The sequence below is a fragment of the Cognatundibacterium squillarum genome (genome assembly GCF_014652435.1).
Taxonomy (GTDB): Bacteria; Pseudomonadota; Gammaproteobacteria; order Burkholderiales; family Burkholderiaceae_D; genus Undibacterium; species Undibacterium squillarum.
This window is the reverse complement of the sequence record NZ_BMYU01000009.1, coordinates 57,067-156,138: the sequence shown is the minus strand read 5'-3', so window position 1 is coordinate 156,138 and position 99,072 is coordinate 57,067. Positions and strand designations below refer to the sequence as shown.

Below are 99,072 nucleotides of genomic sequence, written 5' to 3'. Positions count from 1 at the left end.
AATGCGGTCGTGGAGTACAAATCGGTGGCGGCGGTGATGGCCTCGGCACAGCGTCTGGGTGTAACCAAGATCGGTATGGTGGGGAACGAGCAGTTCCTGAAATAAGATTCAGAGAAACTGTGAATTTACTGCAAGCTCAGAACAGACTTGTTGTATGATTAGGAAGTGGCAGGTATCTACCTGCCATTTTCATATTGAAGGGCAGGTAAATTGCGATCTGCCCGGCGTTTATTCAATTCATTGATGGTGAGATAACTTATGATGCAATTTCGCTTTTCTCGTATTGCTGTGCTGGTAGCAGCTATCGGCTTTGCCGCCGCGCCTGAACTGACAAATATTGCCGCAAATACTGCATTTGCTCAGGAAGCGATGCGCCCTGAAGTCGGCCGTATTGTGCAGGCTGCCGGTGATCTTTACAAAGCGAAAAAATATAAAGAAGCACTGGCGAAAATCCACGAAGCTGATGGCATCAGCGGTAAATCCGTCAACGAAAGTTTCACTATTGAGCGTATGCGTTTGTCGATTGCATCTGCTGCAGGTGATAACGACGCAACGATCCGTGCTGCTGAAGCAATCATTGCTGCAAACAAGCTGCCTTCTAAAGATCAGCTGCAAATGATTCAGGTGCTGGCAAATGCCTACTACAAAGCCGGTAATTATTCCAAGGCCGTAACCTGGTACAACCGTTACTACTCTGACGGTGGTACAGATCAGTCTATGCGTCCTTACCTGATTCAGGCAATGAATCAGAGTGGCGACAGCTCCAAAGCAGCAAAAGCAGTGGAAGCTGAAATTGCAGCGGACGAGAAAGCCGGTCGTACACCAAGCTTGTCGAATCTGGAATTCTATGCGAACGCTTTATCTAAACAAAAAGATACGACTGCATACGCTGGCGCGCTGGAAAAACTGGTGATGTACCACGGCAAAAAAGAATACTGGGTGAATCTGCTGAATATTCTGGAACGTAAGCCTGGTTATTCTGAACGCCTGAAACTGGACCTGCTGCGTTTGAAACTGGCGCTGGGTCAGGTAACAAAAGGCAACGACTACATGGAAGCTTCCCTGATGTCGATTAAAGCCGGTTATCCTGCAGAAGCCAGCAAAATTATTGATGCAGGCTACAAAGCAGGTGCACTGGGCACTGGTAATGATGTTGACCGTCACAAGCGTTTGCGCGATATGGCAACCAAAGCCAATGATGAAGCGAATGCAGGTTTTGCAGCTGCTGAAGCGAATGCGAAAGCAGCAAAAGACGGCAATGGTCTGGTGACACTGGGCTTTGCACTGGCTGCTGCAGGTAAAGCAGATCAGGGTATTGCGCTGATGGAGGAGGGCATCAAAAAAGGTGGCCTGACACAAGCAGAAGATGCCAAACTGCATCTGGGTATTGCACAGCTGCAAAGCGGTAAAAAGCCAGCTGCGATCAAAACACTGAAATCTGTTGGTGGTAAAGACGGTACAGCAGAACTGGCTCGTTACTGGGTGATTTTCGCAAATCAGAAGTAATCAGTCGTTCAGATTCTGATGTGAAAAAGCGCTGCAATTGCAGCGCTTTTTTTATTCCGAACCGGATTCAAAATAGTTTGTGAATTGATTGCTTCATGAATTTCCCGGTGATGAATTGACTTATTTTGCCAAATGAGCGTCGCATAAAAAGAAAAGCCGCTGCGTTGATGGCAGCGGCTTTTCTATTTTAAAGGAATCTATCTCAGCACGCGCATTGCTTAACTGCGACGGTGACCGTGATGGCTGGCCAGTTTTTGTTTGCCGTTATCTCGACTGCGCGCTGTCACAGGAACTTCCAGTTTCAGAGTCTGGCCGTAACTGATTTGTTCTGTCTTCAGTTTATTCCAGGATTTGATGTCGGCTACGCTGACATGGTAACGGTTAGCGATCGCATTTAAATTATCGCGCTTGCCGACTTTTAAACTGATCTGGCGTGTGGCAATGGCTTTTTCGACGATCAGCTTTGCGTTAGCGGCGATTTCAGGTGCGATATCCTGGTCCGCATGTTTTTCTGATTTTGGTACCAGCAGTGTGGAGCCTGCTTTGACCAGCATCTTGGCCGGAATCAGATTGACGTTTCTTAAGAAATCCGCGCTGTGCCCGAGTTTTGCAGCCAGTGCTTCGATTTTTTCTGTTTTCTGAACAATATAAGTTGCCCAGGTGGACAGCGGACCTTGCCACTTTGTCAGATTCTCTTTGAATTTTTCTGCGTTTTCTGTCGGCAACAGAATTTTAGTGGTTGTGCCTGTGATGACAGGTTTATTGAATTGCGGATTCAGTGCGGTAAATTCGGTCAGTGGTAATTCCGCCAGTTCTGCCGCCAGTTTGACGTCCATGTCGCGGGTTTTGGCAACCGGCACGAAGTAGGGCTGATTTTCCAGTGCAGGCAGGCTGATGTTGAATTGTTCCGGATGGGCAATGATATTTTTAACTGCCTGCAGTTTCGGCACATAGTTGCGTGTCTCTGCCGGCATGTGGACAGACAGGCTGTCAAAGTCGATTGGTAAGCCTGCAGCCTGCTGTTTTTTGATCGCGCGCTGTACGGAGCCTTCGCCCCAGTTATAAGCCGCCAGTGCTAACTGCCAGTCGCCGAACATGCCGTACAGACGTTCCAGATAATTCAGCGCAGCTTCGGTTGAATCCAGTACACCGCGACGCTCGTCGGTGAACATATTTTGCTTCAGGTTGTAATCTTTGCCGGTAGCTGCCATGAACTGCCACATGCCGCTGGCTTTGGCGCTGGAAATGGCTTGCGGGTTAAATGCCGACTCAATGAACGGCAGTAAGGCCAGCTCGGTTGGCATACCGCGTTTTTCCAGTTGCTCGACCACGTGATACAGGTAGCGGGAGCCGCGTTGCAGGGTTTTCAGAAAGGCGTCTGAACGGCTTGCATACCACGTCGTCTGGCCTGCGGCAGTTTTGTTTTCCAGATCAGGAATAGCGAAGCCGCCGCGTATGCGTTCCCACAGGTCGATTTCACGGGTTTCGGACAGATTCAGCGAACCCGGTGTGCCGGACAGTGAGGTATCGAGACTGAGTGTATTGATGACGGGAGAATTTTCTGCCGGAGCGGGTGCGTCAGCGGGGACGCTGCCTTCTGCCAGACTGATCAGTGGCAGTGCGATCAGTGCCAGGGTGGCGGCAATCCGTGGAGTGAGTGCGGGTCGTAATCTTTTCATAGGCAAGATCGGAATATCGACCAGAGTCGACTGTGTCTTCAGGATCCGAAGAGTGTACGGAAAATCGTAGCTCGCCGTCAAGAAAAATGTCAGCCTGATGACAGACGGTGTAAACGAAGAAATGAAATAGCCAGAAATTGGGCGATGTTGAATGAAATTGCTGCAAAAAACGATTTTGAAAGAAATAGTCTGAGCAACATGCGTTGCGCATTTTCTGACCGTATTTTTGTGGGCCGGAACTGACAAAGACATCCCGTTGTGCGCCGTTTTCTTGTCGGATTGCACTTTTCTGCCTAAGCTGCGCGGATTACAAAAATACGGAGGCAAGATGCATTGCAAATGGTGGCTGGGAGCAGCCTTACTGAGTCTGATGCCGTTGGCGAGTGCCGAAACTTTACTGGTCAAAGCCAATGGTTACAGCTGGGAACGTGAAAATCTGCGCCGTTTCGACGCGATGCTGATCAGTGATCAGGGGAAAGTGCTGGCGCTTGGTGCGCAGTCAGAGCTTGCGCCACGCTGGCCCGCTGCCAGAGTGATTGATCTTGGCGGGAAAACGGTATTGCCGGGATTGACGGACGCGCACGGGCATTTGCTCAGCCTTGGATACAGCATGATGAGCCTGAATCTGCGTGACACCCGCAATCTGCAGGAAGCACGCGATGCGATCCGCGCCTATGTTCAGCAATATCCGGGTAATAGCTGGGTGCTGGGCGGTGGCTGGAATCAGGTGGTGTGGCAACTCGGGCGTTTTCCGGAGGCGGCAGATATCGACGATATAGCGCAACAGCGTCCGGTCTGGCTGGACCGTGTGGATGGCCACGCTGGCTGGGCGAATCAGGCTGCGTTACGCATTGCCGGTATCGATAAAAACACGCCGGACCCTGCCGGTGGCCGGATTGAGCGTGATGCGGCCGGCAATCCGACCGGTGTGCTGATCGACAGTGCGATGAAGCTCGTCAGCCGTCATATTCCTGCTGCCGATGCGACACAGAATAAGGAAGCGCTGAAACTGGCACTGAACACGCTGGTCGCCAACGGAATCACCAGTGTGCATGATGCCGGGATCAATGTGGCCGCAGATCAGGCCATCCGCAGCCTGCAGGCAGAACAAGGTTTGCCGTTGCGGGTGTACGGCATGATACGCGGCACCGGGGAGGATTTTGCCCAATTGTCGAAAGACGGCCCGCGCTATGATACGGCGCAGGATCGTTATGTCTTGCGCGCAGTCAAGCTGTTTTCCGACGGTGCACTCGGTTCACGCGGTGCCGCTTTGCTGGCACCGTACAGCGATGCGCCGCATACTAAAGGTTTGCTGTTTCATACACCGGCAGAACTGCAAGGCATGATACGCACCGCTGCTTCGCGCGGTTATCAGGTGAATGTGCATGCGATCGGCGATGCAGCCAATCGTGAAGTGCTGGATGCATTTGCCGCCTTGCCGCCGCAATGGCGCGCCGCCCGCCGTCACCGTATCGAACATGCGCAAGTCGTGGCGCTGGAAGATATGCCGCGTTTTGTAAAGCTGGGCCTGATTCCGTCGATGCAGCCGGTGCATGCAACTTCGGATATGAATATGGCGGAACACCGGGTTGGCCCGCAACGGATACGTGGTGCTTATGCGTGGCAGCGTTTTACTAAACTTGGTGCACGGATTGCCTGCGGATCAGATTTTCCGATTGAATCGCCGAATCCGTTTGAAGGCATGCTGGCGGCAGTCAGTCGTACTGATTTACAGGGCCAACCGCAGGGTGGCTGGTATCCGGATCAGGTGATGAGCCGCGAACAGGCGCTGCGCTGCTTCACGCTGGATGCCGCATTTGCGGCGTTTCAGGAAACCCGTTTGGGCAGTCTGGAAAAAGGGAAGTGGGCGGACTTTGTGGTGATTGACCGTGACATTCTGAAAGTGCCGGTCAGTGAGATCGCCGCAACGCAGGTGTTATCGACCTGGGTGGCTGGCAAGCAAGTCTACAGTCGTCCGTAAGTTGCGTGCGCTACGGGTGTTTCGGGCGCTGATTCTGAGCAGGCTAAGCAAGCCTCAGAGCGTCTGAAACTGCCCGAAAACACCTGAAAATGGCCAAAATGCGGAGTTCTGCATACTGATCCGGCGGTCGTCGGCAGAAAGTCCGGCTCTCCGAAAATCGCAGATGCGGACTTCTGCACAATGTCAGCTCACCGGAGCCGGATTACAACGGGCTGACAGCTTCCTCAGCAAGTGTTTCAGGGCCGCTGTTCAGCCCGAATTGCAGGCTGGCCAGCCTTGCGTAAATCCCTTGCTGCTGCAGCAAATCCTGATGCGTACCGGTTTCGACGATTCTGCCCTGATCCATGACGATAATGCGGTCAGCTTTTTGTATCGTTGCCAGCCGGTGCGCAATGATCAGTGTGGTGCGTCCGGTCATTGCGCGTTCCAGTGCGGCCTGTACCCGCTGCTCGGATTCCGCATCCAGCGCGCTGGTGGCTTCATCCAGTAACAGCAGCGGCGGATTTTTCAGCAGTACGCGGGCAATCGCAATGCGCTGACGCTGACCGCCAGACAAGCGCACACCGCGTTCGCCGAGGAAAGTGTGGTAACCCTCGGGCAGGGCACTCAGGAAATCATGCGCTGCAGCCTGTTTCGCCGCTTCCATCACTTCGGCGTCGCTGGCTTCCGGTCTGGCGATGCGGATGTTTTCCAATGCATTGTCGGAGAAAATCACGGTGTCCTGCGGCACGATGCCGATACGCTGACGCAAATCCTGCAGGCGGTAATCGCGGATATCCTGCCCGTTCAGCGCAATTTCGCCATGCTGACTTTCATAAAAGCGCAGTATCAGTTGAAACAGCGTGGATTTTCCGGCGCCGGAGCTGCCAACCAGTGCGACGGTTTCTCCGGCAGCGATCTGCAACCGGATGTTGTCCAGCGCCAGTTGTTGCGGACGGGAAGGGTAGGAAAAGCGCAGTGCTGACAGAGACAGCGTCGCTCCCTGCGTATTGCCGGTTTCCGGCGGCAGCTTTGGATGCGGCGGGTCCTGAATGTCAGGCGGGTAAGCCATCAGCGCCAGTAAGCGTTCGGTTGCGCCGGCAGCGCGCTGTGCATCGCCAAGCACTTCCGATAAGGCACCGAATGCACCGGCCACAATCGATGCATACAGAATAAACTGCGCCAGTTGTCCGCTGCTCATTTCACCGGCGGCAACGCGCTGTGCCCCCAGCCACAACACCAGAATAATTGCGCCAAACACCAGCGTAATCGCAATCATGGTCAGCAGGGCGCGGGCGCGGATGCGACGGATGCCGCTGTCAAAGGCTTTTTCTGCCTGCATGCCGAAGCGTTCGCGCTCGGCAGATTCACGGGTGAAAGCCTGTATCGTCGGCATCGCATTCAGGATTTCACCGGCCAGTGCAGAAAAATCGGCGATGCTGTCCTGACTCTGGCGCGACAAACTGCGTACCCGTTTGCCGAAATGCAGGATCGGTAAAATCACTGCCAGCAGTAGCACCAGAATCATCAGTGTCAGTGACGTACTGGTGATCAGCATCATCAGCAAGCCGCCCGCCAGTAACAGACAGTTGCGCAGTGCCATCGAAATACTGGTGCCGACCACGGTTTGTATCAGCGACGTATCGGTGGTTAAACGCGATAATACTTCGCCGGTGCGTGTGGTTTCAAAAAACAGCGGGCTTTGCCGCAGAATGTGTGAGTACACTTGTTTGCGTAAATCCGCGGTCACGCGCTCGCCAAGCCACGACACCATGTAAAAACGCGCAGCGGTTGCTATCGCCAGTAAAATTGCCAGCCCGAACAACAGTAAGAATGCATTTGGCAAGGCACTGGAGGCCCCTTGCCAGCCGCCGTCTATCATGCCGCGAAATGCCATCGGCACCGATAAGGTCGCAGCGGCGGCGGCCAGTAAGGCCAGTCCGGCCAGTGCAAACTGTTTTCGGTACGGAAGTAAAAAAGGCAGCAGCTGACGCAGCGGCCCCAGTTTGCGGGCAGGTGTTGCCGCGAGATCTGCCGGCATGGCGGCAGCAGTAGGTTCAGACATAGGTATGCAGGGGGAAAGTGGATCGTGGCAGGCCGTCAGGTATCGTCAGCCGCTGCAGCGCTAACTGTAGCCGTTTTCTGTGATTTCAATGCTTAAAAATGCTGCCTCACGGTCAACTGTAACAAACTGTCACACGTTCTTGCATCAACTCATCTCAGAAAGTTTTTTATGAAATCCCGACTGACATCCCAAAACCTGCGCATGCTGGGTCTGATTGCCGGTGTCGCTATGCTCAGCGCCTGCCAGAGCACGATTACCCGCATGAATGATTGCAAATCCGGCGACTGGCAAATGATAGGCCGCAAAGATGGCGAAGCCGGACTGACTGCTCAGTTTGATGACAGACGCGATTTCTGTGCGAAAGTCGACAACAGTAAAGTGACAGCGGAATCGGGCACTTTGTATCTGGGTGGCTGGACCAGCGGTAATCAGCAATTCTGGTACCGCCTCGGACGGGACGACGGTAACCGTGCGCTGCCGGTGTCACAGTTTGCGCAGCAACTGAAATCAGAAAAAGTCGTCGAGAATAAAACGCCACCGCAGGAACGCTTCTACGTGGATGGCTGGACGCTGGGTAACGGCGAGTACTGGTTCCGTACCGGCGATGCAGACGGTCGCGCCGGATCGCCGGTGAAGCTGGAGCAGCAGCGTCAGCAGGAAGGTGCTGCGATCGGTTTCCGCAGTGATCAGTATCGCAGTGGCTGGTCGCAGGGTAATCAGGGTTACTGGTTCCAGCTGGGCGTGGCGGACGCGCATGACGGCATTCCGGACAGTCGTTTTAAAGAGCATGAACAAAATGCAAAACAGCGTGAAGTATTTGTGCGTGCCGACGCGTATCAGCAAGGCTGGGATAAGGAAATCATCGAATACTGGCGTCGTCTCGCATGGGAAGATGCAGTGAACGGGCGTGACGCGAACAACCGTCGCGTCGATGCACAGGCGCGCGGACTGAAATTCTCTGAGTCGCAATATCAGGACAGCTGGCAGGCACGTCTGGTGCAGTACTGGCAGGATGCCGGTGCGCAGGATGGCTGGGGTCGTCCGTATATGCTAGAGCAGCGCATGGCGAATGCACAGCGCGACCGCGTATTCGTAATTGCGCAGACCCGCGACGTGTATACGGCTGCTTGGAATCGTAAAAATGATGAATACTGCACGCCGGCGAATGCATTTGACTGGGCACGCCGCGGCAACTGGATGGCGGTCAATGTTTGTCGCCCTGAGCTGCAATGGCGCTTAGACCGTGCGGTCAGAAACGGACGTGAATTTGAACATCTTGAGGATCGTATCCGGCGCGCACAAAGTGATGCACGGGAATTTGCGAAGCGTGTCAGTGATGTTGAAAACCGGATTCGCCAGCTGGAGCGTGATGCAGGCCGTCTGGCGGAAGTGAAGGACATTAAAGACAATAAGGATAGTAAACCATCGCCGAATAATGCGGATGAATTGCGTCGCAACGAGCGTGAACGCGCCGAACTGCGTGGTCAGATTGACGGTCTGCGCCGTCAGCAGCGTGAGGCAGAAGAAAAAGCGGCGCGCTTGCGCCGTGAGCAGGATCAGCTGCGCTTTGAAGCCTTGCATTAATGGAATTGTGCAGATTTTATTCACCGGAATCGCGGTTCCGGTGAACTTCTGCCAGTCTGATGTTCATCCGTATGAAATATTTGGAATCTGATATATCCAACCTCACATAAGCCTTATATAATCCTCGGAATTGATCGGGAGAGAGCAGCGCAGAGCTGCCGCCGAAGGTGCGAACACCCAAAAACTCTCAGGCAAAAGGACCGATCGACGGAAAACCGGCTGGTTTTCTCAGACTCTGGAGAGCGGTAGCGGCAAATTCACCGGCTACCCACCGAAGGTGCGCACGGATCTGCATGCAGAACCGTAATCTCTCAGGTACCAGGACAGAGGGGTTATTGTGAAGCCGTGCAGCGCTGACTGTTACGGCTATGACCTTCTAACTGGTATGAGGCTTTCATGACGCAAGCAGCGACATCTCTCAAAGTAACTCCACTCAACGCAACGCATCGTGCTTCCGGCGCCAAAATGGTCGATTTCGGCGGCTGGGATATGCCTGTCAACTACGGTTCCCAAATCGAAGAACATCATGCCGTGCGCCGTGACGCCGGTATGTTTGACGTTTCCCATATGTGCGTTGTTGACCTGAAAGGTGACAACGTCCGTGCATTCCTGCGTGGTCTGGTCGCAAACAATGTCGATAAACTGCAAGTGCCGGGTAAAGCCCTGTATTCCTGCATGCTGAAGCCGGAAGGCACAGTCATCGACGATCTGATTATTTATTTCTTCAGCGAAAACTGGTTCCGTCTGGTGGTGAATGCCGGTACAGCGGAAAAAGACATCGCCTGGATGCAAAAGCGCAATGAAGAAACCGGCGCAGGCCTGACTATCACCCAGCGTCGTTCCGGCGAAGGCGCTTATGCGCTGATCGCTGTACAAGGCCCGAACGCCCGTGCGAAAGCATGGGAAGTACTGCCGGAAACAAAAGAAGCCAGCGCTGAAATGAAACCATTCAACGTGGTCATCGTTCCGGGCACTGCATTCGGTGAAGTGATGGTTGCCCGTACCGGTTACACCGGTGAAGACGGCTTCGAAATCGGCGTTGCTGCAGAACGTGCTGCTGATCTGTGGAATGCACTGGCCGCGGCCGGTGTTAAACCGGCTGGTCTGGGTGCGCGTGACACACTGCGTCTGGAAGCAGGTATGAACCTGTACGGTCAGGACATGGATGAAACCGTCAATCCGCTGGATGCAGGTCTGGCATGGACCATCGATCTGGTCAGCGAACGTGATTTCGTGGGTAAGCAAGCATTGCTGGAACAAGGTCAGAAAGCCCAGTTCCTCGGTTTGATTTTGCGTGAAAAAGGTGGCATTCTGCGTGCGCATCAGAAAGTGATCTGCGCACAAGGGGAAGGCGAAATCACCAGTGGTACTTTCAGTCCGTCTATGCAGGAAGCGATTGCGCTGGCACGTTTGCCAATGGGTGTTGCGATTGGTGACACAGTCCACGTTGTTATTCGTGACAAACAACTGGCGGCAACGGTTGTGAAGCTGCCATTCGTTCGTAACGGCAAAGTACTCGCTGCCTGAATTTCTGAACGGGGTGCCTGATGCGCACCCCGTATTTATTTCCGTTTTATTTTAAAAATCTTTGGAGTCAAACATGAGTGTTCCAGCAGAACTGAAATACACCCAGTCTCATGAATGGGTACGCGTAGAAGCCGACGGCACTGTTGCTGTAGGTATTACAGCCTACGCGCAAGACGCACTGGGCGATATCGTTTTCGTTGATCTGCCAGCCGTTGGTACCGAACTGAGTGCAGGCAAAGACTGTGCAGTAGTGGAATCTGTTAAAGCAGCAGGCGACATCTACGCACCGGTTTCCGGCGAAGTAGTTGCGATCAATGACGAAGTCAAAGATGCACCGGAATCGATCAACTCCGACGCATTCTCTGCATGGCTGTTCAAACTGAAACCAGCCAACATGGCTGACGTTGATGCACTGATGAGCGCAGACGACTACGCTAAAAACATCGGCTAATCACTGATCACAGGCTGATTCCTGATATCAGCCTTTCTCCGTTGCCGGGTGCCAGGATGTGCGCGGAAGCAGTTTCTGAGCACAGAAGCCTTCCGGCAGCGGTTCAAGACTTCCCCTTGTATCGCATATCATCATGACCCGAATTTCTCTCTCTGAACTGGAAGCACGCGACGCATTTATCGCTCGCCACATTGGTCCTTCCGCAGCAGAACAGGCAAAAATGCTGGAAACCGTAGGTTACGCCAGCCGTGAAGCACTGATTGATGCCGTCGTTCCTGCCAATATCCGCCGTAAAGAAGTCCTGCCACTGGGCATGTTCACAGAAGCAAAATCCGAACAGGCTGCGCTGTCGCAACTGAAGGCAATTGCTTCAAAAAATAAAGTTCTGAAATCGCTGATCGGTCAGGGTTATTACAACTCCCATACACCGGGCGTTATTCTGCGTAATATTTTCGAAAACCCGGCCTGGTACACCGCGTACACACCATACCAGCCTGAGATTTCTCAGGGTCGTCTGGAAGCGATTCTGAATTTCCAGACCATGCTGACAGACCTGACAGGCATGGACATCGCAAATGCATCCATGCTGGACGAAGGTACAGCTGCTGCTGAAGCGATGACGCTGATCCAGCGCGTTGGCAAATCCAAATCCAATGTGTTTTACGTTGCAGAAGACGTACTGCCGCAAACACTGGAAGTTCTGCGCACCCGTGCAGAGCCGCTGGGCGTGGAAATCCGTGTCAGCAAAGGTACTGAAGCACTGGAAAATGATTGCTTCGGCGTATTGCTGCAATTCCCGGGCGCAAACGGCGACATCCGTGACTACAAAGAATTCGCAGATGCAATCCATGCAAAAGGCGCGATGGTCATTGTTGCAGCAGACTTGCTGGCACTGACACTGATCACGCCGCCGGGTGAATGGGGTGCGGACGTTGTGGTTGGTAACAGCCAGCGTTTTGGCGTACCACTGGGCTTTGGTGGCCCGCACGCCGGTTACATGGCAACCCGTGATGCATTCAAACGCAGCATGCCTGGCCGTCTGGTCGGCGTCAGTGTTGATGCACAAGGTAAACCTGCTTACCGTCTGGCGCTGCAAACACGCGAACAGCATATCCGCCGCGAAAAAGCGACCTCCAACATTTGTACCGCACAGGTACTGCTGGCAGTGATCGCGTCGATGTACGCTGTGTATCACGGTCCGCAAGGTCTGCGTCGTATCGCGCAACGTGTACACCGTTACACCAGCACACTGGCTGCCGGTGTGAAAACCATCGGTTTGTCGTTGGCAAACACAACGTTCTTCGACACCGTTACAGTCAACGTGGCTGACGCAGCTGTAGTGCACGCAGCTGCGCAGGCAAAAGGCTATAACCTGCGTCAGATCTCTGCGACACAGGTTGGTGTTTCTTTCGACGAAACCGTTACCCGTGAAGACGTCATTGCTGTCTGGGAAATTCTGGCGCAAGGCAAACAGGTACCTGACTTTGATCAGACTGAAGCCGCAGCAGCGGATGCGTTCCCGGCAAAACTGGCACGTACCAGCGCTTACCTGACACACCCGACATTCAACCGCTATCACGCAGAACACGAAATGCTGCGTTACCTGCGTAGTCTGGCTGATAAAGATCTGGCACTGGACCGCAGTATGATCCCGCTGGGTTCCTGCACCATGAAACTGAATGCGACCAGCGAAATGATTCCTGTGACCTGGCCGGAATTCTCGAATATCCATCCGTTTGTTCCGGAAGATCAGACCGTTGGTTATCGTGAAATGATCGATCAGCTGGAAGCGATGCTGTGTGCAGCAACCGGTTACGATGCAGTTTCCCTGCAGCCGAATGCCGGTTCACAAGGTGAATACGCCGGTTTGCTGGTTATTAAGAAATACCACGAATCCCGTGGCGAAGGTCACCGCAACATCTGTCTGATTCCTTCCTCTGCCCACGGTACTAATCCTGCGTCCGCAGCAATGGTCGGTATGGAAGTTGTGGTAGTTGCTTGTGATGAGCGTGGTAACGTGGATCTGGACGATCTGCGTGCGAAAGCGGAAAAACACAGCGCTAATCTGGCAGCAATCATGGTGACTTATCCTTCCACACACGGTGTGTTCGAAGAAGGTATCCAGCAATTGTGCGAAATCGTTCACAGCCACGGTGGTCAGGTATACGTTGACGGCGCGAACATGAATGCGCTGGTTGGTGTTGCTGCACCGGGCAAATTCGGTGGCGACGTCAGCCATCTGAATCTGCATAAAACCTTCTGTATCCCACACGGTGGCGGCGGACCAGGCGTAGGCCCGGTTGCAGTCGGTGCGCATCTGGCAAAATTCCTGCCGAATCAGCGTTCCACAGGTTATGTTCGCAGCGAAGACGGTATCAGCGCAGTCAGTGCAGCGCCTTACGGCTCTGCATCGATTCTGCCGATTTCCTGGATGTATATCGCGATGATGGGTGCGGGTGGTCTGCGTGAAGCAACAGAAACAGCGATTCTGGCAGCTAACTATATTGCACGTCGTCTGGCGCCACACTATCCGGTTCTGTACACAGGCCACGACGGTCTGGTTGCGCATGAATGCATTATCGATCTGCGTCCATTGACAGATGCAACCGGTATTTCCAATGAAGACGTGGCAAAACGCCTCATCGACTTTGGCTTCCATGCGCCAACTATGAGCTTCCCGGTTCCGGGCACACTGATGATTGAGCCAACCGAAAGTGAATCTCTGGTTGAACTGGATCGCTTTGTCGATGCGATGATTGCTATCCGTGAAGAAATCGCGAAAGTGGCCAGTGGTGAATTTGATGCGAAAAACAATCCGCTGAAAAATGCACCGCACACCATCGAAACCCTGGTGTCTGAATCCTGGGATCGTCCGTACAGCCGTGAAACCGGCGCGTATCCGGTCGCATCTCTGCGTAAGCAGAAATACTGGGCACCGGTTGGTCGTGCAGACAATGTTTACGGTGACCGTAATCTTTTCTGCTCTTGCGTACCGCTGAGCGAATACCAGTAATACCGGTTTCTTATCTGACCTGATCTTTCCGGTCAGATAAGCAGACGATAAAAAAGGGAGCTTCGGCTCCCTTTTTTATTCATGCTGCAACAAGTAGCGTTTCAGCCGTCAGCGTTGATACGCGTAATTAACTCCCGCAAAACCTCTTCGGCACGATCATTCTCAATCTGACAAGTACCCGCATTGGCATGTCCGCCGCCTCCGTATTCGAGCATCAGTATGCCGACATTGGTATTGGATGTGCGGTTCAGGATGGACTTGCCGGTGGCGAATACAGTGTTCTGATTCTGAACACCCCACAGCACATGGATAGAAATATTGGTTTCCGGGAACAGAGCGTAGATCATGAAGCGGTTGCAGGCAAAAATCCTTGCTTCGCCGCGCAAATCCAGTACCACCAGATTGCCATGTACTTTGCTGCAACGGCGGATCTGATCAATGGCATCGCGCTCATGTTCGCGGTACAGAGTAACGCGCTCCACAACATCCGGTAATTGCAGAATCTGATCAATGCTGAGCGTGCGGCAATGCTCAATCAGTTCCATCATTAACTGATAGTTTGAAATGCGGAAATCGCGGAAACGACCCAGTCCGGTACGTGCATCCATCAGAAAATTCAGCAGATTCCATGATTCCGGATGCAGTACTTCTTCACACGAAAATTGTGCGGAGTCGCCCTTGTCGACGGCATCCATCATTTCCGACCATGCTGCCGGAAAGCGGTTAATGCCACCGTAATATTCATACACAACCCGCGCTGCAGAAGGCGCATCGGGATTGATCACCTGATTGTCGTGTTTGCCCTGATTGCGCAGGGTTTCTGATAAATGGTGGTCGAAAGAAAGATAGGCGGTGGATACGTAGGGCAGGTTGGTGGTGATGTCGCGGCTGGTGACGTCGATTTTGCCATCCTGCATATCTTTTGGATGCACAAACTTAATATCATCAATCAGATCAAGGTGGCGCAGTAAAACGGCGCACACCAGTCCGTCGAAATCACTGCGGGTAATCAGGCGGTACTTTTGCGTCTCTGCTGACATAGTGTTTTCTCCTGAAAAAGGGCGTATTCACTGTAGCAGAAAGATGCAAAAGTGCCGTGATTTATCGCATTGTTAATGAATGTTTGTCGCGGGTTTGCACGTTCTTCAGCTTGTCAGCGCTGTTCGGTTTTGCGGAACTGGCTGGTCTGATAACCGGCGGAAGTAATCGCTGCCCAGACTTTTTGCCAATCTTGTTCTGATAATTGCTTGTCGCGTGCCAGTACCCAGCCATATTGGCGGGAAGGTTCACCGACCACGGCCCAGCGATAATCCGGGTCCAGCGCCAGCACCCAGTAATTGCCGGAAAACGGCCAGAAAAAGCTGACTTTCAGTTTGGTATTCTGACTGCCTTCCACAACACTGGCTTTTCCGGTGGCCTGGTCAGTTTTGCCCTCTTTGGTACTGCAACTGTTCAGAACTTCGATATAGCCGTCGCGTTGCGTATATCGTGCCGTCGTGTTGGCAACGCACTGGCTCTGAAACCGGTTCGGGATCATTGCTACTTCATGCCATGTGCCCTGATAGCGTTGCAGGTCAACGCTGGCAACGGTTTGCATAGGCTGACCACGGTCATCATTGCTCTGACAGGCGCTCAGCAGACATACACTGATCATGCCAGCCAGCAGGGCACTTGTAGTTAACGGCGATATGCGTTTCATGTGCTAATCCGATTTAGAGTCGTTGATGCTGCGCATTGTATCCGGCTCTGCGGATAGCTGCAGACCAGCAACACTCAGACGTCGTATGCCGTGCTGCTCCTGCACCCATGCGCGACTGGCAATAGTCTTGCGAAACCGCAGCCAGTAATCTGGCCCGTCTTCATTCTGCGCCGGTACTTTGCAGGCACATACATCGCTGTCGATCAGCGCAGCAATGATCGCTTCCAGCGAAGCCCCGTCAAATGCATCTTTGATGTTGTGCGGGGTGATTTCGGTCGCGACTGATGATGGGAGTGAGACGAAGCTTGCGTTGTTGTTTGCCCGTATTTGCCACGCACGCAAATCGAGCGAATCGCCGTTGCGCAGCAAACTCAGGCTTACCTGACTGGCTTGTAAAGGAGGGGATGAAACGCAGTGCGCATTCCGGATATCCAGCAGAACGACGCCACCTGAACCGCATACCCGTGCGTTGTGTTCATGCAGTATCAGTGCGGTATCTTCATCGACGCCCGCAGAGAAAGCAGTTGAAGTCGCCAGCTGGGCGGCAAGCATGCGGCCATAACGTCCGCGCGCAATCGCATGCTGATCAATCAGCATGCCGGCGGGAACCAAGCCGAATCCATTGCAGATGGCGGTCGGTATTGTTAATCCCCGCTGCAAGGCAGGTAAGGACAGACCGGCATCAAGCAGCATGTGCTGACTGAGTATCGCTGCGCCCGCACTGCTGCCTGCAATCACGCCGCCACGCGCATGAACGGTTCGTATGACTGTCAGCACAGCGCTGTCGGTACCGTTGCCGCGAAATAACAAGCGTTGCAAACGCCCCTGATCACCTCCGCTCAGGTAGATGCCGTCGCAGGCGGAAACCGCGTCAGCCCAGCTTTTATCCTCTGCGATTGTAGGTGAAAACGGGAGCTGGCTCTCATCCGACAATGGCACGGTCAGTGTTTGTGCGCCGTAATGCTGTAAGCGTTCACAAATTCTTCCTGCTTTCAGTGCGGCCTGTGCTGACGCAGCGGCAATGACAGCGATGCGGCAGCCGGTGCCACCGGCGGCGCGGATGATTTCCTGCCAGATCGCGGCATGATCCGGCCGGATAGCGCCTCCAAGAATAAACAGAGTTCCCGAGCGGGTCATAAGCAGGGTGGGCAGGATGCAGAAGTCCGCATTGTAGCGACTTTTTCCGAAGAAATAGGCAACGGTGCATCTGCCGGTTTCCGGTTTTGGGACAACGAAAAATGTCGCAATGCAGTCACAAAACATGTTTAGATGTTTTTCTCTAAATACTGCGCATCTCCGTGTTGTGCCCCTAAATGCAGGGAAATGTGACTTTTTTCAGGTAAAACGCCGGCATTTTCATATTGCACTGCAAATTGACGCTGACCGGTGCGGGTTTCGATACTGCTTCGCTGTCAGGACGAAAAATAATGAATCCCGCAACAGTGGAGGAGACAACCGGACTGACAGGCGCGGCAATCCTGCCGCTGATTCATTTCTTTACGGGAGCTAAGTAATGAAGTCGACACGTTGGTTCAGTATGGTTTTTGTGCTGGCAATGGCATTGTTTGCCGGTGCAGCACAGGCGGCGAATTACACTTTGTGGATTAACGGCCGTGGCGGTGGTGGTGTGGTTGGTGATTACAACAGTTTTACTTACTGGGGGCCGGCATCCACGGCAGCCGGCGTGAATAAAAAAGCGGTCAACTGGGATGGCTATAACAGCATCTCCAGCCAGAACGGCAAAATCCGTGACGCACTGGATTGTTTTTGTACTGGTGATAACTGGTGCTACGTGGCAACTCACAGTGCCGGCGATCTGATGATGGCTTACACACTGGCAAATTACGGTGGCTCTGCACGTTACAAAAAGAACGCCAGTCCGGCCAGCGGTGGTCAGTGCAGTAATTCTGACGGCACCACGCAGACTGGCTGGAATATCAAGTGGGTGCGTACCGCGTCCGGTGCTGCCGGTGGTTCAGAGCTGTCGGATGCCGGTTCCTGGGCTTTGTCGGAACCGCTGGTCAAAGATCTGAAAACGTCCACGGCGCGGGCGATGTTCAACCATAATGACACCCGCAATATCTGGTTCTACATGTATGCAGGTGCGAAAGGCACGCTGTATTCCGGCATTCTGCCGGGGCAGGATGATGAAGCGGTGGCGTATCACAGCACGGGCGGCATCGCGGGAAGTGCAGGGCAGTCTTTATGTAATCCGAGTGACTGGTTCTGCAATGATCTGACGCTGGGCACTGCAGCGAATGAAGGTGGCTCAGTCAAGTGGGCTTATCATTCGGTCGCCTTCAGGGATGATGCCGAAGCCTACAACCATTACGCCAACGGAAACTGGCAAGGCATTATTTCCGTGGTACGAGCGGCAATGGTCAGTAATGCGATCTGATCGTTCAAAGCCAAAAAAGAAGACGCCTGACATGCCCGCCGACGGGCATTCCGGGCGTTTTCGTCTGAGTACACCGCAAATCATCGCTTTGCTTGCGACCGGCGCAGCCCTGATCGCCGGCGTGGTGCTGCAGTTGCGTACGGAATCAGCAGAGATCAGTCAGCCTGCTGCTCCGGTCAGTCAGCGGGTGAATGCTAAAGCGCCGCTGGTCAGCGAATCTGCATTTCCGCAGGATGCTGCACTGGGTCGCACAAAAGCGCTGCTGGAGCAGCAAGTGGTGATGGCGGATCAGACACTGTGCCAGTATCAGTACCAGACCCGCTATCCGAACAGTTCGCGTCCGGTCAGTGAACATCCCGATCAGGTTTACCCGAATCAGCCGGTGCTGGAGCGTCATGCGATGCGGAAGGCCGGTGGTGGTACCGATAGCACGATACAAATGCAGTCCAGCCAGAACCGTGTGTATCTGGCGCAAAATGAAAGCGCAGAATTTGTGCTGGCGGCAGTCAGTCAGAGTGGTCAGAAACTGCCGCTGGAAGCCGAAAAGGTCATCAGTAAAGGGCTGGTATTCGGCAATACCCGTCCGGTGGCGGACGTGGTACCGGAAATGCAGAATACCGATGGCATGCTGCGTATACGTTTAGCCCCGCAGCAAACAGGACTGGCCACATTTCACGGCACGATTCGTACGGAGCTGAATTACCGCGTGAATGGTCAGCCAGGGCGGATTTTCTGGGATGTGATTTACTCGCCGCAGCTACCCGCGCAATGGGCAGGTACGCCCGCTGACAGCCTGCACGAAGGTGCTTTACAGTTTGCGCTGAAACTGAATGTCAGTATGCCGGGCCGCTATGTGATTACCGCGCGGGTGGATGATGCGCGTGGCACGCCGCTGGCTTTACTCAGCTTCAACGATGTACTGGGGCAGGGGTTGAATACGGTCAGCATGCCGCTGGCAGGCAATCTGATCAGGGATCTGAATCCGGTATTTCCTTTGCGCCTGCGCGACATCGAAGGTTATTTGCTGAAAGAAGATGCGGATCCGGATCGTTTGCTGTTGCCGCGACTGGATGGCGAGCGTTTGCAGACCCGCAGCTACGCGCTGAAAGCATTTTCTGATCAGGAATGGCAATCGGAAGAGCGCACCCGCTATCTGACTGAATTCCGCAAAGACCTGATGCTGGCGCAGGGCGCATTACAAAAGGCATGGCCGGAAGTGGCCGCCAAAGGTATGCCACGCAGCGATTGCAGTCGCCAGCGCGAAGTCAGTGCGCAGGTTCCGTGAACCGCATTGCTGGCGCGGGAACGCGGGGAAATTGCCGGTCATTGTGCAGGAATCCGCATTAGTGATTTTTGGAGAGGCGGAGTTTCTGCCGACGACCGGCATTTCGCTATGCCATTCTCCGCATTTGGGCCTGAAAAGACGGTTTTGGGGCACTGCATGAGCTTGTGGCTGTCTCGGAAGAACAGCCTCACAAAGCAACATGCCCGCACAGAGCGGGCATGTTTGCAAATCTTGTTGCGACCACAAGCTTATCAGGATGCAGCGTAACTGGTACGGTTAGGGTGCGCTGGCAGTTTCATAAAACAGGATTGATTCCGGCCACGGTGTTTTGCTTCATACAGCGCATGGTCAGCCGTGTTCAGCAATTCGTCCGGGTTTGTGTTTTCCATTTTCTGATAATGGCTGAAACCCACGCTGATACTGATGCGGTGATCGAGACGGGATTTTTCATGTGGAATATTCAGTTCCCAGATTGCCAGACGCAGTTTTTCCGCGAAACGGTAAGCAGCATCTTCCGCCATGTTCGGCAGCATCAGAACAAACTCTTCACCACCGAAACGCGCCACCACATCACTGGCACGCATCAACTGGCGGCGCAGCGTTGCTGCCACCTGAATCAGGGTTTTGTCGCCGGCGACATGGCCGTAGTGATCGTTGTATTCCTTGAAGAAATCGATATCCACCATAAACACGGACAGCGAAGTGTTCTGGCGGCGGGAATTGCCAAGCGCGATTTTAAAATGCTCGTCAAAGAAGCGGCGGTTATAAATGCCGGTCAGACCATCGGTGGTGGCTTCCTTGCGCAGCAGCTCTGAATGCGAACGCAGGATTTTTTCACGTTTGATGGAGGTGGTTGCATCAGTCACCTGAATCAGGCAGCAACCCTGATCATTGATGACCAGCGGGGACAGCGTGATGGACTGATGCAGACGCTCATTACCACTGGCATCGCCGGGTTTGCTGAATAATGGCAAAGGTGCACGGTGCAGCGCATTCGACAGCACCACCGGCAGGCGGTATTGCAGCAGATTGCTGATCGCATTCAGGAAGGTTTTGCCGGGGGCTTCGGAAAAAGCCTCGTCAATACGCTTGCCAACCGCACCCGTAGCGGCAACACCACTGTGTTTTTCTATCCAGCCATTCCAGAAAATCACATTCTGATCCTGATCCACCACAATCAGGCCAACGCTGACTGCATTCAGGATATCTGCCATCGTTACCGCTGAGGGCAGGCTTACTTCTGCCACCATTAAATTTCCCCTAAAAAGCGCTCCAGCTGCTGTATCAGATCCTGCAGCGAGGTCGAGCTGAGCAGGAAGATCAGATGCCCCTCGGTGTGGCGCTTCTCAATTGCCAGGTCGATATGCAGTAACAAAAGATACGGCTGGTGAAAATCATCGCTGATGCGGCGGAAAATTTCCTCCGTCGTCGCAATGTTGTAATCCGGCAGAGAGCAATTCATCGGGATGTTCAGCATATCTGCCATGGCGGACAGGCAGGCATTCAGGATGATGTTGCCAAGTTCGCACATCGCTTCCTGTTCAAACTCTGCAAGATCTTCAATGCTGATCTGTGAACCCATCATGTCACGCACGATTTCCAGTGCATGATCTTCGGTAAATAACAGGATCGCCTCTGCCTCGAACGATCCGGTAAAAGTCTGGTGCACCGCGCCGAAACGGTCGCCGTGCATACCCATCTTCGATAAATCAATATCCGACGATTCCCGGATCTCTACCGATGGCACTGACAACTTGACTTCGTCGCCGACGATTTCAGACAGGCTGGCCGCCGCCCGACCGGCGCCGACGTTAAACACTTCGGAAAGCGCATCAAGATGCAGTTCACTCAGCAGTAGCATTATTTATCTCGCAAAGTAATCCAGCACGATGGCGATGGATTTTTCCGTCACCGGCTTGGCAACAAAAGTCGTGCCAATCGAGTTGGCGCGTACCTGCATCGTATCCTGCACATTTGCAGAAAAAATCGCGATACGGATGGACGGGTTGTCTTTCAGAATAATCTCTGCCGCATCGGTTCCCAGCATGCCCGGCATATTGATATCCATCGTGCAGAAATCCGGCTTAGACTCCGCAGCGATGCGGATTGCGTCATCGCCGGTGGCAGCCTCAATAAATTCCCAGTCCGGTTTCACTGCTTTGATGTGAGCCCGGATGACCATGCGGGAGACTTTACTGTCGTCAACGATCAGAACTTTTTTCATGTAACGATATTTAAAGATGAGCTTATGTTGTGCAGATAGCGCCGGATATATTGGATTTCCTGCGTTGCCTCAGTATGCATTGTAACTCAGCAGCCGACCTCAAATGTGACGAAAGTATTCATTTTTCCTTTAATCGTCGCCATAGAGTAGTCCTGCTGATGCCCAGAAAAGCAGCCGCAGCATCACGATTATTGCCGAACATTGCAAGGATGTCCTGAATATCCTTGGAAACATTTCCTTGTGGAAATGAAAACTCAGATTTTTTGACACTCTTTATCAATTGTGTCGGATCGAAGCTGCAATCTTTGAACTCTGGAATGACTCTCGTCATAAAAGCAGGACTGATCGCCTGCAGCGGTTCATCGGTCAGATACAGCGCCAGTCTTTCCATGAAATTTCTTAACTCGCGCGCATTGCCGGGCCACGCATATTGCATCAGCAAGCCACGGCAGCTTTGCATTTCCGCTTCCAGATTCCGGTGCGGGCTGGCGCCGAGTGCCGCCAGTGCGTGTTTCAGATGCCAGGTGGCGAGTGCGGGTACATCGTCCGCATGTTCGCGCAGGGCAGGCATGGTAGCGCGTAATACAGCCAGCCGGTAAAACAGGTCAGAACGGAACTGGCGTTGTTGTATCTGTTGTTCCAGATGGCAATGGGTGGCGCTGATAATGCGCAGATCGACTGGCAAAGGTTTGACGCTGCCAACCCGCACCACTTCTTTCTCCTCCAGCACACGCAACAGACGTGTCTGTAAATGCAAAGGCATTTCACCAATCTCATCCAGAAACAGCGTGCCTTTGCCGGCGGCTTCAATCAGACCCGCATGCCCGCCGCGTTTGGAACCGGTAAATGCACCTTCTTCGTAGCCGAATAATTCAGATTCCAGCAGGTTTTCTGCAATTGCACCGCAGTTGATCGCCACGAAGGGGCCATGGCGGCGCGGACTTTCCTGATGGATAGCGCGGGCTGCCAGTTCCTTGCCGGTGCCGGTTTCACCTTGTAACAAAACAGGGGCCGGTGAACGCGCAAACAAACGTAATTGCTGGCGTATCTGCTGCATCGTCAGCGAGTCGCCGCGAATGGCTTGTAATCCTTGCGGCGCGATGCGGCTGCCGCGTCTTCCGCCTGCCGCTTGCGCCCAGTCGCGGCGGGTCAGGCTGGCGATTTCAATTGCGTCGTCAAATGCTTTTCGTATCGATGCGGAGGAGTAAACAAAAATGCCGGTCAGACCAGCTTCTTCGGTCAGATCCGTAATCAGACCTGCGCCGACAATGACACGAATACCGCGTGCCTTCAGTTCGCTGATCTGAGCCCGCGCATCTTCCTGCGTCAGGTAGGTGCGCTGCTCCACTGATAAGCCGAAGGTTTCTTTGAAGTCCGACAGTTCCGGCATTGCTTCCTGATACGTGATCAATCCGATCTGTTCGCTGACGCGCCGCGCTCGGGATAAGGCTTGCATCACATCGAAGCCGCTGGCTTTGGCCAGTATCACAGGTACTGGCAAGCGGCTTTTCAAATAGGCGCCGTTCGAGCCGGCTGCAATCACTGCATCGCAGCGTTCGGTTTGCAAACGTTCGCGGATGTGTTGAACCGCTTCTTCAAAGCCCAGTTGTATCGGTTCGATATCCGCCAGCGCATCATATTCCGGCGTCAGATCGCGGAACATGTCGAACAGGCGTGAAATCGACACGGTCCAGATGACCGGTTTATCACCGGTGCTGAAATTGCCCTGATGTTTCATAGTTGTTTCAAACTTGTTTCAGTTGGAATTCATGTTTCATATTGAAACATGAATGATGGCGGAATGCCAGCTGATATTTCGCAAGCCTGCTGCAAGCGGCATCGCTAAGACATTGAAATTGCAGCATTTTTATCTAAGCTCAGGTAGCGCAAGACTATACGCGTCCACACTGGCACAGGCTTTGCAATACGACGGCAACGCCAGCTGTGTTTCAGGCTGGTCCGAATTCACTTCAAGCTAAGAGAGGATCTATGGCTCAATATTCTGCAGGCGCTGCTTTCCGTAAAGCAGTACAGGAAGAATCCCCGTTACAGGTGGTTGGTGCAATCAATGCAAACCATGCATTGCTGGCAAAACGTGCCGGTTTCAAAGCGATTTATCTGTCCGGTGGCGGTGTCGCGGCCGGTTCGCTGGGTTTGCCGGATCTGGGTATTTCCAATCTGGATGATGTGCTGACCGATGTGCGCCGTATTACCGATGTATGCGATCTGCCTTTGCTGGTGGACGTGGACACCGGTTTCGGTTCTTCCGCGTTTAATGTGGCACGTACCGTGAAATCTATGATCAAGTTCGGCGCTGCGGCGATGCACATTGAAGATCAGGTCGGCGCAAAACGTTGTGGTCACCGTCCGGGTAAAGAAATCGTCAGCAAGCAGGAAATGGTTGACCGTATTAAAGCGGCAGTGGATGCTCGTACTGACGACAATTTCGTCATCATGGCACGTACTGATGCGCTGGCAGTCGAAGGTCTGGATGCAGCGATTGACCGCGCGCTGGCCTGCGTTGAAGCCGGTGCCGATATGATTTTCCCGGAAGCGATGACGGAACTGTCTATGTATAAACAGTTCGCGAATGCAGTCAAAGTGCCGGTGCTGGCAAACATCACTGAATTTGGTTCCACACCGCTGTTCACAACAGAAGAACTGAAATCTGCTGATGTCAGTCTGGTGCTGTATCCGCTGTCTGCTTTCCGCGCCATGAACAAAGCGGCAGAAAATGTCTATAACGCGATTCGCCGTGACGGTACCCAGCAAAATGTGGTCGATACCATGCAAACCCGTGCCGAACTGTACGAACGCATCAATTATCACGCGTTTGAGCAGCATCTGGATGCACTGTTCGCTCAGCAGAAATCTAAATAATCATCATAACAATGCTTAACAGGTCAGCCGCTTGCTGACCTTAACATTCAGGAGATACATCATGTCAACCGAAACAACCAGCACATTCAAACCAAAAAAATCCGTTGCCCTGTCAGGTGTGACGGCCGGTAATACCGCACTGTGTACCGTTGGCCGCAGCGGCAATGATTTGCACTATCGTGGTTATGACATTCTGGACGTGGCAGATGCCTGCGAATTCGAAGAAATTGCCCATTTGCTGGTGCACGGCAAACTGCCGACACAGGCAGAACTGAATGCATATAAAGCAAAATTGAAATCCCTGCGTGGCTTGCCAGCCAGCGTCAAGGCTGTACTGGAATGCCTGCCAGCAGCATCGCATCCTATGGATGTGATGCGTACCGGTGTTTCTGCACTGGGTTGCGCATTGCCGGAAAAAGATGACCACAATACACCGGGTGCGCGTGACATCGCTGACCGCCTGATGGCATCGCTGGGCTCCATGCTGCTGTACTGGTATCACTACAGCCACAATGGCAAACGCATTGAAGTGGAAACGGATGATGAATCCATCGGCGGCCATTTCCTGCACTTGCTGCACGGTGTGAAACCTTCTGATTCCTGGGTAAAAGCGATGCATACATCGCTGATTCTGTACGCAGAGCATGAGTTCAATGCATCTACCTTCACCGGTCGTGTGATTTCCGGTACCGGTTCTGATATGCACTCTGCAATCACCGGTGCAATCGGTGCATTGCGCGGCCCTAAACACGGCGGCGCGAACGAAGTGGCATTTGAAATTCAGAAGCGCTACGACAATCCGGATGAAGCAGAAGCAGATATCCGCAAGCGTGTTGAAAACAAAGAAGTGGTGATTGGTTTCGGTCACCCTGTGTACACCATTTCCGATCCGCGTAACAAAGTGATTAAAGAAGTCGCGCGTCAATTGTCGGAAGAAGCCGGTTCGACCAAAATGTTTGATATCGCAGAGCGTCTGGAAACAGTCATGTGGGATATTAAGAAAATGTTCCCGAATCTGGACTGGTTCTCCGCGGTGTCGTATCACATGATGGGTGTGCCAACCGCAATGTTCACGCCACTGTTCGTGATTGCACGTACTTCCGGCTGGGCTGCACACATTATCGAACAGCGTATCGATAACAAGATCATTCGTCCGAGCGCAAATTACGTTGGCCCGGAAGATCTGAAATTTGTGCCGATTCAGGAACGCAAATAAGTACGCCGGTAATGACAGAGAATACGTCAAAGTCTGTGCTGACATTCCGGCAGGCACGTGCAGATGATTTGCCGCGCCTGCTGGAGCTGCTGGCTGATGACACGCTGGGTAAAAACCGTGAGGGCGTCGGGTCGGAAGATCCGGTTTATCGTGCCGCATTTGAACGCATTGCCAGTGATGCGAATCAGTACTTGCTGGTGGCAGAACTGCAGCAGGAAGTGATCGGTATGCTGCAACTGACCTTCATTCCCGGCTTGTCACGGCGTGGTGCAACCCGCGCGCTGATTGAAGCAGTACGTATTACGTCAGCATTGCGCAGCAACGGATACGGCAGTGACCTGATCCGTGAAGCAATACGGATTGCGCATGAACGTGGTTGCAGTCTGGTACAACTGACCAGCGACCGCCAGCGCCAGCAGGCACACCGTTTCTATACGGCGCTGGGCTTTACGGATTCTCATATCGGTTTCAAGCTGAATCTGACACAACATTAACACTACGGCGGTATCGTGCGCGATACCGCCTTCTTCATAACAGGTGAAGGATGAATACCCAATACCGTCAAGCGCTCCCGGGCACCGCACTGGAATTTTTCAATGCACGCGCCGCTGTGGAAGCGATACAGGCAGGATCCTACGACAAGCTGCCATACACCTCACGTGTACTGGCTGAAAATCTGGTGCGCCGCTGTGACCCCGCAACGCTGACTGATTCTTTACGCCAGCTGATTGAACGCAAGCGCGATCTGGATTTTCCGTGGTTTCCGGCACGCGTCGTTTGTCACGATATTCTCGGACAAACTGCACTGGTGGATCTGGCCGGTTTGCGCGATGCGATTGCAGAGCAGGGCGGCGATCCGGCAAAAGTGAATCCGGTCGTGCCGGTGCAACTGATCGTGGATCACTCGCTGGCGGTGGAATGCGGTGGCTTTGATCCGCAGGCATTTGAAAAAAACCGTGCGATTGAAGACCGTCGTAACGAAGACCGCTTCCACTTTATTAACTGGACCAAGCAAGCGTTCAAAAATGTGGATGTAATTCCGCCGGGTAACGGCATCATGCATCAGATTAATCTGGAGCGTATGTCGCCGGTGATTCATGCTCAGGATGGCGTGGCTTATCCCGACACGCTGGTGGGTACCGACAGCCATACGCCGCATGTGGATGCGCTGGGCGTGATTGCGATTGGTGTGGGCGGTCTGGAAGCAGAAAATGTGATGCTGGGCCGCGCTTCGTGGATGCGTTTGCCGGATATCGTCGGTGTTGAATTGCTGGGCAAACCTGCGGCAGGCATTACCGCCACCGATATCGTGCTGGCGCTGACCGAATTCCTGCGCAAATCCAAAGTGGTTGGCGCATATCTGGAATTTTACGGAGCCGGTGCAGCTGCACTGACTCTGGGTGACCGTGCCACGATTTCCAACATGGCACCGGAATACGGTGCGACCGCAGCGATGTTCAGCATCGATCAGCAAACTATCGATTACCTGAAACTGACCGGCCGCAGCGATGAACAGGTTGCGCTGGTGGAAACCTACGCCAAAGCGGCTGGTTTGTGGTCAGACGCACTGGTGAATGCAGAATACGAACGCGTACTGCAGTTTGATCTGTCGACAGTGGTGCGCAATATGGCGGGGCCTTCCAATCCGCACGCACGTCTGCCAACTTCCGATCTGTCCAGCCGTGGCATCGCTGCTGCGTGGCAAAAAGAAGAAGGCAAAATGCCGGATGGTGCGGTGATTATTGCTGCGATTACCAGCTGCACCAACACATCCAATCCGCGTAATGTGATTGCCGCCGGTCTGCTGGCACGCAATGCCAATCGCCTCGGTCTGGTACGTCAACCCTGGGTGAAAACCTCGCTGGCGCCGGGTTCGAAGGCCGTGACCCTGTATCTGCAGGAAGCCGGCTTGCTGCCGGAGCTGGAAAAACTGGGCTTTGGCGTTGTGGCTTACGCATGTACTTCGTGTAACGGTATGTCCGGTGCGCTGGATCCTGTGATTCAGCAGGAAATCATCGACCGTGATCTGTACGCAACTGCCGTGTTATCAGGTAACCGTAACTTTGACGGCCGTATCCATCCGTACGCGAAACAAGCTTTCCTCGCCTCGCCACCGCTGGTGGTTGCCTATGCGATTGCCGGTACTATCCGCTTCGATATCGAAAAAGATGTGCTGACCGTGGTGGATGGCAAAGAAATTCGTCTGAAAGATATCTGGCCGGATGATGCTGAAATTGATGCACTGGTGCGCAAAGCTGTGAAGCCGGAAATGTTCCGTCAGGTGTATGAACCGATGTTTGCAATCCAGACTGAACAAGCAGCCAGTGTTCCGCCGCTGTATGACTGGCGTGCGCCGTCGACATACATCCGCCGTCCGCCGTACTGGGAAGGCGCACTGGCCGGTGAACGCACCATGAAGGGCATGCGTCCGCTGGCGGTGCTCGGGGATAACATCACTACTGATCACTTGTCGCCATCGAATGCGATTCTGCCGGATTCCGCTGCCGGTGAATATCTGGCGAAAATGGGCTTGCCGGAAGAAGACTTCAATTCTTACGCAACGCATCGTGGCGATCACCTGACCGCACAGCGCGCAACCTTTGCGAATCCGACGCTGAAAAATGAAATGGTGCGCGATGCCGACGGCAAAGTGCGCGCCGGTTCGCTGGCACGGATAGAGCCGGAAGGCAAAGTCACCCGTATGTGGGAAGCGATTGAAACCTACATGGAACGCAAACAACCACTGATCATCGTGGCGGGTGCTGACTATGGTCAGGGCTCTTCGCGTGACTGGGCGGCCAAAGGTGTGCGTCTGGCGGGTGTGGAAGTGATTGCAGCCGAAGGTTTCGAGCGCATTCACCGCACCAATCTGATTGGTATGGGCGTGTTGCCACTGGAGTTCAAACCGGGTGTGAACCGTTTAACGCTGGGTCTGGATGGTACGGAAACCTATGACGTGATTGGCGAGCGCAAACCGCGCGCTGATCTGACGCTGGTGATTCACCGCAAAAACGGTGAACGTGTCGAGGTGGCAATGACTTGCCGTCTGGATACAGCGGAAGAAGTGTCGATTTACGAAGCCGGTGGTGTGTTGCAGCGCTTCGCGCAGGACTTCCTCGAATCCAGCCGTCAGGCTTGATCCGGATCATCAGGCTGCGTGGGGACGTATGTTTCCGGCAGCCTGATTTTTCTTAAGAAAGAGAGCTATGAGTTTTCTCCCGCAAATCAGAATTCCCGCGACTTACATGCGCGGTGGTACCAGCAAAGGCGTGTTTTTCCGTCTGCAGGATTTACCGGAAGCAGCGCAGCAGCCGGGACCGGCACGCGACGCGGTGTTACTGCGCGTAATCGGCAGTCCCGATCCTTACGGCAAGCAGATTGACGGTATGGGCGGCGCTACCTCCAGTACCAGCAAAACCGTGATTCTGTCGCCATCCAGCCGTGCGGATCATGATGTTGATTATCTGTTCGGTCAGGTATCCATCGATAAAGCCTTTGTTGACTGGAGTGGCAATTGCGGCAATTTGTCCGCGGCCGTCGGTGCGTTTGCGATCAGCAGCGGTCTGGTCGATGCGAGCCGGATTCCGCAAAACGGGCTGGCGACCGTCAGAATCTGGCAGGCGAATATCAGCAAAACCATTATTGCGCATATTCCGGTGTGCAATGGTCAGGTGCAGGAATCCGGCGATTTTGAACTGGATGGCGTGACATTTCCGGCAGCAGAAGTGCAGCTGGAATTCATGGACCCTGCGGCCGATGAAGACGGTGACGGCGGTGCGATGTTCCCGACCGGGAATCTGATCGACACACTGGACGTGCCGGGCATCGGCAGTTTTCCAGCTACCATGATCAATGCCGGTATTCCGACGATTTTTGTGAATGCCGCGGATATCGGTTATCAGGGCACGGAATTGCAGGACGCAATCAATGGCGATGCAGCAGCACTGGCACGCTTTGAAACCATCCGCGCTTACGGCGCAGTCAAAATGGGGCTGATCAAAGATATCGCCGAAGCCGCGACCCGTCAGCACACACCGAAAATCGCGTTTGTGGCACCGGCGGCGAGCTATCAGTCGTCCAGCAATAAAACCGTGCAGGCAGCGGATATTGATTTGCTGGTACGTGCTTTGTCGATGGGTAAGCTGCATCACGCGATGATGGGAACGGCTGCTGTGGCGATTGGTACGGCTGCAGCGATTCCGGGTACGCTGGTCAGTAATGCGGCCGGTGGCGCGAAACAGGCTGTGCGTTTCGGTCATCCGTCCGGCACGCTGCGCGTGGGTGCGGAAGCAGTGCAGGACAATGGTCAGTGGAAAGTCTCCCGCGCGATCATGAGTCGCAGTGCACGTGTGCTGATGGAGGGCTGGGTCAGAATTCCTGCGGAGACGCTGACCGGCATTTGAGATGTGCTGCGCTGAGCGGGAATTATCGTTTCCGTATCAGCCCATCAGTGCCTGTAAAGAAAAAAGAACGCAGCCGGAAAGGCAGCGTTCTTTTTCATTTTCCGGAACAGTCTGACTGTACCGGTATCGCGACTGGGCCAGTACGGCTGACTTTTTATGTGCGATTGCAGCATCTGCAACACTGTCTGTACAGATTACACAGGGAAGTGCCTGAGAACAGTGCAGCGATGCATCGCGATAATTATCAGCCTTGTACCGGTTTTTTTCAGCGCGAATTCGATAGAATAGAAAGATCGTGAAGAGCCTTGCCTGATTGCTCAGTACGCATGCAGCGACGTACTGACACAGCCAAGTGATGACGGTGCAGCCGAACCCGGCCAGCACCGTGGTCTGATCAGGGCCACCAGATTCCGGTCACCAGCGGTAACAGCATGCTGCTGACTCCGAGGATTCAACAAATTGTTGCAGTATTTTTGGGGATATATAAATCATGGCAAACGCAGAATTTGGTACCGTATTTTTTGATGAAATGACCTTCGCTACCTATGATGGCGAAAAATGGTCTGAAACCAGTTTTGTTCCTAGCGACAAACTGCCTCTGCATCCGGCCACACACGTACTGCATTACGCCAGTACCTGTTTCGAAGGCATGAAAGCCTTCCGCGCCGCCGATGGAAAAATCAATATCTTCCGTCTGGATGATCACGTTAAACGTATGCAGAACAGCGCGCGCTGCCTGCATCTGCCAGTGCCGGACACTGAGCAACTGAAAGCGATGATTATCGACATCCTCGCCAAACACCGCGACGAAGTACCGGCGTTTCCAGGCTCTGCCTACATTCGTCCTACGCTGATCGGTACAGATCAGTCGATTGGCCGTGCAGCAGCACCAACCCGCACAGCCATGCTGTACGTACTGATTTCTCCGGTTGGCGATTATTTCCCTGCTGACGCGAAAATGCGCGTATTGCTGGATACTGAACACCAGCGTTGCGCACCGCACTTCGGCAGCGTGAAATCCGGCGGTAACTACGCCAGCGCACTGGGTCTGATTTTGTCTGCGAAAGAGAAATACAACACAGCACAGGTGATCTTTGCACCGGGTGGCGACGTGCAGGAAACCGGCGCGGCCAACTGTCTGCTGATCAACGACAACGAAGTGCTGACAAAGCCACTGAGTTCTGAATTCCTGCCGGGCATCACTCGTGACTCCCTGCTGCAAGTGGCAGCGAAACTGGGTTACAAAGTGACCGAGCGCAATATTCAGGCAACGGAACTGATCGAGTGGATCAAAACCGGTGAAGTGGCTCTGTCCGGTACAGCAGCGGTGCTGGCGCCGATCGGTGAAATCGTTTACGAAGGCGAAACACATCACGTGAAACAAGGCGGCGAACCGGTGAATGCGAAGCGTCTGCGCAAATACCTGAACGACGTGCAGCAAGGTCTGGAAGAAGACAGCTTCGGCTGGATCACCCGCGTCTAATGCTTCAGGCGGCGCTGAACCTGCTGGTTTTCCGGCTGGTTCAGCATCGTGTTTGTGCAGAGTTCGTCATCTGATGTTTTCTGAGGCCCGGACTTTCTGCCGACGACCGCCGGATGGCTATGCAGAACACCGCATTTGAGGCATTTTCAGCCTGAACATCCGGTCTTCAGCGGATTGTGAGCAGGCTGAGCAGCGAAGCAAAAAACACGCAGACCTGACAAGCACCGCCAGCATAAAAAAAGCACCGTTTTCTTTGAACAGAAACGGTGCTTTTTCTTTGGGCAGGCAGGATGCCTGCGCAGAGCTGGTTAGCAATGCTGCATTACACCAGCAGTGCTGAGGTCAGGGTTTTTAACTCTTCGTCAGATTCTTCAAGAATGCTGGCCAGTGTGCCGTCGCCGACAGTGAAATCGATTTCCGAGGTAAAGCGTTCGGATTCAGAGTAAGAGTTGTAATCCAGCGGCGATTTATGGACAGCCAGCTCGTTCGCCAGTAACAGCGTATCGGCCAGTGTTTCCGGTGGCATGGCGCGTAAGCCGTACCACATGCCATCCAGCGCTTCGCTGACCTGCGCAGGCAGGAATAGGCGTGCCGCGACCGCACGGCCAATAATCGCTTCAGATGACTCCAGATCAACCAGCGTATCTTCAAAGTCCGGCAAGTCATCGCTAACCTGCGTGTCATCGGAAATATCATGCAGATGTGCCAGTTCATCCGGCTGCAGCAGGGCAGGGAATTCTTCAGCACGCGAAAACAGATAGAAATTACCGACTTCATGCACGATACCTGCGAACAATGCGGTATCCGGATCAAGGCGGGTAACGCGGCGCGCAATCACTTGCGACAGCGCTGCAACTTCCGCCGTGTGCTGCCACAGGCGGTTCGTCATCAGCTGGATATCGGGATTTTTACTGGTGCCGGCCAGTTGTTTAATCACCAGAGAGGAAACGATGGCTCTGAGGGTGCGAAAACCGAGACGGGAAATCGCCGCTTTCACATTGGTCACATCGCTGCCACGGTTATATGCTGCCGAATTGGCAATCGCCACCACCTTTGCGGCCAGCAGGGGTTCGTTCAGTACCAGTTTGGCTGCGGTATCCACCGAGCAGTCGGGGTCATCGATCGTTTGTTGCAGTTTCAGGGATGCTGCCACGTTGGCAGGAAAGACAAGGTCGCCCTGATTGGCTTGCGCGACGATGCATTTGAGGGCTTTTTGTCTGTTCATTGCAGAAATTCGCTCAATGGTTCGGAAAACGGAGGTTCCTTGAACTGGCCAGAACGTCACTGCCGTCGGATGGAGGCAGTGACTGTATCCCTGATTGTATGCCGTTTTACATTCTGCAAGACTTCAGATTTCTGGTCAATCCGGCGGTAACAAAAGTTACAAGAAACTTCAGCCTGCCGCCTTTTGCGTTGCAATCCACAGCAACATTTTCTTTTCCAGCAAAGCCAGCGGCAGTGTGCCGTCGCTCAGCACTGCATCATGAAAGGCTTTCAGACTGAATTTTGCACCCAGCTCTTTTTCTGCCCGTTTGCGCAATTCCATGATTTTCAGTGAGCCGACTTTGTAACCGAGTGCCTGACCCGGCCACGCCATGTAGCGTTCAATCGCCTGACGTGAAGCGGCTTCGGTGTAGCCGAGTGTTTCCTGCAGATACTGAATGCCTTGCTCACGGGTCCAGCCTTTCGCATGCATACCGGTATCCACCACCAGACGGGTCGCGCGCAGCATTTCATCGCTCAGATGGCCGTAGTAAGAGGCAGGGTCATTCTCGAACAAGCCCATTTCTTTACCCAGCGTTTCCGAATACAGCGCCCAGCCTTCGGTGTAAGCGGTATTGCCACCGACGCGGCGGAATTTCGGTAAATCCAGTTCCTGCAGGAAAGCTAAATGGAAATGATGCCCCGGCTGGCCTTCATGCAGATACAGGGTTTTCATACCGGTGGTGGCATAGTCGGCCGGATTATTGATCACTGCCCAGAACACGCCGGGACGGGAGCCATCCAGCGCAGGAGAGCTGTAGTGGTCCGATGCCGTAGCGCGACTGATTTCCGGCTCAGGACGAATTTCCAGTACTGCTTTCGGAATTTTGCCGAAGTAGTCCGGCAGTTTTTTGCGGACATAGGCATCAATCTGCAGATAGGCATCCAGCACTTCTTTTTCCGTTTTAAACGGTTTGTAAGTGGTTTGTGCTTCCATCCATGCAGGGAAAGCCTTCGCTTCGCCTTTGTAACCCAGTTGCGGGCCAAGTTTGGCGTATTCAGACTGAATACGCGCGACTTCTTTCAGGCCAGTCTGGTGAATCGCTTCCGGTGTCAGGCTGGTCGTGGTCTGCACTTGTGCCCAGGTGTTGTACCAGCGTTTTCCGTCCGGCAGATCAGCCCAGCCAGTGCTGGTGCGTGCCGCTGGCAGATAGGTCGTTTTCAGGAATTGCAGGAATTGCGCCAGCGCGGGAATAATCTGTTGTTTCAGCGCCTCGCGGTATTCGCTGGTCAGTTGCTGTTTATCCTGCGCGCTGAACTGTTCCGGAAACTGCTTCAGCGGCGCAAAGTAAGGATGGTCTTCCGGCTGTGCCGTCACCATGTGCTCGTATTGCGGCAGCATTGAAATGACCAGCGCTTTCGGTAACACGACTTTGCGTTGCATACCTTCCTGCATATTGGCTTGTGCCGCCTGCAGCCATGCCGGGAATTGCTGTAAACGCTTCAGGAAAGTCCGGTATTGCTCCGGCGTTTTCAGCGGTTGTGCGCTCTGACCACCGGCAAAATGCGCCAGTGTCAGCGGAATGCTGTCCATCTGGTTGACCGGCATCAGATGATCAGGAAACGCAGACAGCTTCAGCGCTGCTTCGGTTTCAAACAGCATGATGTCCAGTGTCTGCTTTTCCTGCACATTTAATTGCTGACGCTGAATGCGGCTCAAATCTGCATGCAGTTTTTTGTAAAACGCCAGTTCCTGTGCGCGTACTTCGGGTGTCAGCGTCATTGGCAGGCGATCATCGTAGCGATGTTCACCTTGCTCAGTCGCACTGATCGGATTCAGTTCCAGTGACTTCTGGTAATAGTCTTCTGCCAGTTCAGCGAGCCGGATTTGTTGTGCAGACTGTTTTTTTGCAGTCGGTGTTGCGGTTGCCGCGGTGGTCGCGTTCGCAGGTGTCTGAACGAAAAGCAAACCGGCGCTTGCCAGCAAAAGGGATAAGGTGGTGTGTCGGAATATCATTGTTATGCCGTATTTTTCTGATAGCTGGCGATTGTAGGGATTTTTTGGGGATTTATGCCGTTTTCTGTGGTGATTTCGTGCGAAAACGTATCGGCCACCACTGGGTCGGCACAGTTTGTCCGCCACGGAGGTGGTAAATGTGATGCGTTTGGCTGAACTGGCGGCGATTAGTTCCGCACAATTGTGTCTTGCATTCGGCAGCGTCCTGCACGGACAATGCGGTCTGACCGAATAAAGCAGAATTTTCAGTGAGTACAAAATGAAACTGGCAACGTTGAATGATGGGTCCCGTAACGGACAACTGATCGTCGTGGCACGCGACTTGAAAACTGCCTGCATCGCGCATGATATTGCGCCGACGCTGCAGGCTGCGCTGGATGACTGGGGTTTTATCAGTCCGCAACTGGAAGCGCTGTATCAGAAACTGAACAGCGGCAAAGCTGCACACAGCTTCGAGTGGAAAGCGGGCGCCTGCATGGCACCGCTGCCGCGCGCATTCCGTAAATTCACAGCCCAGACGTATCCTGCCTTTGCAGAGCGCGTGCTGGCAGGGCAGTCACAGAAGACTGCCGCTGGCTTGCCGTTCATCACCGAGAGCCGCAGCGATCTGATGCGCGCACCGGCAGAAGATTTGCTGTTAATGTCAGAACAGGCAGAACTGGATTTTTCTGCGGAGATTCTGGTGCTGAGCGGTGATGCAGAGCAGGGCAGCAGTATTGCGGCGGCATTTGAGCAAATCCGTCTGATTGGTCTGGGTTGTCAGTGGCGTCTGCACGCAGCCAGCCTGCAGGAAACGACGCATTTCTCGCTGGCAGATGCCGGGACGACGCTGGCGCCGGTGCTGGTGACGCCGGATGAACTGGGCGAACACTGGCGTGAGGGGAAAGTGTCACTGCCGGTCAGAATCAGCTGGAACGGGAATCTGATCGGGCAACCGGATGCAGGTGGTATGGCATTCTCGTTTCCGCAATTACTGTCGTATCTGTCACTGCACAGCGCGGTAGTGAACGGCACACTGATCAGCGGCGGGGTAGTGACGGATGCGCAAACCACGCGCGGTGTCGGCTGTCTGGCAGAAAAACGGGCGCTGGAAAAAGCGGCAACCGGAGAATACCGCAGCAGCTTTCTGCGCCACGGGGATTTACTGAAAATCGAGATGCTTGATAAAGCCGGTAAGTCCGTGTTCGGGGCCATTGACACAGCGATTGTTGAATCACTGTAACTGACAAGCGTAACCTGCCTTAAAAATAGCGGGACGCATTTCTGAAACAGGATGAAATGCGTCCAGCGCTGTATCAGTGCAGCGGATCGGTTTGTTTGCCGAGCTGGAAGAAAATATTCTTCGCACCATTCTGACCAACAGCAAACCCCAGATATAAAGGGCCAAGGAAGCTGTTGACACCGGTAAATACGCTGATGCTCTTGCGCATATTATTCGGCGAATATTCCTTGCGCTCATTCCAGGCTTGTCCCGCTTCCACCGACGTACCCAGGAACAGGCTTTGTCCCGCCATTTCAAAATTTACCGCACGCAGCAGATAAGTGGCGCTGCCGTACAGCATATAGTTACCGACGAACTGATCCTGCTGATACGCCGTAAGTTTCTGGAAGCCGCCGAGGAAAGACCCGACACCGCGTGCCTGACTGGTATCGGACTGAAATAAACCGGCAGCGCTGATTTTCAGATTCAGGCTGTGGTTACCGCGGCTGGCTGCCCACAGACCGCTGGCCGACAATTCCTGAAACTTCTGATGCGAGCCATCCAGTCCGATGAACAGCGACGATTCCACTTTATAACCTTCACGCGGAAATGCCGGATCGCTGAGCTGGTCAATCACGAAACCGGTTTTCAGACCGAACTGCTGCAAGGTGGCCTGCGGCAGCGCATTCGAAATGCTGGTGATGGTCGGGTCATTTGCTGAACCGATCAGAATGCCCCCCAGTTTTGGCGAAACGCGGTAGCTGTTGAAATTCAGACCGATACGCGCTTCGCCCAGCGTACTGCGTACACCGAGCGGTATCGCCAGTTCGATACCGGCCCGTTCAGTGCGCAGGCTGTATTCCGCCAGACGGACATCTTCACGGTAATAATTCAGCGAAGAATCAGAAAACTCTGCAAACGGTGCGAGATACATTCCTTCGCGCTCGTATAAAGGCTGGCGCAGTTCGCTGCGTAACTTCAGCACATTGCCGAACTCAGCATCATTGCGCCATTCAAGTCCGCCTTCCGTCAGCCACGGACGGCGATGCCCGACTTGCAGACGATAACCACCGGCACCATCAAAACCGCTGGACAGACTGAGGCCGAAGCGCAGGAAATGCGGTCCCCAGTTTTTGCCCTTGGTTTTGATCTTCACGCCGTATTCATCACCTTTTTGCACCAGCTCATGGCTGATGCTGTCAAATTCGCGGCGGCTGTTCAGTTCGGTCAGTTTGCGGTTGATATCGTCAGCCACGTAAAACTCACCGGTACTGATGCCTAGCTGACGGCGGATATCATCCACCGGAATCGCTGCATCATTTTCGATCTCAACGAAACTGATCTGTACCGGCCGCAGCATGGTGTTTTCGCGGACACGGGCATTCACGTTGTGCACATATTCCGGCACCGCCAGCGCAGACAGAAACGCTTGTTTCCGGATGGCGGCATTTTCCCCGATCTGAATGGCATCACGGGCGCGGCCAAAATCCATAAAACCGATATCACCGAGATCCGGTTCAATCAGAATGTCATTGCCGGCGATGATCAGCTTTTTTTGTGCCTCAACGTTTTGCTCGGTCAGAATATTAATCATTTGCTGACTGACACTGAACAGAGTTTGCAGTTTGTCGCGCGGCAGCAGCGGGGTGCCGATGTTGACGGCGATGATGACATCTGCGCCCATTTCCCGCGCAATGTCTACCGGCAGATTTTTCACCAGACCACCATCCGCCAGCAAGCGTCCGTCGATTTCGGTCGGCGCGAATACACCGGGCGCTGCCATACTGGCGCGAATTGCCTTGTGCAGAGGACCTTTATCGAACACCACCATTTGCCCGGTTTCCAGATCGGTTGCCACGGCGCGGAAAGGAATCGGCAAGCGGTCAAACGGTAAATCGGGTGCCAGATGCGAAGTCCAGTTCTGAATTAATTCCTGAAACTGATTGGCCTGCACCACACCGGCAGGAAGGCGCACGCCGTTGGCGCTGACACCCAGCGTTGCGCCCAGCGGATACTGTTCGTCTTCTTCTCTGATGGATTGCGGCTGAATGCGGCGGTCAACGCGGTCCAGCGCCACATCATTCAGTTTTGTTTGCGCGAGTCGTTTTTCAATTTCGCTGGCAGATAAGCCGGAAGCGTACAAACCACCGATCACTGCGCCCATGCTGGTACCCGCAATGCAGTCAACCGGAATCCGCATTTCCTCCAGTTTTTTCAGCACTCCGATATGTGCAAAACCGCGTGCGCCACCGCCGGATAAGGCAAGGCAGACTTTCGGATGTTTTTTAATACTGTGTTGTACGGTCAGGCTTTCTGCCTGCGCGGTGACAGCTGGCAGCAGGAACAGAAAGCCAGTGCAGCAAAGAAGGACTTTGCGAAAAAATTGCAATTTGCCGGATCGGAGATTCATAAAATGTCTGCCATATGGCTTATATGCTGATATGCTATATCGAATATGAAAAACTAACAGAAATGCGAATAATGAAGCTTGTTATATCCGGCATTGTGCCTGATTTGCATGTTGAATTGGCATTTTAAGCAGATGAGGGAGGCAAGTTTGCGATGAACCTGCATCAGTTACGATTTGTGCGCGAAGCGGTGCGTCAGAATTTCAATCTGACCGAGGCGGCAAAAGCGCTGTTCACATCCCAGCCCGGGGTTTCCAAAGCCATTATTGAGCTGGAAGAAGAACTGGGGATCGATATTTTTACCCGTCACGGCAAGCGGATTCGCGGCCTGACTGAACCTGGCCGTGCAGTGCTGAAATCGGTTGAGCTGATCATGCAGGAAATTGATGGCTTAAAGCGTATCGGTAAAGAATATGCTGCACAGGATAGCGGCAGTTTCACGATTGCGACCACACATACGCAAGCGCGCTATGCTTTGCCGAAAGTGGTACATGCCTTCATGCAAAAGTATCCTAAGGTCAGACTGTCGCTGCTGCAGGGGAATCCGCGTCAGATTGCAGACATGGTGATGCGCGATCAGGCAGATCTGGTGATTGCGACAGAAGCCATCGCCGGTTACGACGGTTTGATTTCGCTGCCGTATTATCAGTGGGAGCATGTGGTGGTGGTCGCGCCGGATCATCCGCTGCTGAAGCTGAAACATCTGACGCTGGAAGATTTGGCGCATTATCCGCTGGTCACGTATGACGCTGCATTCGCCGGACGCACGCGACTGGACCATGCATTTCAGGTGCGTAACCTGAAACCGGATATTTTGCTGGAAGCGATTGATGCCGACGTGATCAAAACCTATGTGGAACTGGGGCTGGGGGTCGGCATTATCGCCGGTATGGCGTTCGACGCTGAGCGCGATAAACATTTGCGTGCGATTCCGGCCGGACATTTGTTCGGTATGAATGTTTCCCGCGTCGCGCTGAAACAGGGTGCGTATCTGCGCAGTTATGTCTACACCTTTATCGAATTACTGAATCCGACACTGAGCCGCAAAATGGTGGATCAGGTCATGCAGGGGCAGAAAGACAGTTACGACCTGTAAAGTGCCGGTGTTGTGGCAGCAGGTGTTCTCGGACAGGGATGAATACGAGGCGAAAGTTCTAGTATTGTCCCTCCAGTCGGCCACATGCTACAGTTGCGCGCGGTTAATAATCTGATTGAGGAGACGACAATGGATCTGCAAGCATGTACAGAAGCAATTCGCACGAAAGTTGGTAACGACAGCGGCCTGAACGCAACCCTGAAATTTGATTGCGGCGCGGACGGCGTAGTATTTGTTGACGCAACTACCGTACCTAACGTTGTCAGCAACGACAACAACGATGCAGCCTGCACCATCACCATCGCACTGGCGGATCTGGGCGCATTGCTGACTGGTCAGCTGAACCCGATGAACGGCTTCATGATGGGTAAACTGAAGGTTGCTGGCGATATGGGTATCGCAATGCGTTTGCAATCTGTGGTTTAAGCAAACCCTGTATTACCGTAACGCAGCGGCATCTTGCCGTAGCGCTGCGAAAGACAAAAACACCGCTTCCTGATTCAGGACGCGGTGTTTTTTTATGTCTGTCTATGTCTTTAGAAAACGCAGGATGGCGATGCCGGTGCAGGAAAATGTTTTCACTTCATCGTTTGTCCGGCAGATTCCGTTTGCCGGAAGTGCGCCGGACGCAGACCGGACGCCGGATGGGGCTCCGTTTCAGGCCGGTTTTTGACCGGAATGCGGATTCTGGCACAGCGATCCGGCGGTCGTCGGCAGAAACTCCGGCCGTCACAAAATCACAGATGACGATTTCCGCACAGTTAAGCGCCTTTTCCATACGGATACGTTGCTGTTCGCCGTTGCTCCGGAGTGCGGTATTACAGCATCAGTGCAGCAGTCGCCAGTGCTGAGCTGCCATCCGGATGTAAGGCATCAAAGCAGCGGGTACAATGCGCGCAGAACAAGTGCGTTCGTCGTACGTGCCGGTATTTCAGCAGTAATTGCAGCGATGATTCCGGGCAGTAAGGGCAATGTTCGCGCATGTAACCGGCAGCGTCGGTATCAGGCGTCATATACTGACCTTCAATAATTTCGCCATCGATGACTTCGCGCGGGTCCAGCTCTATCAGAATAAATGCCGGGCTGTATTGTTGTCTGCGTTCAGGACCGTGATAGGTGGAACGCGGGGATGCGGCGTACACAGGATTCATGACGACACCAGAGAAAGTGAAACTGTTCCCGTTCTAGTTCGCAGAAAGCAAAAGAGCAAGGTAAGAAATGCAAATCCAAGAAAATCCTGACACGCATCAAGTAATGCTGCTGCCATCCGGTCTGCACTTCGGGGTGCAAGAAGGCGAGACCGTGTTGCTGGCGGCATTGCGTCAGCACATTACTATGCCAAGTTCCTGCCGCAACGGTACCTGCCGGGCCTGCATGTGCCGTAAGCAGGCGGGTGAGGTCCGTTATCTGATTGACTGGCCAGGCCTAAGTCCGGATGAAAAAGCCGAGGGCTGGATACTGCCCTGCGTTGCCACCCCACTTACTGCGCTGGCGTTGCAGGTTCCGCTGGCAAAGCGGAAGTCCCCGGCCTGATCCATGCAGCAGAGGCGGAAGTGCAGACGGCGGGTACCGCCAGTCCGCGATGCCAGCAAGGGCTGGACTGTGCCGGCATGAATGCCGGAATGCCGCGCTGGTTCAGTCTGACCGGTTTGGTATCAAAGGCAATCACACCTTGGCGGTCAATTTCCAGACGTGCAATCCAGCCACGGGTTTGCGGTTCATTGTCCAGCGAATCGATCAGAAAATTGCCGAGGCTGTAAATAATCGGTTTGCCACGGTAAATTTCGGTCTCCTGCGTCACATGCGGATGGCCGCCGACGACCGCAGTAGCGCCGGCATCAATCATTTTGTAAGCGAGTTCCCGTTGCCTTTTGCTAGCGACACGCTCGTTTTCCCAGCCCCAGTGCATGAACGGAATCACAATATCAGCGCGCTGCTGTTCAATAGCGTGGCGGATATCCAGAATTACCTGTTCATCTTCGCTCCAGGCCACTCCGGGCGTGTCTGAGGTGGCTTCAAAACTGCGCGGCATAAATTCGTTGTAGGCGAGAATAGCAATCCGCAAACCCTGTTTTTCGATGATGAGAGGCTGATGCGCGTCACGCAGATTTTTTCCGCCACCCACGGTCATGAATCCCGCTTTGCGCGTATGTTCCAGCGTATCCAGAAACGCCGTTTTGCCAAAATCACCGGAATGGTTATTGGCAACAGATAGCACCTCGAAATACGGCTTCAGTAATTTCAGTGTGACAGGATGGGCGCGGAAGGTAAAAATCTTGCGACCACGTTCACCACGCAGCGACACCACACTTTCCAGATTGCCGATACGCAGATCGGTAGAGGTCAGGATGTCGCTGACACCGCGCAGCGGATCGCGGCCTTTTTTCATCATATTGCCCGGAATGCCATCCGGTACGATGTCGCCGGCAAACAGCAAAGTCAGTCCTTTTTCCTGCGGTAGCGGGGAATGGTCGGCGCTGACTGCGGTGCCGGTCAGTCCAGCCAGTAACAAACCAGCGCAAAGGCGTGTGAATAAGTGTTTTTTCATCGCGGGAATTCAGATAACGGTGGTGTGCTGATGACGGCGGGCTGTCGCTTACTGCGGCGGGTTGTATAAATCGCAGGCGTACTGAAGGATGCGCTCTAATTCGCCGGCGTACAGCAGATTATCCGGCGTGAGCTTATATACTTGCGGGCTGTAGGCAAACGGCCCTGTATAGCTGGCCTGATGCACCGGAATATCGCCGCCATCGCGCTGCAGATAGGCGTACAGTTTGATGTAATCGATTTTTCCGGGTTTGCCGACCATCACGGCTTTAAAGCGGAAACGGCCTTCGATGTCGGTTTCCGGTACGGAATACGGGTCAACAACGATGTGCGTCTGAAGACTGACAGTGGTGCTGGCATAGGTAACCTTGCAGCGCAGCTCCGGCTGCATGCCGGTTTCCTGCGCAAACACAGCTTGTGACAAAAGAAGGCTGAGCGTCAGTAATCCGGTCTTCACGTGCATGTTTGTCAGCTTGTTATTCATATCGGATCAGCGATTATGCGCGGACAAAACCGGAATGCAAAGTACATCCGCATACTTGCTGTATATGTTTGTTGTAAGCCGGTCAGCTCCTGCTGCATTGATCAGGCCAGTCAATATCCTTCAACATCTTATTAATTAAAAAGATATGCATACCAATGCGGAATTTCATCAGTATTTACATCATGTGCTGGAAGAGAAAATTCCTTTCTGCAAGTTACTGGGCATGAAGCTGACCGATCTGAACGCAGATCATCCGAAATTAACAATACACAAGCAGCCTGAGCTGATAGGGAATTTCTCTCAGGGCATGCTGCACGGCGGTGTGATTGCTTCGGTGCTCGACAGCATCGGTGCAGTTGGCGTCCTGCTCAAAATGGCGCAGCAGACACCACGTCAGACAGCGATGGAACAGGTCGCGGAATTCGCGCAAATGAGCACAATTGATTTGCGTATCGACTTTCTGAAGCCTGCGCGTGGTGAGGTGTTTATTGCATCTGCTGAAGTTACGCGCTTAGGCCGGCGGGTGGCCAATGTGCTGATGCAAATGCACGATCAGGAAGGTGTACGCATTGCGACAGGGGCAGCCGCATTTATTCTGCACGGCAAAGCCTGAAGCCGTAGCTGCGAGTTTAACATCAGTTCACATTCGGATTACTTTTGATCTCCTAGCATGAGGGGAGACGCTGTTCAGCGTCATCCACAGATTGCAGGAGTTCGCTATGAGTATCCGTCTTGAAATGCAGGATCAGGTCGCACGCATCCTGATCTCCCATCCGGCAAGGATGAATGCGCTGGGTGAAGCGCAAATCCGTCAGCTGGAACAAATTTCCCATGAGCTTGGCGAAAGAGCCGGTCTGCGCGTGATTTTGCTGAAAGCGGAAGGCGAAGTCTTTGGTGCGGGCGGCGATTTGCGCGGGCTGGCGCAGGAGGGAGGAGTGCAGCCGCGGCGGCTGGCAGAGGCGACTGCCGTGTTTTCTGCGGCTATGCTGCGCTTGCAACAATTGCCTGCCATCATGATTGCGGGCGTGCATGGCTATGTCGGTGGCTCCAGTTTTGCGATGATGAACTTCGCCGATATGGTGATTGCTGCGCAGTTCACACGGTTTAACACCGGTTATATGCGCTTTGCTTCGGGGCCTGACGGTGCGATGAGCTGGTGGCTGCCGCGGCTGGCGGGTTACCGTCAGGCATTACAATGGCTGTTGCTGGCAGAAAATCTGACGCCGGAAGAGTTGCAAGCAGCCGGGCTTATAAATCTGGTTGTACCGGATGAACAGTTAAACGATGTACTGGAGAAGATGGCAGCGCGGATTCTGCGGGCGCCGCCACAATGTGTTTCCGCCCTTAAAAAACTGTTACTGGCGTCTCAGAACAACAGTATTGAACAGCAAATGGCGATGGAAACCGAGGCGATGGCAAGTCTTGCTGCTTCGCCGGATTTTCAGGAAGGCATACGTGCATTTGCTGAAAAACGGGCGCCCCGGTTTGGTCTGGGGCCCTTGCGTTAAATGTCATCAAATTAACGTTTCTGAATCGGACATTTAAACTTTTGGCTATGAAATGCGACATTTGGATCAACTTTAACTGTTTTATTTGACTTAGCCGGAATAAATGTGCGTATAATCGGATTCGTCGTTGAAATTCAAAGTGGTTTTGCAGTATCGGTCTGTCATTTCTTACTGAGGTTGAAACGATTTTGGGCATTTGCCTCAACTCAATTTTTTTGGAAATATCATGGCACAAGGTACTGTTAAATGGTTTAACGATGCAAAAGGTTTCGGTTTCATTACACCTGATGAAGGTGGCGAAGACCTGTTCGCGCACTTCTCCGCGATCCAGTCTAACGGCTTCAAATCTCTGAAAGAAAACCAACGCGTTTCTTTCGAAGTAACTACTGGCCCTAAAGGCAAGCAAGCTTCTAACATCGTTCCACTGTAATTCTTACAGTCGATACGCTGAATAAAAAATCCTCGCATTCGCGGGGATTTTTTTTCGCCTGTTGCTTGAGTATTACGCAGGAATTCGTCTGACAAAACACACAATCGCAAAGATGTCGTATTGAGCATAATTTGATTTCAGTGCTATTGTTCATTATCAAGACTTTTTGGTAAGAAGTTTGTATCCTCCGTGTTGCTCTATAGAAAATCATTACAGGAAAACTGCATATGTTTAATCTGACAATTCGCATGCGGCTGATTGCCACAATGTCTTTTATGGCCGTGATGCTGGTCATCGGGGGACTGATGGGGATGGCCGGTGTGCGCAACGGCAACGGTATTATTGAGGAAATCTTAACGAACCAGATGCCATCGATGGAAATGCTGGCGAATTCCCGCGTGGCACTGCTGCGTTCCCGGACCGCTATCGACCGTGCGATTGCGCACCCTGAGCATCCGAACTTTAAAGAAAACCTTGACCGCTCTGTGAAATTCAAGGAGCAATCGGATAAGGCAATGCAGGATTACCTGAAGCTGCCGCAAACGCCGGAAGAAAAGAAGTTGTCCGATGAAACGGTCGCAGCACGTGAAGCTTACCTCAAGGATTTCGATAAAATGGTGTCCGCGCTGAAAGCCGGAAACCGTGACGAAGCAGATGCGATCAATATGGAGATCGCTGCGAAGTCATATTCTGCTTATGCTGATAAAGTGTCTGCACTGAATGACTATCAGGTCAAAGTTGTGCATGACATGTATGACGATACCCGCCAGTTTTTTAAAGTGTTTGTATGGGTGGATGTGTTGGGCGTATTGGGTGGTCTTATCGCCGTATTTATCTCTGCGCATTTCCTGTTACGCGCAATTTCTCACCCGTTGCATCAGGCACTGCGTCAGTTCAAATCCATTGGTGACGGCGATCTGACGCAGCAGCTGCGTCCGGAATCTAAGGACGAAATGGGCGAACTGATTTCCGGTCTGGAAAATATGCGTCAGTCGCTGGTGCAGACCGTGACGATGGTACGTCAGAGCAGTGGTTCGATAGCAGTGTCGGCACAGGAAATTGCAGAAGGCAATATGGATTTGTCTTCCCGTACCGAACAACAGGCTGCCAGCCTGGAAGAAACTGCTTCCTCGATGGAAGAATTGACATCTACTGTGCAGCAAAATGCTGACAATGCACGTCAGGCAAATACGCTGGCGGTACGCGCTTCGGAAGTGGCAACCCGTGGTGGTCAGGTGGTGGGCAATGTGGTGCACACCATGGCGTCTATTAAGGAAAGCTCGCAAAAAATTGTCGATATTATCGGCGTGATTGACGGCATTGCATTCCAGACCAATATTCTGGCGCTGAATGCTGCGGTGGAAGCGGCACGTGCGGGTGAACAGGGCCGTGGTTTCGCGGTGGTGGCGAGTGAAGTGCGTAGTCTGGCGCAGCGTTCAGCGGGCGCAGCGAAAGAGATCAAAGAACTGATCGGCACGTCGGTAGAGAAAGTCGAAGAGGGTGCAGCGCTGGTGGATAACGCCGGTAAAACCATGGATGAGATCGTCACCTCGATTAAGAGTGTGGCGGACATCATGGCGGAAATCACTGCCGCCAGTGCGGAGCAGCGTGATGGTATCCAGCAGGTAAATCAGGCTGTGACCAAAATGGATGAATCGACACAGCAAAATGCGGCACTGGTGGAAGAGGCCGCGGCAGCAGCCGGCAGTATGCGCGAACAGGCTAATCTGCTGAATCAGGCTGTCGGTATTTTCAAAGTGGAACAGGGTCAGAGTTACGACTTCGACCGCTCTGCAGCGGAACCCATTATTGCAGCCGCACCGGCTGTGAAGCCTGCAGCGCGTACCGCAGCAAAACCGGCGGCCCGTCCGGCAGTGAAATCGATTCCGGCATCTAAACCAAAAGATGATGGTGGCGACTGGGAAGAGTTCTGACCTGGTTGCCGGTTTGTGCCGGTAAGTTTGTGCAGTAAAGCAACATTATTCAATGATAAGAAAGCGCCGTTTTCTGTACTGAAAACGGCGCTTTTGTTTTGCGGATTAGCTGCGCTGAAGGTGTCGGCTTTATTGTGGTCTGTGCGTCAGAATTTCCAGAGGCTTCGCTGTCAGTATCAGGCGGTTAGCGGAGGGGCAAACAAAAGCGCGCAACGCAGCCGGAAATTGCCTGAAAATGCCTTAAATGCGGATTCTGGCATAGCGATCCGGCGGTCGTCGGCAGAAAGTCTGGGCCTCCGGAAATACCTGATGACGACAGCTGCATAGTAATGGCTGTGTAAATGCTGTGCGAAGACACAGTCCTGAAACCACAGCTTGCCGGATCGCTGATTCAGTGCAGCTTATTTGCGCCAGTAATCCGGCAGCGCATAGGCCTGCCGTAAAAAGTCGATGAAAGCACGGATGCGGAATGGCAAATGCCGGCGCTGGGCAAAAATCGCGTAAATATCATTGCCCGGTGCAGTGAATTCATCGAGCACGGTAACCAGCTTGCCGGATTCGATTTCGGTGCCGACTTCCCACATCGAGCGCCACGCCAGACCGCGTCCGGCCAGCGCCCAGTCGTGCAGCACTTCGCCATCGTTGCAGACCATATTTCCTTCGACTTTGATCGTCACATTTTTGCCGTTCTGCCGGAAAGTCCAGCCGCGCTGGCTGCCGTCCGCACTAAAGGCCAGACAATTGTGCGACATCAGATCGTCCAGCGTGCGCGGTCTGCCGTGTTTGCTCAGATAATCCGGCGAAGCGACGACGACCCGTTTGTTATCGGCCAGCTTTACGCCTATCAGGTTGGAGTCGCTGAGCGCGGCGATGCGAATCGCCACGTCGATGCCTTCACCGATCAGATCCACCACACGGTCGTTCAGGCTCAGAGTCAGCTCTAAGCCCGGATGCAAATCCAGAAATGCGGGAATCAGCGGTGCCACATGCTGACGCCCGAAACCGGCCGGTGCGGATATGGTCAGTGCGCCGCTGGCAGTGGCACTGCGTTCCGATACCTGCGCTTCTGCCTCCTCCAGTTCGGCCAGAATGCGCTGACAATCTTCAAGAAATGAACTGCCCTCGTGTGTCAGGGCAATTTTACGGGTGGTGCGTTGTAAGAGTTTGACACCGAGTCTTTCTTCTAATGCGTCCAGCCGGCGGCTGATCATGGCCGGTGCCACGCCTTCCGCCCGCGCCGCTGCTGACAGGCTGCCTCGTGACGCAACCTCAGCAAAAGTGCTGATTTGTTTGAACTGATCCATCTCGTGGATTCCCCCAAAGTGTTCTTTGTTTTTGTTATGAACTGCATATTTTTCTTATTTTTGCGTAAAAGTAAAAGATAAAGTGATAAATCTCCCTCTTTATGTTGGTTTTGATTGAATATACTGTAGTGGAACGCAACGATTACCAGGATAAAGGTGAAGCTTATGCCGGCACGTGCAGTGATTTTTGATGCTTACGGCACCTTATTTGATGTCTACGCGCTGGCGTCCACGGCGGAACGTTTTTATCCCGGTGCAGGAACGGCACTCGCACAATTGTGGCGCACTAAGCAGATTGAGTACACCCAGTTGCGCACCATGTGTTGTATGTATAAGCCATTTTGGGAAGTCACGCAGGATGCACTGGTATTCAGCTGCCGCAAACTCGGGCTGGCGCTGAATATCGAAGCGCAGAACGCGCTGATGGGGGAATACGCCCGTTTGCCGGTGTTTCCCGAATGCGAACAGGTATTACAGCAACTGCGGACGATGCCGCTGACGCTGGCGATTTTATCGAACGGCACCACGCCGATGCTGCAGTCCGCACTGGAAGCCGCGGGATTGCGCAGCTACTTTCATCATGTGTTGTCGGCAGACAGCGTACAGAAATATAAAACGGCACCGGAGGTCTATCAGATGGGTCCGGATGTGCTGGGGCTGGCAGCGCGGGACATTCTGTTTGTGTCAGCGAATGGCTGGGATGCCTGCGGTGCAGGCTGGTTCGGTTACACCACATTCTGGGTGAACCGCCAGCAGGCACCGGCGGAAGAACTGGGTGTATTGCCGCAGGGCACGGGCAATAGCTTGCAGGATGTAGTGAATTTTTTATCGTCAAACCTTTAAATTTTGAAACGGATGGAGACCCGCATGACTACAATCAGCTTGCCGGAAGGCGTACAGATTACCGCCGACATCAAACCCGGCTATGAACAGATTCTGACCACCGAAGCCCTGAGCTTTGTCGCGAAACTGAGCCGCGCATTTGAAGAGCGCCGCCAGTCGCTGCTGCAAGCCCGCATCGAACGCGCCAAACGCATGGATGCCGGTGAGCGTCCGGACTTTCTGGAATCCACCCGCCATATCCGCGAAGGTGACTGGACGATTGCGCCGCTGCCAAAAGCGCTGGAATGCCGCCGCGTGGAAATCACCGGCCCGGTTGAGCGCAAGATGGTGATCAATGCGCTGAATTCCGGTGCCGACAGCTACATGACGGACTTTGAAGATTCAAATACCCCAAACTGGGATAACCAGATTCAGGGGCAGATCAATATGCGCGATGCCGTACGCCGCACGATCAGTCTGGAACAAAATGGTAAACACTATGTACTGAACGACAAAGTGGCGACACTGGTGGTGCGTCCGCGTGGCTGGCATCTGGATGAAAAGCATGTGCTGGTCGATGGCAAACGCATTTCCGGCGGTATTTTCGATTTCGCGCTGTTCCTGTTCCACAATGCCAAAGAACAACTGGCACGCGGCGCCGGTCCGTATTTCTATCTGCCGAAAATGGAATCCCATCTGGAAGCGCGTTTGTGGAACGACATTTTCGTGATGGCGCAAAACGAGCTGGGTTTGGCGCAAGGCACGATCAAAGCCACCGTTCTGATTGAAACCATCGTCGCGGCGTTTGAAATGGATGAAATCCTGTACGAACTGCGTGAACACAGTTCCGGTCTGAATGCCGGTCGCTGGGATTACATCTTCTCCTGTATCAAAAAATTCAAAAACGACCGCGACTTCTGTCTGGCGGACCGCGGCAAAGTCACGATGACCGCGCCATTCATGCGTGCGTATGCATTGCTGTTGCTGAAAACCTGCCACAAACGTAATGCACCGGCGATTGGCGGTATGTCTGCGCTGATCCCGATCAAAAATGATCCTGAGAAAAATGAAGTTGCCATGGGCGGTGTGCGTTCCGACAAAGCCCGCGATGCGACCGATGGTTACGACGGCGGTTGGGTTGCCCATCCGGGACTGGTCGATCTGGCGATGACCGAGTTCAAAAAAGTGCTCGGCGATGCGCCGAATCAAATCAGCAAACAACGTCCGGACGTGCAAACCACAGCGGCCGATCTGCTGAACTTCCAGCCGGAAACGCCGATTACTGAGGCCGGTCTGCGTTACAACATCAACGTCGGTATTCACTATCTGGGTGCATGGCTGGCGGGTAATGGCTGCGTACCGATTCACAATCTGATGGAAGATGCAGCAACCGCAGAAATCTCTCGTTCTCAGGTATGGCAATGGATACGCACACCGAAAGGCGTGCTGGAAGATGGCCGTAAAGTGACTGCGGAGATGGTGAAAGCCATGATTCCGGAAGAACTGGTCAAAGTGAAAGCAGTTGCCGGTGACGGCGCAACATACGACCGTGCCGCGCAGATTTTTGAAGAAATGTCGACCTCTGACAATTTCGCCGAATTCCTGACGCTGCCACTGTACGAAGAAGTCTGATCTGTACAGCGAATAAAAGGCTGACAGCAGCGCTTGCGCTGACGCAGTGAATCCATAAAAAAACCGGTATGGCGCAGGCTGTACCGGTTTTTTTATCGGGGCAGGGCAATGCGGCATGCTATTCTTCGCCCCATCTGAGAAAGGAAGCTTTATGTCACCACGTCGTGTCACCAACGAACAGGTCATTGCCGCAACCACCAACTGGCTGGAAAAAGCAGTGATCGGACTCAATCTCTGCCCGTTTGCCAAAGCGGTGCATGTCAAACAGCAAGTGCGCTATGTCGTCAGCGAGGCAGAAACACCGGAAGAACTGGTCGAAGTCTTGCGGCAGGAACTGGAAGTGCTGGCCGAAGCCAATCCGGAGAAAACCGAAACCACGCTGCTGATCCATCCGTATGTGCTGAACGATTTTCTGGATTTTAATGATTTTCTGGATGTCGCCGATGCGCTGCTGGAAGAGCTGGATCTGGATGGCATACTGCAGATTGCGAACTTCCATCCGGATTATCAGTTTGCGGATTCGGAGCCGGGCGATATCGAAAACTATACCAACCGCTCGCCGTATCCGACTCTGCATTTGCTGCGCGAAGAAAGCATAGACCGCGCCGTGGATGCGTTTCCGGATGCCGCCGCCATCTTTGACCGCAATATGGCGATGATGCGTAAACTGGGCCATGAAGGCTGGTACGATTTGCTGGATGGTAAGCTCGATCCGGCCAGCGTGAAACCGGAACAGGATCAGTAAGCTGTGTTCCGGTATCGGTGTCGTACCGTTAGTGATATCTGAACACCTGCAAAAATGAAGCGCCGTTGTGCACAGCACCACGGCGTTTTTTCGTTCAGAAGCAGATAAATCGTTTACTGCTTTTCCGGTGTGCGCGAAAACCGCGTTTAAGCGACTGATTTCTTATATCCATATACCGCAGATGCATATGGTGCATATCAGTGCCTGTTATGCAGGAATTGGCATGCAGCTTCGCCACATCAACTGAGCTGTGCCGCTTTTTACTGAAATTTCAGGGGGTATGTGGCAAAACATGGCAATTGTCTCAGTAAATACGCGGGCTTTTAAATATACCCCCTGGGGTATATTTTCATTGAAATCCGCATCAGAAACGGCTGTGCAGACCAGTTGCAACAAGTGTGCCGCCGGACAGCGGTAAACAGGCATTTTTTTGCAGGATTTCTTTACAAAATTCGATAAATTGCGATTTTGAAATCGAAAAACCTAAGAAAATTTACTCGGGCTTTGCCTTGTTATTTTGCAGGGCAGCATGTAGAGTTAGGGGTTGATTTACGGCTTTTTTTCACCCCCCTTTCAGTCTTGTACATCTATGGCTTTAATCGTTCACAAATACGGTGGCACCTCGATGGGCTCAGTCGAGCGCATCAGGAATGTCGCTAAACGCGTTGCCAAATGGCATGATGCCGGTCACCAGATCGTTGTGGTGCCTTCGGCCATGTCCGGCGAAACCAACCGTCTTCTGGGTCTGGCAAAGGAATTGTCCGCCGATCCGACACCGCGTGAACTTGATATGATTGCCGCAACCGGTGAACAAGTCTCTGTCGGTCTGCTGGCCATCGCGTTGCAGGCAATCGGCAAAGATGCGGTCTCGTATGCGGGCTGGCAAGTTCCGATCAAAACAGACTCTGCCTATACTAAGGCGCGCATTTCTTCTATCGATGATAAGAAAGTAAAGGCAGATCTGGACGCCGGCCGCATCGTGATTATTACCGGCTTTCAGGGTGTGGATGATCTGGGTAATATTACGACGCTGGGTCGCGGCGGTTCTGATACTTCAGCGGTTGCCGTTGCGGCAGCACTGCAGGCACAGGAATGCCTGATTTACACCGACGTAGACGGTGTCTACACCACTGATCCACGTGTGGTGACAGATGCCCGCCGTCTGAAAACCATTACCTTTGAAGAAATGCTGGAAATGGCATCGCTGGGCTCTAAAGTTTTGCAAATCCGCTCTGTGGAATTTGCCGGTAACTACCGCATGCCAACCCGCGTACTCTCATCGCTGACCGACCCGTTAATGCCGCTGGAAGAAGAAGCTGCTTCCGGCACCCTGATTTCGTTTGAGGAAGATACAAATATGGAACAAGCAACCGTCACTGGCATCGCGTTTAACCGTGATGAGGCGAAGATCACCGTCCTGTGCGTACCGGATCGTCCGGGCATTGCTTACCAGATCCTCGGCCCTGTAGCGGATGCCAATATCGAAGTCGATATGATTATCCAGAACCAGTCCGTTGAAGGCAAAACAGACTTTACATTCACCGTACCGCGCGCAGATTACAACAAAGCGATGCAGGTATTGCAGGACAGTGTGCGTGAACATGTTGGTGCAACCAATATCGTTGGCGACAGCAAAGTATCCAAAGTGTCCGTGGTCGGCGTTGGTATGCGCAGCCACGTTGGCATCGCGTCCCAGATGTTCCGTACTTTGTCGGAAGAAGGTATCAATATCCAGATGATTTCGACTTCCGAAATCAAAATCTCCGTCCTGATCGACGAGAAATATATGGAGCTGGCAGTACGTGCGCTGCATAAAGCCTTCGGTCTGGAAAACGCGTAAAAAGTTGCCCGTATCAACACAATTTTGTGTGCGGGCAGTTGACCAAATGCGGTTGAGCAGATATTATCTTGGTCTCAACTGCGATCCACAGTAATGTGGTCGTTAGTGTGGAGACGTGGCCGAGTGGCCGAAGGCACCTCCCTGCTAAGGAGGCATCTGGGGTAACCTGGATCGTGAGTTCGAATCTCACCGTCTCCGCCAGAATATAAGCCTCTGAACTCTGTTCAGAGGCTTTTTTCTTTTCTGTCTGCGATATCTTCCTTTTTCTTCCCTTTGTTTGCCGCCAAAATCCGGGTCGGCATGTTTCGTCTGATATATCCTGCTTCATCCGTCGTGCATTTCCCGCTCACTCTCCGTCGGATGTCGCGGCGCGGCAGACATAAAACGCGTAAAAATGCTGTAAATTTTCCGGTGCCGGCGGGAAGTGTTGCGTAAACTTTCTATTCAATGTGAATTTCATATGACAAGATTGAATTTCGCGCCGAATTGGCCTATTGTGCAATGCACCATTAACTTCAAGGTATGCAATTGGGAACAGAACATGGAAAAAGCAGCCTCAAAGCGCTGACGCTGGCTGCAATCGGTATCGTTTATGGTGATATCGGAACCAGTCCGCTGTACACGATGAAGGAAATCTTTTCGGCGGAACACGGACTGGCTGTCAATCCGGACAATATTTTTGGCGTCGTTTCTCTGATTTTGTGGGGCTTAATCATTATCGTGGCCCTCAAATATGTGACCCTGATTCTGCGGGCACATAATCGTGGTGAAGGCGGGATCATGGCGCTGACGGCGCTGGCACTGGAATCGGTCGGTAAAAAATCGGCATGGCATTTTCCTTTGCTGGTACTCGGGCTGTTTGGCGCAGCTTTGTTTTTCGGTGATGGTGTCATTACGCCGGCGATTTCTGTGCTTTCAGCAATCGAAGGGCTGGAAGTGGCGACGCCGGCATTTCAGCCATTCGTTGTGCCGATTACGCTGACTGTACTGGTGGCGTTGTACGCGGTGCAATCCAAGGGGACAGCGGGGATCGGTAAATGGTTTGGTCCAATCATGCTGATCTGGTTTTTCTCGCTGGCAGCGATGGGTGTTTATAACATCATTAAGAATCCGGTTATTCTGGAGGCGCTGAATCCATTCCGTGCACTGGAATTTCTGAATCGCCATCGCTTTGCGGCATTTCTGGCGCTGGGTGCGGTAGTGCTGGCGCTGACCGGTGCAGAAGCGCTGTATGCTGACATGGGGCACTTCGGCGCTAAGCCGATTCGTTTTGCGTGGTTCATGATTGTGTTTCCGGCGCTGGCGCTGAATTATCTGGGGCAGGGCGCATTGCTGCTGGCTAATCCTGCAGCGGCTGAAAATCCGTTTTATTCTCAGCTCGGTGCCTGGAGTATTTATCCGCTGGTGATTTTGTCCGCGACGGCAACGGTGATTGCTTCTCAGGCCACCATTTCCGGTACGTTCTCTATGACCAAGCAGGCGATTTCGCTGGGTATTCTGCCGCGTATGGAAATTATTCATACTTCCGCAAAAGAGATTGGTCAGATTTATATTCCGGCGATTAACTGGATGCAGCTGGCAGCCGTGGTTGCTGCGGTGATTGGCTTCGCATCGTCTTCCAAGCTGGCAGCTGCTTACGGTATTGCGGTAACCGGCACCATGCTGGTGACATCGCTGCTGACTTTCTTCGTGATTCGTTACGGCTGGAAATACAATCTGCTGCTGTGTCTTGCGTCGACCAGTTTCTTCCTGTTTATCGACATTTCTCTGTTCTCCGCGAATGCTCTGAAATTCTTTCACGGGGGCTGGTTCCCGATTCTGCTCGGCGTGATTATGTTCACCATCATGATTACCTGGAAGCGCGGACGTGAGCTGGTGTTTGAGAACCTGAAAAAGCATGCAATTCCGCTGGAAGATTTTCTGGAGTCCCTGTTTGTTTCTCCTCCGGTACGTGTGCCGGGCACGGCAGTGTTTCTGCGTGGTGAGGCAGACGGTGTGCCGCATGCGTTGCTGCATAATCTGTCGCACAACAAGATTGTTCATGAGCGCATTGTTTTCCTGACGCTGCGTAATAAGGAGATTCCGTGGGTGCCGTTTAACGAGCGGATTCAGGTAACGGATCTCGGGCATAACTGTTTTCAGGTCGATGTGAATTACGGTTTTAAGAATGAGCCGGATATTCCGAATGCGCTGGAGCTGTGCGCGCAGCACGGACTGAGCTTTGAGCCGATGGAGACCTCGTACTTCATCGCACGTCAGACGATCGTGTCCCGTCCGGGTAGCGGCATGGTTGGCTGGCGTGAGTGGTTGTTTGTGACGATGTCGCGCAATGCGCGTGATGCTGCTGACTTCTACCGCATTCCTAGCAACCGCGTGATTGAAGTCGGTTCGCAGGTGGAAATCTGATTCCTGCCTGCCACCTCTTTACAATTGGCAACGCATTGGGCTATAATCTTGTTCTTCGCGGCCGTAGCTCAGCTGGATAGAGTACTTGGCTACGAACCAAGGGGTCGTGGGTTCGATTCCTGCCGGCCGCACCAGTATTAAGAAAAAGGATTAGATGAAAATCTGGTCCTTTTTTGTTTTGTCCGGCGAAACTGCGCATGTCTGCGTCGTGCGTCCTGAGTATCCGGCGGACGATTGCGGATAAAGCTCTTTTTGCTGTAGGGGCTGGAAAATTGCAATCGCTTCTGATATAGTTTCGTTCTCTGCGCGGCCGTAGCTCAGCTGGATAGAGTACTTGGCTACGAACCAAGGGGTCGTGGGTTCGATTCCTGCCGGCCGCACCAGCTTTAAGAAAAAGGATCAGATGAAAATCTGGTCCTTTTTTGTTTTGCGCGTTTGAAAATGACTGAGGCTGGATTGCATTTCTGCAGTTTTTGGGAAGTACGAAATTGCCGGATATCGCAATTAACGAGGCGGCCCAGGGAGTTCCCGAATTTACATTGCAGCTATGGAAGCGATGATTCGATTGCAGAATTGCGTATTTAGTCGCGCTGTTCCGTGCCAGTGAGTTTTCCGGATAAAAGCGTTGCGCATGAAGAAATTTCCGTCGCGGACTGGCTTTTTTAGCCGGAGTCGTGCATAATACATGTCTTCGCGGCCGTAGCTCAGCTGGATAGAGTACTTGGCTACGAACCAAGGGGTCGTGGGTTCGATTCCTGCCGGCCGCACCAGTATTAAGAAAAAGGATCAGATGAAAATCTGATCCTTTTTTGTTTTCGGAAAGCGTTTTATCAGATTGTGTCCAGCTTTTGCTGCCATCGCTATGCAATGGCAGCGTACGACGAAGTGTCAGGAAATAGCCAGCAGACTGTTGCGCAGATTCCAGTTATCCGGTGCGTGCTGGTTCAGTGATGTTCGCTGAAATTGTTTGCGTGAGCCATCTTCCGGTGCGCTGAATGATTGCATCATGCGATGCAATTGCTGGGTATCCGGCAGCATTGTTCCGAGAAATTCAATCTGATCATCAACTTGAACCAGAATTGTCGGGAAGTTTTCGATATCGATGTCTTCCACCAGACTGGCCTGATCTTCAATATCGATCCAGCAAAAGCATTTGTCCGGATGTTTCTCTGCCAGTGCTTCAAATGCACTGCGATAGGCGTTACAGGTATCGCACCACGCGGCGCAGAGGCAGGCAACCAGCCAGCGGCTGTTCGGTAAATGTTCCTGAATGCTGTCAGGGTGCAGAGATAAAACGGTCATAAATAATAGTCAGATGCAGGGATGTGGCAAATGTCCTGTCAGGCATAAAGCAAATGCAGATTATGCATGCTGTGTGCGCAAACTGCAGCGCAGTGCCGGATGAAGCAAGTACAATAGCGAAATGACGACAATTTTAGCAATAGAAACCTCGAATGAGTTTGCCTCTGCCGCTTTATTGCGCGATGGCAAACTGTCTTTCATTGATATCCCTTCTGCGGAAACGCATTCTGAAGCCAGCCTGCCAGCCATGCAGCGCCTTCTCGGCGATGCCGGCATTGCTTTGCAGGATTGTGATGCAATTGCATTCGGTTGCGGACCGGGTGCATTTACTGGTGTACGTACCGCGTGCGGGCTGGTGCAGGGCATGGCTTACGGCGCAGATTTGCCGGTAGTGCCGGTAGTGACGCTGGAAGCTATGGCGCTGGCTGCTGCTGCACAGCATGGCGATGCGGACTTTCTGTGTTTGCTGGATGCGCGCATGAAAGAAATGTATGCGGCTGTCTGCCGCGTCCGGAATCAGGCTGTTACTGTGATGATTGCGCCGGTACTGACCGCCATTGATGCCGCATTGCTGTCGGACTGGCTGGCGCAGTACCCTTCACTGGTACTGGCGCTGGGACCGGGACTGGACTTGCCGGAGGCTGCGGCAAGCTGTCCGCTGGTACATGCGCGTCCGCATGCTGCCGACGTGGCGCGTATCGGCAGTCAGCGCTTTTTATCCGGACAAACGGTCAGTGCTGCAGAGGCGGAGCCGCTCTATCTGCGTAATAAAATTGCACTGACAACGGCTGAGCGCGCATTGCAGGGACGGCCGTAATGCTTTCACAGCAAGTTTCTGTACTGAGTATGGCAGATATTGACTGCCTGTTGCCGGTAGAAGAACAAGCTCACAGCCATCCGTGGACGCGCGGGCATTTCACAGATTCTTTTGTCGCCGCTTATTCAGCCTTTGGCGTGCGCAATACCGAAGGCGACATTCTTGCTTATATGTTTTTGATGCCGGTGCTGGAAGAATTGCATTTACTGAATATTACTGTTCGTCCTGAAGCGCAAGGGAATGGATTTGCCAGAGTGCTGCTCGACTTTATGCAGCAATATGGTCTGGAGCAAGGCTTTGAATCGGTATTGCTTGAGGTGCGTCGATCCAACGCAAGGGCGATTTCTGTGTATCAGTCGGCGGGATTTGCTGAAATCGGCAAACGTAAAAATTATTACCCGGTTGATGCACATACGCGCGAAGATGCAATCGTAATGAGGAAAATACTCTGATGAATCCGGCGTCTGCAGTCCAACAGTTACGGGTTTTCGATGAAATGGGGCTGGGGCCTTTGTGGCTCAGCAAGCATCCTGTACTTGCAGAAACAACGGAAACTGCGGAAGCTCCGGAAACAGCTGTATCCGCAGGAGCCGAAGTTGAGCAACCTGAACTTGCCGAAGTAATGAAGCAGTCTGGGCAAATGACTCCCGCAGATACCGCGCCTGTGGCTACCGCGGCAGATGAGCTGCTGATACCGGAATCGGTGCCAGCCAGTACGGATGACAGCATTGTTGAGGAATTGATGTTCCTGCCGGTTGCGGATGTTCAGCCTTCAGACAGCTCCCGGGTATCGCGTATTCAGTCTATGGACTGGCAGACATTGCAAACAGAAGTTGCTTCCTGTCAGCAATGTGGTTTGTGTCAGGGCAGGGCGAATACGGTGTTTGGTGTCGGCGATTCTGCTGCGCCGTGGTTATTTGTCGGTGAAGGTCCCGGTTACAACGAAAACCTGCAAGGCGAGCCGTTTGTCGGTGCTGCGGGTCAGTTACTCGACAATATGTTGCGCGCACTCGGTATCGCCCGCGGGCAGCGTGCGTATATCGCCAATATCGTGAAATGCCGTCCTACCGATGACAATGGCCGCGACCGTCCGCCATCAGCAGAGGAAGTGGCGGCCTGTTTGCCGTATCTGCAGCGTCAGATTGCGCTGATTCAACCACGCATGATTATCGCGCTGGGTAAAACGGCGGCGGTCAGTCTGCTCGGAATGAGTCCGGAGACGCCGGTCGGACAATTGCGCGGACGCGCCCATCGGTTGAATGGCATCCCACTGGTGGTAACTTACCATCCGGCATATTTACTGCGCAAACCGGCAGACAAAGCCAAAGCCTGGCAGGATTTATGTCTGGCACTGGATCATTTTTCGCCTGAATAAACGTGGATTCTGTTCCGTCCGGCTGGCACAGCTACGCTTCGTATCCATTGCGCGCGCTGTGCTGGCTGCTGTTGTCTCCCCCTTTACTGGACGAGCATGCCCCTTGCTGGCATGGGGCTGCACTGAACCCCGTCTTGCAATTCCCGCGTTTGTGGCAACGTTTGCAAAGTGACCCTGCAGCCGTGCAAGCAGAGCTGGATGCTTTTCTTGCAGAAAAGCCGGTGCGTCGTCTCGGTTTGTATGCAGAGCAATTGCTGGCATTTGCGTTGCAGACGGAAGGGCTGGCTTTTCGTCGTGGCGTACAGATTCACAACGAAAAAGGCATCACTGCCGGTGAGTTTGATTTTCTGCTGGCTGCGAACGACGGATATCGTCATATCGAGCTGGCAACCAAGTTTTACCTGTGCCGTCAGCATCAGCCGGATGCCGGACTGATGCAGTTTCTTGGGCCGAATCTCGCCGATGCGCTGGGTTTGAAAATCCCGAAAATGTTACGCCAGCAAATGCAACTGGGGCAAACGGCACTGGCGCGATCCGTACTGGATCAGCCGGTGTTTTCCGCTGCTGCGATGATCAAAGGCTGGCTGTTTTACCGTCCGCATAATGCGGATGTGCATACACCGGGATTGCATCCTCAGCATGCACGCGGCTTGATTCTGACGATGGGCGAGCTGGCGGCCCTGCAGGAACCGGCATGTCTGTTACCTAAAATGGCCTGGCTGGCACCGGCAATTTGCCCTGAATCTGAAGTGCGTACCGGCGCAGAATGCCTGCCGTTCTTGCAGGCAGAATGGCAAAAGCAGGAAGCACCTTATATGCTGGCAATCCTGAAGGAGCAAAACGGGCAATGGCTGGAGTCCGGCAGGGCGATGGTCATACCGGACAGCTGGGCAGAAAAAGCAATTACCGCTGAACTTGCGTTACAGCGGCAATCGGAATCGATGGCTTAATCAGCCAGTTCAGTGTTTGTGCTCACCGATCAGTGCCACGGAATCAAATTCGCGCTGGTTTGCCGCATGACGGCGCATCACCAGATAGGTTGAGCCGGCAACAAATAAACCGAACATTACAATCACGGTTTTCACATTCAGATCCAGCTTGATCATCAGTGCGTACAGACCCAGCATGGTCAGCACCGACAAATTCTCATTGAAATTCTGTACTGCGATTGAGTGACCTGCACTCATCAGTACGTGTCCGCGATGTTGCAGCAAGGCATTCATCGGTACGACGAAGAAGCCGGCCAGCACGCCTACCAGTATCAGCAGCGGATAAGCTAGCGCCACGTTATGGATGAATATCATCGTCGTCACTACCAGACCCATCGCAACACCCATCGGCATGACGCTCAGAGACTTACGTAAAGGAATGATTTTTGCTGCACCAACTGCGCCCAGCGCAATACCTATGGCAACAACGCCCTGCAGATTGGCTCCTTTATCGAGCGGCATATTCAGTGACTCTTCTGCCCACTTCAGTACGATAAACTGGAGCGTCGCACCTGCACCCCAGAACAGTGTGGTGATTGCGAGCGAAATCTGCCCCAGTTTGTCTTTCCAAAGTACGGTACAGCAGTTCGCGAAATCGGTAATCAGACGTATAGGATTGGTATGCTGGTGTTCATAGACTGCCCCGGTATGCGGGATGCGCAGGTTGAACAATGCAGCCACTGCATACAGCCCCGCGATTACGGTCAGGGCCGCTTCATGTGACGTATTGATTCCGAAGTCGATTACAGGAAAATCGAAAGCAAGCAGGGCGGCAGCGACTTCCGGATTGACCAGTCTTCCCCCCAGTACCGTTCCCATGATAATAGACAGGACGGTTAATCCTTCGATCCATCCATTTGCCGCAACCAGTTTTTCGGCAGGTAAGAGTTCCGTCAGAATGCCATACTTGGCCGGAGAGTAAGCTGCTGCACCCAGTCCGACCACCGCATATGAGATCAGCGGATGGACATGCATGAACATCAGTGCGCAGCCGCCGACTTTGATCAGGTTGGTCATAAACATGACCTTACCCTTCGGCCATGCATCAGCGAAAGCACCGACGAATGCAGCAAGTAAGACGTAAAAGAGGGCGAATACCAGTTTCAGTAACGGCGTCATCCAGCCGGGTGATTCCATGGATGCTAGCAGTTTGATCGCCGCGATCAGCAGAGCATTGTCTGCGAGCGACGAAAAAAACTGCGCCGCCATAATCATATAAAAACCACGTTTCATGCTGGGTATGAGCCTGTTACAAACTGTGTTGGGTGAGCTTTATACCATGAAAAACCGGAAAGACAGCGGAAATAAAACAAGTTCTGCGTCGAATACTGGTTAAAATATCAGTATTTTCCAGTTTCTGACGGCATCGTATGGCAAAAGCAAAGACCCAGTACACCTGCACCGAATGCGGCGGTATTTCTGCGAAATGGGCAGGTAAATGTCCGGCTTGCGGGCAGTGGAATACGATGGTGGAAACCATCATGGAAAGCGCGAATAACCGTTTTGCCGCTTCCCGTCCGCAAAGTCTGGCGCAGACGGCGCCGGTCATGAACTTAACCGATATTGAAGCGGAAGACGTGCCGCGTTTTTCGACTTCGATGGAAGAGTTTGACCGCGTGCTGGGAGGCGGACTGGTTCCCGGCGGAGTGGTGCTGATCGGTGGTGATCCCGGTATCGGTAAATCCACCTTGCTGTTGCAAGCACTGTCGCATCTGGCCCGTATCCGCAAAGTGCTGTATGTCAGCGGCGAAGAATCCGGTGCGCAAATTGCACTGCGTGCCAAACGGTTGGCGGTGGATGCCAACGGAGTACAGTTGCAGGCAGAAATTCAGCTCGAAAAAATTCTGCAAACACTGGCCGAGCATCAGCCGCAAGTCGTGGTGATCGATTCGATTCAGACCCTGTATTCCGAAGCGCTGACGTCGGCACCGGGTTCTGTGGCGCAGGTGCGCGAATGCGCGGCGCAACTGACCCGTATGGCGAAAACCAGCAATATCACCATGATTCTGGTCGGTCATGTGACCAAGGAAGGCGCACTGGCCGGGCCGCGTGTGCTGGAGCATATTGTCGATACGGTGCTGTATTTTGAAGGCGATACACACAGCAGTTTCCGTCTGGTCCGGGCGATCAAAAACCGTTTTGGTGCGGTCAATGAACTCGGTGTGTTTGCGATGACAGAGCGTGGCCTGCGCGGCGTATCGAACCCTTCTGCCTTGTTTTTATCTCAGCATGAAACGCAGGTTCCCGGCTCTTGCGTGATGGTGACGCAGGAGGGAACGCGCCCCTTACTGGTGGAAATTCAGGCGCTGGTGGATGCCGCGTTTTCGCCGAATGCGAAGCGTTTGTCCGTCGGGCTGGAGCAAAACCGGCTGGCGATGCTGCTAGCGGTGCTGCACCGTCATGCAGGCGTGGCCGCGGCTGATCAGGATGTGTTTATCAATGCGGTCGGCGGCGTCAAAATTACTGAACCGGCAGCGGATCTGGCGGTGTTGCTGGCGATTCATTCTTCCATGCGCAACAAAGCGTTGCCACGCCGTCTGGTGGTGTTTGGCGAAGTCGGGCTGGCCGGTGAAATCCGTCCTGCGCCGCGCGGACAGGAACGTTTGCGCGAAGCGGCCAAGCTGGGCTTTACGGTGGCGATGATTCCGAAAGCGAATGTACCGAAGCAACCCGTGGATGGATTGAACATCGTCGGCGTCGATCGTATTGAAGAAGCCATGGCAAAAATCCGCGATATCGATGATCTGAGCTGAATCTGCAGTTGCTCGCAGTAAAAAGCAAACTGAGTCCGGATACCATCGTATTCAGTAAAAAACAAAAACGGGTCAGTGTTGCTGACCCGTTTTTTTTATCATTGTTACTTGCCCTCGATTGCCGCAGCGTTATCCATTATTGCTATGCAGGACAGATGAGCGGCGCTGTCTGTACAAGCATTTTCGAACCGGAAAATGCACTGCATTGTGCAAATATCGTCATCCGTCTTTTCCGGAGGCCCGGACTTTCTGCCGACGACCGCCGGATCGCTGTGCAGAACACCGCATTTGGGGCATTTTCAGGCGATTCTGAAGCCTTGTCAGCCTCAGCGGCCTTGTTTCAGGCTTTCGTGTATCTGTTGCGCCACCTGATTACCGCTGCGCACCGCAGACTCCAGCGTGGCCGGATAGGCGGCATCGGTGTAATCGCCGGCAATCCATAAGCCTGTGATGCCGGTGGCTTGCTGTGGACGTTTGATGCCCGGCGCACAAGCCCAGGTAGCACGTTTTTCTGTGATGACCTGATGCCAGAGCGGCTGTGCAAGTGCATTGATACCGGTTTGCGTTGCGAGTTGTTGCGCAACCAGCGCTGCCAGCGTTTCCGCATCCGGGAGAGCGGACGGTGCACTGATCACCACTGCCAGTAATCCTGCTTGCTTGGGGTCCAGCCAGCCGCGGTCAAATACGAACTGTCCGTAATGCTGGCTGGCAGCCTGATCCGGCAGGGCGTAGAACGCGCGGTCCAGCCGCACAGATGCCGGATATTGCAGATAGACCGTGGTGATCGCTTCAAACTGATAATCCGGCAGGGCTGGCGTTGTGTCTGCATCGCTGACGCTGGCCAGCAAGCGCTGGCAATTGCGGATATCCGTCGCAATTACTACCTGATCAAATTCGCCGGACAAGCTTGCTTCTGCATTGCTCAGTGTCCAGTGATCCCCCTGGCGATGCAGGGCACGCACCGGCATGCCTGTCTGCACTGTCATATGCTGTTGCTGCAAATAGCGGATTGCCAGTTCCGGCAGGATCGCACCGAGTGGCGCGCGCGGGATCAGCATGTCGGATGCGGCGCGGCCGGCACCGAGGCTGTCGCGCAAAACAGCCAGAAAAGTGTTCGCCGAAGCGCGTTCCGGTGGTGTGTTCAGCGCAGCAATGCACAGCGGATGCCACATCAGCCGCACCAGACGCTCAGTTTGCTCAAACTGCACCAGTAAATCATTCACGCTGACATCGGTATGTAACTGCCAGCCCATCCATTTGGCAGCAGATGAAAAGCGCGCCAGTGCCAGTTTATCGGCCAGCGTCAGACCGCTGGCTTTCAGCAAGCCGATTGCCATATGCAGCGGGGCTGGTAATTTCGGTGCAATCAGCGACATGCCATCGCAGGCGGACGGATACACCATTTGCAGCGGCAGGCGCAGAAACAGCTGTTCAGGATCGCCACCCAGTGAACGGATCAGTTGCAGGGTGTCGCGGTAAGCGCCCAGCAAAATGTGCTGGCCGTTATCCAGCGTCTGCGGTCTGACCTTTACAGAGCGGGCGCGGCCGCCGGCTTGCGGTGCAGCTTCAAACAGCGTGACACGATGACCATCCCTTACCAGGCTGACAGCGGCGCTGCAGCCCGCCCAGCCTGCGCCGATCACGGCGATATGCTGTTGAGTTTCAGCCACGGATATAGGTTTTCCACGCCAGCCACAGTTTGCGGATCGGCGTCAGTTTGATTTTGTGCTGCAGTACGCGGAAACCATCCAGTTTCACTTCTTCCAGCACAGAGCGGTAAATCGCCGCCATCATCAGTCCGGTACGCTGTGCGCGGCGGTCTTCTTTAGGCAGGGTATTCATGGCATCTTCATACAACTGGCATGCACGTTCATACTGGAATTGCATCAGTTGTGTGAATTCCGGTGTATGCCGCGCATTCAGAATGTCAGCCGCTTTGACCTGAAACTGCTGCAATTCATTGACCGGTAAATAAATACGGCCTTTACGCGCATCTTCGCCGACATCACGAATGATGTTAGTCATTTGCAAAGCCAGTCCGAGTTTTTCGGCAAACTCTTTGGTTTGCGGATTGCTGATCCCGAAAATGCTGGCGGATAACACGCCGACCACACCGGCCACATGCCAGCAATAGTTTTTTAAGCCGTTGAAATCCAGATAGCGCGACTGGTTCAGATCCATTTCCATGCCATCGATAATCGCCATCAGGTGCTGCGGCTGCAGATCAAAAGTCGCCATATGCGGTTGCATTGCTTTGGTCACCGGATGCGTAGGTTCGCCATTCAGCATGGCTTGTAATTCCTTGCGCCACCATGCCAGTTTGGAGCGCGCCACCATATCATCGGCAATCTCATCAACGATGTCGTCCACCTCGCGGCAAAACGCGTACAGGGCAGTAATGGCCCGGCGCTTTTCCTGCGGCAGGAACAGGAAACTGTAATAAAAGCTGGAGCCGCTCTGTGCGGCTTTCTGCTGGCAATATTCGTCTGGAGACATACTGTAAAGTACCGGTGGGCAGCATCAGGCGCTGCAAAAGCCGCTATCCTAACAAACTGATACAAGAACAACAAATACGAGTGCGGTATATTTGCGAGCGAGTTTCTGCAGGCTGCGCTTTTTGTTACCTATTTGCAGTATCATTGGCAACCATTGAAAATTGCCTTGCCAAAATGTCAGTTGTGCAACCAGGTCGGGCGCTCAGGTTAACTTTTCTCGGACGGAATTATCTTGAATAAATTGAAATTTGCCGGCTTGGCAGCCGCATCAGCAATGCTGGCAGCATGTGGCGGTTATGTATACACATCGATTGGTGGTACGGTAACGGGCCTTGGCACAGACGATACAAACACGCTGGTTCTGATTAATGAGCGAGCTTTTCCTGCCAAACTCACCAGAGATGGTGATTTTTCGTTCCCGATCGCGAGTAACGCGGCGTACAAAATTCAGGTTTTTTCTCAGCCTAGCCTCGTATTTTGTACGGTGAATGGCGGCACGGGCGTGATGCAGGGCGAGGGCGAAGTTAAATCCGTTCGTGTGGCCTGTGCACCAAATGTACAGGTAAAAGGAACTGTCGCTGGCATGGGAAGTGGCGGTGTTGTGACTTTGCAGAATGCAACGCCTGATTTTGATAAGCGTACCGTACTGACTGATTCTCCAATCGTGCAAAATGTCACTGCGAATGGCGCATTCAGCCTCTCACGCTATGTTGTACATGGTGATCCGTACGAAATTTCTGTTTATGCGCCGCCAGCAGGGCAATACTGCACAGTCGCGAATGCAAAAGGCGTTGCTGACAATACTAAGCCGGAGTTGGCTGCCAATGTGGCGGTCAGCTGTGCGGATGCGGTGCCGATCGGCTTTACAGTCAATGGATTGACGGCTGGTACTTTGCTGCAAATCACGAATAAGTCTGCGCTGAAAGAAGAAACAAAAGCCGTTTCCGCGATCGGTATTTATCGTTTTGCCTGGAGCTGGCCTGACGCTACCGCTTACACGGTATCGATCAAAGCACAACCGATTGACAGTACTGGTAAAGCAACCGGTCAGACTTGCAGCGTTGATTCAGGTGCAAGTGGCGTCGCAAGTATGGCGAATCCGTCGGCATCGCTGAATATCGTTGTTAATTGTAAGTAAGTCGGTTGAGCCGGACGGCTCACTGAGTAAAAAAGGCAGCGTTCGCTGCCTTTTTTTATCTCTTTTAATTTTTAACTTTTAACTTTTAAGTTGATTGCGTTGACTGCTTCAACTCATAGTTCCTGTAATGCACCTTCAGCATCAAAGTAAAAAACCGATTCATGCTTGAATCCCCACTTGCCACCTTTGGCGCGGATAAATGGTTCAAAACTGAAAAAGCCACACTGACCAATTGGTGTGTGATTATTTGCATCAATAAACTGGCGCTCATCTCGGTTGCTTGCCAGACTGTGGCCTACATTGTTCCGGTAATCGAGATTCACGAACCCGCTCTGACGTATCTTCAGATTCGCCCATTCAAATAACTGACTGAACGTCGTTTCAGGTCGTGCCAGTCGCAGAATTTGCCGGTGCATCTCCTGTAAAAACAACAGGCCATTCTGAAATTCCAGCAGTTTCGGAGATGCTGTGACATGGCCGGACTCAATCGCAAACGAGCGCGCACAGTCGCCCCAGTACTCACCGTTGGCAGGGCTCAGATCAATGGTAATCAGATTTAATTGTCCGACAGCTTCGTGTTGCGGAACATACTGACGCCCCGAAATCGACACACAACTGCGGTTGCCAAGTAATACAAGGGCAGGGCAGTCGTAATACCAGGTGTCCGGATAGCCTTCACTGGCGAGCAGTGCACGCGCTTTTTCCGCGATGGAGTGTTCTGTATCTGCTGCACTGATTTGTTCTGCCAGCAACGACAATACCCGCTTTGCGGCATGCTGCACAGCGCGATACTGATCGAGGTCGTGTTGGGTTGGCATGGCAGCTGATGATGAGGTCAGTCTTGTCGTTCCTGATCCGCATTGGTCTGATCGTCGGCAGGTGTATCCTGATCCGCTGCATCGGAAGAAGTAACTGCCCGAACGCCGGCACGAGTCACGTCTATCGCTGTTCCAATGACCGCACCACCGGCTTTAACGGTGGTTGTGGCAACGGTATCAACGATGGCAATTGCTGTACAACCGCTGATCATCAGGCTGGATAGTAGGAGAGTGGCTATATGAATACAAGGTTTCATCGCATGCTTCTTTTGTGCAAATTGTTAAATCGACTGATCGGCGACAGCTTGGTATACAGTATTACTTTTTAAAGCTATTCGAAATTGCGGGGAAGTGGATACTTTCGTCGCATTCTGCATGCCCGCAACAGCATTATTGCCCAGTCCAGTGGTTTTAATGTGGGTCTTTTGTGAAAGACATCGCCATTGCTGAGTTCAATTTTTTCCAGAATGCGCAAACCACCCTGCACAACAAGTCGCAACTCCCATCCGATCCGACCCGGCAGGCTGGCCGGAAGCCAGGCACCCTGAAGCATGAGTTCTCTGGTGCGTTTGATCTGAAACTGCATCAGATCCTGCCATTCAGATGAAAGTTTGCCGTTTTCAATATCCAGTTCTGTGACGGAAAAATGCTTCAAGTCTTCCATCGGAAGATAGATACGTTCTTTTCGCCAGTCGACAGCAACATCCTGCAGGAAATTAATCAGCTGTAAGGCTGTGCAGATGTGTGAGGATGCCTGTAACCGCTGCGAATCCGCCTTGCCATAGAGTTCAAGCATGATATTGCCGACCGGATCGGCGGAGCGCTGGCAATAGTCAGTCAGTTCGGAATAAGTGGCATACCGTTTTTTGACCACATCCTGACGGAATGCACTGATCAGCTGTCGAAACGGTGTTACCGATAGCCTGTGTTGACGGATGACGGAAGCAAGTTGTCCGAAAAGTGGCAGCTGCGTGGTTTTTCCATCCATGATGCGCAGGAGTTCGTCGTCATACTGCTGGAGCTGATGTAATCTTTCCGCATCGCTTAGTACACCCTCATCAGCAATGTCGTCCGCACTGCGGGCAAAATGATAAATCGTTTCAACTGCAGGCCGGAGTTTGCGTGGTAAGAATACCGAAGCAACCGGGAAATTTTCGTAATGATCTACAGACATGTGCTTAATGACTCAAAAGTCATTGGCAAATAAGAAGAGCTCTCATTATAATTACTAACCCAAGAGTCATTTATTTTTCCGGGGTGAAGGCGGTTTCAGCGTCTTCTAATGATAATTCTGTCGAGAAAAGGGAATTCCAGTGTTGACGACAAAATACAGTGTGTCTGGGCCTTCAGTGCGTATGCGCCGGAAAATGTGGCTGTCCGTGACAGCACTCGGTCTGATTGCGGGCTTAACAGCGTGTTCTAAAAAAGCCGAGCAACAGCCGGATATTCGTCCGGTGCGGGCAATTGTTGCAAATAACGTCAACACCGCTGACGGGCTTGAGTTAGCGGGTGAAGTCCGCCCGCGTATTGAATCCAGACTGGGTTTCCGTGTACCGGGAAAAATACTCAGCCGTCAGGTGGAGCTTGGCAGTGCGGTAAAAAAAGGTCAGGTACTGATGCAGCTTGACCCGCAGGATCTTGCACTTGCTCAGGCGCAGGCAAAAGCTGCGTTGTCTGCAGCGGAAAGTAATCGTGATCTCGCTCAGGCTGAACTGAAACGCTATCAGGAATTACGTGCCAAAAACTTTGTCGCTGCATCCGTGCTGGAGGGAAAAGAAACAGCATTTAAATCTGCGCAATCTACATACGAACAGGCGCAGGCTGGCTTTAAGTCCCAAAGTAATCAGGCTTCTTATGCTCAGCTGATTGCTGATGCTGACGGCGTTGTGACTGGCATTGACGCGGAAATCGGACAAGTTGTTGCTGCCGGTGCACCGGTCGTGCGTGTAGCGCAAACCGGTGATATGGATGTTGTGGTTGGCGTACCGGAAAACAAAGTGAATGTGATCCGTAAATTACAGGATGTGAAAGTCCGGATCTGGGCTGAAAAAGATAAGCTGGTTACAGCGAAATTGCGGGAATTGTCCCCTATAGCTGATCCTGTTACACGTACTTTCCTCGCGAAACTGGCTTTGCCGAAAGATAACCCGGATATCCGTCTCGGAATGACTGCGAATGTGAGCCTGCAGGCAACGGAGGCGAACCCAGCTATTGTGGTGCCAATGACTGCGCTCTATCAGGAAAAAGGCGCTACTTCGGTCTGGATTGTGCAGGACGGCAAAGTTGCGCTGGTTCCGGTTGTTGTGGGTGGAACTCAGGGGGAAAATGTATTGTTGGCCAGCGGTATTAAACCCGGGCAAACAGTGGTTACAGCGGGTGTGCATTTGTTGAAAGCGGGACAGCAGGTCACTATTCTTGGTAATGAGTCTTCCAAGCCTGCGGCCACCGGAGGCCAGAAATGAGCAAGGAGTTCAATCTCTCACGCTGGGCACTGGAGCATACGCCCCTGATTCGTTATCTGATCGTTGTCTTGCTGCTGGGCGGCATACTGAGCTACAGTCGTCTTGGGCAGGATGAAGATCCTCCTTTTACATTCCGTGCAATGGTGGTACGTGCGATCTGGCCGGGTGCAACTTCCTTGCAGATGGCGGAGCAAGTTACCGATAAGCTGGAGAAAAAACTTCAGGAAACACCTTATATCGATAAGATTCGCAGCTATTCCAAGCCCGGTGAGACGCTGATCATCCTGCAATTGCGGGAATCCACGCCATCAAAAGAGACGCCGCAGGCCTGGTATCAGGTGCGTAAAAAGATAGGTGACATCAAGCAGACTTTGCCGCCTGGCGTCATCGGGCCATTCTTTAATGATGAGTTTGGTGATACTTATGGTTCCATCTTCGCATTGTCGGGCGACGGCTTCAGTTATGCTGAACTCAAAGATTACGCTGATTATGTGCGCCAGCAGTTTTTGCGCGTGAATTCTGTCGCCAAAGTCGAAATGTTCGGGGTGCAGGATGAGAAAATTAATATTGAGTTTTCTCATAAAAAATTCTCGCAGCTGGGTATTCCGTTCGACGCCATTGTGTCCCAGATCGGTTCGCAAAATGGTGTGGAGTCCAGCGGTGTAATGGTGACATCCACCGACAATTTACAGGTTCGCGTGACGGGTGCGCTGATGACGGTACGCGATCTGGAGAATTTGCAGTTGCGTGCAAACGGCACTACTTTCCGATTGGGTGATTTTGCTGTTATCAAGCGGGAGTATGCAAACCCGCCTCAGGATAAGATGCGCTTCAACGGCAAAGAAGTTATCGGCCTTGGTATTTCCATGGAGAAGGGCGGCAATATCATTGAGCTTGGTAAGCATGTGCAGACCACGGTTGCGGAAATTAAGGCAAAGCTTCCGGTTGGTGTTGTGCTGGAACAAGTCTCAAATCAACCGGATGCAGTGAAGGCTTCTGTTGGTGAATTCATCCATACGCTGATTGAGGCGGTTGTGATTGTGCTTGCAGTCAGTTTCCTGTCTTTAGGCCTGCATACAAAGCCATTGCGTCTGGATGTGTGGCCTGGTCTGGTGGTAGGTCTGACTATTCCGCTGGTGCTGGCGATTACCTTCCTTTTCATGCGCATCCTCGATATTGATCTGCATAAGATTTCACTGGGCGCTCTGATTATTGCGCTGGGCTTGCTGGTCGATGATGCCATCATTGCGGTAGAGATGATGGTGCGCAAAATGGAGGAGGGATTCTCGCGTTTTGATGCTGCGACGTTTGCTTACACTTCCACGGCGATGCCAATGCTGACCGGGACGCTGATCACGGCAGCCGGCTTTTTGCCGATCGGCCTCGCGAAATCAGCAGCGGGTGAATATACCTTCTCAATGTTTTCTGTTAATGCGCTGGCGCTGATTATTTCCTGGCTGGTTGCAGTTGTGTTTACACCATACATTGGTTATTTGCTGCTGAAAGTAAAACCACATGCCGCAGGTGATCATTCGCATGATTTGTTTGATACGCCGTTCTATCAGCGCTTCCGTGCAGTCGTCAGCTGGTGTGTTGAATGGCGAAAAACGACAATGACCGTCACGATGGCTGTATTTGCGCTCGGCGTGTTCGGATTTAAATTTATTGAGCAGCAATTTTTTCCGGATTCGAGTCGTCTGGAGCTGATGGTCGAAATGTGGCTGCCGGAAGGATCCTCATTTGCAGCGACAGAGGCGCAGGCGAAAAAATTTGAGAATTTCGTTCGCAAGCAGGAAGGCGTGGAAAGCATCACAGCTTATGTCGGAACCGGAAGTCCTCGCTTCTACCTGCCGCTGGATCAGATTTTTCCGCAGTCAAACGTCACGCAGCTGGTGATTTTGCCTAAGGATCTGAAAACGCGGGATGCATTACGATTGAAGATTGCGCAGGTATTTAAAGAAGAATTTCCTGAGGTGCGTGGCCGTGTGAAGTTGCTGCCAAACGGGCCGCCGGTGCCTTATCCGGTGCAGTTTCGTGTGACGGGCCTGGAAGTGCAGAAAGTTCGCGAAATCGCAGATCAGGTGAAGGAGGTTATGCGTACGAATCCGAATACGGTCGGCGTCAACGACAACTGGAACGAATCTGTCAAAGTTGTTCGTATCGAGTTGGATCAGGATAAATTGCGTGCCATGGGCGTGACTTCCCAGCAGGTAATGCGTACGGCTAATACGGTATTAACAGGGACTACTGTTGGTCAGTTCCGTGAAGGCAATCGTCTGATTGATATTGTTGCACGTCAGCCAGTTGATGAGCGTGCAACAGTTGAGGCATTGAGGAATCTGAATGTGGCAACTGCTTCCGGTAAAGCGGTTCCTTTATCTCAGCTGGCAGCGATTAAGCTGGTCATGGAGCCCGGTGTTGTCTGGAGGGAAGGGCGTGAATGGGCGGTTACTGTGCAGTCTGATGTGAAGGATGGCATTCAGGGGCCGACGGTTTCTTCTCAGATCGCACCATTGCTGAAACCGATCATTGACCGACTGCCTGCTGGTTATAAGGTTGAGCTTGCGGGTGCGGCTGCAGATAGCGGTAAAGCGCAGGAGTCGATCGCAGCCAATGTGCCGTTGGTGATTTTCATTATCTTCACGTTGTTGATGTTGCAATTGCACAGTTTCTCGCGTTCACTTCTGGTGTTTCTGACTGGGCCGCTGGGGGTTGCAGGTGCCGCACTGGCATTATTGTTATTGCAGCGTCCGTTTGGTTTTGTGGCACAGCTGGGTGTTATTGCGCTGTTTGGGATGATTATCCGGAATTCCGTGATTCTGATTGATCAGATTGAGCAGGATATTCGCGAGGGTGCTGCGCCATGGGATGCAATTGTAGAGGCAGCGGTACGCCGTTTGCGCCCCATCATTCTGACTGCTGCCGCAGCGGTACTGGCGATGATTCCGTTATCGAGATCAGTATTCTGGGGGCCGATGGCTGTGGCAATTATGGGGGGGTTGATAATTGCAACCGCGCTGACTTTGCTTTTCCTGCCGGCGCTATACGCTGCCTGGTTCAGGGTGCGTCGCCAGTAAGGTCCGAACATTACGTAATTCCGGAAGAAAGGGCTTGCTCATGCAAGCCCTTTTTTATTGTGTGAGCCGATGCAAATACTGGTTCTTAGATTGTGATTGCTGGGTTGGGGGTTTCTATTAAGCATTTTGCTGACAATAAAATCAGAAAAAAACAAAAAAACAAAACACGCGGAATGAAAATCCGCTAGAATAGCGGGCTAAAGTTGTAATGCCGTATGCATTCGTTTTGGGCGACGCGTAGGTCTGTTGTCGCCCTTTGCTTTTGTGCCGGTCAGTTTTACTTCGCTTGGTAATTCAATATTCTGCGAGGATGGCGAAATTGGTAGACGCACCAGGTTTAGGTCCTGACGCCAGCAATGGTGTGGGGGTTCGAGTCCCCCTCCTCGCACCACAGACTCTTTTATTTGGACGATTTTCATGGCAACTGCAGTCGAAACTTTAGAAAAATTGGAGCGTCGCCTCACAATTTCTTTCCCAATCGCTGATTTGAAATCAGAAGTCGAAAAGCGTTTGAAAGTACGCGCACGCACAGCAAGAGCGCCTGGCTTCCGTCCAGGTAAAGTGCCGATGAAAATGGTTGCGGCGCAATACGGTTATCAGGTTGAGACCGAAGTTCTGAACGACAAAGTTGGTCAGTTGTTTGCTCAGGCAGCAGCTGAAAACAATCTGCGTGTTGCAGGCTTTCCTCGCATTGAAGCGAAGGGTAGTGAAGGCGTAGAAGAAGGTTTCGTAGCCTTTGACGCGACTTTTGAAGTTTATCCTGAAGTTGTGATTGGTGATTTGTCCGGCGCAGAAGTTGATCAGGTGGCATGCAATGTGACTGATGCTGAAATCGACAAAACGATCGACATTCTGCGTAAACAACGCGTTCACTTCCATGTGAAAGGCGAGCAGGGCGATCACGGTGACGGCGGTGCCGATACATCCGCACAAAATGGCGATCGCGTTACTATTGATTTCGTTGGTAAGATCGATGGCGTTGAATTTGCTGGTGGCAAAGCTGAAGATTTTGTTTATGTTCTGGGCGAAGGCCGTATGTTGCCAGAGTTTGAGACTGCGACAATCGGCTTGAAAACGGGTGAATCCAAAACCTTCCCATTAAGCTTCCCTGAAGACTACCATGGCAAAGATGTTGCTGGTAAAACTGCTGAATTCACAATTACTGTGAAAAAAGTTGAATGGGCGCATTTGCCAGCAGTTGATGCAGATTTTGCAAAAATGCTGGGCGTTGAAAATGGCGACATCGAAAAAATGCGCGCTGATATCAAGGAAAATCTGGAACGTGAAGTGCGTGGTCGTGTAAAAGCAAAAACCAAAGACAGCGTGATGAATGCGTTGGTTGCTGCTGTTACTTTCGATCTGCCAAAAGCTCTGGTTGAACAGGACACCGAACGTCTGGCGGAAATGACTCGTCAGGATATGGCTCAGCGCGGCATGAAAGTGAACGATGTTCCTTTCCCTAAAGAGTTGTTCGTTCCTCAGGCAGAACGCCGTGTGCGTCTTGGCCTGATCCTGGCGGAACTGGTAAAATCTAATAACCTGCAGGCAACTGCTGAGCAAATCAAAGCGCAGGTTGAAGATTTCGCGCAAAGCTACGAAGATCCGCAGCAAGTTGTTAAGTACTACTACAGCGATCGTAACCGTCTGGCTGAAGTTGAGGCACTTGTTCTGGAAGATAACGTCGTTAACTACGTGCTGGCTAAAGCGAAAGTTGCAGTTAAAGAACTGGCTTTTGATGAATTGATGGGCAACAACGTTGCTGCTTAATAGCAAAGGAAATCACATATGACCGGCATCATCCACAATTCGGCGTTAGATACAAATATGCTGGGCATGGTGCCTATGGTGATTGAGCAGAGCGGGCGTGGTGAGCGTTCTTACGACATCTACTCCCGCCTTCTCAAAGAACGTGTGATTTTTCTGGTTGGTCCGGTCAATGATCAGACTGCTAATCTGGTGGTCGCGCAGCTCCTGTTCCTGGAAAGCGAGAATCCTGATAAGGATATTTCGCTTTACATCAACTCTCCCGGCGGATCGGTGTCCGCAGGTATGGCGATTTTTGACACAATGCAGTTCATCAAGCCGGATGTGTCAACTTTGTGTACAGGCATGGCGGCATCAATGGGTGCATTCTTGTTAGCCGCAGGTGCAAAAGGAAAGCGCTTTTCCCTGCCTAATTCGCGAATCATGATTCATCAGCCGCTTGGTGGTGCACAGGGGCAGGCATCTGACATCGAAATTCAGGCAAAGGAAATTCTTTACTTGCGTGAACGTTTAAACGCCATTCTTGCTGATCAGACTGGTAAAACAGTTGAGCAGATCGCTAAAGATACGGATCGTGATAACTTTATGTCCGCCGAAGAGGCAGCACAGTATGGTTTGATTGATCAGGTTCTGAAGCATCGCACCTGATATCTGCTACTTAATGAACGCCCGGTGTTTTGCCGGGCGTTTTTATTTTGGCCTGTTGAAGTTGGTGTTTTGTAATTTTTTCAGGTCATTCATGACGAAAAGAATTTTTGCAGGTAATATGCGATAAATGCTTTTCTTTATCTTGCTAATTAAATATTTACACCATGCCCGATAAAAAGTCTTCCAGTGGCGAAAAATTACTGTATTGCTCGTTTTGCGGCAAAAGTCAGCACGAAGTAAAAAAGCTGATTGCCGGGCCATCTGTATTTATCTGCGATGAGTGTATCGATTTATGTAACGACATAATCCGCGATGAAGTTGCGGATGTTGATGCAGTGTCGAACGCTAAAAATGATTTGCCAACACCAAAAGAAATTACGGATCTGTTGGATCAGTATGTTATTGGTCAGTTTACCGCGAAACGCATTCTTGCTGTTGCGGTGTATAACCATTACAAACGTCTGAAGCATCTTGGTAAAAAAGACGAGGTTGAGCTGGCGAAGAGTAATATTCTTCTGGTTGGGCCGACGGGGTCGGGTAAGACTTTGTTGGCGCAGACACTGGCCCGTATGCTGAATGTTCCGTTTGTCATTGCTGATGCTACCACGCTGACTGAAGCTGGTTATGTTGGTGAAGATGTTGAGAATATTATTCAGAAGTTGCTGCAGAACTGTAATTACGAAGTTGAAAAAGCACAAAAAGGTATCGTGTATATCGACGAAATCGATAAGATTTCCCGTAAATCTGATAATCCGTCGATCACTCGGGACGTTTCAGGTGAGGGTGTTCAGCAAGCGCTTCTAAAACTGGTTGAGGGAACGATGGCTTCGGTTCCACCTCAGGGTGGGCGTAAGCATCCGAATCAGGATTTTATTCAGATAGACACGACAAATATCTTGTTTATTTGTGGTGGTGCATTTGATGGTCTCGCCAAAATTATTTCTGACCGTTCTGAGAAGAGTAGCATCGGATTTGCCGCCAGCGTCAAGAGTCCGAACGATAAAAGTACGACAGAACTGCTGCACGAGGTTGAGTCTCAGGACTTGATTAAATTTGGTCTGATACCTGAATTGATCGGTCGTTTACCGGTGGTTGCCACGCTGAGTGAGCTTGATGAGGCTGCTCTGATCGAGATTCTTGTCGAACCGAAGAATGCGCTGATTAAACAGTATTCAAAATTGCTTGAAATGGAAGGCGCTGAACTGGATATTCGCCCGTCTGCGCTGACTGCAATTGCAAAAAAAGCGATAGCGCGTAAGACTGGCGCACGTGGTTTGCGTTCGATTCTTGAACATGCTTTGCTTGACATTATGTTTGACTTACCAAGTCACCAGAATGTAGAGAAAGTTGTGATTGATGAAAATACAATTACTCAGGGGGCGAAACCTCTGATTATCTATCGTGAGCAGCCAAAGGTATCCGGAGGTTGAGTGAGGCGTCAGGTGATTCCTGCTGATTTTGCACACTATTTTGTGCGTTAAATTAACAGTATTGCTGCCACACCGATGAAAAAAAGCCGCCCGGACAGAGTCGTGGGTGGCTTTTTTTATTTATTTTTGATTGGTGGGCTTGTGTTTTAGCCTAAAGCGCCAACATTATTCACAAGTATTTATGAAAGGTGCGCCATGACAACGACAAAACATGATGAGCAAATGCAACTGCCACTTCTGCCTCTGCGCGATGTGGTCGTCTTTCCTCATATGGTCATCCCATTATTCGTGGGGCGTCCGAAATCGATCAAGGCCCTGGAAGCTGCAATGGATCAGGGTAAGAGCATCATGCTGGCTGCGCAGAAAGCAGCAGCAAAAGATGAGCCAACGGCAGAAGATATTTACAGCATTGGGTGTGTTGCAAATATTCTGCAAATGCTAAAACTTCCCGACGGTACAGTAAAGGTGCTGGTTGAAGGCGCTCAGCGCGCCCGCGTGCAAAAAATATACGATTCTGAATCGCATTTTTATGCTGATCTGGAGCCTTTGAGTTCGGAAGAGGATGATAACGCTGAGATTGAGGCTATGCGCCGTGCGATTGTTCAGCAATTTGATCAATATGTGAAACTGAACAAAAAAATCCCGCCGGAAATTCTTGCCTCGTTATCTGGAATTGACGATGCCGGCCGGCTCGCTGATACGATTGCTGCACACTTGCCTTTAAAGCTCGAGCAAAAGCAAGCGATCCTGGAAATTTTCAGTGTGTCAGGTCGTCTGGAGCATTTGCTCGGACAACTTGAAGGTGAGCTGGATATTCTGCAAGTCGAGAAGCGTATTCGCGGGCGTGTCAAACGTCAGATGGAAAAGTCGCAGCGCGAGTATTATCTGAATGAGCAGGTAAAAGCGATTCAGAAAGAGCTTGGTGAGGGTGATGAAGGTGCTGATCTCGAAGAGCTCGAGAAAAAAATTATTGCGGCCAAAATGCCTAAGGAAGCGAAAGATAAGGCGCAGGCTGAGTTGAAGAAACTCAAGATGATGTCCCCGATGTCTGCGGAAGCAACAGTCGTACGCAATTACATAGATACGCTGGTGAATTTGCCATGGAAGAAAAAATCGAAGGTAAACAGCGATCTGGCGCACGCTGAAAAAGTGCTTGAAGATGAGCATTACGGCCTTGAAAAGGTGAAGGAGCGCATTCTTGAATATCTCGCGGTGCAGCAACGTGTTGAAAAAGTGAAAGCGCCGATCTTGTGTCTGGTCGGGCCGCCGGGTGTGGGTAAAACCTCGCTCGGACAGTCAATTGCACGTGCTACCAATCGTAAATTTGTGCGGATGGCACTTGGCGGTGTGCGCGATGAGGCTGAAATCCGTGGTCATCGCCGAACATATATTGGTTCTATGCCAGGCAAGATTTTGCAGAGCCTTTCTAAGGTAGGTGTCCGCAATCCGTTGTTTTTGCTGGATGAAGTCGATAAGATGGGGGCTGATTTCAGAGGAGATCCCTCGTCAGCGCTGCTTGAGGTCTTAGATCCGGAGCAGAACCATACATTTGCAGATCATTATGTCGAAGTAGACTTTGATCTGTCTGATGTAATGTTTGTGGCTACTTCGAATTCTTATAACATTCCACCTGCCTTGCTGGACCGGATGGAAGTTATCCGATTATCCGGGTACACCGAAGATGAGAAGACCAGTATTGCTCAGCGTTATTTATTGCCAAAGCAAATTAAGAATAATGGCCTGAAAGACGGTGAAATCAGTGTTGCTGAGTCAGCAATTCGTGACATTATCCGCTATTACACCCGTGAGGCAGGGGTGCGTTCTCTTGAGCGCGAATTATCCAAGATCTGCCGCAAAGTTGTAAAAATGCTCTTGCTTAAAAAGAGTGAAAAGAAGCTGGCTGTTACTTCGAAAAATCTTGATAAATATCTCGGGGTGCGCCGTTACGACTTCGGTTTGGCAGCAAAAGAAAATCAGATCGGTCAGGTTGTGGGTCTTGCCTGGACCGAGGTCGGTGGTGATTTGCTGACGATTGAGGCGGTTCAGGTGCCGGGTAAGGGGGGCGTAATCCGTACGGGAACACTCGGTGATGTGATGAAGGAGTCGATTGAGGCTGCTCGCACAGTAGTTCGCAGCAGAGCCAAGCGGCTTGGTATTGCTGCTGACGTATTTGAAAAATCGGATATTCATATACATGTGCCGGAAGGTGCAACCCCTAAAGATGGTCCATCTGCAGGTATTGCAATGACAACAGCGCTGGTATCGGTATTTACCGGGATTCCTGTCCGTGCTGACGTTGCTATGACCGGTGAAATTACCTTGCGTGGCGAAGTTCTTCCTATTGGTGGTTTGAAGGAGAAGTTGCTTGCGGCGCAGCGTGGGGGCATTAAAACAGTCCTGATTCCGGAGGATAATGCTAAAGATCTGGCAGATATTCCGGAAAGCGTCAAAAACAAGCTGGAGATTATCCCGGTGCGCTGGATCGATAAAGTGCTGGAAGTCGCATTGGAGCGCCAGCCGGAGCCTGTAAAGGAAGAAGCTCCTGTTGAGAATGTGCAGTCTAAGCCGGAAGCTCCGGCGGATGCTTTAGTGATCAAACACTGATTCTCGAATTGTTGTGGGACGTAATTCGCCGGAAGCGGGATTTTCCGGCGAATTATCAAATAAAAAAGCGCACGGTCTAAGTGCGCTTTTTTTATGTTCTGATGAAGGTCTTTTTAAACCCAGTTACGCATAAGTCCGACAGCCAGTCCTTCAAGATGAAATTCAGATTCTTCTGAGTCAATGCGGATAATGTCGTAATCCGGATTTTCCGGCAGTAATTCAATCAGTTTGTCCGTTTTGCGGTAACGCTTCACTGTCACATCTTCACCAAGTCTTGCGACAACGATTTGTCCGTTGCGTGCTTGTTCTGTACGTTTTACCGCGAGTAAATCGCCATCCAGAATACCTGCGTCACGCATCGACATGCCGCGTACTTTCAGGAGGAAGTCCGGCGTCGCGGAGAACAGGCCGGGGTCGACCTGATAATGTTGCTCGATATGTTCAGCTGCCAGAATAGGCGAGCCTGCAGCAACACGACCTATTAATGGAATGGATAACTGCTTTACAGCTTCAGCCAGTTTTGACGGCGCTTCAGTGATGTGGCTGGATAAGCTGGATTCCAGTAAGCGGATTCCGCGCGAAGTGCCTGCAGCAATCTCGATCACGCCTTTACGTGCAAGTGCTTGCAAGTGTTCTTCAGCCGCATTGGTGGAGCGATAGCCGAGCTGGCGGGCAATTTCGGCACGGGTCGGCGGAAAGCCGGTCTGATCAATGGCATCTTTGATCAGTTTCAGGATTTGCTCCTGTCTGCCGGTGAGTTTAAGCATGATTAGATAAGTGCAGTATGGTTAAAACAGCTGTATGTATAAGCAGTCTGTATTTTTATACAGTGCGATGCGGAAAGCAAGCACTTCCTGCGTATTTGATGGCGATTGCAGCTGGTTTGTGATTTGTTTTTTGCGGGCAGAGGCCTTTGAGTAATTTCGGATGCAGGAAATGTTTGTCACGATGCTGAAACTGGGTTAAACTCTTGCGCTTTCCTCTTCCTGCACTCGAGTTGACGCTGAGGCAGGCTGTTTTTATTGTCCACAAGGAGAATATATGCGTCATTACGAAATCGTATTTATCGTTCATCCGGATCAAAGCGAGCAAGTGCCTGCAATGATCGAACGTTACAAGTCTACTGTGACTACGCGTGGTGGTCAGATCCACCGTGTTGAAGACTGGGGTCGTCGTCAGCTGGCATACATGATCCAGAAACTGGCAAAAGCACATTATGTTTGCATGAACATCGAGTGCGATGCTGAAACTCTGGCTGAGCTGGAAACTTCTTTCCGCTTCAACGATGCAGTTCTGCGTCACCTGACCGTAAAAATGAAAAAAGCTGAAACTGCACCATCTCCAATGATGAAAGCAGTTCAAAAAGAAGACGCAGCAAAAGCACAACGTGCTGAAGCTTCTGCAGCTTAATTCCTTACGGTAATACAGAAAATTTGAATCAGTTACAGCTTCGTGCTTTTGTGCTGGAAAAAGAGGCGCTCAGGCACACCCCGGCTGGCATTCCGGTAGCGACGGCAGTTTTAAGTCATCGTTCCGAGCAAAGTGAAGCCGGTTACCAGCGAATTGCAGAGATGGAAATTAATGCACTGGTAGCGGGTCCGCAAGCAGCGCGGTTTGCGCAAATTCCGGCGGGAACTGAGTTGATGGTTCAGGGTTTTCTGTGTCGCAAGAATCGAAACAGTAAAAGTCTCGTTCTGCATATTTCAGAATTTGAGATTCTCAGACTTGATTAGGAGCCTAACATGGCATTCGGTAAAAAATTTGACAAAAGCAAACTGAAGCAAAAGCGTCAGCAACAAAATCCACTGTTCAAACGCAAAAAATTCTGCCGTTTCACAGCAGCGCAGGTTGAGCGTGTTGACTACAAAGATGTTGACACTCTGAAAGATTTTGTCCAAGAAAACGGCAAAATTATGCCAGCACGTCTGACAGGCACTAAAGCTCTGTATCAGCGTCAAGTGGATACAGCGATCAAACGTGCTCGTTATCTCGCTCTGTTGCCATACACTGATCTGCACACAGCGTAATTAACGACAGGAAATTAGGAGAAAAATATGCAAGTTATTCTGCTGGAAAAAGTCGTTAATCTGGGCAACCTGGGTGACGTAGTTCGCGTTAAAGATGGTTACGCACGTAACTTCCTGATTCCTCAGCGCAAGGCTCGCCGTGCGACTGAAGCAGCGATTGCTGAATTCGAAGCAAAACGCGCTGATCTGGAAAAAGCAGCTGCTGAGAAACTGGCTGCTGCTCAGGCAAGCGGTGAAAAACTGGCTGGCCTGAAAGTTGAAGTTGCACAGAAAGCCGGCGTTGACGGCCGTCTGTTCGGTTCCGTAACCAACTTCGACATCGCTGATGCGCTGGCGAAACAAGGTTTCACTGTTGAAAAAGCACAAGTTCGTCTGCCACAAGGCCCACTGAAAACAGTTGGCGAGTTCGCAGTTGCAGTTGCTCTGCACACAGACGTAGTTGTTGACGTAACAGTTGCTGTTGTTGCTGAAGCGTAATTCAACACGCTGAACGAAAAGCCGGGAGCTTGCTCCCGGCTTTTTTGTTTTTGTGGGGAAATTGTTTAAATCATTTATTTTGTGTTGTTGCGTATGAACAGGAACAGAGGCAGGGTGGTTTGCTTCGTGTGGCTGTGAATATGCAGGTATAATGCGCGCCATGAAAGCTGCTTCTGATCCGCAAATTGATGCCCTCCGCGTTCCTCCTCATTCGATTGAGGCGGAGCAGTCTGTGCTTGGTGGTTTATTGCTTGATAATGCTGCCTGGGATCGCATTGCCGATTACATCACCGAGGAAGATTTTTACAGGTACGATCACCGTATTATTTTCCAGTGCATGGTCAGGCTGATTAACAGCGCAAAACCCGCTGACGTGATTACGGTTTACGAGGCACTGACTGTGCTGGGTAAAGCGGAAGAGGTTGGTGGTCTGACCTACCTGAATGCGCTGGCACAAAATACACCTTCCGCTGCGAATATCCGGCGCTATGCTGAGATTGTTCGTGACCGTGGTGTATTGCGTAAGCTGATTACTGCCGCAGACGAAATCGCCTCTACAGCGCTGGCACCGCAGGGTAAAGAAGTCAAAAAAATTCTGGATGAAGCAGAATCGAAGATTTTCGCGATCGCTGAAGAAGGTGCGCGTGGCGCAGCGGGTTTTCAGGCGATTCAGCCTTTGCTGACGCAGGTGGTAGAGCGGATTGACGAGTTGTATAACCGTGATAATCAGGGTGATATCACCGGTGTGCCGACCGGATTCGTTGATCTGGACAGAATGACTTCCGGTTTGCAACCGGGCGATCTGGTCATCGTGGCCGGGCGTCCGTCGATGGGTAAAACCGCTTTTTCGCTGAACATCGGTGAAAACGTTGCTATTGACAGTGGTTTGCCGGTTGCTGTTTTCTCGATGGAGATGGGCGGTGCGCAGCTCGCGATGCGTATGCTGGGTTCCGTCGGACGTCTCGATCAGAGCCGTCTGCGGATCGGTAAGCTGAGCGACGAAGACTGGCCTAAACTGACCTACGCGATTCAGAAAATGAATGAGGCGCAGCTGTATATTGATGAGACACCTGCGCTGAGTCCGATCGAATTGCGCGCACGTTCACGCCGTCTGGCACGTCAGTGTGGCAAGCTGGGTCTGATTATCGTCGACTACCTGCAGCTGATGTCTGCCAACGTTGCCGGTGAAAACCGTGCGACGGAAATTTCTGAAATTTCGCGAAGCCTGAAAGGGCTGGCGAAAGAATTACATTGTCCGGTCATTGCACTGTCGCAGCTGAACCGCTCGCTGGAGCAACGTCCGAACAAACGTCCTGTGATGTCAGATTTGCGCGAATCAGGCGCGATTGAGCAGGATGCTGACGTGATTATGTTTATTTACCGTGATCAGGTGTACAACCCGGATTCACCGGACAAAGGCACTGCCGAGATTATTATCGGTAAGCAGCGTAATGGTCCGATCGGCAGTGTGCGTCTGACCTTCCTCGGTGAATACACAAAGTTTGATAATTATGTGGGTTCACTTGCCATTTACGGTGACAGTGAATCCTGATGTGGAACGCTAGTTCTGATTTGTAAGGCCCAAAAGGCAACCCCTTTTTAATTTTTCAGTGAGAAAACAATGTTTGGACGTTTGATGCCAACCGAAGGCAAATTCTTTGACCTGTTCAATCAGCACGCAGATCTGTGTGTGAAAGGCTCGAAAGAGATGCTGGCTTTGATGACGAATTTCGATGACCTCGAAAATCGTGTGCACGCGATTGAAGGCGTGGAAAAGCAGGCGGATGCGGTAACTTACAACACAATCGAGCTGTTGCATAAAACTTTCATCACACCACTGGACCGTGATGACATTCACAAGCTGATCACCCGTATGGATGACATTCTGGATCTGCTGGAAGATGCAGGCCAGACCATTTCTCTGTATGACATCCGCGAAGTTACGCCGGAAGCGAAACGTCTGGCAGAGCTGTGCGTGGCATGTACAGAAAAAGTCAAAGTGGCTGTTGGCATGTTGCACAACATGAACAATTCCCGCGACATTCTGACCGTATGTGAAGAAATCGACCGTCTGGAATCCGATGCGGATCACGTGATGCGTGCTGCAATGTCCAAACTGTTCCGCGACGAACCGGATGTCCGCACACTGATCAAGCTGAAAGCGATTTACGAATTGCTCGAAACGGTGACTGACCGTTGCGAAGACGTCGCCAATATCATCGAAGGCATCGTCGTCGAAAATGCCTGATAAGGCGTGAGAAAACGGCGGGCGGAGTTGCCGGCCGTTCTTGCCCTGTTCAGATCAGGACTTTTTTGAAATATTGAGTAAATTTCATGCAGACTTTACAAATCAGCATTTATGTCATTGCTGCGCTGGTGTTGCTGGCACTGGTGTTCGACTTCATGAACGGGTTTCATGACGCAGCAAACGCAATTGCGACCGTGGTATCAACCGGTGTGTTGAAGCCGCAGACCGCAGTCGCGATGGCAGCATTCTTTAACGTGATTGCGATCTTCTTCTTCAAACTGAAGGTGGCATCGACCATTGGTAAGGGCACGATTGAGCCCTGGGCGATTGATCACTACGTGATTTTTGGTGCACTGGTAGGCGCGGTGTTCTGGAATCTGGTGACCTGGTATTTTGGTATTCCTTCTTCTTCCTCGCACGCACTGATCGGTGGTCTGGTTGGTGCTGCAGTTGCGAAAGCCGGCACCAGCGCGCTGATTTCCGGTGGTCTGTGGAAGACCATCGCATTCATCGTGTTGTCTCCGACGCTGGGTTTCATACTTGGTTCGCTGATGATGCTCCTTGTGTCGTGGCTGTTCGTCAAGTCAACGCCACTGAAAGTGGACCGCTGGTTCCGTCGTTTGCAGCTGGTTTCTGCCTCGCTGTACAGCCTCGGACACGGTGGTAATGATGCGCAGAAAACCATGGGTATTATCTGGATGCTGCTGATTGCAGGTGGTTATTCCAGCTCTGCAGAGGTTGCGCCGCCTATGTGGGTGATTCTGTCCTGCTACGGTGCAATCGGCCTTGGTACTCTGTTCGGTGGCTGGCGTATTGTGAAGACCATGGGTCAGAAAATTACCAAGCTGAAACCGGTCGGTGGCTTCTGTGCCGAAACCGGTGGTGCGATTACATTGTTTATCGCAACGGCGCTGGGTATCCCGGTATCAACAACGCACACCATTACCGGTGCGATCGTTGGGGTTGGTTCTTCTCAGAAAATGTCGGCAGTCCGTTGGGGCGTGGCCGGTAATATCGTCTGGGCTTGGGTTCTGACCATTCCGGCATCCGCATTTGTTGCTGCGATTGCATGGTGGATCGGCACGAAGATTCTGTAATCTTCAAAATGAAGTCCGGCGGGAATCGTATATCCGCTGCAAAAAACGCCCGGTGGTTGCCGGGCGTTTTTGTTTTTGCGTCTTTGTATTCTGATGTTGAGTTTCTTTGGCGACTTAATCAGGTGACTTGCTTTACCTAAGCGAGGATGCAAAAAATGCACTATTTTGGTGCAAAATGCGGAGTTCAGCACAGGAAAAATATGCCATGCGCTGGTCGTCCGCGAGAACGCTCGCGCTCCGTCCTGTCCGTTTTTTCGTGAATGACGAATTCTGCGTATTATCGGGCGAAAGTTAATGCGATAGCGGCCTTGCCGGAGCGGACTGCAGGCGGGGTGTTGCGGGTGGTTACTGAGTAAGGCTTCCGGCGGCGCAGGGCGGCCACCGGAAAAAAAGGAGGGCTTACATTTGTTTGAACAGATGAACGAAGCTGCGGCTGACTTCCAGCTTTTCGTTACTGCCTTTGACTTGTACCAGATGGCGGCCGCGCAGATCACGCACTACGCCGGAGATAGCTTTGGCATTGACCAGTGTTGAACGGTGAATTTGCCAGAACAATGCAGGGTCAAGTTCTTCGGCCAGATCGCGCACCGGTTTGCGGATCAGTGCTTCATAGGTGGCGGTCTGCACCCGGGTATATTTTTCGTCGGACTGGAAAAACAGAATTTCTTCGACCGGAATCAGACGCAATTCTTGTCCTATCGAAGCCTGTATCCATTGCAGATAGTTCGGCTTACCGATGCCCATTTGCTTCGCCAGCTGACTGATCATCTGACTCATATCCGGCGGCGCGGCATTTGCCTGTAAGCGCGCTTTCAGGCGTTCTACGGTCTTGCTCAGGCGTTCGGTGTCGGCTGGCTTCAGTACATAATCCACCGCACCGTGTTCGAATGCTTCCACTGCATACTGATCGTAGGCAGTGATAAACACGATATGCGCCTGCGTACCGATATCCTTCGCTGCTTCAATGCCGGTTTTCACCGGCATACGGATATCGAGAAAAACCAGATCCGGCTGATGCTGCAAAGTCAGACTGACGGCTTCTTCGCCATTTTTTGCTTCATCCAGAATCTGTAATTCCGGCCAGACCTGTGCGAGGCGGCTGCGCAACTGATCGCGCATTAAACGTTCATCATCAGCCAGTACGGCGGTAGGTGCTTTCATGTTAATCCGCTAATTCATAAGGGATTTCAATTGTGACACAAACACCTGTCGGTTGATTCGGCGTAATGATCAGTTGTGCCTGATCTTTGTATAAAAGCTTCAGTCGTTCGCGGATATTCTGCAGACCGACACCGGTGCCTTTGGTCGCCGCAGCACCGAAACCCAGGCCATCGTCGCTGACACTGACACGCAGTTTTTTGTGTGCGACTTCGGCTCGGAAGCGTATGGTGCCGCCTTCAGCTTTGCATTCCAGACCGTGCTTGATCGCATTTTCTACCAGCGACTGCAGCATCATCGGCGGGAATGCAGCGCTGCGCAAACCTTCCGGCATCTGGTAATCAATCGTCAGACGTTCTTCCATCCGCATTTTCAGCAATTCCAGATAGGCTCTGATCATGTCCGCTTCGCGTCCCAGATTGGTGGACGCGACCTGATCCCGGATCTGCGGCAACACGGCGCGCAGATAGCTGATCAGGCAGCGTTGCATCGCAGCGGCACGTGGCGGATCGGTTTCAATCAGATGCTCTACGGAAGCGAGGGTGTTAAACAGAAAATGCGGTTCCACCTGTGCCTGCATCATCTGCACTTTGGCTTCGCTGACCTGACGCAGCAAGGATTCGCGTTCAGCAGCAACTCCGGCTTCACGCGCTTTTTCTTCGGCGCGCACTTTGCCGCCCATCACGACTTTCATGCCAAACAGACTCAGCACAAACAGCATGACAAAGTTCGCGAACCATTTTGATGACGTTTTACGGTAACTGCTGATTTCTTCGTCTGCAGCATCAGCGACGGCATTGTTAATATCTTCACCGATTTCCCGCGCCATATCCGGCGGCAGCTTGATGTGGATATCGTCGCCGGTCTGAATCACCGCAGTTGGTGCAGCAGGCGGGTTTGTTGTTGCAGCTGCTTCACTGGCGCCGGTGGCAGGGGTTGCTGGTGTCGCCGGAGTCGCCGGGGTGGCAATGCCGTTTTTCTCGCGAATTCCGTTTTCATCAATTTCAATTTCTTTACCACCGGAGCCGGGTTTGTTTTTGCGGATGCGGATGCCGGTGTCATCGATTTGCACGGTCGTGTCGCCATCGGTGGCGGAGCGTACTTTGCGATGCTTGTTGCTGTTATTGTTTTTCGTGACGACGACTTCTTCTGAACTGAATAAGGTGTCGTTGAGGATGGCGCCACCTGCCATCGTCAGAATCGCAAAGATGGCAAATTTCCACCAAGATAACTGGGTAACCCATGCCGCTGTTTTATCGAACGTACGGCTGAGCCAGCCGCTCAGCTGCGTCAGCACAGTGTGAATCATTTGTAGTGTCGGGTTATTCATGACGAAACACCTTGAATTGAGAAACGGTTTAGTAAGTGTCAATGTACCTGCTTCACCGCACACACTCTACCGGATTGCGATACGCTGCAAAAATCGGGGAACAGAATGAAAAATGGCGACTGAATTGCAGTCGCCATTGCTTGTATTCGCAAAAGTATCAGGCGGCAGGCTGTGCCGGGCCGGATTTCAGCCAGTCATGCAAATCCTGTTTTGTCAGCGGACGTGCATAGAAATAGCCTTGCGCCATATGGCAGCCGTAATCCATCAGCGTTCTGGCCTGCATATCGTTTTCGACGCCTTCGGCAATCACCGATAAACCCAGATTTTGTCCCAGCTGGACAATCATTTTTGCGATGCTGCCTTCGGAACCGTTTTGCTGAATATCATTCACAAAAGCGCGGTCGATTTTCAGCTTGTCAACATCCAGCTTTTGCAAGTGACTGAGCGATGAGAAGCCGGTGCCGAAATCATCAATTGAAACACTTACACCGAGTTGCTTAATCTGATGCAGGGTTTTGATCAGCAGTTCCGGATCTTTCATTGCCATCGATTCGGTGATTTCCAGTTCCACAAACTGCGGCGGTGCTTTGGTATCCTGCAGCGCTTTGTGCAAAGTCTGCATGAAAAGTGGATGAGAGAACTGTGCCTGCGACACATTAATCGCCATCTGGAATGCGGTGTAACCCATATCGCGCAGGGTGACGAGTTCATGCAATGCGCTGCGCAATACCCATTCGCCGATATCGACAATCAGGCCGGAATATTCAGCAATCGGAATAAACTGATCCGGTGGTACGAATTTACCTTCATCCGTACGCCAGCGCAGCAGGGCTTCCGCGCCCAGTGCTTTACCGGTACGCATATCCACCTGTGGCTGATAGACGAGGAACAGGCGTTCGTGTTCAAACGCGGCTCGCAGTGCATGCATCAGCATCACACGCTCACGGATTTCCACACCCATGCTGCGGGTGAAATATTCATAGCCGCCGCGCTGACTGGTTTTCGCACGTTTAAGTGCGATATTCGTATCTTTTAATGCTTCGGAAGCATCGCCGTCGTACTCATCCAGTTTGATCAGCCCGATGGTTGCAGTCAGCTGCACATCCTGATGGTCTACTTCAAACGGAGAGTTAAACAGTTCCAGAATTTTGTCAGGATTGACCTTATCCTGATGGCCCAGCAATGCGAACGTATCGCTGCCGACGCGTGCCAGCTGGCAAGTTTCGCCAAAGTGACGGAACAGACGCTGCGCCACAGCGTATAACAGTAAGTCGCCGAACTGATGGCCGAGTGCGTCATTCGTTTCAGCGAAGTGATCAATATCGATCAGCGATAAAGCGCTGTGCTGTTTGGAGGCAGAGCTGAGTGTTTCACCCAGTGTCTGCAGCAGTTTTAAACGATTGCCAAGACCTGTCAGCAAATCGTAGAACGCATAATTGTGCAGGCGTGAATTCAGGATGACATTATCCAGACCCACGGAAACATTGCCGCAGAATACATCCAGCAAGCGGCGGTCCATGTCATTCAGATGAATGCCGCAATCCAGAAAGAGTGCGAAATCTTTTTTCTCGGTGTTATTGAAATATAAAACCGTCGCATTTTTTTCGTACACACTTTGTTGCTGGTTCAGTGCCTGATGAATAATGTCCGGTGCAACCGGCAATTCCACTGTTTTCAGTAACTGGTTCTGATATGGCTGGTAGCGTGCTGTGCAAGCGATGACTTGCAAGTCATCGGTCTGATGATTGTTTTGTAAATTGACAGGACGTATGCAGACAAAGCCTTCGCTGCCCAGACCCAGCAGGCTGGTAATCTGCGTCAGTACACCGGATGCAAAATTATGCAGGCCATGCGTGGCCATCAGTTCGGTACTGGCATTAATAATCATTTCCAGACCACGACGGCTGGAGCTGATAGAGCAAATCTGTTCGTAAGAGCGGATGGCTGATGTGACTGCGGTATACAGCTTAGTACGGGTCAGTTCGGACTTGGTTTTGTAGTCATTGATGTCGTAATCGCGGATCGCATCGATTTCCGGTGCATATCCCGGTTGTCCGGTACGCAGAATAATACGTACATCGGCCAGTCCCAGTGTTTTACGGATGTAATTGACCAGTTGCAAACCCGCATCTTCATGCTCCATCACCACATCCAGCAGGATGATCGCAATGTCTTTTTCTTTTTGCAGGATTTCGCGCGCCTCTGCGGCGGAATAGGCATGCAGAAAACTCAGCGGGCGATGCTGAATTTCCAGACTGCCAAGCGCAAAGGTGGTCGCGGAATGCACATCAGGATCATCGTCAATGATCATAATGCGCCAGCTGCCCTGTGCGCCAGAGTCAGTCGATGCTTCACTTGCGTCCGGTTCATCCAGAAACACCAGATCGTCTTCATTGGACAGAATCGGGGAATTCATCTGCAAAACGACTCCATGCTTGGCATTATTATGATTATGCATTGCTGCAAGATTAGTATTGAACAGAACTATGACATCAATTCAAGCCTTAGCCAAGCCTCATGCAGGGAGATTAGGCAAGAATAAAACAGCTTTTACTATGCAGAATAGTGCTTTAACGCGGCATTGATGCCGCGCAAAAGCAAATTTAACAAATTCGGCATGAAAAACCCGGAAAACCGCTTGCCGGGAAGCTGTTAGAATCAGGGCATCCTTTATCACTGACAGCAAACTCATCATGTCTGGCAATACATTCGGAACTCTGTTTACGGTAACAACATTTGGTGAATCTCACGGCCCGGCAATCGGCTGTATCGTGGATGGCTGCCCGCCGGGCTTGCCTTTAAGCGAAGCAGACATTCAGCCGGAACTCGATCGCCGCCGCCCCGGCACTTCGCGCCACGTCACACAACGTCAGGAGCCGGACACGGTCGAAATTCTGTCCGGTGTGTATCAGGGCGTGACAACGGGAACGCCGATTGCGCTGTTAATCCGCAATCAGGATCAGCGCAGTAAAGATTACGGCAATATCACTGATTCTTTCCGTCCGGGCCATGCCGATTTCACTTACTGGAAAAAGTACGGTATCCGCGATCCGCGCGGCGGCGGACGTTCATCGGCACGTCTGACAGCCCCTGTGGTTGCAGCCGGTGCAATTGCCAAAAAATGGCTGGCAGCGCAGTTCGGCACCACCTTTACCGGCGGTATGCGCCAGATCGGTGAAGTAGTGATTCCGTTTCAGTCCTGGGAGCATGTGAATCAGAATCCGTTTTTTGCACCTACCGCAGATGCCGCCGTGCTTCAGCAACTGGAAGACTACATGGACAGCATTCGCAAAGAGGGCGATTCCATTGGTGCGCGGGTGGATGTGGTTGCTCAAAATGTTCCCGCCGGTCTGGGTGAGCCGATTTACGACAAGCTGGATGCTGAAATCGCGTATGCCATGATGGGTATTAATGCAGTCAAAGGCGTGGAGATCGGTGACGGTTTTGGCTGTGTCGCGCAAAAAGGTTCCCAGCACGGTGATGAACTGACCGAAGCGGGCTTTCTGAGTAATCATGCAGGCGGCGTGCTGGGCGGTATTTCTACCGGTCAGGATATTGTTGTGTCGATGGCGATTAAGCCGACTTCCTCAATCCGCATTCCGCGCCGCTCGCTGGATGTGAATGGTGATCCGGTGATGGTGGAAACCTTCGGTCGCCATGATCCTTGTGTCGGCATCCGTGCTACACCGATTGCCGAAGCGATGCTGGCACTGGTATTGATAGATCACGCCTTGCGTCATCGCGCGCAGTGCGGAGATGTTCATTCCGGCGCTGCCTGAACTGGTGAAAACTCTGCCTCACCAGCGCTGTGTAGTAGCACTGGTCAGCGAAAAAGCACTGCATGTCTCAGGCGCAGTGCTTTTTTTATTGCGGGTACCGGTTGTTTGTTTGTGTGCAGCTATGACTGGCAGCGCGGATGCCGGCGGCAGTTGCACCGCATTGCTGAGGTTCCGAAAAAGCGGAAGTTGTGCAGAGGCGGTCAGAATCGGCGGAAACGGCCGCTGAATTGGCTGAATGCGGTGTTCAGCACAGCGATTTGCTCCTCGTCGGCAGAAAGTCCGGGCCTCCGGAAATCGTTCATGACGATATTTGCACAATATGTAATGCTGTGTGTCATGGTTGCAGGAGTTTTTCGGGAAGTGATTTGTCTCTCTTTCCACCGTGCAGCACAGACAAAAAAATCAGCACCGTTTCATGCTTGCCGAAGCTGCGAAAAGCAGCTAAATCCGCGTGCTTTAAGATGCGCCCTGAATAAATTTCAGTGTTTTTTTGAATTAAACGGAATTTTCCGCTGAAAATACCGATTTTTGTTCGAGATTCTTATTTTTGTTTGGTGTGAATCTGCGCCAAAGTGGTCTGTTCTTGGTTTTGCGTTGCACAAATGTGGCATAATCAAATGCGAATTCTGTGACAGACACAGATGGTTTACCACTCTCAACAGGCAGGTAAGGAATGATGCTTAAAACGCTTTACGACAAGTTATGGGAATCTCATGTAGTGCACACTGAGGATGACGGAACAACGATTCTATATATCGACCGTCACCTGCTACATGAAGTCACCAGTCCGCAAGCGTTTGAAGGCTTGAAAATCGCCGGACGCACACCGTGGCGCAATGCTGCCAATCTGGTTGTGGCAGACCACAACGTCCCGACTACTAACCGTGCGAACGGTATCGAAGATCCGGTGTCGCGTCTGCAGGTGGAAACGCTGGATGGAAACGCCCGTCAGTTCGGTCTGACGTATTTCGGCATGAATGATAAGCGCCAGGGCATCGTTCACGTGATCGGCCCTGAGCAGGGTGCAACGCTGCCGGGTATGACAGTTGTGTGCGGCGATTCCCATACTTCCACCCACGGTGCGTTTGGCTGTCTCGCACACGGCATCGGCACTTCCGAGGTTGAGCACGTGCTCGCAACCCAGACACTGGTGGCCAAAAAATCGCGTTCCATGCTGGTGCAGATTGATGGCGTGTTACAGGCAGGTGTCACAGCAAAAGATATCGTGCTGGCCGTGATTGGTCAGATCGGTACGGCAGGCGGCACTGGCTATGCGATTGAATTTGCCGGTTCGGCAATTCGCAGCCTCAGCATGGAAGGCCGCATGACGATTTGTAATATGGCGATTGAAGCCGGTGCCCGCGCCGGTATGGTCGCGGTGGATCAGACTACCATCGATTACGTCAAAGGTCGTCCGTTCTCGCCGGTTGGTCCGCAATGGGATCAGGCGGTGGCTTACTGGAAAACGCTGCACTCCGATCCGGGTGCACGTTTTGATATGGTCGTGACACTGCGCGCCGAAGAAATTCAGCCGCAAATCACCTGGGGTACGTCGCCGGAAATGGTGTTGCCGGTTGAAGGACGTGTTCCTGATCCGGACCACGAAAAAGATCCGGTAAAACGCGATGCGATTGAAAAAGCGCTGGTGTATATGGATCTGAAGCCGAATACGGCGATGTCGGATATCCGTATCGATAAAGTCTTTATCGGTTCCTGTACCAATTCCCGTATCGAAGATTTACGCGAAGCCGCCGCCGTGGTGCGTGGCAAATTCCGCGCCAGCAATGTGAAGCTGGCGATGGTGGTGCCTGGCTCCGGTCTGGTGAAAGAACAGGCTGAGCGCGAAGGTCTGGATAAAATCTTTAAGGACGCCGGATTTGAATGGCGCGAACCGGGTTGTTCTATGTGTCTGGCAATGAATGCTGACCGTCTGGAACCGGGCGAGCGCTGTGCGTCCACCTCCAACAGAAATTTTGAAGGCCGGCAAGGGCAGGGTGGTCGCACCCATCTGGTATCGCCGGCAATGGCAGCTGCTGCAGGTGTGGCAGGACACTTTGTTGATGTCCGCCGCCTGACAAAATGAAGGGAAAAATCATCATGAAAAAATTTGCATTCATGTTGCTGTGTGTTTGTGTGCTTGCCGGTTGTAACACCGTGCAGGGAATCGGGAAAGACGTTAAAAAAGCCGGTGAAGCGGTGGAAGGTCTCGGAAAGAAATAAGCATGCAAAAATTTACTATTGTTGATGGTCTTGTTGCGCCGCTTGATCGTGCCAATGTCGATACCGACGCCATTATTCCGAAGCAGTTTCTGAAATCGATTCAGCGTACAGGCTTCGGTCCGAATCTGTTTGATGAATGGCGTTATCTGGATCACGGCGAGCCGGGCATGGATAACAGCAAGCGTCCGCTGAATCCGGACTTCGTTCTGAATGAAGCGCGTTATCAGGGCGCTTCAGTTTTGCTGACCCGTAAGAATTTCGGCTGCGGATCTTCGCGTGAACATGCGCCGTGGGCACTGGAACAATATGGCTTCCGCGCGATTATCGCCCCGAGTTTTGCCGACATCTTTTTTAATAATTGTTTTAAGAATGGCGTGCTGCCTATCGTGCTGAGTGAAGTGCAGGTGGATCAGCTGTTTAACGAAGTGCGTGCCTTCCCGGGCTTCCGTCTGGTGATTGATCTGGAAGCGCAGACGGTTTCCACTGTCAACGGATCGCAGTCTTATGCGTTTAACGTTGACCCTTTCCGGAAATACTGCCTGCTGAATGGTCTGGATGATATTGGCCTGACGCTGTGTAATGAACAGAAAATCCGCAGTTTTGAAGAGCAGCATCTGGCCCGCTTCCCGTGGTTGTCGAACACTATTCAGTCCTGAGAGAAAACAGAATGAAAATTGCTGTATTGCCTGGTGATGGCATTGGTCCGGAAATTATTGCGCAGGCAGTCAATGTACTGAATGCGCTGGATGAAAAATTTGAAATGGAAACGGCACCGGTCGGTGGTGCCGGTTACGAAGCCGCAGGACATCCTTTGCCGGATGCAACCCTGAAGCTCGCGCAGGAAGCAGATGCTGTTCTGTTCGGTGCTGTCGGTGACTGGAAATACGATACGCTGGAACGCGCATTGCGTCCTGAGCAGGCAATTCTGGGATTGCGTAAAAATTTAAAATTGTTTGCGAATCTGCGTCCCGCAATCCTGTATCCTGAACTCGCCGGTGCATCAACACTGAAGCCGGAAGTGGTTTCGGGTCTGGATATTCTGATTATTCGCGAACTGACCGGCGACATTTATTTTGGCCAGCCACGTGGTGTACGCACTTGCCCGGATGGCCCGTTTCAGGGTGAGCGCGAAGGCTTTGACACCATGCGCTATGCAGAAACAGAAATTCGCCGCATTGCGCACGTAGCATTCCAGACCGCACAAAAACGCGGTGGCAGACTGACCAGTGTTGACAAAGCGAATGTGCTGGAAACCTTCCAGTTCTGGAAAGATATCGTGACCGATGTGCATCGCGAATATCCGGATGTTGCGCTAGAGCATATGTATGTCGATAACGCGGCTATGCAACTGGTACGCGCTCCGAAGAAATTCGACGTGATCGTCACCGGCAATATGTTTGGCGATATCTTGTCGGATGCAGCTGCAATGCTGACTGGGTCTATCGGCATGTTGCCAAGCGCATCTCTGGATGCAAACAATAAAGGTTTGTATGAGCCTTCACATGGTTCAGCACCGGATATCGCAGGGAAGGGAATTGCGAATCCGCTGGCGACAATTTTGTCGGCAGCTATGATGCTGCGCTACTCGCTGAATAAGCCGGAGCAGGCTGATCGCATCGAGGCAGCAGTGAAAAAAGTGCTGGCTTCCGGCTTGCGTACACCGGATATTTATGAGCCGGGAACAACAAAAGTCGGAACAGCCGAAATGGGACAAGCAGTTGTAGCAGCCTTGTCTGAGTGAGTGAACGACGCAGTCATCTGCGCTTTTTAGGGAAAAATGATGAAACTGGTAGGCTTGGTAGGTTGGCGTGGTATGGTCGGTTCCGTCCTGATGCAACGTATGCAGGAAGAGAAGGACTTTGATCATATTGAACCCGTATTCTTTTCGACTTCCAACGCGGGCGGTACAGCACCTGCAATGGCAAAGAATGAAAAGACGCTCAAGGACGCGAACAATATTGATGAGCTGAAGAAGTGCGACATCATTATTACCTGCCAGGGTGGTGATTACACCAATGAAGTTTTCCCGCAACTGCGCGCAGCTGGCTGGAATGGTCACTGGATTGACGCAGCTTCCAGTCTGCGTATGAAAGACGATGCAGTGATCATTCTGGATCCGGTCAATCTGCCAGTGATCAAAAATGCGCTGAGTAAGGGTCAGAATAACTGGATCGGTGGCAACTGCACCGTCAGCTGTATGCTGATGGGTGTCGGTGCGCTGTATAAGGCTGGTTTGGTTGAGTGGATGAGCACACAGACTTATCAGGCAGCTTCCGGTGGTGGTGCGCAGCATATGCGCGAATTGCTGACGCAGTACGGCAAACTGCATGCTGAAGTGCGTGATCTGCTGGATGATCCGAAAAGCGCAATTCTGGAAATCGACCGTAAAATTATCGCGAAACAGCGTGGTTTTGGCGCGGATGAAGTGGCAAACTTCGGTGTTCCGCTGGGTGGTTCGCTGATCCCGTGGATCGACAAAGATCTGGGCAATGGCACATCCCGTGAAGAGTGGAAGGGTATGGCGGAAACCAACAAGATTCTGGGTCTGGGCGAGGGCTTTGGTTCTGCGCCGATTCCGGTGGATGGTTTCTGTGTGCGCGTCGGCGCAATGCGCTGCCACAGCCAGGCACTGACTTTTAAACTGAAGAAAGATGTGCCTGTTGATGAGATTGAAGGCATGATTGCTGCCGATAATCCATGGGCGAAAGTTGTGCCGAATAACCGTGAAGCCACTATTCGTGATCTGACACCGGTTGCCGTGACCGGCACACTGACCATTCCGGTCGGACGTGTACGTAAGCTGGCAATGGGTCCTGAATACGTTGGCGCGTTTACCATTGGTGATCAGTTGTTATGGGGTGCGGCAGAGCCATTGCGCCGTATGCTGCGTATCCTGATAGATTGATTTTTATGAAATTCGTGTAAGAAAGTGAAAAAGAGGGCATCTGCCCTCTTTTTTTCTTGTATAAACACGCGCTGATGATAAATCAGTAGTGTTAAAGCGCTGCAACGTTTCTTGCACAGGCTGCCTGCCTTCTGTAATTGATGTATTTACCATGTGCATAAATAGCGGTAAGCTTGCAGCGCGAAGATGGCATTTACATCCTTGAAAAAATCTGAATTTGTGTAGTTTTAGCAAACTTTGTTGTTTGTTTCCTCCCGAATTGTCTGACGATATGCAAAAACAAAAAAGAAAATCCGTTATTTCTCTGGGGCGTAATGCGCTGAGCGTCGCCGTTGCTTCTGCGATGCTGTTTGCAGCGGATGCAAGCGCAACCGGCATGGGGCGACTGACGGTATTGTCAGCTCTCGGGCAGCCTTTAAAAGCAGAGATTGAACTTACTTCGCCGAACAAAGAGGAGCTGGGTTCTCTCACGCCCAAACTTGCTTCGCCGGAAGCGTTTAAACGCGCCAACATAGAATTCAATGCAGCATTGCTGTCATTGCAGTTCGGTATTGAACAGCGTGGTAATAACTACATCATTAAAGTGACTTCCAGTCAGCCGATGAATGAGCCATTCGTCGATATGCTGCTGGAGCTGAATTCTTCAAATGGCAAACTGCTGCGCGAATATACATTCCTGCTTGATCCGGTTGATCTGCGTACTGGTCAGTCAGCGCAGGTCGCTGCAAAAAACGGTTCCGCGCAAGTTCGCGGTAATACACAGAATGTTCAGACCGTACAGTCTGTACCTGCGCAGCAAGCCGCAAAAAAGCAGATCGCTGCGAATGCAGCGCCTNAGTAAAATTGCCGGCGCATACCGCACAGAAGGGGTGTCTCTGGATCAAATGCTGGTTGCTTTGTATAAAGCAAATAAAGATGCATTCGTTGGCAATAATATGAATCGTCTGCGTGCAGGTCAGATTTTGCAGATTCCGGACGCTGAGTCCGTGAAAGCAGCTGCGCCAACCGCGACGGAAGCGCATTCTGTTGTGATTGCACATTCTAATGATTTCAGTGCTTATCGCGGAAAACTGGCTGAGCAGGTGGAGCGCGCTCCGGCCGCACGGGCTGCGTCTTCAAAGCAGGCAGCCAGCGGAAAAATTACTGCCAAAGTGAAGGAAACACCAACGCCAAGCGCGGAGTCTCCTGATAAACTGAAACTGTCTAAAGCAGAAGCCGGTAATAAGGCGGCAGCTGAAGCGGAAAAAATTGCGAAAGAAAAAGCAGTCGCGGAAGCAAACAGCCGCGTGAAAGAGCTCGAAAAAAATGTTGGCGAGTTGCAAAAGCTGCTGGATGTGAAGAATAAAGATCTGGCCGCGAAAGAAGCTGAGCTGACTGCAAAATCTGCGAAAAAAGACAGTAAAGAAGCCAAAGAGCCTGAAAAACCGGTTGCTCAGACAGCGCCGGTGGTTGCGTCGGGCGCTGCAGCAGCATCCGCGCCTGCTGCTGTTGCAGCCTCGGCAGTTGCTTCTGCGCCTGCTGTTGCCAGTGCATCCGCGTCGGCGGGTGCTGAAAAGCCGCGGCGTCGTCCGGTTGCTCCGCCACCGCCACCAGAGCCAAGTTTCTTCGAAAGTTTGTCTGACTGGGCGATGCCTGCAGGCGCTGGTCTGATTGCAATTCTCGCCGGTGTCGGTCTGTGGGCTAACCAGCGTCGCAAAAAGCAGCAGCAATTCGAAGACAGTATTCTTACCGGCTCCAGTATGAAAGCGAACTCCATGTTCGGTTCTACAGGTGGCCAGAGTGTTGATACAAATAACAGTGTATTTAATTCGAACTTTGCGCCATCTGCCAGCCAGCTGGATGCGAATGAGGTGGATCCTGTTGCTGAGGCGGACGTTTACATCGCTTATGGTCGCGATACACAGGCGGAAGAAATTCTGAAAGAAGCTTTGCGTACACAACCGGATCGTCATGCGGTTCGTTTGAAATTGCTGGAAATTTACTTTGCACGCAAAGATTCCCGTCAGTTTGAGCGCGTTGCAGGCGAACTCTACGGCATGACAAGTGGTACTGGAGAGGAGTGGGCGCAGGCAGCATCGATGGGTGTATCGCTGGAGCCGACCAATCCATTATATGCAGGTGGTCAGTCGAAAGAAGCGCCGGTATCTGATGCGGGTATCGGCATGCCGACACATCCTTTAGAAGATCTGGATCCCGAGGCCTTACTCACAAATTCAATGTCGAAAGACATGCTTGAGGCAATCAGTATTATTGATACTGCAACTAAGCCTGGCCCTCAGGTTGAAGAGGCTGCTCCGGTAATGTCTACGGAATCTGGTCCTGCGGTCATTGATACATCTTCACTGGACTTTGATCTCGGTTTTGGTGATGACAATAGTCCTGCTGTGCCGGAATTGCCAGTCAGCCAGCCTGTCGTGCAGACGGTCACGGAAGCGCAGGAGCCTGATCTGGGTGTAATCGATTTTGATTTTGGTGAGCCTGAAGCGCCGGCGGTTCAGCAGGAACAATCAGTTCCGTCTGAACAGGAGGTGTCTTTGGCTGATGATAACAGTCTGGATTTTTCCCTGCCTGATCTCGACCTGAGTGCGCCGTTACAGGACAGCGTCCCGGAACTTACCATTGAAGCTTCGCCGGAAGTGCCTGATTCTGCTGAGGCTATTGAGTTATCTCTGTCCGGTGAGTCATTAGGTGAAGATGTTCCTGTGCTGGATTTTGCGCTGGAAGAGCCTGCGCAAACAGAGCAGGAGCCCCATTTACCTTCAGATGTGCAAGCGTCTGCATTTGATTTTGACTTGTCCGGTATCGATCTGAATCTGGAGCCACAGGTGGAATCGGATGCGGTATCCGGTTCCTCTGCGGATGCTGAACCTGAAAATGCTGAAATGTCGACCAAGCTGGATCTCGCGGTTGCTTACCAGGAAATCGGTGATCGTGAAGGTGCTCGTGAATTGCTGGAAGAAGTTGTTCGCGGTGGTAATGCGGATCAGCGTGAGCGCGCAAATGCGATGTTGTTGCAACTTGCCTGATTTTCGTCCATGATGCGCGGGCGCTGACGCAGGTCAGCGCCCGTTTTCTTTTTGTGGGATGTGATGTGAAACGTATCGTTTTGGGTGTGCAGTACGATGGGAATTCGTGGCGCGGTTGGCAAAAGCAGCCTTCCGGCGATACGGTTCAGGATGTGCTTGAACGGGCACTGAAGCAATTTACTA

83 protein-coding genes, 5 tRNA genes, 1 pseudogene and 2 riboswitches (1 of these 91 only partly in view) are annotated in these 99,072 nt (G+C 52.2%); of the genes and pseudogenes, 62 read left to right on the top strand and 27 right to left on the bottom strand.

Going from position 1 to position 99,072, the window contains the following annotated elements; all coding sequences use genetic code 11:
• Together IE092_RS18895 and IE092_RS16285 are read left to right on the top strand one after the other, a co-directional pair.
• Positions 1–105: pseudogene (locus IE092_RS18895) on the top strand (biopolymer transporter ExbD); the annotation flags it as partial.
• A 153-nt stretch (positions 106–258) separates the two neighbouring features.
• Positions 259–1,506, top strand: coding sequence for a hypothetical protein (locus IE092_RS16285; protein ID WP_189358317.1), 1,248 nt, complete (start codon positions 259–261; stop codon positions 1,504–1,506).
• A gap of 218 nt (positions 1,507–1,724) precedes the next feature.
• On the opposite strand, the gene IE092_RS16280 is transcribed toward IE092_RS16285, so the two are convergent.
• Positions 1,725–3,185 carry a transglycosylase SLT domain-containing protein gene (locus IE092_RS16280; protein WP_189358315.1) on the bottom strand — a complete coding sequence of 487 codons (1,461 nt, stop codon included), beginning with the start codon at positions 3,183–3,185 and terminating at the stop codon, positions 1,725–1,727.
• 328 nt (positions 3,186–3,513) lie between these two features.
• On the opposite strand from IE092_RS16280, the gene IE092_RS16275 reads away from it, so the two are divergent.
• Positions 3,514–5,166 carry an amidohydrolase gene (locus tag IE092_RS16275; protein ID WP_189358313.1) on the top strand — a complete coding sequence of 551 codons (1,653 nt, stop codon included), beginning with the start codon at positions 3,514–3,516 and terminating at the stop codon, positions 5,164–5,166.
• A 202-nt stretch (positions 5,167–5,368) separates the two neighbouring features.
• Here the strand turns inward: IE092_RS16275 and IE092_RS16270 are convergent, their stop codons facing one another.
• Complete coding sequence (locus IE092_RS16270; protein WP_189358310.1) at positions 5,369–7,210, bottom strand: ABC transporter transmembrane domain-containing protein; 1,842 nt, start codon at positions 7,208–7,210, stop codon at positions 5,369–5,371.
• A 168-nt stretch (positions 7,211–7,378) separates the two neighbouring features.
• Between IE092_RS16270 and IE092_RS16265 the strand changes: the two genes are divergently transcribed.
• From IE092_RS16265 to gcvP, 4 genes are all read left to right on the top strand, one after another.
• Positions 7,379–8,794: a DUF2799 domain-containing protein gene (locus tag IE092_RS16265; protein ID WP_189358308.1), complete on the top strand. Its 1,416-nt coding sequence runs from the start codon at positions 7,379–7,381 to the stop codon at positions 8,792–8,794.
• Positions 8,795–8,919: 125 nt separating this feature from the next.
• A riboswitch (glycine riboswitch) is annotated at positions 8,920–9,007 on the top strand.
• Positions 9,008–9,019: 12 nt separating this feature from the next.
• A riboswitch (glycine riboswitch) is annotated at positions 9,020–9,131 on the top strand.
• A gap of 59 nt (positions 9,132–9,190) precedes the next feature.
• Complete coding sequence (gene gcvT, locus IE092_RS16260) at positions 9,191–10,321, top strand: glycine cleavage system aminomethyltransferase GcvT (RefSeq protein WP_189358306.1); 1,131 nt, start codon at positions 9,191–9,193, stop codon at positions 10,319–10,321.
• A gap of 73 nt (positions 10,322–10,394) precedes the next feature.
• A complete protein-coding gene (gene gcvH, locus IE092_RS16255) occupies positions 10,395–10,772 on the top strand; it encodes a glycine cleavage system protein GcvH (RefSeq protein WP_189358304.1) in 378 nt (125 codons plus the stop codon).
• Between the two features lie 133 nt (positions 10,773–10,905).
• Positions 10,906–13,785, top strand: a complete 2,880-nt coding sequence (gcvP, locus tag IE092_RS16250; RefSeq protein WP_189358302.1) for an aminomethyl-transferring glycine dehydrogenase — start codon at positions 10,906–10,908, stop codon at positions 13,783–13,785.
• 101 nt (positions 13,786–13,886) lie between these two features.
• Here gcvP and IE092_RS16245 read toward each other — a convergent pair whose 3' ends face one another.
• From IE092_RS16245 to IE092_RS16235, 3 genes are all read right to left on the bottom strand, one after another.
• On the bottom strand, positions 13,887–14,825 hold the full coding sequence (locus tag IE092_RS16245) for a DHH family phosphoesterase (protein WP_189358300.1): 939 nt from the start codon (positions 14,823–14,825) through the stop codon (positions 13,887–13,889).
• A gap of 113 nt (positions 14,826–14,938) precedes the next feature.
• Complete coding sequence (locus IE092_RS16240; protein WP_229793216.1) at positions 14,939–15,484, bottom strand: lipocalin family protein; 546 nt, start codon at positions 15,482–15,484, stop codon at positions 14,939–14,941.
• A gap of 3 nt (positions 15,485–15,487) precedes the next feature.
• Positions 15,488–16,621, bottom strand: coding sequence for a cyanophycinase (locus IE092_RS16235; RefSeq protein WP_189358298.1), 1,134 nt, complete (start codon positions 16,619–16,621; stop codon positions 15,488–15,490).
• A 376-nt stretch (positions 16,622–16,997) separates the two neighbouring features.
• Here IE092_RS16235 and IE092_RS16230 point away from each other — a divergent pair, with 376 nt between their 5' ends.
• Both IE092_RS16230 and IE092_RS16225 read left to right on the top strand, forming a co-directional pair.
• Entirely contained in the window at positions 16,998–17,882 is an 885-nt protein-coding gene (locus IE092_RS16230) for a hypothetical protein (RefSeq protein WP_229793215.1), read from the top strand.
• A 31-nt stretch (positions 17,883–17,913) separates the two neighbouring features.
• On the top strand, positions 17,914–19,167 hold the full coding sequence (locus IE092_RS16225; protein ID WP_189358296.1) for a hypothetical protein: 1,254 nt from the start codon (positions 17,914–17,916) through the stop codon (positions 19,165–19,167).
• A gap of 251 nt (positions 19,168–19,418) precedes the next feature.
• Here IE092_RS16225 and IE092_RS16220 read toward each other — a convergent pair whose 3' ends face one another.
• The 4 genes from IE092_RS16220 to prpR form a co-directional block, all read right to left on the bottom strand.
• The gene (locus tag IE092_RS16220) at positions 19,419–20,417 is read right to left on the bottom strand and encodes a GGDEF domain-containing protein (protein WP_229793214.1); all 999 of its coding nucleotides are present in this window, start codon (positions 20,415–20,417) and stop codon (positions 19,419–19,421) included.
• Positions 20,417–21,028: a chemotaxis protein CheX gene (locus IE092_RS16215; RefSeq protein WP_189358294.1), complete on the bottom strand. Its 612-nt coding sequence runs from the start codon at positions 21,026–21,028 to the stop codon at positions 20,417–20,419. Before IE092_RS16215 ends, IE092_RS16220 begins: the two co-directional genes overlap by 1 nt.
• A 3-nt stretch (positions 21,029–21,031) precedes the next feature.
• The gene (locus tag IE092_RS16210) at positions 21,032–21,391 is read right to left on the bottom strand and encodes a response regulator transcription factor (protein ID WP_189358292.1); all 360 of its coding nucleotides are present in this window, start codon (positions 21,389–21,391) and stop codon (positions 21,032–21,034) included.
• A gap of 118 nt (positions 21,392–21,509) precedes the next feature.
• Entirely contained in the window at positions 21,510–23,129 is a 1,620-nt protein-coding gene (gene prpR / locus IE092_RS16205) for a propionate catabolism operon regulatory protein PrpR (RefSeq protein WP_189358290.1), read from the bottom strand.
• Between the two features lie 251 nt (positions 23,130–23,380).
• Between prpR and prpB the strand changes: the two genes are divergently transcribed.
• The 6 genes from prpB to IE092_RS16175 all read left to right on the top strand — a co-directional run bounded on the left by prpB (position 23,381) and on the right by IE092_RS16175 (position 31,373).
• Positions 23,381–24,271 (top strand): methylisocitrate lyase, encoded by an 891-nt coding sequence (gene prpB / locus IE092_RS16200; protein WP_189358288.1) that lies wholly within the window; start codon positions 23,381–23,383, stop codon positions 24,269–24,271.
• 61 nt (positions 24,272–24,332) lie between these two features.
• A complete protein-coding gene (gene prpC / locus IE092_RS16195) occupies positions 24,333–25,487 on the top strand; it encodes a bifunctional 2-methylcitrate synthase/citrate synthase (protein ID WP_189358286.1) in 1,155 nt (384 codons plus the stop codon).
• Between the two features lie 11 nt (positions 25,488–25,498).
• Positions 25,499–25,981 carry a GNAT family N-acetyltransferase gene (locus tag IE092_RS16190; RefSeq protein ID WP_189358284.1) on the top strand — a complete coding sequence of 161 codons (483 nt, stop codon included), beginning with the start codon at positions 25,499–25,501 and terminating at the stop codon, positions 25,979–25,981.
• Between the two features lie 50 nt (positions 25,982–26,031).
• Positions 26,032–28,626 carry a Fe/S-dependent 2-methylisocitrate dehydratase AcnD gene (gene acnD / locus IE092_RS16185; RefSeq protein WP_189358282.1) on the top strand — a complete coding sequence of 865 codons (2,595 nt, stop codon included), beginning with the start codon at positions 26,032–26,034 and terminating at the stop codon, positions 28,624–28,626.
• Positions 28,627–28,693: 67 nt separating this feature from the next.
• Positions 28,694–29,890, top strand: a complete 1,197-nt coding sequence (gene prpF, locus IE092_RS16180; protein WP_189358280.1) for a 2-methylaconitate cis-trans isomerase PrpF — start codon at positions 28,694–28,696, stop codon at positions 29,888–29,890.
• Positions 29,891–30,380: 490 nt separating this feature from the next.
• Positions 30,381–31,373, top strand: a complete 993-nt coding sequence (locus IE092_RS16175; protein ID WP_189358278.1) for a branched-chain amino acid aminotransferase — start codon at positions 30,381–30,383, stop codon at positions 31,371–31,373.
• Positions 31,374–31,695: 322 nt separating this feature from the next.
• On the opposite strand, the gene IE092_RS16170 is transcribed toward IE092_RS16175, so the two are convergent.
• Together IE092_RS16170 and IE092_RS16165 are read right to left on the bottom strand one after the other, a co-directional pair.
• A complete protein-coding gene (locus IE092_RS16170; protein ID WP_189358275.1) occupies positions 31,696–32,598 on the bottom strand; it encodes an HDOD domain-containing protein in 903 nt (300 codons plus the stop codon).
• A gap of 168 nt (positions 32,599–32,766) precedes the next feature.
• Entirely contained in the window at positions 32,767–34,593 is a 1,827-nt protein-coding gene (locus IE092_RS16165) for a DUF885 domain-containing protein (RefSeq protein ID WP_189358273.1), read from the bottom strand.
• Positions 34,594–34,852: 259 nt separating this feature from the next.
• Here IE092_RS16165 and IE092_RS16160 point away from each other — a divergent pair, with 259 nt between their 5' ends.
• On the top strand, positions 34,853–35,815 hold the full coding sequence (locus IE092_RS16160) for a fumarylacetoacetate hydrolase family protein (RefSeq protein ID WP_189358271.1): 963 nt from the start codon (positions 34,853–34,855) through the stop codon (positions 35,813–35,815).
• A 73-nt stretch (positions 35,816–35,888) separates the two neighbouring features.
• On the opposite strand, the gene IE092_RS16155 is transcribed toward IE092_RS16160, so the two are convergent.
• Entirely contained in the window at positions 35,889–38,204 is a 2,316-nt protein-coding gene (locus IE092_RS16155; RefSeq protein ID WP_189358269.1) for a patatin-like phospholipase family protein, read from the bottom strand.
• A 152-nt stretch (positions 38,205–38,356) separates the two neighbouring features.
• On the opposite strand from IE092_RS16155, the gene IE092_RS16150 reads away from it, so the two are divergent.
• Positions 38,357–39,298, top strand: coding sequence for a CysB family HTH-type transcriptional regulator (locus tag IE092_RS16150; protein WP_189358267.1), 942 nt, complete (start codon positions 38,357–38,359; stop codon positions 39,296–39,298).
• Between the two features lie 129 nt (positions 39,299–39,427).
• A complete protein-coding gene (locus IE092_RS16145) occupies positions 39,428–39,724 on the top strand; it encodes an SCP2 sterol-binding domain-containing protein (protein ID WP_189358265.1) in 297 nt (98 codons plus the stop codon).
• Positions 39,725–40,116: 392 nt separating this feature from the next.
• Here IE092_RS16145 and IE092_RS16140 read toward each other — a convergent pair whose 3' ends face one another.
• Positions 40,117–40,449, bottom strand: coding sequence for a hypothetical protein (locus IE092_RS16140; protein ID WP_189358263.1), 333 nt, complete (start codon positions 40,447–40,449; stop codon positions 40,117–40,119).
• Positions 40,450–40,516: 67 nt separating this feature from the next.
• On the opposite strand from IE092_RS16140, the gene IE092_RS16135 reads away from it, so the two are divergent.
• Positions 40,517–40,831, top strand: coding sequence for a 2Fe-2S iron-sulfur cluster-binding protein (locus IE092_RS16135; RefSeq protein ID WP_189358261.1), 315 nt, complete (start codon positions 40,517–40,519; stop codon positions 40,829–40,831).
• Here the strand turns inward: IE092_RS16135 and IE092_RS16130 are convergent.
• Positions 40,779–41,846: a CapA family protein gene (locus IE092_RS16130; protein WP_189358260.1), complete on the bottom strand. Its 1,068-nt coding sequence runs from the start codon at positions 41,844–41,846 to the stop codon at positions 40,779–40,781. The genes IE092_RS16135 and IE092_RS16130 overlap by 53 nt on opposite strands.
• A gap of 48 nt (positions 41,847–41,894) precedes the next feature.
• A complete protein-coding gene (locus tag IE092_RS16125; RefSeq protein ID WP_229793213.1) occupies positions 41,895–42,329 on the bottom strand; it encodes a hypothetical protein in 435 nt (144 codons plus the stop codon).
• Between the two features lie 145 nt (positions 42,330–42,474).
• Here IE092_RS16125 and IE092_RS16120 point away from each other — a divergent pair, with 145 nt between their 5' ends.
• The 4 genes from IE092_RS16120 to IE092_RS18965 all read left to right on the top strand — a co-directional run bounded on the left by IE092_RS16120 (position 42,475) and on the right by IE092_RS18965 (position 46,201).
• Positions 42,475–42,942, top strand: a complete 468-nt coding sequence (locus IE092_RS16120; RefSeq protein WP_189358257.1) for a thioesterase family protein — start codon at positions 42,475–42,477, stop codon at positions 42,940–42,942.
• Positions 42,943–43,048: 106 nt separating this feature from the next.
• Positions 43,049–43,837: an enoyl-CoA hydratase/isomerase family protein gene (locus tag IE092_RS16115; RefSeq protein ID WP_189358256.1), complete on the top strand. Its 789-nt coding sequence runs from the start codon at positions 43,049–43,051 to the stop codon at positions 43,835–43,837.
• Between the two features lie 226 nt (positions 43,838–44,063).
• Positions 44,064–44,267, top strand: a complete 204-nt coding sequence (locus IE092_RS16110) for a cold-shock protein (RefSeq protein ID WP_189358254.1) — start codon at positions 44,064–44,066, stop codon at positions 44,265–44,267.
• A 227-nt stretch (positions 44,268–44,494) separates the two neighbouring features.
• The gene (locus IE092_RS18965) at positions 44,495–46,201 is read left to right on the top strand and encodes a methyl-accepting chemotaxis protein (protein WP_268249283.1); all 1,707 of its coding nucleotides are present in this window, start codon (positions 44,495–44,497) and stop codon (positions 46,199–46,201) included.
• Positions 46,202–46,602: 401 nt separating this feature from the next.
• Here IE092_RS18965 and IE092_RS16100 read toward each other — a convergent pair whose 3' ends face one another.
• Positions 46,603–47,505: a LysR family transcriptional regulator gene (locus IE092_RS16100; RefSeq protein WP_189358252.1), complete on the bottom strand. Its 903-nt coding sequence runs from the start codon at positions 47,503–47,505 to the stop codon at positions 46,603–46,605.
• Positions 47,506–47,670: 165 nt separating this feature from the next.
• Here IE092_RS16100 and IE092_RS16095 point away from each other — a divergent pair, with 165 nt between their 5' ends.
• From IE092_RS16095 to IE092_RS16055, 9 genes are all read left to right on the top strand, one after another.
• Positions 47,671–48,348: a haloacid dehalogenase type II gene (locus tag IE092_RS16095; protein ID WP_189358250.1), complete on the top strand. Its 678-nt coding sequence runs from the start codon at positions 47,671–47,673 to the stop codon at positions 48,346–48,348.
• Positions 48,349–48,372: 24 nt separating this feature from the next.
• Positions 48,373–49,959, top strand: a complete 1,587-nt coding sequence (aceB, locus tag IE092_RS16090) for a malate synthase A (protein WP_189358248.1) — start codon at positions 48,373–48,375, stop codon at positions 49,957–49,959.
• Between the two features lie 151 nt (positions 49,960–50,110).
• A complete protein-coding gene (locus IE092_RS16085) occupies positions 50,111–50,704 on the top strand; it encodes a DUF1415 domain-containing protein (RefSeq protein ID WP_189358246.1) in 594 nt (197 codons plus the stop codon).
• A 589-nt stretch (positions 50,705–51,293) separates the two neighbouring features.
• The gene (locus tag IE092_RS16080; RefSeq protein ID WP_189358244.1) at positions 51,294–52,544 is read left to right on the top strand and encodes an aspartate kinase; all 1,251 of its coding nucleotides are present in this window, start codon (positions 51,294–51,296) and stop codon (positions 52,542–52,544) included.
• Positions 52,545–52,653: 109 nt separating this feature from the next.
• Positions 52,654–52,745, top strand: a tRNA-Ser gene (locus IE092_RS16075).
• Positions 52,746–53,072: 327 nt separating this feature from the next.
• Positions 53,073–54,950, top strand: coding sequence for a potassium transporter Kup (locus tag IE092_RS16070; protein WP_189358242.1), 1,878 nt, complete (start codon positions 53,073–53,075; stop codon positions 54,948–54,950).
• A gap of 57 nt (positions 54,951–55,007) precedes the next feature.
• Positions 55,008–55,084: transfer RNA gene (locus IE092_RS16065), tRNA-Arg, on the top strand.
• A 172-nt stretch (positions 55,085–55,256) separates the two neighbouring features.
• A tRNA-Arg gene (locus IE092_RS16060) sits at positions 55,257–55,333 on the top strand.
• Positions 55,334–55,643: 310 nt separating this feature from the next.
• Positions 55,644–55,720 (top strand) — tRNA-Arg (locus IE092_RS16055).
• A gap of 118 nt (positions 55,721–55,838) precedes the next feature.
• Here IE092_RS16055 and IE092_RS16050 read toward each other — a convergent pair.
• Positions 55,839–56,252: a thioredoxin family protein gene (locus IE092_RS16050; RefSeq protein WP_189358240.1), complete on the bottom strand. Its 414-nt coding sequence runs from the start codon at positions 56,250–56,252 to the stop codon at positions 55,839–55,841.
• A 121-nt stretch (positions 56,253–56,373) separates the two neighbouring features.
• Between IE092_RS16050 and tsaB the strand changes: the two genes are divergently transcribed.
• From tsaB to IE092_RS16030, 4 genes are read left to right on the top strand one after another with little or no spacing between them, the layout of a single operon-like run.
• Entirely contained in the window at positions 56,374–57,069 is a 696-nt protein-coding gene (gene tsaB, locus IE092_RS16045; protein WP_189358238.1) for a tRNA (adenosine(37)-N6)-threonylcarbamoyltransferase complex dimerization subunit type 1 TsaB, read from the top strand.
• Positions 57,069–57,521 carry a ribosomal protein S18-alanine N-acetyltransferase gene (gene rimI / locus IE092_RS16040; RefSeq protein WP_308427147.1) on the top strand — a complete coding sequence of 151 codons (453 nt, stop codon included), beginning with the start codon at positions 57,069–57,071 and terminating at the stop codon, positions 57,519–57,521. Before tsaB ends, rimI begins: the two co-directional genes overlap by 1 nt.
• Complete coding sequence (locus tag IE092_RS16035; RefSeq protein WP_189358236.1) at positions 57,521–58,444, top strand: uracil-DNA glycosylase; 924 nt, start codon at positions 57,521–57,523, stop codon at positions 58,442–58,444. Before rimI ends, IE092_RS16035 begins: the two co-directional genes overlap by 1 nt.
• Before the next feature lie 2 nt (positions 58,445–58,446).
• Complete coding sequence (locus IE092_RS16030) at positions 58,447–59,394, top strand: DUF1853 family protein (protein WP_189358234.1); 948 nt, start codon at positions 58,447–58,449, stop codon at positions 59,392–59,394.
• A 9-nt stretch (positions 59,395–59,403) separates the two neighbouring features.
• Here the strand turns inward: IE092_RS16030 and lplT are convergent, their stop codons facing one another.
• On the bottom strand, positions 59,404–60,666 hold the full coding sequence (lplT, locus tag IE092_RS16025) for a lysophospholipid transporter LplT (RefSeq protein WP_189358232.1): 1,263 nt from the start codon (positions 60,664–60,666) through the stop codon (positions 59,404–59,406).
• 137 nt (positions 60,667–60,803) lie between these two features.
• Between lplT and radA the strand changes: the two genes are divergently transcribed.
• Positions 60,804–62,186: a DNA repair protein RadA gene (gene radA / locus IE092_RS16020; protein WP_189358230.1), complete on the top strand. Its 1,383-nt coding sequence runs from the start codon at positions 60,804–60,806 to the stop codon at positions 62,184–62,186.
• A gap of 326 nt (positions 62,187–62,512) precedes the next feature.
• Here the strand turns inward: radA and hpnE are convergent, their stop codons facing one another.
• Complete coding sequence (hpnE, locus tag IE092_RS16015; protein WP_189358228.1) at positions 62,513–63,856, bottom strand: hydroxysqualene dehydroxylase HpnE; 1,344 nt, start codon at positions 63,854–63,856, stop codon at positions 62,513–62,515.
• On the bottom strand, positions 63,849–64,682 hold the full coding sequence (gene hpnD, locus IE092_RS16010) for a presqualene diphosphate synthase HpnD (protein WP_189358226.1): 834 nt from the start codon (positions 64,680–64,682) through the stop codon (positions 63,849–63,851). The genes hpnE and hpnD overlap by 8 nt, the downstream gene beginning before the upstream one ends.
• Before the next feature lie 231 nt (positions 64,683–64,913).
• Here hpnD and IE092_RS16005 point away from each other — a divergent pair, with 231 nt between their 5' ends.
• Positions 64,914–65,819 carry a hypothetical protein gene (locus tag IE092_RS16005; RefSeq protein WP_189358224.1) on the top strand — a complete coding sequence of 302 codons (906 nt, stop codon included), beginning with the start codon at positions 64,914–64,916 and terminating at the stop codon, positions 65,817–65,819.
• Positions 65,820–65,932: 113 nt separating this feature from the next.
• On the opposite strand, the gene IE092_RS16000 is transcribed toward IE092_RS16005, so the two are convergent.
• The 3 genes from IE092_RS16000 to hpnC all read right to left on the bottom strand — a co-directional run bounded on the left by IE092_RS16000 (position 65,933) and on the right by hpnC (position 67,811).
• Positions 65,933–66,637 (bottom strand): M24 family metallopeptidase, encoded by a 705-nt coding sequence (locus tag IE092_RS16000; RefSeq protein WP_189358222.1) that lies wholly within the window; start codon positions 66,635–66,637, stop codon positions 65,933–65,935.
• A 17-nt stretch (positions 66,638–66,654) separates the two neighbouring features.
• Positions 66,655–66,894, bottom strand: coding sequence for a hypothetical protein (locus IE092_RS15995; RefSeq protein ID WP_189358220.1), 240 nt, complete (start codon positions 66,892–66,894; stop codon positions 66,655–66,657).
• Positions 66,895–66,968: 74 nt separating this feature from the next.
• Complete coding sequence (hpnC, locus tag IE092_RS15990; protein WP_189358218.1) at positions 66,969–67,811, bottom strand: squalene synthase HpnC; 843 nt, start codon at positions 67,809–67,811, stop codon at positions 66,969–66,971.
• Between the two features lie 205 nt (positions 67,812–68,016).
• Here hpnC and IE092_RS15985 point away from each other — a divergent pair, with 205 nt between their 5' ends.
• The 7 genes from IE092_RS15985 to lon all read left to right on the top strand — a co-directional run bounded on the left by IE092_RS15985 (position 68,017) and on the right by lon (position 78,622).
• On the top strand, positions 68,017–69,099 hold the full coding sequence (locus tag IE092_RS15985; protein ID WP_229793212.1) for an efflux RND transporter periplasmic adaptor subunit: 1,083 nt from the start codon (positions 68,017–68,019) through the stop codon (positions 69,097–69,099).
• Positions 69,096–72,176 carry an efflux RND transporter permease subunit gene (locus IE092_RS15980; protein ID WP_189358213.1) on the top strand — a complete coding sequence of 1,027 codons (3,081 nt, stop codon included), beginning with the start codon at positions 69,096–69,098 and terminating at the stop codon, positions 72,174–72,176. Before IE092_RS15985 ends, IE092_RS15980 begins: the two co-directional genes overlap by 4 nt.
• 304 nt (positions 72,177–72,480) lie before the next feature.
• A tRNA-Leu gene (locus tag IE092_RS15975) sits at positions 72,481–72,567 on the top strand.
• Between the two features lie 26 nt (positions 72,568–72,593).
• Positions 72,594–73,943, top strand: a complete 1,350-nt coding sequence (gene tig / locus IE092_RS15970; protein WP_189358211.1) for a trigger factor — start codon at positions 72,594–72,596, stop codon at positions 73,941–73,943.
• Between the two features lie 18 nt (positions 73,944–73,961).
• The gene (gene clpP, locus IE092_RS15965; RefSeq protein ID WP_308427146.1) at positions 73,962–74,588 is read left to right on the top strand and encodes an ATP-dependent Clp endopeptidase proteolytic subunit ClpP; all 627 of its coding nucleotides are present in this window, start codon (positions 73,962–73,964) and stop codon (positions 74,586–74,588) included.
• A 164-nt stretch (positions 74,589–74,752) separates the two neighbouring features.
• Entirely contained in the window at positions 74,753–76,018 is a 1,266-nt protein-coding gene (clpX, locus tag IE092_RS15960) for an ATP-dependent Clp protease ATP-binding subunit ClpX (RefSeq protein WP_189358210.1), read from the top strand.
• Between the two features lie 270 nt (positions 76,019–76,288).
• Positions 76,289–78,622, top strand: coding sequence for an endopeptidase La (gene lon / locus IE092_RS15955; RefSeq protein WP_373295340.1), 2,334 nt, complete (start codon positions 76,289–76,291; stop codon positions 78,620–78,622).
• Positions 78,623–78,735: 113 nt separating this feature from the next.
• Here the strand turns inward: lon and lexA are convergent, their stop codons facing one another.
• Positions 78,736–79,389: a transcriptional repressor LexA gene (gene lexA, locus IE092_RS15950; protein WP_189358208.1), complete on the bottom strand. Its 654-nt coding sequence runs from the start codon at positions 79,387–79,389 to the stop codon at positions 78,736–78,738.
• Positions 79,390–79,663: 274 nt separating this feature from the next.
• Between lexA and rpsF the strand changes: the two genes are divergently transcribed.
• The 7 genes from rpsF (at position 79,664) to IE092_RS15915 (ending at position 84,471) form a co-directional block, all read left to right on the top strand.
• Positions 79,664–80,032: a 30S ribosomal protein S6 gene (gene rpsF, locus IE092_RS15945; protein ID WP_189358207.1), complete on the top strand. Its 369-nt coding sequence runs from the start codon at positions 79,664–79,666 to the stop codon at positions 80,030–80,032.
• A gap of 23 nt (positions 80,033–80,055) precedes the next feature.
• Positions 80,056–80,355 (top strand): primosomal replication protein N, encoded by a 300-nt coding sequence (gene priB, locus IE092_RS15940; RefSeq protein ID WP_189358206.1) that lies wholly within the window; start codon positions 80,056–80,058, stop codon positions 80,353–80,355.
• A 9-nt stretch (positions 80,356–80,364) separates the two neighbouring features.
• Entirely contained in the window at positions 80,365–80,649 is a 285-nt protein-coding gene (gene rpsR / locus IE092_RS15935) for a 30S ribosomal protein S18 (protein WP_189358205.1), read from the top strand.
• 27 nt (positions 80,650–80,676) lie between these two features.
• Positions 80,677–81,126, top strand: a complete 450-nt coding sequence (rplI, locus tag IE092_RS15930) for a 50S ribosomal protein L9 (protein WP_189358204.1) — start codon at positions 80,677–80,679, stop codon at positions 81,124–81,126.
• Positions 81,127–81,286: 160 nt separating this feature from the next.
• On the top strand, positions 81,287–82,678 hold the full coding sequence (locus IE092_RS15925; protein ID WP_189358202.1) for a replicative DNA helicase: 1,392 nt from the start codon (positions 81,287–81,289) through the stop codon (positions 82,676–82,678).
• Between the two features lie 69 nt (positions 82,679–82,747).
• On the top strand, positions 82,748–83,374 hold the full coding sequence (locus IE092_RS15920; protein ID WP_189358200.1) for a DUF47 domain-containing protein: 627 nt from the start codon (positions 82,748–82,750) through the stop codon (positions 83,372–83,374).
• An 86-nt stretch (positions 83,375–83,460) separates the two neighbouring features.
• The gene (locus IE092_RS15915; protein WP_189358198.1) at positions 83,461–84,471 is read left to right on the top strand and encodes an inorganic phosphate transporter; all 1,011 of its coding nucleotides are present in this window, start codon (positions 83,461–83,463) and stop codon (positions 84,469–84,471) included.
• Positions 84,472–84,870: 399 nt separating this feature from the next.
• On the opposite strand, the gene IE092_RS15910 is transcribed toward IE092_RS15915, so the two are convergent.
• The 3 genes from IE092_RS15910 to IE092_RS15900 form a co-directional block, all read right to left on the bottom strand.
• The gene (locus tag IE092_RS15910; protein WP_189358196.1) at positions 84,871–85,632 is read right to left on the bottom strand and encodes a LytR/AlgR family response regulator transcription factor; all 762 of its coding nucleotides are present in this window, start codon (positions 85,630–85,632) and stop codon (positions 84,871–84,873) included.
• Between the two features lies 1 nt (position 85,633).
• The gene (locus IE092_RS15905) at positions 85,634–86,959 is read right to left on the bottom strand and encodes a sensor histidine kinase (RefSeq protein WP_229793211.1); all 1,326 of its coding nucleotides are present in this window, start codon (positions 86,957–86,959) and stop codon (positions 85,634–85,636) included.
• Positions 86,960–87,116: 157 nt separating this feature from the next.
• Positions 87,117–89,375, bottom strand: coding sequence for a bifunctional diguanylate cyclase/phosphodiesterase (locus IE092_RS15900; protein WP_189358194.1), 2,259 nt, complete (start codon positions 89,373–89,375; stop codon positions 87,117–87,119).
• A 277-nt stretch (positions 89,376–89,652) separates the two neighbouring features.
• On the opposite strand from IE092_RS15900, the gene aroC reads away from it, so the two are divergent.
• The 10 genes from aroC to truA all read left to right on the top strand — a co-directional run.
• Positions 89,653–90,738 carry a chorismate synthase gene (gene aroC, locus IE092_RS15895; protein ID WP_189358192.1) on the top strand — a complete coding sequence of 362 codons (1,086 nt, stop codon included), beginning with the start codon at positions 89,653–89,655 and terminating at the stop codon, positions 90,736–90,738.
• Between the two features lie 300 nt (positions 90,739–91,038).
• On the top strand, positions 91,039–91,254 hold the full coding sequence (locus tag IE092_RS15890) for a hypothetical protein (RefSeq protein WP_189358190.1): 216 nt from the start codon (positions 91,039–91,041) through the stop codon (positions 91,252–91,254).
• A gap of 160 nt (positions 91,255–91,414) precedes the next feature.
• Positions 91,415–92,821, top strand: coding sequence for a 3-isopropylmalate dehydratase large subunit (gene leuC, locus IE092_RS15885; protein ID WP_189358321.1), 1,407 nt, complete (start codon positions 91,415–91,417; stop codon positions 92,819–92,821).
• 14 nt (positions 92,822–92,835) lie between these two features.
• Entirely contained in the window at positions 92,836–92,958 is a 123-nt protein-coding gene (locus tag IE092_RS15880) for an entericidin A/B family lipoprotein (protein ID WP_189358188.1), read from the top strand.
• A 2-nt stretch (positions 92,959–92,960) separates the two neighbouring features.
• A complete protein-coding gene (gene leuD, locus IE092_RS15875) occupies positions 92,961–93,614 on the top strand; it encodes a 3-isopropylmalate dehydratase small subunit (RefSeq protein WP_189358186.1) in 654 nt (217 codons plus the stop codon).
• 11 nt (positions 93,615–93,625) lie between these two features.
• Positions 93,626–94,699 carry a 3-isopropylmalate dehydrogenase gene (leuB, locus tag IE092_RS15870; RefSeq protein ID WP_189358184.1) on the top strand — a complete coding sequence of 358 codons (1,074 nt, stop codon included), beginning with the start codon at positions 93,626–93,628 and terminating at the stop codon, positions 94,697–94,699.
• A gap of 36 nt (positions 94,700–94,735) precedes the next feature.
• Positions 94,736–95,863, top strand: coding sequence for an aspartate-semialdehyde dehydrogenase (asd, locus tag IE092_RS15865; protein ID WP_189358183.1), 1,128 nt, complete (start codon positions 94,736–94,738; stop codon positions 95,861–95,863).
• Between the two features lie 271 nt (positions 95,864–96,134).
• Positions 96,135–96,704: a type IV pilus assembly protein FimV gene (locus tag IE092_RS19060; protein ID WP_189358182.1), complete on the top strand. Its 570-nt coding sequence runs from the start codon at positions 96,135–96,137 to the stop codon at positions 96,702–96,704.
• Positions 96,628–98,889: a motility hub landmark protein FimV gene (locus IE092_RS15855; protein ID WP_444545937.1), complete on the top strand. Its 2,262-nt coding sequence runs from the start codon at positions 96,628–96,630 to the stop codon at positions 98,887–98,889. Before IE092_RS19060 ends, IE092_RS15855 begins: the two co-directional genes overlap by 77 nt.
• Positions 98,890–98,954: 65 nt before the next feature.
• Positions 98,955–99,072 carry the start of a tRNA pseudouridine(38-40) synthase TruA gene (gene truA, locus IE092_RS15850; RefSeq protein ID WP_189358180.1) on the top strand. The gene runs 707 nt beyond the window's last position, so the window shows 118 of its 825 coding nt (coding positions 1–118); the start codon lies at positions 98,955–98,957; the stop codon falls past the right edge of the window.

Excerpts from the sequence above, each read along its gene's own strand:
- IE092_RS16285 (WP_189358317.1), top strand. The coding sequence starts at position 259 with ATGATGCAATTTCGCTTTTCTCGTATTGCTGTGCTGGTAGCAGCTATC.
- IE092_RS16280 (WP_189358315.1), bottom strand. The coding sequence starts at position 3,185 with ATGAAAAGATTACGACCCGCACTCACTCCACGGATTGCCGCCACCCTG.
- IE092_RS16275 (WP_189358313.1), top strand. The coding sequence starts at position 3,514 with ATGCATTGCAAATGGTGGCTGGGAGCAGCCTTACTGAGTCTGATGCCG.
- IE092_RS16270 (WP_189358310.1), bottom strand. The coding sequence starts at position 7,210 with ATGTCTGAACCTACTGCTGCCGCCATGCCGGCAGATCTCGCGGCAACA.
- IE092_RS16265 (WP_189358308.1), top strand. The coding sequence starts at position 7,379 with ATGAAATCCCGACTGACATCCCAAAACCTGCGCATGCTGGGTCTGATT.
- gcvT (WP_189358306.1), top strand. The coding sequence starts at position 9,191 with ATGACGCAAGCAGCGACATCTCTCAAAGTAACTCCACTCAACGCAACG.
- gcvH (WP_189358304.1), top strand. The coding sequence starts at position 10,395 with ATGAGTGTTCCAGCAGAACTGAAATACACCCAGTCTCATGAATGGGTA.
- gcvP (WP_189358302.1), top strand. The coding sequence starts at position 10,906 with ATGACCCGAATTTCTCTCTCTGAACTGGAAGCACGCGACGCATTTATC.
- IE092_RS16245 (WP_189358300.1), bottom strand. The coding sequence starts at position 14,825 with ATGTCAGCAGAGACGCAAAAGTACCGCCTGATTACCCGCAGTGATTTC.
- IE092_RS16240 (WP_229793216.1), bottom strand. The coding sequence starts at position 15,484 with ATGAAACGCATATCGCCGTTAACTACAAGTGCCCTGCTGGCTGGCATG.
- IE092_RS16235 (WP_189358298.1), bottom strand. The coding sequence starts at position 16,621 with ATGACCCGCTCGGGAACTCTGTTTATTCTTGGAGGCGCTATCCGGCCG.
- IE092_RS16230 (WP_229793215.1), top strand. The coding sequence starts at position 16,998 with ATGAAGTCGACACGTTGGTTCAGTATGGTTTTTGTGCTGGCAATGGCA.
- IE092_RS16225 (WP_189358296.1), top strand. The coding sequence starts at position 17,914 with ATGCCCGCCGACGGGCATTCCGGGCGTTTTCGTCTGAGTACACCGCAA.
- IE092_RS16220 (WP_229793214.1), bottom strand. The coding sequence starts at position 20,417 with ATGGTGGCAGAAGTAAGCCTGCCCTCAGCGGTAACGATGGCAGATATC.
- IE092_RS16215 (WP_189358294.1), bottom strand. The coding sequence starts at position 21,028 with ATGCTACTGCTGAGTGAACTGCATCTTGATGCGCTTTCCGAAGTGTTT.
- IE092_RS16210 (WP_189358292.1), bottom strand. The coding sequence starts at position 21,391 with ATGAAAAAAGTTCTGATCGTTGACGACAGTAAAGTCTCCCGCATGGTC.
- prpR (WP_189358290.1), bottom strand. The coding sequence starts at position 23,129 with ATGAAACATCAGGGCAATTTCAGCACCGGTGATAAACCGGTCATCTGG.
- prpB (WP_189358288.1), top strand. The coding sequence starts at position 23,381 with ATGGCTCAATATTCTGCAGGCGCTGCTTTCCGTAAAGCAGTACAGGAA.
- prpC (WP_189358286.1), top strand. The coding sequence starts at position 24,333 with ATGTCAACCGAAACAACCAGCACATTCAAACCAAAAAAATCCGTTGCC.
- IE092_RS16190 (WP_189358284.1), top strand. The coding sequence starts at position 25,499 with ATGACAGAGAATACGTCAAAGTCTGTGCTGACATTCCGGCAGGCACGT.
- acnD (WP_189358282.1), top strand. The coding sequence starts at position 26,032 with ATGAATACCCAATACCGTCAAGCGCTCCCGGGCACCGCACTGGAATTT.
- prpF (WP_189358280.1), top strand. The coding sequence starts at position 28,694 with ATGAGTTTTCTCCCGCAAATCAGAATTCCCGCGACTTACATGCGCGGT.
- IE092_RS16175 (WP_189358278.1), top strand. The coding sequence starts at position 30,381 with ATGGCAAACGCAGAATTTGGTACCGTATTTTTTGATGAAATGACCTTC.
- IE092_RS16170 (WP_189358275.1), bottom strand. The coding sequence starts at position 32,598 with ATGAACAGACAAAAAGCCCTCAAATGCATCGTCGCGCAAGCCAATCAG.
- IE092_RS16165 (WP_189358273.1), bottom strand. The coding sequence starts at position 34,593 with ATGATATTCCGACACACCACCTTATCCCTTTTGCTGGCAAGCGCCGGT.
- IE092_RS16160 (WP_189358271.1), top strand. The coding sequence starts at position 34,853 with ATGAAACTGGCAACGTTGAATGATGGGTCCCGTAACGGACAACTGATC.
- IE092_RS16155 (WP_189358269.1), bottom strand. The coding sequence starts at position 38,204 with ATGAATCTCCGATCCGGCAAATTGCAATTTTTTCGCAAAGTCCTTCTT.
- IE092_RS16150 (WP_189358267.1), top strand. The coding sequence starts at position 38,357 with ATGAACCTGCATCAGTTACGATTTGTGCGCGAAGCGGTGCGTCAGAAT.
- IE092_RS16145 (WP_189358265.1), top strand. The coding sequence starts at position 39,428 with ATGGATCTGCAAGCATGTACAGAAGCAATTCGCACGAAAGTTGGTAAC.
- IE092_RS16140 (WP_189358263.1), bottom strand. The coding sequence starts at position 40,449 with ATGAATCCTGTGTACGCCGCATCCCCGCGTTCCACCTATCACGGTCCT.
- IE092_RS16135 (WP_189358261.1), top strand. The coding sequence starts at position 40,517 with ATGCAAATCCAAGAAAATCCTGACACGCATCAAGTAATGCTGCTGCCA.
- IE092_RS16130 (WP_189358260.1), bottom strand. The coding sequence starts at position 41,846 with ATGAAAAAACACTTATTCACACGCCTTTGCGCTGGTTTGTTACTGGCT.
- IE092_RS16125 (WP_229793213.1), bottom strand. The coding sequence starts at position 42,329 with ATGAATAACAAGCTGACAAACATGCACGTGAAGACCGGATTACTGACG.
- IE092_RS16120 (WP_189358257.1), top strand. The coding sequence starts at position 42,475 with ATGCATACCAATGCGGAATTTCATCAGTATTTACATCATGTGCTGGAA.
- IE092_RS16115 (WP_189358256.1), top strand. The coding sequence starts at position 43,049 with ATGAGTATCCGTCTTGAAATGCAGGATCAGGTCGCACGCATCCTGATC.
- IE092_RS16110 (WP_189358254.1), top strand. The coding sequence starts at position 44,064 with ATGGCACAAGGTACTGTTAAATGGTTTAACGATGCAAAAGGTTTCGGT.
- IE092_RS18965 (WP_268249283.1), top strand. The coding sequence starts at position 44,495 with ATGTTTAATCTGACAATTCGCATGCGGCTGATTGCCACAATGTCTTTT.
- IE092_RS16100 (WP_189358252.1), bottom strand. The coding sequence starts at position 47,505 with ATGGATCAGTTCAAACAAATCAGCACTTTTGCTGAGGTTGCGTCACGA.
- IE092_RS16095 (WP_189358250.1), top strand. The coding sequence starts at position 47,671 with ATGCCGGCACGTGCAGTGATTTTTGATGCTTACGGCACCTTATTTGAT.
- aceB (WP_189358248.1), top strand. The coding sequence starts at position 48,373 with ATGACTACAATCAGCTTGCCGGAAGGCGTACAGATTACCGCCGACATC.
- IE092_RS16085 (WP_189358246.1), top strand. The coding sequence starts at position 50,111 with ATGTCACCACGTCGTGTCACCAACGAACAGGTCATTGCCGCAACCACC.
- IE092_RS16080 (WP_189358244.1), top strand. The coding sequence starts at position 51,294 with ATGGCTTTAATCGTTCACAAATACGGTGGCACCTCGATGGGCTCAGTC.
- IE092_RS16050 (WP_189358240.1), bottom strand. The coding sequence starts at position 56,252 with ATGACCGTTTTATCTCTGCACCCTGACAGCATTCAGGAACATTTACCG.
- tsaB (WP_189358238.1), top strand. The coding sequence starts at position 56,374 with ATGACGACAATTTTAGCAATAGAAACCTCGAATGAGTTTGCCTCTGCC.
- rimI (WP_308427147.1), top strand. The coding sequence starts at position 57,069 with ATGCTTTCACAGCAAGTTTCTGTACTGAGTATGGCAGATATTGACTGC.
- IE092_RS16035 (WP_189358236.1), top strand. The coding sequence starts at position 57,521 with ATGAATCCGGCGTCTGCAGTCCAACAGTTACGGGTTTTCGATGAAATG.
- lplT (WP_189358232.1), bottom strand. The coding sequence starts at position 60,666 with ATGAAACGTGGTTTTTATATGATTATGGCGGCGCAGTTTTTTTCGTCG.
- radA (WP_189358230.1), top strand. The coding sequence starts at position 60,804 with ATGGCAAAAGCAAAGACCCAGTACACCTGCACCGAATGCGGCGGTATT.
- hpnD (WP_189358226.1), bottom strand. The coding sequence starts at position 64,682 with ATGTCTCCAGACGAATATTGCCAGCAGAAAGCCGCACAGAGCGGCTCC.
- IE092_RS16000 (WP_189358222.1), bottom strand. The coding sequence starts at position 66,637 with ATGCCAACCCAACACGACCTCGATCAGTATCGCGCTGTGCAGCATGCC.
- IE092_RS15995 (WP_189358220.1), bottom strand. The coding sequence starts at position 66,894 with ATGAAACCTTGTATTCATATAGCCACTCTCCTACTATCCAGCCTGATG.
- hpnC (WP_189358218.1), bottom strand. The coding sequence starts at position 67,811 with ATGTCTGTAGATCATTACGAAAATTTCCCGGTTGCTTCGGTATTCTTA.
- IE092_RS15980 (WP_189358213.1), top strand. The coding sequence starts at position 69,096 with ATGAGCAAGGAGTTCAATCTCTCACGCTGGGCACTGGAGCATACGCCC.
- tig (WP_189358211.1), top strand. The coding sequence starts at position 72,594 with ATGGCAACTGCAGTCGAAACTTTAGAAAAATTGGAGCGTCGCCTCACA.
- clpP (WP_308427146.1), top strand. The coding sequence starts at position 73,962 with ATGACCGGCATCATCCACAATTCGGCGTTAGATACAAATATGCTGGGC.
- clpX (WP_189358210.1), top strand. The coding sequence starts at position 74,753 with ATGCCCGATAAAAAGTCTTCCAGTGGCGAAAAATTACTGTATTGCTCG.
- lon (WP_373295340.1), top strand. The coding sequence starts at position 76,289 with ATGGTCATCCCATTATTCGTGGGGCGTCCGAAATCGATCAAGGCCCTG.
- lexA (WP_189358208.1), bottom strand. The coding sequence starts at position 79,389 with ATGCTTAAACTCACCGGCAGACAGGAGCAAATCCTGAAACTGATCAAA.
- rpsF (WP_189358207.1), top strand. The coding sequence starts at position 79,664 with ATGCGTCATTACGAAATCGTATTTATCGTTCATCCGGATCAAAGCGAG.
- rpsR (WP_189358205.1), top strand. The coding sequence starts at position 80,365 with ATGGCATTCGGTAAAAAATTTGACAAAAGCAAACTGAAGCAAAAGCGT.
- rplI (WP_189358204.1), top strand. The coding sequence starts at position 80,677 with ATGCAAGTTATTCTGCTGGAAAAAGTCGTTAATCTGGGCAACCTGGGT.
- IE092_RS15925 (WP_189358202.1), top strand. The coding sequence starts at position 81,287 with ATGAAAGCTGCTTCTGATCCGCAAATTGATGCCCTCCGCGTTCCTCCT.
- IE092_RS15920 (WP_189358200.1), top strand. The coding sequence starts at position 82,748 with ATGTTTGGACGTTTGATGCCAACCGAAGGCAAATTCTTTGACCTGTTC.
- IE092_RS15915 (WP_189358198.1), top strand. The coding sequence starts at position 83,461 with ATGCAGACTTTACAAATCAGCATTTATGTCATTGCTGCGCTGGTGTTG.
- IE092_RS15910 (WP_189358196.1), bottom strand. The coding sequence starts at position 85,632 with ATGAAAGCACCTACCGCCGTACTGGCTGATGATGAACGTTTAATGCGC.
- IE092_RS15905 (WP_229793211.1), bottom strand. The coding sequence starts at position 86,959 with ATGAATAACCCGACACTACAAATGATTCACACTGTGCTGACGCAGCTG.
- IE092_RS15900 (WP_189358194.1), bottom strand. The coding sequence starts at position 89,375 with ATGAATTCCCCGATTCTGTCCAATGAAGACGATCTGGTGTTTCTGGAT.
- aroC (WP_189358192.1), top strand. The coding sequence starts at position 89,653 with ATGTCTGGCAATACATTCGGAACTCTGTTTACGGTAACAACATTTGGT.
- IE092_RS15890 (WP_189358190.1), top strand. The coding sequence starts at position 91,039 with ATGACGATATTTGCACAATATGTAATGCTGTGTGTCATGGTTGCAGGA.
- leuC (WP_189358321.1), top strand. The coding sequence starts at position 91,415 with ATGCTTAAAACGCTTTACGACAAGTTATGGGAATCTCATGTAGTGCAC.
- IE092_RS15880 (WP_189358188.1), top strand. The coding sequence starts at position 92,836 with ATGAAAAAATTTGCATTCATGTTGCTGTGTGTTTGTGTGCTTGCCGGT.
- leuD (WP_189358186.1), top strand. The coding sequence starts at position 92,961 with ATGCAAAAATTTACTATTGTTGATGGTCTTGTTGCGCCGCTTGATCGT.
- leuB (WP_189358184.1), top strand. The coding sequence starts at position 93,626 with ATGAAAATTGCTGTATTGCCTGGTGATGGCATTGGTCCGGAAATTATT.
- asd (WP_189358183.1), top strand. The coding sequence starts at position 94,736 with ATGATGAAACTGGTAGGCTTGGTAGGTTGGCGTGGTATGGTCGGTTCC.